General features: G+C 70.1%; 97 protein-coding genes, 1 tRNA gene and 9 pseudogenes. 46 read left to right on the top strand and 61 right to left on the bottom strand.

What is annotated here, in order from left to right; genetic code table 11:
• Positions 1-372 precede the first annotated feature (372 nt).
• The 4 genes and pseudogenes from ABZ904_RS16075 to ABZ904_RS16060 all read right to left on the bottom strand — a co-directional run.
• A pseudogene (locus ABZ904_RS16075) lies at positions 373-579 on the bottom strand (transposase); the annotation flags it as partial.
• A gap of 246 nt (positions 580-825) precedes the next feature.
• Entirely contained in the window at positions 826-1,803 is a 978-nt protein-coding gene (locus ABZ904_RS16070; RefSeq protein ID WP_361823807.1) for a LacI family DNA-binding transcriptional regulator, read from the bottom strand.
• A gap of 1,668 nt (positions 1,804-3,471) precedes the next feature.
• A complete protein-coding gene (locus tag ABZ904_RS16065) occupies positions 3,472-4,350 on the bottom strand; it encodes a carbon-nitrogen hydrolase family protein (RefSeq protein WP_361823722.1) in 879 nt (292 codons plus the stop codon).
• Positions 4,351-4,356: 6 nt separating this feature from the next.
• The gene (locus ABZ904_RS16060) at positions 4,357-5,850 is read right to left on the bottom strand and encodes an APC family permease (protein ID WP_361823719.1); all 1,494 of its coding nucleotides are present in this window, start codon (positions 5,848-5,850) and stop codon (positions 4,357-4,359) included.
• Positions 5,851-5,965: 115 nt separating this feature from the next.
• Between ABZ904_RS16060 and ABZ904_RS16055 the strand changes: the two genes are divergently transcribed.
• Both ABZ904_RS16055 and ABZ904_RS16050 read left to right on the top strand, forming a co-directional pair.
• Positions 5,966-6,571 (top strand): TetR/AcrR family transcriptional regulator, encoded by a 606-nt coding sequence (locus ABZ904_RS16055; protein WP_361823716.1) that lies wholly within the window; start codon positions 5,966-5,968, stop codon positions 6,569-6,571.
• Positions 6,572-6,910: 339 nt separating this feature from the next.
• Positions 6,911-7,264, top strand: a complete 354-nt coding sequence (locus tag ABZ904_RS16050) for a hypothetical protein (protein ID WP_361823713.1) — start codon at positions 6,911-6,913, stop codon at positions 7,262-7,264.
• A 237-nt stretch (positions 7,265-7,501) separates the two neighbouring features.
• Here the strand turns inward: ABZ904_RS16050 and ABZ904_RS16045 are convergent, their stop codons facing one another.
• Genes ABZ904_RS16045 through ABZ904_RS16020 form a run of 6 tightly spaced genes read right to left on the bottom strand, consistent with a single transcriptional unit; the run spans position 7,502 to position 13,194 of the window.
• Positions 7,502-8,266, bottom strand: a complete 765-nt coding sequence (locus ABZ904_RS16045) for an ABC transporter ATP-binding protein (RefSeq protein ID WP_361823710.1) — start codon at positions 8,264-8,266, stop codon at positions 7,502-7,504.
• Positions 8,263-9,063, bottom strand: coding sequence for an ABC transporter ATP-binding protein (locus tag ABZ904_RS16040; RefSeq protein WP_361823707.1), 801 nt, complete (start codon positions 9,061-9,063; stop codon positions 8,263-8,265). Before ABZ904_RS16040 ends, ABZ904_RS16045 begins: the two co-directional genes overlap by 4 nt.
• On the bottom strand, positions 9,060-9,938 hold the full coding sequence (locus ABZ904_RS16035; RefSeq protein ID WP_361823704.1) for an ABC transporter permease: 879 nt from the start codon (positions 9,936-9,938) through the stop codon (positions 9,060-9,062). The genes ABZ904_RS16040 and ABZ904_RS16035 overlap by 4 nt, the downstream gene beginning before the upstream one ends.
• A complete protein-coding gene (locus ABZ904_RS16030; RefSeq protein ID WP_361823702.1) occupies positions 9,935-10,900 on the bottom strand; it encodes an ABC transporter permease in 966 nt (321 codons plus the stop codon). Before ABZ904_RS16030 ends, ABZ904_RS16035 begins: the two co-directional genes overlap by 4 nt.
• On the bottom strand, positions 10,900-12,420 hold the full coding sequence (locus ABZ904_RS16025) for an ABC transporter substrate-binding protein (RefSeq protein WP_361823700.1): 1,521 nt from the start codon (positions 12,418-12,420) through the stop codon (positions 10,900-10,902). The genes ABZ904_RS16030 and ABZ904_RS16025 overlap by 1 nt, the downstream gene beginning before the upstream one ends.
• Before the next feature lie 45 nt (positions 12,421-12,465).
• Positions 12,466-13,194: a DUF1684 domain-containing protein gene (locus ABZ904_RS16020; protein ID WP_361823697.1), complete on the bottom strand. Its 729-nt coding sequence runs from the start codon at positions 13,192-13,194 to the stop codon at positions 12,466-12,468.
• Positions 13,195-13,757: 563 nt separating this feature from the next.
• Here ABZ904_RS16020 and ABZ904_RS16015 point away from each other — a divergent pair.
• From ABZ904_RS16015 to ABZ904_RS15975, 9 genes and pseudogenes are all read left to right on the top strand, one after another.
• Positions 13,758-14,834: an integrase core domain-containing protein gene (locus ABZ904_RS16015; RefSeq protein ID WP_361823694.1), complete on the top strand. Its 1,077-nt coding sequence runs from the start codon at positions 13,758-13,760 to the stop codon at positions 14,832-14,834.
• A 279-nt stretch (positions 14,835-15,113) separates the two neighbouring features.
• Positions 15,114-15,461, top strand: coding sequence for a YciI family protein (locus ABZ904_RS16010; protein ID WP_361004331.1), 348 nt, complete (start codon positions 15,114-15,116; stop codon positions 15,459-15,461).
• A gap of 7 nt (positions 15,462-15,468) precedes the next feature.
• Positions 15,469-16,725, top strand: a complete 1,257-nt coding sequence (locus ABZ904_RS16005; protein ID WP_361823690.1) for a sigma-70 family RNA polymerase sigma factor — start codon at positions 15,469-15,471, stop codon at positions 16,723-16,725.
• 179 nt (positions 16,726-16,904) lie between these two features.
• Positions 16,905-17,438, top strand: coding sequence for a hypothetical protein (locus tag ABZ904_RS16000; protein WP_361823687.1), 534 nt, complete (start codon positions 16,905-16,907; stop codon positions 17,436-17,438).
• A 93-nt stretch (positions 17,439-17,531) separates the two neighbouring features.
• Positions 17,532-18,623, top strand: coding sequence for an integrase core domain-containing protein (locus tag ABZ904_RS15995; RefSeq protein WP_361823684.1), 1,092 nt, complete (start codon positions 17,532-17,534; stop codon positions 18,621-18,623).
• Positions 18,620-19,045, top strand: a complete 426-nt coding sequence (locus ABZ904_RS15990) for an ROK family protein (RefSeq protein ID WP_361823681.1) — start codon at positions 18,620-18,622, stop codon at positions 19,043-19,045. The genes ABZ904_RS15995 and ABZ904_RS15990 overlap by 4 nt, the downstream gene beginning before the upstream one ends.
• Positions 19,042-20,565 carry a M81 family metallopeptidase gene (locus ABZ904_RS15985; RefSeq protein WP_361823678.1) on the top strand — a complete coding sequence of 508 codons (1,524 nt, stop codon included), beginning with the start codon at positions 19,042-19,044 and terminating at the stop codon, positions 20,563-20,565. Before ABZ904_RS15990 ends, ABZ904_RS15985 begins: the two co-directional genes overlap by 4 nt.
• Positions 20,562-21,572 (top strand): ROK family protein, encoded by a 1,011-nt coding sequence (locus ABZ904_RS15980; protein ID WP_361823675.1) that lies wholly within the window; start codon positions 20,562-20,564, stop codon positions 21,570-21,572. The genes ABZ904_RS15985 and ABZ904_RS15980 overlap by 4 nt, the downstream gene beginning before the upstream one ends.
• Positions 21,573-21,775: 203 nt before the next feature.
• A pseudogene (locus tag ABZ904_RS15975) lies at positions 21,776-22,859 on the top strand (integrase core domain-containing protein).
• 158 nt (positions 22,860-23,017) lie between these two features.
• On the opposite strand, the gene ABZ904_RS15970 reads toward ABZ904_RS15975, so the two are convergent.
• Entirely contained in the window at positions 23,018-24,085 is a 1,068-nt protein-coding gene (locus ABZ904_RS15970) for a hypothetical protein (protein ID WP_361003189.1), read from the bottom strand.
• An 886-nt stretch (positions 24,086-24,971) separates the two neighbouring features.
• Positions 24,972-26,141 carry a hypothetical protein gene (locus ABZ904_RS15965; protein WP_361823673.1) on the bottom strand — a complete coding sequence of 390 codons (1,170 nt, stop codon included), beginning with the start codon at positions 26,139-26,141 and terminating at the stop codon, positions 24,972-24,974.
• A gap of 43 nt (positions 26,142-26,184) precedes the next feature.
• On the opposite strand from ABZ904_RS15965, the gene ABZ904_RS15960 reads away from it, so the two are divergent.
• From ABZ904_RS15960 to ABZ904_RS15945, 4 genes are all read left to right on the top strand, one after another.
• Positions 26,185-26,754, top strand: coding sequence for a hypothetical protein (locus ABZ904_RS15960; RefSeq protein ID WP_361823670.1), 570 nt, complete (start codon positions 26,185-26,187; stop codon positions 26,752-26,754).
• A 21-nt stretch (positions 26,755-26,775) separates the two neighbouring features.
• Complete coding sequence (locus tag ABZ904_RS15955; RefSeq protein WP_361823667.1) at positions 26,776-27,051, top strand: hypothetical protein; 276 nt, start codon at positions 26,776-26,778, stop codon at positions 27,049-27,051.
• Between the two features lie 63 nt (positions 27,052-27,114).
• Positions 27,115-27,423: a hypothetical protein gene (locus ABZ904_RS15950; protein WP_361823664.1), complete on the top strand. Its 309-nt coding sequence runs from the start codon at positions 27,115-27,117 to the stop codon at positions 27,421-27,423.
• Between the two features lie 513 nt (positions 27,424-27,936).
• On the top strand, positions 27,937-28,806 hold the full coding sequence (locus ABZ904_RS15945; protein ID WP_361823661.1) for a recombinase family protein: 870 nt from the start codon (positions 27,937-27,939) through the stop codon (positions 28,804-28,806).
• Between the two features lie 465 nt (positions 28,807-29,271).
• Here ABZ904_RS15945 and ABZ904_RS15940 read toward each other — a convergent pair whose 3' ends face one another.
• Positions 29,272-29,400, bottom strand: a complete 129-nt coding sequence (locus ABZ904_RS15940) for a hypothetical protein (protein WP_361003171.1) — start codon at positions 29,398-29,400, stop codon at positions 29,272-29,274.
• Positions 29,401-29,477: 77 nt separating this feature from the next.
• Between ABZ904_RS15940 and ABZ904_RS15935 the strand changes: the two are divergent.
• A pseudogene (locus ABZ904_RS15935) lies at positions 29,478-30,557 on the top strand (integrase core domain-containing protein).
• Between the two features lie 386 nt (positions 30,558-30,943).
• Here ABZ904_RS15935 and ABZ904_RS15930 read toward each other — a convergent pair.
• Complete coding sequence (locus tag ABZ904_RS15930) at positions 30,944-31,648, bottom strand: hypothetical protein (protein WP_361823658.1); 705 nt, start codon at positions 31,646-31,648, stop codon at positions 30,944-30,946.
• A 185-nt stretch (positions 31,649-31,833) separates the two neighbouring features.
• Between ABZ904_RS15930 and ABZ904_RS15925 the strand changes: the two are divergent.
• A pseudogene (locus ABZ904_RS15925) lies at positions 31,834-32,016 on the top strand (integrase); the annotation flags it as partial.
• On the opposite strand, the gene ABZ904_RS15920 reads toward ABZ904_RS15925, so the two are convergent.
• Positions 31,973-32,212: a hypothetical protein gene (locus tag ABZ904_RS15920; protein WP_360998300.1), complete on the bottom strand. Its 240-nt coding sequence runs from the start codon at positions 32,210-32,212 to the stop codon at positions 31,973-31,975. The pseudogene ABZ904_RS15925 and the gene ABZ904_RS15920 sit on opposite strands and share 44 nt — an antisense overlap.
• A gap of 108 nt (positions 32,213-32,320) precedes the next feature.
• Here ABZ904_RS15920 and ABZ904_RS15915 point away from each other — a divergent pair.
• The 4 genes and pseudogenes from ABZ904_RS15915 (at position 32,321) to ABZ904_RS15900 (ending at position 36,649) form a co-directional block, all read left to right on the top strand.
• Positions 32,321-33,468, top strand: a pseudogene (locus tag ABZ904_RS15915) (replication-relaxation family protein).
• A gap of 78 nt (positions 33,469-33,546) precedes the next feature.
• Complete coding sequence (locus tag ABZ904_RS15910; RefSeq protein WP_360998302.1) at positions 33,547-33,687, top strand: hypothetical protein; 141 nt, start codon at positions 33,547-33,549, stop codon at positions 33,685-33,687.
• Positions 33,688-35,211: 1,524 nt separating this feature from the next.
• Positions 35,212-35,322, top strand: a pseudogene (locus ABZ904_RS15905) (IS5/IS1182 family transposase); the annotation flags it as partial.
• Between the two features lie 1,081 nt (positions 35,323-36,403).
• Entirely contained in the window at positions 36,404-36,649 is a 246-nt protein-coding gene (locus ABZ904_RS15900; RefSeq protein ID WP_359410545.1) for a GntR family transcriptional regulator, read from the top strand.
• 414 nt (positions 36,650-37,063) lie between these two features.
• Here ABZ904_RS15900 and ABZ904_RS15895 read toward each other — a convergent pair.
• From ABZ904_RS15895 to sucC, 4 genes are all read right to left on the bottom strand, one after another.
• A tRNA-Leu gene (locus tag ABZ904_RS15895) sits at positions 37,064-37,148 on the bottom strand.
• A gap of 217 nt (positions 37,149-37,365) precedes the next feature.
• A complete protein-coding gene (locus ABZ904_RS15890; RefSeq protein WP_359402373.1) occupies positions 37,366-38,907 on the bottom strand; it encodes an aldehyde dehydrogenase family protein in 1,542 nt (513 codons plus the stop codon).
• A 144-nt stretch (positions 38,908-39,051) separates the two neighbouring features.
• Entirely contained in the window at positions 39,052-39,951 is a 900-nt protein-coding gene (sucD, locus tag ABZ904_RS15885; protein ID WP_360998304.1) for a succinate--CoA ligase subunit alpha, read from the bottom strand.
• 11 nt (positions 39,952-39,962) lie between these two features.
• Complete coding sequence (gene sucC / locus ABZ904_RS15880) at positions 39,963-41,093, bottom strand: ADP-forming succinate--CoA ligase subunit beta (protein ID WP_361823653.1); 1,131 nt, start codon at positions 41,091-41,093, stop codon at positions 39,963-39,965.
• Between the two features lie 248 nt (positions 41,094-41,341).
• Here sucC and frc point away from each other — a divergent pair, with 248 nt between their 5' ends.
• The 4 genes from frc to ABZ904_RS15860 all read left to right on the top strand — a co-directional run bounded on the left by frc (position 41,342) and on the right by ABZ904_RS15860 (position 47,682).
• The gene (gene frc, locus ABZ904_RS15875; RefSeq protein WP_361823650.1) at positions 41,342-42,571 is read left to right on the top strand and encodes a formyl-CoA transferase; all 1,230 of its coding nucleotides are present in this window, start codon (positions 41,342-41,344) and stop codon (positions 42,569-42,571) included.
• 4 nt (positions 42,572-42,575) lie between these two features.
• Entirely contained in the window at positions 42,576-44,771 is a 2,196-nt protein-coding gene (locus tag ABZ904_RS15870) for an acetate--CoA ligase family protein (RefSeq protein WP_361823647.1), read from the top strand.
• 120 nt (positions 44,772-44,891) lie between these two features.
• Entirely contained in the window at positions 44,892-46,280 is a 1,389-nt protein-coding gene (locus ABZ904_RS15865; RefSeq protein ID WP_359402358.1) for an OFA family MFS transporter, read from the top strand.
• A gap of 1 nt (position 46,281) precedes the next feature.
• Positions 46,282-47,682 carry an OFA family MFS transporter gene (locus ABZ904_RS15860; RefSeq protein WP_359402355.1) on the top strand — a complete coding sequence of 467 codons (1,401 nt, stop codon included), beginning with the start codon at positions 46,282-46,284 and terminating at the stop codon, positions 47,680-47,682.
• A gap of 104 nt (positions 47,683-47,786) precedes the next feature.
• On the opposite strand, the gene ABZ904_RS15855 is transcribed toward ABZ904_RS15860, so the two are convergent.
• From ABZ904_RS15855 to ABZ904_RS15760, 20 genes are all read right to left on the bottom strand, one after another.
• On the bottom strand, positions 47,787-48,932 hold the full coding sequence (locus ABZ904_RS15855; protein ID WP_360998307.1) for a sugar phosphate isomerase/epimerase family protein: 1,146 nt from the start codon (positions 48,930-48,932) through the stop codon (positions 47,787-47,789).
• Entirely contained in the window at positions 48,929-50,359 is a 1,431-nt protein-coding gene (locus ABZ904_RS15850) for a nucleotide pyrophosphatase/phosphodiesterase family protein (RefSeq protein WP_361823642.1), read from the bottom strand. The genes ABZ904_RS15855 and ABZ904_RS15850 overlap by 4 nt, the downstream gene beginning before the upstream one ends.
• Positions 50,356-51,525, bottom strand: a complete 1,170-nt coding sequence (gene eboE / locus ABZ904_RS15845; RefSeq protein ID WP_361823639.1) for a metabolite traffic protein EboE — start codon at positions 51,523-51,525, stop codon at positions 50,356-50,358. The genes ABZ904_RS15850 and eboE overlap by 4 nt, the downstream gene beginning before the upstream one ends.
• A gap of 3 nt (positions 51,526-51,528) precedes the next feature.
• The gene (locus ABZ904_RS15840) at positions 51,529-52,377 is read right to left on the bottom strand and encodes a TatD family hydrolase (protein ID WP_361823636.1); all 849 of its coding nucleotides are present in this window, start codon (positions 52,375-52,377) and stop codon (positions 51,529-51,531) included.
• A complete protein-coding gene (locus tag ABZ904_RS15835; RefSeq protein ID WP_361823633.1) occupies positions 52,377-53,063 on the bottom strand; it encodes an EboA domain-containing protein in 687 nt (228 codons plus the stop codon). The genes ABZ904_RS15840 and ABZ904_RS15835 overlap by 1 nt, the downstream gene beginning before the upstream one ends.
• Complete coding sequence (locus tag ABZ904_RS15830) at positions 53,060-53,965, bottom strand: sugar phosphate isomerase/epimerase family protein (RefSeq protein ID WP_360998312.1); 906 nt, start codon at positions 53,963-53,965, stop codon at positions 53,060-53,062. The genes ABZ904_RS15835 and ABZ904_RS15830 overlap by 4 nt, the downstream gene beginning before the upstream one ends.
• A complete protein-coding gene (locus tag ABZ904_RS15825) occupies positions 53,962-54,903 on the bottom strand; it encodes an SCO3242 family prenyltransferase (protein ID WP_361823630.1) in 942 nt (313 codons plus the stop codon). Before ABZ904_RS15825 ends, ABZ904_RS15830 begins: the two co-directional genes overlap by 4 nt.
• Positions 54,900-56,021, bottom strand: coding sequence for an inositol-3-phosphate synthase (locus tag ABZ904_RS15820; protein WP_360998314.1), 1,122 nt, complete (start codon positions 56,019-56,021; stop codon positions 54,900-54,902). The genes ABZ904_RS15825 and ABZ904_RS15820 overlap by 4 nt, the downstream gene beginning before the upstream one ends.
• Before the next feature lie 86 nt (positions 56,022-56,107).
• Entirely contained in the window at positions 56,108-57,442 is a 1,335-nt protein-coding gene (locus tag ABZ904_RS15815; RefSeq protein ID WP_359402328.1) for a ThuA domain-containing protein, read from the bottom strand.
• A 14-nt stretch (positions 57,443-57,456) separates the two neighbouring features.
• Entirely contained in the window at positions 57,457-59,964 is a 2,508-nt protein-coding gene (locus ABZ904_RS15810; RefSeq protein ID WP_361823626.1) for a PQQ-dependent sugar dehydrogenase, read from the bottom strand.
• A gap of 101 nt (positions 59,965-60,065) precedes the next feature.
• Positions 60,066-61,064, bottom strand: coding sequence for a sugar phosphate isomerase/epimerase family protein (locus ABZ904_RS15805; RefSeq protein WP_359402322.1), 999 nt, complete (start codon positions 61,062-61,064; stop codon positions 60,066-60,068).
• A gap of 13 nt (positions 61,065-61,077) precedes the next feature.
• Positions 61,078-62,286, bottom strand: coding sequence for a Gfo/Idh/MocA family oxidoreductase (locus ABZ904_RS15800; protein ID WP_359402319.1), 1,209 nt, complete (start codon positions 62,284-62,286; stop codon positions 61,078-61,080).
• Between the two features lie 97 nt (positions 62,287-62,383).
• The gene (locus ABZ904_RS15795; RefSeq protein WP_361823623.1) at positions 62,384-63,424 is read right to left on the bottom strand and encodes a substrate-binding domain-containing protein; all 1,041 of its coding nucleotides are present in this window, start codon (positions 63,422-63,424) and stop codon (positions 62,384-62,386) included.
• Between the two features lie 17 nt (positions 63,425-63,441).
• On the bottom strand, positions 63,442-64,461 hold the full coding sequence (locus ABZ904_RS15790; protein WP_359402313.1) for an ABC transporter permease: 1,020 nt from the start codon (positions 64,459-64,461) through the stop codon (positions 63,442-63,444).
• Positions 64,458-65,975 (bottom strand): sugar ABC transporter ATP-binding protein, encoded by a 1,518-nt coding sequence (locus tag ABZ904_RS15785; protein ID WP_359402310.1) that lies wholly within the window; start codon positions 65,973-65,975, stop codon positions 64,458-64,460. Before ABZ904_RS15785 ends, ABZ904_RS15790 begins: the two co-directional genes overlap by 4 nt.
• An 88-nt stretch (positions 65,976-66,063) precedes the next feature.
• On the bottom strand, positions 66,064-67,245 hold the full coding sequence (locus ABZ904_RS15780; protein ID WP_359402307.1) for an ROK family transcriptional regulator: 1,182 nt from the start codon (positions 67,243-67,245) through the stop codon (positions 66,064-66,066).
• 175 nt (positions 67,246-67,420) lie between these two features.
• Complete coding sequence (locus ABZ904_RS15775) at positions 67,421-68,098, bottom strand: GntR family transcriptional regulator (protein WP_359402304.1); 678 nt, start codon at positions 68,096-68,098, stop codon at positions 67,421-67,423.
• A 128-nt stretch (positions 68,099-68,226) separates the two neighbouring features.
• Positions 68,227-69,174 carry a beta-ketoacyl-ACP synthase III gene (locus ABZ904_RS15770; RefSeq protein WP_359402301.1) on the bottom strand — a complete coding sequence of 316 codons (948 nt, stop codon included), beginning with the start codon at positions 69,172-69,174 and terminating at the stop codon, positions 68,227-68,229.
• A gap of 159 nt (positions 69,175-69,333) precedes the next feature.
• Entirely contained in the window at positions 69,334-69,498 is a 165-nt protein-coding gene (locus ABZ904_RS15765) for a hypothetical protein (protein WP_359402298.1), read from the bottom strand.
• Positions 69,473-70,798 carry an OFA family MFS transporter gene (locus ABZ904_RS15760; protein ID WP_359402296.1) on the bottom strand — a complete coding sequence of 442 codons (1,326 nt, stop codon included), beginning with the start codon at positions 70,796-70,798 and terminating at the stop codon, positions 69,473-69,475. Before ABZ904_RS15760 ends, ABZ904_RS15765 begins: the two co-directional genes overlap by 26 nt.
• 228 nt (positions 70,799-71,026) lie before the next feature.
• On the opposite strand from ABZ904_RS15760, the pseudogene ABZ904_RS15755 reads away from it, so the two are divergent.
• Together ABZ904_RS15755 and fdhD are read left to right on the top strand one after the other, a co-directional pair.
• Positions 71,027-71,237: pseudogene (locus ABZ904_RS15755) on the top strand (Fe-S-binding domain-containing protein); the annotation flags it as partial.
• A 7-nt stretch (positions 71,238-71,244) separates the two neighbouring features.
• The gene (gene fdhD, locus ABZ904_RS15750) at positions 71,245-72,093 is read left to right on the top strand and encodes a formate dehydrogenase accessory sulfurtransferase FdhD (protein ID WP_359402293.1); all 849 of its coding nucleotides are present in this window, start codon (positions 71,245-71,247) and stop codon (positions 72,091-72,093) included.
• Between the two features lie 70 nt (positions 72,094-72,163).
• Here fdhD and ABZ904_RS15745 read toward each other — a convergent pair whose 3' ends face one another.
• On the bottom strand, positions 72,164-72,979 hold the full coding sequence (locus ABZ904_RS15745; protein WP_361823615.1) for a LysR substrate-binding domain-containing protein: 816 nt from the start codon (positions 72,977-72,979) through the stop codon (positions 72,164-72,166).
• Positions 72,980-73,124: 145 nt separating this feature from the next.
• Between ABZ904_RS15745 and ABZ904_RS15740 the strand changes: the two genes are divergently transcribed.
• On the top strand, positions 73,125-73,844 hold the full coding sequence (locus tag ABZ904_RS15740; protein ID WP_359402287.1) for an SDR family oxidoreductase: 720 nt from the start codon (positions 73,125-73,127) through the stop codon (positions 73,842-73,844).
• Positions 73,845-73,847: 3 nt separating this feature from the next.
• Here the strand turns inward: ABZ904_RS15740 and ABZ904_RS15735 are convergent, their stop codons facing one another.
• Together ABZ904_RS15735 and ABZ904_RS15730 are read right to left on the bottom strand one after the other, a co-directional pair.
• Positions 73,848-74,375 carry an isochorismatase family protein gene (locus tag ABZ904_RS15735; protein WP_359402284.1) on the bottom strand — a complete coding sequence of 176 codons (528 nt, stop codon included), beginning with the start codon at positions 74,373-74,375 and terminating at the stop codon, positions 73,848-73,850.
• Between the two features lie 81 nt (positions 74,376-74,456).
• The gene (locus ABZ904_RS15730; RefSeq protein WP_361823611.1) at positions 74,457-75,497 is read right to left on the bottom strand and encodes a bile acid:sodium symporter family protein; all 1,041 of its coding nucleotides are present in this window, start codon (positions 75,495-75,497) and stop codon (positions 74,457-74,459) included.
• 142 nt (positions 75,498-75,639) lie between these two features.
• Between ABZ904_RS15730 and ABZ904_RS15725 the strand changes: the two genes are divergently transcribed.
• Together ABZ904_RS15725 and ABZ904_RS15720 are read left to right on the top strand one after the other, a co-directional pair.
• The gene (locus ABZ904_RS15725) at positions 75,640-76,503 is read left to right on the top strand and encodes a LysR substrate-binding domain-containing protein (RefSeq protein WP_360998322.1); all 864 of its coding nucleotides are present in this window, start codon (positions 75,640-75,642) and stop codon (positions 76,501-76,503) included.
• Positions 76,504-76,567: 64 nt separating this feature from the next.
• Positions 76,568-77,176, top strand: a complete 609-nt coding sequence (locus ABZ904_RS15720) for a flavin reductase family protein (protein ID WP_359402275.1) — start codon at positions 76,568-76,570, stop codon at positions 77,174-77,176.
• 25 nt (positions 77,177-77,201) lie between these two features.
• Here the strand turns inward: ABZ904_RS15720 and ABZ904_RS15715 are convergent, their stop codons facing one another.
• Entirely contained in the window at positions 77,202-78,335 is a 1,134-nt protein-coding gene (locus ABZ904_RS15715; protein ID WP_359402271.1) for an ABC transporter permease, read from the bottom strand.
• Positions 78,336-78,780: 445 nt separating this feature from the next.
• Between ABZ904_RS15715 and ABZ904_RS15710 the strand changes: the two genes are divergently transcribed.
• Positions 78,781-79,335 (top strand): TetR family transcriptional regulator, encoded by a 555-nt coding sequence (locus tag ABZ904_RS15710; protein ID WP_361823606.1) that lies wholly within the window; start codon positions 78,781-78,783, stop codon positions 79,333-79,335.
• Positions 79,336-79,485: 150 nt separating this feature from the next.
• Here the strand turns inward: ABZ904_RS15710 and ABZ904_RS15705 are convergent, their stop codons facing one another.
• The 5 genes from ABZ904_RS15705 to ABZ904_RS15685 form a co-directional block, all read right to left on the bottom strand.
• Positions 79,486-80,268: an ABC transporter permease gene (locus ABZ904_RS15705; protein ID WP_359402265.1), complete on the bottom strand. Its 783-nt coding sequence runs from the start codon at positions 80,266-80,268 to the stop codon at positions 79,486-79,488.
• Positions 80,265-81,269 carry an ATP-binding cassette domain-containing protein gene (locus ABZ904_RS15700; RefSeq protein ID WP_361823804.1) on the bottom strand — a complete coding sequence of 335 codons (1,005 nt, stop codon included), beginning with the start codon at positions 81,267-81,269 and terminating at the stop codon, positions 80,265-80,267. Before ABZ904_RS15700 ends, ABZ904_RS15705 begins: the two co-directional genes overlap by 4 nt.
• 78 nt (positions 81,270-81,347) lie before the next feature.
• Complete coding sequence (locus ABZ904_RS15695) at positions 81,348-82,190, bottom strand: DUF4097 family beta strand repeat-containing protein (RefSeq protein WP_359402262.1); 843 nt, start codon at positions 82,188-82,190, stop codon at positions 81,348-81,350.
• Positions 82,191-82,266: 76 nt separating this feature from the next.
• Positions 82,267-82,785 carry a hypothetical protein gene (locus tag ABZ904_RS15690; RefSeq protein ID WP_360998326.1) on the bottom strand — a complete coding sequence of 173 codons (519 nt, stop codon included), beginning with the start codon at positions 82,783-82,785 and terminating at the stop codon, positions 82,267-82,269.
• 311 nt (positions 82,786-83,096) lie between these two features.
• Positions 83,097-84,071: an Lrp/AsnC family transcriptional regulator gene (locus ABZ904_RS15685; RefSeq protein WP_360998327.1), complete on the bottom strand. Its 975-nt coding sequence runs from the start codon at positions 84,069-84,071 to the stop codon at positions 83,097-83,099.
• A gap of 117 nt (positions 84,072-84,188) precedes the next feature.
• On the opposite strand from ABZ904_RS15685, the gene ABZ904_RS15680 reads away from it, so the two are divergent.
• From ABZ904_RS15680 to ABZ904_RS15665, 4 genes are all read left to right on the top strand, one after another.
• On the top strand, positions 84,189-85,673 hold the full coding sequence (locus tag ABZ904_RS15680; RefSeq protein WP_361823601.1) for an MFS transporter: 1,485 nt from the start codon (positions 84,189-84,191) through the stop codon (positions 85,671-85,673).
• Positions 85,674-85,954: 281 nt separating this feature from the next.
• Positions 85,955-87,781, top strand: a complete 1,827-nt coding sequence (locus ABZ904_RS15675) for an AMP-binding protein (RefSeq protein ID WP_359402250.1) — start codon at positions 85,955-85,957, stop codon at positions 87,779-87,781.
• A 635-nt stretch (positions 87,782-88,416) separates the two neighbouring features.
• Positions 88,417-89,253: an aldo/keto reductase gene (locus tag ABZ904_RS15670; RefSeq protein WP_359402247.1), complete on the top strand. Its 837-nt coding sequence runs from the start codon at positions 88,417-88,419 to the stop codon at positions 89,251-89,253.
• Between the two features lie 292 nt (positions 89,254-89,545).
• A complete protein-coding gene (locus ABZ904_RS15665) occupies positions 89,546-90,241 on the top strand; it encodes a glycoside hydrolase family 75 protein (protein WP_360998329.1) in 696 nt (231 codons plus the stop codon).
• Between the two features lie 78 nt (positions 90,242-90,319).
• Here the strand turns inward: ABZ904_RS15665 and ABZ904_RS15660 are convergent, their stop codons facing one another.
• Positions 90,320-91,186, bottom strand: coding sequence for a class I SAM-dependent methyltransferase (locus ABZ904_RS15660; protein ID WP_360998330.1), 867 nt, complete (start codon positions 91,184-91,186; stop codon positions 90,320-90,322).
• Positions 91,187-91,315: 129 nt separating this feature from the next.
• Between ABZ904_RS15660 and ABZ904_RS15655 the strand changes: the two are divergent.
• The 5 genes and pseudogenes from ABZ904_RS15655 to ABZ904_RS15635 all read left to right on the top strand — a co-directional run.
• Positions 91,316-91,459: pseudogene (locus ABZ904_RS15655) on the top strand (phytanoyl-CoA dioxygenase); the annotation flags it as partial.
• Between the two features lie 97 nt (positions 91,460-91,556).
• On the top strand, positions 91,557-92,405 hold the full coding sequence (locus tag ABZ904_RS15650; RefSeq protein WP_361823596.1) for an RNA-guided endonuclease TnpB family protein: 849 nt from the start codon (positions 91,557-91,559) through the stop codon (positions 92,403-92,405).
• Positions 92,363-92,587: pseudogene (locus tag ABZ904_RS15645) on the top strand (phytanoyl-CoA dioxygenase); the annotation flags it as partial. The gene ABZ904_RS15650 and the pseudogene ABZ904_RS15645, both read left to right, overlap by 43 nt.
• Before the next feature lie 446 nt (positions 92,588-93,033).
• The gene (locus ABZ904_RS15640; protein WP_361823593.1) at positions 93,034-95,718 is read left to right on the top strand and encodes a SpoIIE family protein phosphatase; all 2,685 of its coding nucleotides are present in this window, start codon (positions 93,034-93,036) and stop codon (positions 95,716-95,718) included.
• A 412-nt stretch (positions 95,719-96,130) separates the two neighbouring features.
• Positions 96,131-97,270: an extracellular solute-binding protein gene (locus tag ABZ904_RS15635; RefSeq protein ID WP_360998333.1), complete on the top strand. Its 1,140-nt coding sequence runs from the start codon at positions 96,131-96,133 to the stop codon at positions 97,268-97,270.
• Between the two features lie 147 nt (positions 97,271-97,417).
• Here the strand turns inward: ABZ904_RS15635 and ABZ904_RS15630 are convergent, their stop codons facing one another.
• From ABZ904_RS15630 to ABZ904_RS15620, 3 genes are all read right to left on the bottom strand, one after another.
• The gene (locus ABZ904_RS15630; protein WP_360998362.1) at positions 97,418-98,158 is read right to left on the bottom strand and encodes a class I SAM-dependent methyltransferase; all 741 of its coding nucleotides are present in this window, start codon (positions 98,156-98,158) and stop codon (positions 97,418-97,420) included.
• A gap of 13 nt (positions 98,159-98,171) precedes the next feature.
• Positions 98,172-98,477, bottom strand: a complete 306-nt coding sequence (locus ABZ904_RS15625) for a 4a-hydroxytetrahydrobiopterin dehydratase (protein WP_359410744.1) — start codon at positions 98,475-98,477, stop codon at positions 98,172-98,174.
• Between the two features lie 105 nt (positions 98,478-98,582).
• Entirely contained in the window at positions 98,583-99,647 is a 1,065-nt protein-coding gene (locus tag ABZ904_RS15620) for an ADP-ribosylglycohydrolase family protein (RefSeq protein ID WP_361823589.1), read from the bottom strand.
• A gap of 27 nt (positions 99,648-99,674) precedes the next feature.
• Between ABZ904_RS15620 and ABZ904_RS15615 the strand changes: the two genes are divergently transcribed.
• The 3 genes from ABZ904_RS15615 to ABZ904_RS15605 all read left to right on the top strand — a co-directional run bounded on the left by ABZ904_RS15615 (position 99,675) and on the right by ABZ904_RS15605 (position 102,300).
• Entirely contained in the window at positions 99,675-100,502 is an 828-nt protein-coding gene (locus tag ABZ904_RS15615) for a helix-turn-helix transcriptional regulator (protein ID WP_361823586.1), read from the top strand.
• A 92-nt stretch (positions 100,503-100,594) separates the two neighbouring features.
• A complete protein-coding gene (locus ABZ904_RS15610; RefSeq protein ID WP_361823583.1) occupies positions 100,595-101,458 on the top strand; it encodes a helix-turn-helix transcriptional regulator in 864 nt (287 codons plus the stop codon).
• A gap of 38 nt (positions 101,459-101,496) precedes the next feature.
• A complete protein-coding gene (locus ABZ904_RS15605) occupies positions 101,497-102,300 on the top strand; it encodes an SAM-dependent methyltransferase (RefSeq protein ID WP_359410748.1) in 804 nt (267 codons plus the stop codon).
• 85 nt (positions 102,301-102,385) lie between these two features.
• Here ABZ904_RS15605 and dnaK read toward each other — a convergent pair whose 3' ends face one another.
• From dnaK to ABZ904_RS15575, 6 genes are all read right to left on the bottom strand, one after another.
• On the bottom strand, positions 102,386-104,278 hold the full coding sequence (gene dnaK, locus ABZ904_RS15600; protein ID WP_361823580.1) for a molecular chaperone DnaK: 1,893 nt from the start codon (positions 104,276-104,278) through the stop codon (positions 102,386-102,388).
• 166 nt (positions 104,279-104,444) lie between these two features.
• The gene (locus tag ABZ904_RS15595) at positions 104,445-104,870 is read right to left on the bottom strand and encodes an OsmC family protein (RefSeq protein ID WP_359409394.1); all 426 of its coding nucleotides are present in this window, start codon (positions 104,868-104,870) and stop codon (positions 104,445-104,447) included.
• A gap of 114 nt (positions 104,871-104,984) precedes the next feature.
• Complete coding sequence (locus ABZ904_RS15590; protein WP_361823577.1) at positions 104,985-106,778, bottom strand: hypothetical protein; 1,794 nt, start codon at positions 106,776-106,778, stop codon at positions 104,985-104,987.
• On the bottom strand, positions 106,775-107,836 hold the full coding sequence (locus ABZ904_RS15585; protein ID WP_361823801.1) for a MoxR family ATPase: 1,062 nt from the start codon (positions 107,834-107,836) through the stop codon (positions 106,775-106,777). Before ABZ904_RS15585 ends, ABZ904_RS15590 begins: the two co-directional genes overlap by 4 nt.
• 133 nt (positions 107,837-107,969) lie before the next feature.
• Positions 107,970-110,051 carry an alkaline phosphatase family protein gene (locus tag ABZ904_RS15580; protein ID WP_360998336.1) on the bottom strand — a complete coding sequence of 694 codons (2,082 nt, stop codon included), beginning with the start codon at positions 110,049-110,051 and terminating at the stop codon, positions 107,970-107,972.
• A 114-nt stretch (positions 110,052-110,165) separates the two neighbouring features.
• Positions 110,166-110,618: a hypothetical protein gene (locus ABZ904_RS15575; protein WP_360998337.1), complete on the bottom strand. Its 453-nt coding sequence runs from the start codon at positions 110,616-110,618 to the stop codon at positions 110,166-110,168.
• Between the two features lie 84 nt (positions 110,619-110,702).
• On the opposite strand from ABZ904_RS15575, the gene ABZ904_RS15570 reads away from it, so the two are divergent.
• Both ABZ904_RS15570 and ABZ904_RS15565 read left to right on the top strand, forming a co-directional pair.
• Entirely contained in the window at positions 110,703-111,476 is a 774-nt protein-coding gene (locus ABZ904_RS15570; RefSeq protein ID WP_359409386.1) for an MBL fold metallo-hydrolase, read from the top strand.
• A complete protein-coding gene (locus ABZ904_RS15565; RefSeq protein ID WP_359409384.1) occupies positions 111,473-112,099 on the top strand; it encodes a VTT domain-containing protein in 627 nt (208 codons plus the stop codon). Before ABZ904_RS15570 ends, ABZ904_RS15565 begins: the two co-directional genes overlap by 4 nt.
• A 13-nt stretch (positions 112,100-112,112) precedes the next feature.
• Here ABZ904_RS15565 and ABZ904_RS15560 read toward each other — a convergent pair whose 3' ends face one another.
• The 3 genes from ABZ904_RS15560 to ABZ904_RS15550 all read right to left on the bottom strand — a co-directional run bounded on the left by ABZ904_RS15560 (position 112,113) and on the right by ABZ904_RS15550 (position 114,768).
• Positions 112,113-113,201: an MBL fold metallo-hydrolase gene (locus ABZ904_RS15560; protein WP_360998338.1), complete on the bottom strand. Its 1,089-nt coding sequence runs from the start codon at positions 113,199-113,201 to the stop codon at positions 112,113-112,115.
• Positions 113,198-114,445 (bottom strand): aminotransferase class I/II-fold pyridoxal phosphate-dependent enzyme, encoded by a 1,248-nt coding sequence (locus tag ABZ904_RS15555; protein ID WP_361823572.1) that lies wholly within the window; start codon positions 114,443-114,445, stop codon positions 113,198-113,200. Before ABZ904_RS15555 ends, ABZ904_RS15560 begins: the two co-directional genes overlap by 4 nt.
• Before the next feature lie 191 nt (positions 114,446-114,636).
• Positions 114,637-114,768 (bottom strand): hypothetical protein, encoded by a 132-nt coding sequence (locus ABZ904_RS15550; protein ID WP_361823569.1) that lies wholly within the window; start codon positions 114,766-114,768, stop codon positions 114,637-114,639.
• A gap of 33 nt (positions 114,769-114,801) precedes the next feature.
• On the opposite strand from ABZ904_RS15550, the gene ABZ904_RS15545 reads away from it, so the two are divergent.
• A partial coding sequence (locus ABZ904_RS15545) for a hypothetical protein (protein WP_361823566.1) occupies positions 114,802-115,343 on the top strand: 542 nt, incomplete at its 3' end.

The raw sequence follows: 115,343 nt of genomic DNA, 5'->3' as shown, positions 1-115,343 counted from the left end.
ATCAGTTACAAACATACAGGTAGGGCCGCGACCGTCAGGTCGAGACCCTCATCTGCGTATCGCTGTAGCGAGTGTCCGAGGGGCGAGTTGACGGCTAACGATACGGTTGTGGTGGCACAAGGGAAGCTCCACATCTGAGACTGCTGGCCGCGCACGCCACTACTACGCCACAACCTCGGTTGAACTTCCGAAATCGGGCCCGTACACCTCGCACGGGCCAACCAGACAGCCTGTTCTGTCTCCTGTCCCGCTACCCAGTACTTGACGCAGAAGGTCGACGGGATGAGTCGGACATCTTCCATGCCCGGCTCGACAAACTGGAACACGTCCTTGCAGTCGTCCATGTCGACCCCCACGGCCACGTAGGCCGGCCTGCACCGCACCGGCATCGGTCAGCACCGTCGTGGGCGAGGTTCCGTTACGGCTGTTGCCCGATCCCTGGCCGGCCGGATCATTCTTCTCGTAGCCCAGGTGCCCGCTCATCTCGGCTGCCAGGGCCCGCTCCAGCAGGGCCCGGGTCACCTCGGTCAGCAGCCCGCTCGCCCAGCAGGCCACCCCGGAGACATCGGCACGGTCCATCAACCGCTCGACGACCTCATCCACCAGCTCGTTGTCGACCGGCTCGACAGCCGGGTTCTCGGCGTCACTCATGTCCGTCCGATCCGGAGGCCAGGGGCCTGCAGCGATCCCTCGCCACACTGTCACGTCACGGACTTACACGATCTTTGAGACACACCCATCCCGGTCAGCGAGCATGACGGCCTCCTCCACGAGTACCGACATGCCGCATGACCAGGGCAGACGAGGTGTTCGGCAAGCGCAGGGTCATTGGTCGCCGTATTCGACAACCGAGGTCGGTACCACGCCTCGTCTGGGTGGCGACGGGTTGTCGTCTTCGTTGAGTCGATCGATGAGCAGGTTGGCGGCACGTTGTCCGACGTCTCCGGGGTCGTAGGCGACCACGATCAGCGGTAGGCCGAGCATGTCGGCAAGTTCGAAGTCGTCGAAGCCTGCCAGGACGGTCGAAGCGCCTGTGTTGTTGACGGCGCGGATGGTCCCGATGGTGTTACGGCTATTGGCCGAGAACAACGCGGTCGGTGGATCGGGGAGCGCCAGCAGGGCCCTCGTCGCTTGCTCTGCGGTGGCGATGTCTCGTTGGTGGTAGTGGACGTACTGCTCGTCGACGGGCAGGCCCGCCTCGTCCATCGCGGCGCGGAATCCGCGCAGTCGCTCGGCTCCGGTATATGCCGATGGCGGCAGGCCGAGGAATCCGATTTTGGTGTGGCCCCGTGCGATGAGCAGGCGAATCGCCTCTCGGGTGCCGCCGAAGTCATCGACCAGCACGCAGTCCGCTTCCACGCCGACGGGTGGACGGGCAGCGAGCACCAGCGGAAGATGATGGAGCTTTACCGGATCGAGGTGTCGGTGGTCATTGTCGGCCGGTACCACGATCAGCCCGTCGACTCGGCGGCTGATCAGGTCATCGACGAGACGGATCTCGCGCCGTGGGTCTTCTGCGGTGTTGGCCAGGACGAGGTTGATGCCGAATTTCTCTGCGGTCTCCCCCGCACCGAGGGCGAATTGGGAGTAGAAGGGGTTGGCGAGGTTGGGGACGACGAGGCCGATCAGCCCGGCACTGCGGCCCAGGCGCAGGTTGCGGGCGGTTTCGTCGCGTCGGTATCCGAGTTCTTCGATCGCGTTCAGTACGCGTTGCTTGGTCATCTCGGTGATACGCGGGTCGTTGTGCAGGACCCGCGATACCGTCATGGCACTGACGTGGGCCATGGCGGCCACATCGCGCATGGTCGGCGCTGAACGCGCGGGGCGCCGCTGGTCAGGCATGTTGCCGCGGTCGACCTGGGCGATCGGGCGGGCCGTCATGGGGTCGGTGGGGCCGGTGCTGAAGGCGTCGCCGTTGACGGTCAGGGTGCCGGTAACCCCGTCGACGGTGCCGCCGCCCTCGCTGGGGTCGATTCCGGAGTCGAGGTAGGCCCGCACGAGGGTCGCTTTGCCCGCGACCAGGGGCAGGGAGTTGTCGTCGCCAAGCGTGGAGTGGAAGTGCTGGATGGCCTGGGTGACTTCCAGACCGGTGATCTCCAGGTCCGGGGTGGCGTCGGGCGGCAGGACCTCGCTGGTCATGGTGACCAGGAAGCCGGCGTTGCCGTTGTCGGTCTCCGTGGGGCCCAACTGCCGGTTGCCGAGGGTGAGAGGATCGGCGGGGTCAATGACCGCCACGGCGCCGCCGAGCAGGTTCTCGTGGGTGGCGTTGTCGGGCCAGTCATGGTCGTCGTCGGCGTAGCCCAGCACGGCGATCTGGGTCGGCCCACCCACGGTCAGGTCCACGACCGGGGTGACGGTAGCCTTGCTCATCGGATAGCTGTGCACCTCGTCGACCTTGGCTCCGTCGTTGTTCCAGCGCAGCAACTCCTGGTCGATGGCCTCCACCCCGCCCTGCGCCGGGGCGAAGGCGTAGATGTAGACGGCCACATGCGTGTCACCAACCTCCTCGTCCTCCAGTAGAAGCAGGTCCTTGAAGGTCAGGCGTATCTGGGCGCGTTGTGACGGTTCCACCACGCGGGCCTGCACCGTCATGTCGTAGCCGGTGTTGCCCTGGTCGGTGGTGGTCGGGCCCAGCAGGAGACGTCCCAGCGTGCTGGGATCGCGCGGGTCGATCAGCGCATCCGCGGCGCCGAGGAAGTTCTCGTGTCCGCCTGCGTCAGGCCACGGTTTGTCGTCGTCTGTATAGGCGTTGACGGTGATCCTGGCGACGGAGTCCAGTTCGAAATCGACCACCGGTGAATTCGTCGTGTCGACCTGCAGGCTGTAACTGCGGACCTCGTCGACCTTCTGGGACTGGTTGTTCCAGCGGAACGCGGCCAGTTGATTGCCAGCCGTGTCCATGACCGTGGCGTACACCGCCATGTGGGTGTCGCCGGCCTCTTCGTCCTGGAACAGTGTCAGGGATTCGAATGTCAGACGGATCCGTGCCATGGTCGTGCCTCCGGCGGTGAAGCGGCAGCGCAGGGCCATAGACCCGCCTGGGGCGGAGCTGCGGCCGTGGCATCGAAAACGTCCTCCTCGACCTGGCGGACCGTCAAGACGGAACGGAATTAGTAGTACGGAACTAGCGCGCGTATTTGGTTGTGATCAAGGCGTGGCCCGCGTGAGGTGGGTGTTGTCGGAGGCGAGGAATTCTGTTGTTGAACTGCCCGACCAGCTCGTTTTCCTTGGTGTCCGCGTCGGGTTCGGGGTGGGCTGGGTCATGCCCTGGGCGAGGAGCTTGGGGCAGGGCGCAGCGTTACGTGCGGGTGATGCTAATCCGCGAAGTTCCCCGGCCGTGCTCTCGGTCCACTTGACTGAGCTGGTCAACGGTGTGGGGAGGGTGGGGATCGGGAAGCACGTGCGAGTACCCGGCGACCTGGCGGTCGCCGGGTACTGACGGTGGGTAGTGTCGGCTTGGCGCGTCTGCGGCTACTGTGAGGTTTCGTCGTTCAGCCAGTGCGGTGTGTGGAATGTGCCGCCGTACATCGGTAGCTCGATCCTGGCGCCGTAGCGGGCGAGCTGGGCCCAGGGCCGGTTGATCCCGGCGGAGCCGAACGCGCGGACGCGCGTGACGGTGTCCAGGTCGAGGACGTCGATGAGGATCTCCTCGCCGGGGCCCGCCTGCTGCCGGAGGATGCCCTCGGGGTCGACGATTGCACTGGTGCCGACGCCGGCCGGGTCGGCGGCGTTGACGTTGACGACGTAGAGCTGGTTGGTCCAAGCGTTGGCGCGTGCGCAGACCAGCTCCATCTCTCGGTCTCGGGTGGTGGTCAAGGTCGGCTGGATTACCACTTCCGCGCCCAGCCAGGCGAGTTGGCGCATGGTCTCCGGGAAAGAGCCGTCGTAGCAGATGGCGAGGCCGACGCGCCCGGCGCCGGGGATGTCGAAGACGGTGAACTCGTTTCCGGGAGCGGCCTGTTCGTAGGGCTGCCAGGGGAAGATCTTGCGGTAGCGGGCGACGATGCCCTCCTCGGGGGATATGGCGAGGGCTGTGTTGTAAATCTTCCCGTCCTCGGCGCGTTCGAAGACCGAGCCGGGCACCAGCCACAGCCCGGTTTCCCGGGCCAGGGCGCACAAGCGGTCGGTGAGCGGCCCGGGTACTGGCACGGCGACCTCCTGCATCCAGCCGTCCCTGCTCTCCAGCAGCGGTGGCTCGGCGGCGAGCAGGAGCTCGGGTACGACGACGAGTTGGACGTGTGGGAAGAGGTCGCGCACGGCGAGGACCTGCTCCCGGAAGCGGTGATGGGTCGCCTCGGGGTCGTGGGCGACTGGTCGAGTCTGGACGGCGGCGATGGCGAGTGTGCGCATGGTGGTTCAGTCCTCCGTGACGAGGATGTCAGTGACGGTACGGCGTCCGTGGCGGAAGAAGTCCGGGAAGCGGAGCCGGATCACGGTGGTGACCAGCAGACCGAGGACGATCGAGCCGACGCCGAGCAGGAACACGCCGCCGACGCCGTCGATCGAGGTGCTGCCGTAGCCGGGCTGGATCATGTCCACGGCGCTGCGGGCGAAAGCGGCGAGCATCATCAGGCCGCCCGCGAACGGGAGCACGCCCTGGAACACCAAGGCCCGTGTCGAGGTGCGCAGTTGGCTGCGGAAGTGCCAGACGCAGGCGAAGGCGGTGGCGCCGTAGTAGGCGCAGACGAGCAGGCCGATGGAGAGCACTGCGTCGCTGAGGAAGGACGGCGCCGCGTAGCTCAGCCCCGCCAGCAATGCGACCGACAGCACGCCGGTGAAAACGGTGGCGACGGTGGGGGTGTGGAAGCGCGGGTGCACCCGGGCGAAGGTCTTGGGCAGCGCACCGTGCACGGCCACTGAGACGTTGGGGCGCGCGGTGGACACGATGCAGGTGAGCAGGGCGGCGACGGCTGACAGGGTGACGGCGAGCTGCACTACCTTGGCCAGCGGCCCGCCGAGGGCCGCGGGCGCGAGGGTGGCCAGCACGTCCGCGGCGTTGTGCGGGTTGCCGAGCCCGAGGCCCCTGGCTCCGGTCCCAGCGAAGCTGAGCGCGGCGACCGCCGTGAAGAGGTATGTGCTGAGCAGGACGAGGGTGGAGATGACGGCGGCCCGTCCCGGCGCGTGGGTGCGGTCGCGGGACTCTTCGTTGACGGTCAGCGCGGCGTCCCACCCCCAGTAGATGAACAGGCAGAGCAGCACGGACTCGGCGAACGGCCCGCTGCCATGGAAGCCGAAGGGGTTCAGCCAGGCGGGGCTGGGAGCGCTGGCGCCGTGCCGGGCGATGGCTGCGACGCCGAACCCGATCAGGGCTGTCAGTTGCAGGGCGACCATGGCGGTCTGCACGGCGGCGGAGAGCTGGACGCCCCGGTAACCGACGGCGGTGACCAGCGCGATGAGCGCGGCTCCGAGGCAGGTGACAGGCAGGGTCTGACCGGCCAGGCCGCTCAGACCGAGGAGGGAGAGCAGGTTGATCGCGCCGACCTGGGCCAGGGCGGTCATCGCGATGACCGTGGCGATCTGCGGGATCCAGTTGCCGAAGATCCAGCCGAGCCAGGGGCCGAAGGATCTGGTGATCCAGACGAAGTTGGTGCCGCAGTCCGGCATCACCCGGTTGAGCTCGCGGAAGGCGTAGGCGGTGCAGAGGATCGGCACGAAGCCGATCAGCAGTGCGGCCGGTGCCAGGTGGCCGACGGAGAGGACTACGAGACCGAGGGTGACGGTGATGCTGTAGGCCGGGGCGACCGAGGCGAGGCCGAGGGAGACCATCGACAGCAGGCCGATCGAATCGGACGCCAGGCCCTTGCCCCGGAGGGAGGGTCTGGCCTCGACGTCGGTGGGGTTGATTGTCACGAGGGCTCCCGGGGGACGGGCCGACAGTTGTTAAACGCGGATTTAAGAACTAACCGGCCAGCTCGTCAATGGATGGATCGATACGATTGAACGTGAGATGAAAGAAAGGGAGGTCATGGCCGCAGGGAAGAAGGGTAAGGAAGCCCGCCGGGCAGAGCTGAGCGCGGCCGTGCAGCGGGCGCTGCTGGTGCGCGGCCTGGAGGGGCTGCGCCTGCGCGACATCGCCGAGGAAGCCGGGGTGACCCCCGCAGCCGTGCTCTACTACGGCGACCTCGACGCGCTCGTCTACGACACCTACCGGCAGGCCATCGAGCGCTACAGCCAGCAACGGGAGCAGGCGGCCGAACGCTTCACCGACGCCCGCGACCGGCTCCGCGCCTGCATCGACCACGGCCCGGCCACCGGGCCGGACGACACGCTGACGCGGCTGCTCTTCGAGTACTGGCCGCGCTGCCTGCGCGACGCGAAAGCAGCCGCCCTCGACAGTTCACTGACCGAGCGCCAGATCGCGGTCTACTACGGCGTGCTAACGCTGGGACAGGCCCAGGGGCACTTCGCCCTGGTGGACCCGCCCCGCCTCCTCGCGGCGAGCTTCGTCGCCATGGAGGACGGCTACCAGATGGAGATCCTTGCCGGCCGCCGCACCCGCACCGAAGTCGTCACCGCCCTGCGGGCCTACGCCCGCGCCGTCACCGGCCACGACCTGGCGAGCCACCCATGACAACGGCCAAGCATCATCGCCGCGATCGAGCCGCGGCCCGGCCCACTGCCCGGCTCGGGGCCCCCACAGCCGACCGATCTCACCCGGCCCACCGGTGAACCAGCCCAGGCACGCCGCCGGCGGCAAGCCTCCGCACGCCCGATGACCCGGCGACGCTACCGCAAGGTTGAAGAGCGGCCCTTGTCACCCAGCCCACCGAAGTGGCCTGGGCGCCCTGCCACGTGTTGGGCGCCCAGGCCGGTCCTTGCGAGCCGAGGCGGGCCTGTCACGGGGGAAACAGGCCTGCCTCCGCCCTTGCGAGCAGAAGCAGGCCTATCACGGGGGGGTGCCCCTATGTGTTTGGTCAAGGTCGTGGGCCAGGATGGCGGCATGACGACCTGGTTTCGCACCTACTACGAGGACGAAGACCTGTGGCTGTATTTCGAAGCCGCCGACGAGGGCTGGGCAGCGCGACAGGTTGAGGTGCGAGGGAAGGACTCGCGACCAGTGACGGCGGCCTCTCTGGAAGAGGTGCTGCACCTGCGTGATCATGCCGATCTCGCGGCGATGTTCCGCTATGAACGGCAGTACGGCGTTCTCGCCGAAGGCCTCATGGACGGCTGGCAGGACCAGCCCGAGGCAGCCGAGATCTCCGAGGAGGAGTTCGAGCGACTGTGGACTGAAGCCAGGCGGGCTCTCGGCGATTCAGCCTGACCTGGCGGGTTGAGCGGGCTCCGGGTCGATGCCGTCATCCTTCAAGATCTCCCAGACCGTGGAAGCAGCCACCTTGATCCCCGGAACGCGCAGCTCGCCGTGCCCCCTCCGGCACCCCCACGTGGGATTTTCGCGTGCCAGGCGCAAACACCAAGGCCCTGATCAAGTGGATGGTCCGCGGGTCAGCCCGAGCGCTTCGGCCGAGCCTTGTCCGCGTGGCGTCGCTCGGGCCCGGGTTCAGGCGGGCAGTCGCGGCACGCTGTCGATCAGGCGGCGGGTGTAGGGGTGCGCCGGGTGGCCCAGCACCTGAGCCGTGTCGCCCTGCTCCACGACGTGGCCGTGCTCCAGTACGGCGGTCCGCTCGCACAGGGACGCCACGACCGACAGGTCGTGGGAGACCATCACAAGTGTCAGCCCCTGTTCCTGCTTGAGTTCCGCGAGCAGGTCGACGACCTTGACCCGGGTGGTGACGTCGAGTGCGCTGACGGGCTCATCGGCCAGCAGCACTCGTGGATGGCACACCGTGGCGCGGGCGATGGCGATCCGCTGACGCTGCCCTCCGGAGAACTCGTGCGGGTAGCGGTCCATCGCGTCGGCCGGGAGCCCGACCCGTTCCAGGGCCGTCGCCACCTTCGGCACGGCGGAGGACCGTGTGTCGATACCGAGGGAGCGCAACGGCTCCGCCACGACGGCACCCACGCGACGACGCGGGTCGAGCGAGGAGTACGGGTCCTGGAACACACACTGCACGCTGCGCCGGAACCGGCGCATCTGCTCCCGGTCGCGCAGGGACAGGTCGGCACCGTCGAAGCGGACAGTCCCGGCGGTGGGCCGGGCCAGCCCCAGCAGCAGGCGCAGGAGCGTCGTCTTGCCCGCCCCCGACTCGCCGACGAGGGCAAGGCTGCGCCCCGCTTCGACGGCCAGCGAGATGTCCTGCACCGCGTCGACCGCGCTCCCCCGGTGGCGCAGCGCCACGTCTGTCAGTTCCAGTACGGGCGTCACCGCGGGCTCCTCAGATCCAGAGCGGCCTCCAGCGTCCGGGCGCTGGCCACGAGCGATTTGGTGTACTCCGCGCGCGGAGAGCGGACGAGGTCGTGGACGGTTCCCGTCTCGACCGCCCGGCCGTCCTTCATCACCAGAGCCCGGTCGGTCACCCGGGCCACGACGGCCAGGTCGTGACTGACGAAGATCACCGCCATTCCCCGTTCCCGCACGAGGGTGTCGAGGAGATCCAGCATCTCCGCCTGCACCGACACGTCCAGCGCGGTAGTCGGCTCGTCCGCGATCAGAAGTCCTGGGTCACAGGCCAAGGCCATCGCCAGGGCGACGCGCTGCCTCTGTCCGCCCGAGATCTCGTGCGGAAAGGCGCGGGCGACACGTTCGGGTTCCGGCAGCCGTACCTGTGCCAGCATGTCGCCGACGGCGTCGCGCAGCGCGGCGCCCCTGAGGCCCCTGCGTCTGGCGAGGGGCTCGGCGATCTGCCGTCCCACGCGCATCAACGGGTCGAGCGCGGTGAGAGGCTCCTGGAACACGACGGCGGCGTCCCGGCCGCGCACCGAAGTGAGCGCCCTTTCGGTCGCGCCGACGATCTGGGTGCCGGCGAGTTCGACGCTGCCGGTGGCGGTCATGCCACTGGGCAGCAGGCCGAGGACCGCCAGCGTGGTGAGCGACTTGCCGGACCCGGACTCGCCGATGAGGCCGAGCCGTTCACCACCGGCCACGGTGCAGGACAGGTCGTCGACCAGGACTCTGCCCTCGGCGGTCCGGACGGTCAGCCCGCGTACGTCCAGGAAGGTCATGAGCGCCTCCGACCGGTCGCCGGATCGAGGGTTTCCCGCAGACCGTCGGCGATGAGATTGACGCCGACCACGAGCAGGACGAGCAGGATGCCGGGGGCGAGGGCGCCGGCGGGGGCAGTTGTGAAGGTGGCCTGGGCCTCCTGGAGCATGCGACCCCATGAGGCGTTGGGCGGTGGGGCGCCCAGCCCCAGGTACGACAGGCCCGCCTCGGCCAGCACGGCGAGCCCGAACTGCAGGGCCAGGTTGACCACGAGGGTGGGCCAGATGTTGGGCAGGACGTGTCCGAGCACGATGCGCGACCAGGACGTGCCGGAGGTGCGAGCGGCAGTGATGTAGTCCTGCGTCAGGACGCGCTTGACCAGGATGCGTGCCAGGCGGGCGACGACGGCGCTCTGCGCCAGACCGATGGCGAGGACGGCGGATCCCAGGGTCGCCGAACGCGCGGCGACGATGAGCATCGCGAGCAGCAGCGTCGGGAACGCGATCAGGATGTCGAGGAACGCGGAGAGCGTGTCGTCGAGCCAGCCCTGCGCGAACGCGGCGAGCACGCCGAGCACGATGCCGATGGTGGCGGCGATGAGCACGGACCCCAGGCCCGCCTCGACGGCGATCCGGGAGCCGGTCATCACCTGGGTGAACAGGTCACGGCCGAGTTTGTCGGTACCCAGCAGATGTCCCCCGCCCGGTCCCGTCAGCCGTCCGCCGGAGGTGTCGTCGGCGGGATAGGGCAGCCAGAACAGGGAGACCACGGCGAGCAGCGCGATGAGGCCGGCGAGGACGGAGCCGACGACCAGCGTGGCGGAGACGCGGGAGCGGCGCCCGCCCTGTGGTGTCCCCGCAGGCCGCGCCGCTTCGAGTGCGTCGGCCGGAATCACCGGGCACCTCCCGAGAGCCGTCCGCGCAGCCGCGGGTCGATGATCCGCTGGAGCAGGTCCGCGGCGAAGCCGATGAGCAGCACACCGAGGGTGGAGACGAACAGCACGCCCTGGATGACCGGGTAGTCGTGCTGGGCGATGCCGGTGGCGAGCATCGAACCGAGACCCGGCAGGGCGTACACCGACTCCACGACGACCGCGCCGAGCAGGGTCGAGGCGAGCTCGATACCGAGGACGGAGATCACCGGCACGGAGGCGTTGCGAAGACCGTGCCGCCACATCGCGCGTCCGAACGACGATCCCAGGGCACGGGCGGTGCGCAGATAGTCGCTGTCCAGAACGTCGAGGGTCGCTGAGCGGACGTAGCGGATCAGGGACGCGCTCATCACCAGGGCGATGGTGACGACCGGGAGAACGAGGGAGCGGATCGCGTCCGCGGGCTCGGACCAGCCGTCCTGCGGGAACCCGCCCGCCGGAAGCCAGCCCGCGTTCAGCGCGAACACGGCGATAAAAATCATGCCGAGCCAGAACACCGGGACGGCGATGCCGAGCTGGGACACGCCGCTGAGCAGGGCGCCGTACCAGGTGCGCCGCTTGTGCGCGGCGATGAATCCGGCGGGCACGGCGATGAGGACAGCGAGGACGAAGGCGGCGAGGGTGAGCGGGATGGTGATGTTCAGCCGAGAGGCGACCTCGGGTCCGACCGGCAGCGAGCTGACGAAGGAGGTGCCGAGGTCGCCGCTCGCCAGCTGCCCGAGCCAGTGGGTGAACTGCTCGGGCAGCGGCTTGTCGGACCCTATGGAGTGCCGTGCCGCGGCAATCTGTTCGGGACTCGCGCCCACCGCCGTGAGTGCGTTGGCCGGGTCGCCGGGCAGCATGCGCAGCAGCACGAACAGCACCACGCTCGCGAGGGCCAACGACACCACCAGGAAAACGAGCCGGCGCAGAAGGTAACGCGCCATCATCCCTTCTTCTCAATGTCGTAGGCGTAGAACTGGGAGTTGAGGCCGTTGAGGGGGTAGCCCGACAGCTTGCTGCTGGCGACCACGATCTGCGGGTACAGGTACAACCAGTCGCTGGCCGCGTCCTCGGCGGTCTTCTCGTTGACCTTCTTCAGCAGCGCGGTCTGCTCGGCCGTGGTGGATGCCCCCTCGGCCTGTTGGACCCACTGTGTGACCTGCTTGTTGTCGTAGCCCCAGTAGAAGTCGGGGTTCCCGTACCAGACGAGATCGCGATCGTTGACGTGCTCCTGGAGCGTGGCCGTGAAGTCGTGGTTCTTGTAGACCTTCGTGTACCACTCGTCGGGCGTGATCGTGTTAATCGTGACGGTGATGCCGACCTTGGCCAGTTGAGACTTGATGAAGGTGGCGGCCGTGGGGTGCGGGTCGTAGTTCGGGGTGTCGAGGGAGAAGGCGAAGCCCTTGGCGTACCCGGCCTCGGCGAGCAGCTTCTTGGCACGCGCCGGGTCATAGGCGTTGACCTTGGTGAGGTCCTCGTACCAGGGGTCGGTGGGCGGCACCATCGAGCCGATGAGTTGGCCGTAGCCACCCCAGATCGATTCCAGCAGTTTCTTGTCGTCGATGGCGGCGGACACGGCCTGGCGCACCTTGACGTCCGTGAAGGGCTTGGCTTTGTCGTTGAAGGCGAGCAGAAGCTTGGTGGTGGAGTTGCCGTCGTTGACCTTGTAGTTCTGATTGCTCTTGAACTGGTCCAGGGCGTCGGGCGACTGCTCGCTGGTGACCACGTCGACGGCGTTGGTCAGCAGAGCGTTGTTGAGGGCCGTGGCGTCCTTGTAGTAGTGGAAGACGACCTTCTTGTTCCTGGCGGCGTTGCCCCAATAACCCGCGAACCGGTCCAGGCTCAACGCGGAACCGCGGGTCCACTCGCCCAGCTTGTACGGGCCGGTGCCGTCTTCGGTCGTCTTCAGGTTCTTGGCCTGTGAGTCGATGATCCAGACGTAGGAGAGGTTGTAGACGAAAGAGATCGACTTCTGCGACAGCGTGACCTTGACGGTCCGCGTGTCAGGCGTGGCGATGTCCTTGATGACCTCGAGGTTGCTCTTGCGAGCCGACTGGGAGTCGTCCGCGATGACCTTCTGCAGGCTGTATTTGACGTCTTGGCTGGTGAGCTCCTTGCCGCTGTGGAACTTCACGCCGTCGCGCAGGGTAAAGGTGTAGGTGAGACCGTCCCCGCTGACCTTGTAGTCCTTGGCCAGCAGCTTCTCCACCTTGCCGTCGTCGGTGAGCTTGAACAGCCCTTCATAGACGTTGCCGTTGAGGGCCTCGGTCACGCCTTGGCCGCCGCCAGCGGTGTTGTCGAGGTTCTGCGGCTCGTACAGCGAGCCGATGTTGACGGTGGCGTTCTTGTCATCGGAGCCGCCCCCGGCGCTGCCACCCGCGCCGGAGCCGCCGCAGGCGGTCAATGTCAGAGCAAGGGTGGCCGCGGTCGCGGCTCCGTACAGGGAGGTCTTCTTGAGGCTCATGGTGAAGGGCGCTTTCGTGCTGCGGTGCGGGGAGGCTGTCGGCGGTCAGTGCTGCGCGGGGAAGCCGTCGCGGAAGACGGGAAGCTTCTCGCCGGCCTCGATGGGCAGGTGGAAGCGGTTCTGCCGCGGCGGCATCGGACAGTTGTACTGATCGGAGAAACCGCAGGGCGGCACGAAGGCGCGGTTGAAGTCGAGCAGGACACGGTGCTCGTCCTGCGTGCGCTGCACGAAGAGGAAACGGCCGGCCCCGTAGGTGGTGACGCCGTTGGTGGGGTCACCGAAGACGAGCAGGAGGGTGCCGTCGTCGTCGAAGGCGCTGAGGGTGTAGTCGCGGCCGTCGACGCTGAGGGTGATGTCGCCGGGGACGACAAGCTCTCGGGTGCCGCCGTTGTCCCGCAGATGCTCGAAGGCAACCCGGCGGGCACCGGGCACGGGGATGTACGTGGCGGGGAGGACCCAGTCCGGGTCGTAGGGGAACGTGTCGACCCGATCGAAACGGTGGATGGCGGGTGAATCGGCGTCCCACAAGCGCAGGCCGTGCTCGGGCTCCCCGGTGACGAGGTCGGTCCGCTGAAGCGTGGTGACCGTCACAGTGTCCGGTTGACCGACGCGGGCCTTCTCGGAGTCCGGGCGCTCACCGGCCGGGAGCCAGCGGGTCTCAGCCAGGGCGAGGTTCCCGGTCGGCGAGGTGAGGGCGCGATGACGCTCGGCACGCCACGCGTGCCAGCGGCCGAGGGGGCCGTCGCTGGTGAGGTGGGACACGGTCGGACTCATTCGCGTAGAGGGATCGGCGGCCTCACGCCGCGATCGTCACGCTGCGCGAAAACATGGCCCAAGCATGTTCTTTATCTTCCATAAGGGAACCTAATGTCAAATAGGGCGTACACATGTTGAGACGGCCTTCTGGAGGGGACGGTCAGGACCGGCTCCGCGCTGACGCCTCGCCTCCGGCGTCCTGCCGCGGTTGCCGGCGGTTGATCCTCCCGCTTTCCCGCGCCTTCCGCTCGTTCTTCGCCGTCGCGGCCGCGCTGTCCGGCGTCGACGGCCGACCTCTGCTGTGTTCGGCAGGCTCAGCGTGATCGGTCGAGACCAAGCAGATCCACGCCGGTGCCGAACCCGACCCGACGACCGGCGCGCGGGCGGCCTTGATCCACCCGACCGCCTCCTTCGTGTTATGTGACATCCACCACGCGGCCGATCTGTTGCCCCCTCGCCAAGCCCGGGAAGGTCCACCCACGGATCCACAACCCCTGTAGGGTGCCAAGAACCCGGGTTCGGGCCCCTGATCAGGGCGTTTCGCTGCGGGACGGTGGTGGACCGGGGCATGATCGAGATCCATGCGGTGGTCATGGATCTACCTGCTGACGCGCAGGTCTCTGGAGCTGGCAGGCCTCAGGTTCCTGGGCAATGCGGCAAAAGATGTTGAACTGCTGGTCCTTCGGCACCAGCTCGCAGTGCTCCAACGCCGAGTCGGCCAACCCAAGTTGGAACCGGCCGATCGGGTCCTGCCGGCGGCCCTGTCGCGTCTGCTGCCCAGGCAGAGCTGGAGCAGCTTCTTCGTTACCCCCGCGACGCTGCTGCGCTGGCACCGGGAGCTGATCGCCGGCAGGTGGACCTATCCTCACAAGCGGCCGGGTCGGCCGCCGATATCGGTGGAGGCGCGGGAGCTGATCCTGCGTCTCGCGCGGGAGAACCCGTTGTGGGGACACCGCAGAGTGCAGGGAGAGCTGTCCCGGTTGGGCATCACGGTCTGCGCCGCCACCGTCCGGTCAGTACTGCGGCAGGGCAACATTCCGCCCGCGCCCCAGCGGGCTCACGACGCCTGGGCCTCCTTCCTACACGCCCAGGCTTCGGGACTGCTGGCCTGCGACTTCTTCCATGTGGATACCGCCCTCTGCCGGCGGCTGTACGTGCTGTTCGTCATGGAGGTCGCAACGCGCCGAGTGCACGTCCTCGGCATCAGCGCGCACCCGAACCGGGACTGGGTGACCCAGCAGGTTAGGAACTTGATGATGGACCTCGAAGATCGGGTGGACCGGTTCCGGTTCTTACTGCGCGACCGGGACGGGAAGTTCTCTGGTGCCTTCGACGCCGTGCTCGCCGACGCGGGCGTGCAGGTGCTACTTTCCCCGCCGAGATCGCCGAAGGCAAACGCCTTCGCGGAACGCTGGGTCGGCACCGTCCGCCGCGAGTGCACCGACCGCCTGCTCATCATGAACGAACGGCACCTGCGCACCGTCCTAAACACCTACACCCACCACTACAACCGGCACCGCCCCCACCAATCCCTCCACCAACGATCTCCCCAAGCCTCGGAGACCGGCCAGACGGCACCCGTCATCCCCATCGGAGGCCGCGTCCGCCGCACTCAACTACTCGGCGGCCTCATCAACGAGTACCAGCAAGCAGCCTGACGACAGGCAGACAAACGGCCTGATCAGCAGCCCGAACCAGGGTTTTCACGCGGGACAGCCCAGACCGGCAATATCGAGCCGGGTCAACCGCCGGGTTGTCTCCCAGGTCGTGATGATCGGTACCGCCGCTGACGCTCTGCCCAGAGCCTCCCCGTCCCACAGCGGACGTCCTCAAAAGGAGAGCAAAAGTCACCAGCACGGTGTCGATCCGGCTTGTGCGCCGTTCGTCGGAGTGATGAGAGGCTCATCGGGAGCCCACCTACGAGAGGAATCGTCGTCATGTCTCAGTACCTGGTGCTCATCTACGAGGACGAGGCCCAGTACGCGAACGCGACCCCTGAGGTCTTCCAGGAGGTCATGGACGCTCACAACAAGTTTGGTGCGGACAACAAGGACGCCCTCGTGGGCGGTCAGGCCCTCCAGCCGACCACGACCGCCACGGTGCTGCGTACCGACGGCAAAGGCGGCCACATCGTCACGGACGGCCCGTACGCCGAGACGAAGGAGGCGCTCGGCGGCTACTACCTCATCGAGGCCGCCGACCTGGACGCCGCGCTGGCAATCGCCAAGCAGGTGCCTGCGAAATTCGGCTGCGTCGAGGTGCGGCCGATCATGACGTTCAACTAGGAGCACCGTGCCTGTCGCCGCGGAGCGGATCCGTGAGGCGATCGCCGACGCGCACCGCCGCGAGTGGGGTTTCGTCCTCGCCGCGACGGTGCGCGTCGCACGCGACATCGACCTCGCCGAGGAGTGCGTGCAGGATGCCTACACACGCGCATTGACCGCGTGGGCCGACAGCGGGATCCCCGCACGGCCGGGTGCATGGCTGACCACGGCGGCCCGCAACCGGGCGACTGACGTGATCCGCCGCGAAGCGACCCTGCGGCGTGTGACGCCGCTGCTGGCGGACGAAGAAGCAAGGCCCGGGCCCGGCGACGGCGAGGACATCACCGACGAACGACTTCGGCTGATCTTCACGTGCTGCCACCCAGCGCTAGCACCGGAGGCGCAGGTCGCGCTGACGCTGCGGCTGCTGTGCGGACTCACGACCGCCGAGGTGGCCCGCGCCTTCCTGGTCAGCGAAACGACGATGGCCGCCCGGATCACCCGCGCGAAGAAGAAGATCACCGCCGCACGGATCCCCTACCGGGTTCCCGACTCCGAGGATCTGCCCGCACGGGTCGAGAGCGTGCTGACCGTCGTGAACCTGGTCTTCACCACCGGGCACACGGCGCCCAGCGGCAGCGAGCTGGTGCGTGGCGACCTCGTTGCGCGCGCCACCGACCTGGCGTGGATGCTCAGGAAGCTCCTTCCGGGAGACGCGGGCGTCGCAGGGCTGCTGGCTCTGATCCTGCTGACCGACGCGCGGCGAGCGGTGCGGGTCCGCCCGGACGGCCGGCTGGTGCTGTTGGCCGACCAGGACCGCTCGCTGTGGGACCAGGCCCTCATCGCGAAGGGGCGCGCGCTGGTGCGCGAGGCGCTGCGGCGCCGACCACCCACCCGCTTCGCACTGATGGCCGCGATCGCGGCCGTCCACGACGAAGCACCGAACTGGGAGGCGACAGACTGGCGCGAGATCCTCGGCCTCTACGATGTGCTGCTCCGGCATTGGCCCTCCCCGATCGCCGCGCTGAACCGGGCGGTCGCGGTCGGATTCGCAGACGGCCCCGCGGCAGGATTGGCGGCCTTGGACTCCTTGGTGCTGGAGCCACAGCTGGCGTCGTACGGGTATGTGGGTGCGGCCCGGGCGGATCTACTGCGCCGGCTTGGACGCGAGGAAGAGGCCCGGTCGTCCTACGAGGAGGCGCTGCTGTTCAGTGAGAACCAGGTGGAGCGAGAATTCCTGATCTCACGGATCGAGGAACTCGGCACTACCAGGCCCGGCTCCTGACCTCCGGATTCAAGCACCCGTCGTCGCTTCGCTCCTCCGGGCGGGCGGGGCGACCGGCGGCGCCCGCGCTCATGTCTCGGCACCGCCGGCCTGTCCCGCTCGGAAACACGATTCGGGACGTGACCTGCACGCTCCTCTTCCAGGAGCAGGGCCCGCACGACATCTGGGACGATCCTGCGATGGTGCTGTCGATCGTCACTGCGCTGGCCAGGAACCTGGTCGCGGTGCCCGCCGCCTTGCTCCGCAGCCGAGTGGCCAAGGACGGGGAGGTGTTGGCACTTCGGCATCAGAATGCGGTGCTGCGCCGTCAGATCGCGCGGGTCCGGTACGAGCCGGCCGACCGGATCTGGCTGGCCGCGCTGTCACGGTTGATCCCCCGCGCACGATGGCGGGAGGCCTTCGCGGTCACTCCGACCACACTGCTGCGCCGGCACCGAGAATTCATCAAGCGCAGACGGACGTTCGCCCAGCACCGCCGCCCCGGTCGGCCCTCCACCGCTTCGACCGTCAAGCAGCTCATCCTGCGCCTGGCCCGCGAGAACAGCAGCTGGGGTCACCGCCGAATACAGGGCGAACTCGCCCGCCTCGGCTATTCCATCGCCCGTCCACAGTCTGGGAGATTCTGCACGCTGCCGGTATCGACCCTGCCCCGCAGCGATCCGGCTCGACCTTGTACGTGCCGAATATTGCATCGGCGCTGGTCACAGCTCTGATTCGGCGTCAGCGGCCCACCCCTGACGGGACACCCTCCCCCGCGAAGAAGACACTCTTGGGCAGACCTCCTCCGACTGCGAGGATGGTCGGCTGTGCTGTTGCGACTGCCGTACCTTGCCCTGTCGACCGCCTTCAGCTTCATACGGCTGTTGCCGATGAGTGACCGGACGAAGGTTCTGGAGAACCTCGCCCTGCGCCACCAACTCAGCGTGCTGCAACGCCAGATAGAAAGACCACAGCTGACCTGGCCCGACCGGGCACTGCTCGCCGCACTGCTGCACCGCCTCCCCCGCGCACAGCTCCGCCAGCTCCACCTGATCGTCTCCCCCGATATCCTGCTGCGCTGGCACCGCAACATCCTTCGCCGCCGACACGCCAGGGTGTCTCGCCCCAAGCGCCCGGGACGGCCCCGCACCATCCGCTCCATCCGCGCCCTGGTCCTACGACTCGTACGAGAGAACCCCGGGTGGGGCTATCGGCGCGTGCACGGCGAACTCGCCGCGCTCGGAATCAGAGTGGCCGCCTCCACCGTGTGGAGCATCCTCAAGGAACACGGCATCCCGCCCGCACCCGACCGACAACACACCACCTGGGCCGCCTTCCTCCGCGCCCAGGCCGAAGCCATCCTGGCCGCCGACTTCTTCGAGACCAAGACTCTCACCGGCGCGACCCTGACCGTGCTGGCGGTGATCGAGCACGCCACCCGCCGCGTGAGAATCCTCGGCACCACGGCACATCCGACCGCAGAGTGGGTCACCCAGGTCGCAAGGAACCTCGCCATGGACATCCAAGACAGCAGAGCGAAGATCAAATACCTGATCCGGGACCGCGACGTCCGCTACCCGGCTGGCTTCGACGCTGTCCTGGCGGCCGAAGGCATCGAGATCGTGCGGACCGGGGTCAGGATGCCCCGCATGAACGCAATCTTGGAGCGCTGGATCCGCTCCTGCAGATCCGAGCTCCTCGACCGCACCCTCATCTGGAACCAGACCCACCTCGTGCACACCCTGCGCGAGTACGAGACGTACTTCAACCAGCACCGCCCCCACCGCGCCCTCGCAGGCGCCGCACCCCTGCGCCCGCTGCCCGAACCGATCACCGACCCCGCCCAACTGACCCGCCTGAACGTCCGGAGACGCGACCGCCTCGGAGGCATCCTGCACGAATACCAACATGCCGCGTGACGAGCACGGACGTGGTTCTCGGCACCTACACGGTTGCCAGTGGCGCCGCCATCGCGCAGGCCCTGCAGGCCCGGGGCGTGGAGGTCCACCACCCCTCCGACATCGTCCGGCTCGTCCAGGAGGGCCATCCGTTGGCGACCGGCATGGTCCGGGAGGCCAGCCGCAGCCTTGGCGAGGTCATGGCCACCGTTGTGAACTTCTTCAACCCCTCCCTGCTCGTCGTCGGCGGAGCCCTCGCCGGCGCTCCCCCGCTGTTGGCTGGACTGCGAGGCGTCATCTATGAACGCTGCCTGCCGCTGGCGACGCAGTCGTTGGAGATCGAGGCGGCCTCCACGGGGCCCAACGCCGGAGTCATCGGCGCCGGCCTGCTCGCCCTGCAGCAGATCTTGTCCCACCCCAGTACAGAGGAGACGACCCGATGAGCGGAACCGGTGACCGGACCGGCAAGCGTCTTCGCGTAGGCATCGGCGGCGTGCACATCGAGTGCAGTACCTTCACCCCCCACTCCACCGGCTACGACGACTTCACCATCCGACGCGGTGCGGAACTGCTGAACCTGTTCGACTTCACCCGCCCCGGCCGGGAGGACTGGGCGGAGGAAGTCGAGTGGGTACCCCTGGTGCACGCCCGCGCGGTGCCCGGCGGCTCGGTCGACCCAGCCACCTACGCGCGACTCGAGGACGAGCTGACCAATCGGCTCAGGCAGGCCGGACCGCTCGACGGGCTGGTACTCGACCTGCACGGCGCCATGCACGTCGCCGGACGCCAGGACATCGAGGCCGACCTCGCCGCCGCAGTCCGCTCTGCCGTCGGCCCCGACTGCCTCATCGCCTCGCCGACCGACTTGCACGGCAGTGTCACCGCCGCCCTGGTCGCCCAGCTCGACCTGCTCACCGCTCACCGTCTGGCCCCGCACGAGGACGAATGGCTCACCCGCGCCCGCGCCGCCCGGCTCCTCGTGCACTGCCTGCGGCAGGGTATCCGGCCGTCCATGGCCTGGGTCCGCGTCCCCGTCCTCCTCCCCGGAGAAAAGACCAGCACCCAGCAGCAGCCTGCCCGCGGGATCTACGGCAGTCTGGCCGACATCGAAACGCTCCCGGGTGTCCTGGACGCGGCTCTGTGGGTCGGCTACGCCTGGGCAGACGAACCCCGCAGCGCAGCGGCGGTCGTCCTCACCGGTACCGACGAGACAGTATTGCGTGACCAGGCGCACCGACTGGCCGAACGCTACTGGCAGGCTCGGGACGAGTTCACCTTCGTCGGACCCACCGGCACTGCTCAGCAGGCGGTCACCGCCGCCGTCGAAAGCACCCGGCGGCCCTTCGTCATCAGCGACTCCGGCGACAACCCCACGGCCGGTGGCGGAGGCGACACCGCGGACCTGCTCACCCTGCTCCTGGCGGACGACCGGATCGCCGAACGCGAACTGTCCACGATCTACGCCGGAATCCTCGACCCCCACGCGGTCACCCGGTGTACGCAGGCAGGCGTGGGCGGCACGGTGGACCTCATGGTCGGAGGCCGGCTCGAGGGCCCGACCGGGCTACCAGCACGTCTGACCGGGCGGGTCGACCTCCTCGTCGACGATCCGGAAGGCGGTCCCACCGCCGTTGTCACAGCGCGTACCGTCAGCGTGGTCCTGACCAGCCGGCGCAGACCGTTCCATCACATCGCCGACTTCACCCGGCTCGGCCTCGACCCGCACCAAAGCGACATCGTGATCGTCAAGATCGGCTACCTGGAGCCCGAACTCCGCGATCTCGCCCACGGCTGGATCATCGCGTTGACCCCCGGAGGCGTCGACCAGGACCTGCTACGGCTGGGCCACCATGAACTCGCCCGACCGCTCCATCCGTTCGACCACGACATGCCAGACCCGGACCTCACGCCACGCATCTTCCCGCCCCGGACAGCGGGCGAGCGCATCGGAGCAACCCTGTGAGCGCGTCGCTGTACCTTGGCGCGGACATCGGCGGCACGAAGATCGACACCGTACTCACCGATGGCGCCGGGGAGATGCTCGCCCACCGGCGGGTGCCAACCCCCGCCCAGGACGGGCCCGTCGCCGTACTCGACGCGCTCGTGGCCACCCTGTCCGAACTCCGCGCACTCGCGCCCGCCGGTCGCACGGTTGCCGGGGCAGGCATCGGAACACACGGCGTTGTCAGCCACCCAGAGGGCTCCATCGCCGTCGCCTCCCAGGCTCTGCCCGGCTGGACCGGAACCCCCTTGCGGCAGATCGTCTCCGAGCGCCTCGACCTGCCAGTCGTCGTCGACAACGACGTCAACGTCCTCGCCTACGGCGAACTGGCCCTCGGCGCCGGCCGCGGCCACCGCGACCTGCTGTTCCTCACCGTCGGCACCGGCGTCGGCGGCGCCGTCATCACCGACGGCAACATCGTGCGCGGCCAACACGGATCCGGCGGAGAAATAGGCCACGCGCCCTCGTCAGCAGCAGCGGGTCTGCCCTGCAGTTGCGGCGCGGTCGGCCACTTGGACAGCATCGCCAGCGGCACCGCGATCCGAAGGGCCTACGCCGAAGCAACCCACACCGGGCCGGGCACCAGTACGGGAACGCTCGACAGAGGTCCCGAAACCTCCGAGATTGTCGTTCTCGCCACCAAAGGCGACCCCATCGCCCGGCAAGTGGTCACCAACGCCGCTCATGCTCTCGGCGAGGCCATCGGCGGCCTGGTCAGCGTCCTCGACCCGGCCCTCGTCGTGGTTGCCGGAGGCATGGCCTCCTCCGGCTCCATATTCTGGGACCCACTGCGCAACGCCGCCCGCGCCTCCACGCTCCCGCTCCTCCGGGGAATCGACATCGTCGGATCACACCTGGGCGCGGCAGCAGCGGCACGAGGCGCCGCTGCACTGGCCAAGAACGAAACGCCACCCTTCACAGACACCACCGAGACCATCCAAGAGAGCAGTTGGAAATCTGTCTCGTGATTCGTCAGCCGGATCACAGAGCCTTTTCAGCGTGGCCACCGATCGGTGACGAAAGCGGCGTGAGGGCGGGGTCCGCAACAGACAGGGCTCCCCGTGCCGTTGAGGGAGGTGTTCGAAGTCTCAACCCTGTGGGCTCGTAAAGTCATCGCTGCAGGTGAGCAGCGGTGTACATGGTTGTCGGTGGTGGCTGAGACGCTGTCCCGATGATCGTGTCGCTGTTGTACCGCGCTGCTCGCACGCTGCTGTACCTACCGGCTGTCCTGCTGCGCCGAGACGCCGCCAGGGAAGCCGAGTTGTTGGTGCTGAGGCATGAGAACTCAGTCCTGCGCCGTCAGCTCAAGGTCCCGGTCCACTACGAGTGGGCCGACCGGTTCTGGCTCTCCGCGCTGTCCTCGCTGATACCGCGCCGCCGCTGGGCCGACGACTTCCCCGTCACCCCCGACACCCTGCCGGCCTGGCACCGCAAGCTGATCGCCAAGGAGTGGGACTACTCCGCCCGCCGCGACCGCACCGGCCGACCCCCGACTGCGGCCGCGCTCAGGAAGCTGGTGCTGCGCTTGGCGGCGAGAATCCCCGGTGGGGACATCGTAGGATCCAGGGCGAGCTTGCCCGGCTGGGGCATCCGATCGCACCGTCCACGGTCTGGGGGATCTTGAACGCCGCGGGCATCGACCCGGCTCCACGCCGGTCCGGCCCCAGCTGGCGCCAGTTCCTGACCGCTCAAGCCCAAGGGATCATCGCAGCCGACTTCTTCCACGTGGACACCATGCTCGGAAAACGCCTATACGCCATGGCGTTCCTGGAACACGGCACCCGCAGACTGCACCTCACCGGCGTCACCGCCCACCCCACTCGAGCCTGGGTAACGCACCAGGCCCGCAATCTCGCCGACCAACTCGACACGCGCATGGAGTCCCTGCGCTTCGTGCTGCGCGACCGCGACGCCCAGTACGACTCGTCCTTCGACGCCGTCTTCGAAGCCGAGGACATGGACGTCCTGCTCAGCGCGCCACGGGCGCCACGGATGAAAGCGCACTGCGAGCGGTGATCGGCACCGTCCGCCACGAGGCCCTCGACCACGTCCTGCTCATGAACGAGGCCCACGCCCGGCAAGTCCTCGCCGACATCGAACGGCACTACAACGCGCATCGACCTCACCTGGCCCGAGATCAACGACCCCCTCACGCCTCCGGGCAGCCCGCCACCGTCCACGACCTCGACGGCCACAGACTCCTGCGCACCCGCATCCTCGGCGGCACCATCAACCAGTACCGGTACGCCGCTTGACCTGCGGCGATGACTTTCCGAGCCCCACACGACTGGCCATATTTCACCCATTGCCGGCACAGTCAGCGCAGGCGGCCCGGAATAGTCCGGGCACGGAAGCGTCCCCGTATCAAGATTTCGTAGAGGCGTCGCGGGAAACCCCACCCGGAACGCGGGCTTCAGGAGCGGGACACGGTGATGCGGACGCGCTCACGGACGCCCCGCGCGCGCTCTGGCACATCGGCACCGATCTCGGCCGCCAGCTCGTGGAGCGTGTCCAGGCCCGGGAGGTCGTTCAGCCCCTGCGTCACCACAGCCCGCGCCTGCCCGAGGTCGCCGCGTGCGAGCGCGAGCCTGGCCCGGAACAGCAGCTGGTAACCGCCGTCCAACGCCGGGTGGACGGCGATCTTGTCGAGCAGATGACCGGCGTCGTAGTCCGGCAGCCGCTCCAGCAGCATGCCGTGCCAGGCCAGCAGATCTTCGGCACGGCGCCTACGCTCGTACGCAGCGCCTGAGTAGCCGAAGCCGCGACGGTCCCTCGCCCCCTGCTGTGTCTGAGCAAGGCAGTCGAGTGCGTCCACATACTGCTCTGCGCATGCCACCCATGCGTCGGGAGCCGGGAGCAGCCGTTCGAGGACGACGGCCAGCTGCGTCTCCTGTTCCGGTACTTGACCAAAGCCCCGGAGCGTCCAACCGAAGCGGGACTCCCAGCGGGCCAGTTGCGGCATGGCCCGCTGCGCGAACTCGGCCTGGCCGTGGCGGTGCAGCATCGTGGTCCACAGCGCGGCGACGGCGTCCGAGGCGACGAACTTCGCGGCTTCCATCGGATCATCGGAGCGGAAGCACTGGTATGCCTTGCAGTAGCAAGCCAGGTCGACGATCGCGGTCACCGCATCCTCGCCCGGAAGCGGATCGTCGGCCGTGAGCGCCTCGCGGGCCGCCTCGGCGTGGCGTCGGAATGTGAACCGCCAGCGGGACCGCTCAGTGGGGCTCACCTTGCGGTCACCAGCGAGGTAGGAACCGGCACGGGCCAGGCCTACGAACTCCTGTACGCGTTCCAGCACCTGTTGCGGATCCACCGGCGCGCTCTTTGTGCGAGGCCTGGGCACGCTCGCCGCGGGCGCGATCTCCGCCTCGATCCGCTCCCGCACGGGCGCAGCACCGCGCCAGTACAGGTTCCACAGCGCCTTCTTCAACCGCTCCTCGTCGAGGCCGGCCAACTGGGCGAAGAATTCCTCGCGGTTCATGCGGTTCACTCCCATGGGCCCGGAGGATACTGTTCATCGCGCGGTCACGGTCGGGTGCCGGCGGTGCAATAGCGGGCTGACGACGGTCCGTGCGGGGACCGGCGGCGCGGGCGGTTCTCGCGGCCCCGGAGAACTTGCACGTCACAGGCGTAGATGGGATTTTCGGCACCCGCAGCCAGAAACCTCATCCACGCTGGTCAGGAGTTCTGAGCGTAACTGCGCGGCCTCGCAGACGACCGCGACAGCCGCGGCCATGCCCCGCCGTTTGCCGTCTCGGGGCCTGGGCCAGCATGGTTCGGTGCTGCTGCGACTGCCCAACCTGGCCCTGACAAGCATGTTCGTCCTGATACGGCTCGTGCCGATGAGCGACCGCGACAAAGACGCCGCAAGCGCTGCGGGGCGCCAGGTGCCCTCCTGTTCGCCAAATCCACCGCCCGGTCCGGCCTCACGGGCGTATCTGACGCCCATGCTGGACATCCGGCCTTCGCCGGGGGCTACCGGGCTCTTTCGTCCACCACACGGCCGCCCCCGTCGCCAGCCGCGCTGATGCGCTGATCACGTGAAACCTGGACGACTTACCCGCGGAGGTCCTCAGCTCCCACGGTGTTGCCGCCCCACCGGACCCGTACCTGTACGCCCTGCTCGACCAGCAGCCCGACGAGGTCACGGCGACGCTCGACGGATGGCGGCCGACAAGGGCCGTCCGCTCATGACTGTCTTGTGCCGGGGTTCCGACGTTCGCCCACCGAGCCGGGCACCTGCTCACCGACAGCTCAACGTGAGACTGCGCCAGTCCTGGCGGAAATGAACAGCGGTGCAGGATGCTCGCTGAGCGCGCGGTGGGAGACCCGAGGTGCACCGGCAGACGGCGGACCCTCGGGGTTGGTCAGGGATTGGGAATGCCCATGCTGTCGAAGCGGTGCATCAGCGAGGGTTTGCCCCGGTGTGCGGCTCGCAGTTCGCTGACTCGGCGGTCGAAGTCGGCGGTGCACTCGGTGCGGGCCTGCATGTCGCGGAGGTCCCGCAGGAGTGCGATGGCGGCATCGTAGGCAGCGGCCTTCTTCTGGGCGATCAGGTCATCGATGTCACGCCACGCCTTGCCGGTGTTCCGCGCAAGCTGGTCCAAATGCGCCTCACGGGCCTCGGTAGCGGAGCGCGCCCGGGCCTGCTCGGCTGCGACTCGGGCCGCCTTCTCGCGTTGCCGGCGCTCGGTGCGGTGACGGTAGGCGGCGTCCAGTAGCTGAGCGGCGGTGCGCCGCTTGGCTCCGGTACGGGGGCCGGAGGCGGTGGCGCGATAGAGGGCCAGGAGTTGGTGGCCTGACAGAGGGGCGGTACCGAGCGCCGCCTCGAGCAGCAGGGAATCCTTCTCGGCGGCCGGGAGCGCGGCGATGAAGGCCGCCAGAGCTGCACGGTCCACGGAGTCCGCGGTGGCCGACTCGCTGCTCTCGGCAGCGGCCGTCAGCAGGTCCGTATCGACGCACAGGAAATCGGCGAGGGCCCGCTGGGGGCCGGTGAGCGAGGCCAGACCCGCGGGGACGGGCGGCTCGACTTCGAGGGCGTATTCCTCCTCGTCATCCTCAGCCAGTTCCCAGGTGGTGAGCCCGGCGAGCCAGGCCACGTAAAGCGGCCGCAGGTCGCCAGCCGCGAGCTCGGCGCGCAGCCCCACGAACGCCGAAAGCGCGTAGGACGTTTCGAAGTCCCACTCCTCGCCGTCCTCCGAGGATAGGGAGAAGTCGAGCAGTATGTGCCCGGAGTGGGTCCAGACGCTCAGCGACTCCTCCATGGCGTACTGGACGGCCTTCTTGGCCGGGAGCACGCCGGCGGGCAGGCGCAGGACGAGGCGGCGGCTGCCCCAGTTCGCGTAGTACAGGTGGGCGTCGTAGAACTGCTCCACCAGTTTCGTCGTATCGCCGCGGAAGTCGCCCCAGTGGTACTCGTTGACAAAGCGGGTCGGGGTGATGTCGGCGCGGGTGGACAGCGCCCGTACCTGCCTGAGCTCCTCCTCGTTCAGCGGGCGGTCGACGGCAAGGAACTCGTAGTACCGGTACTCGCTCACGGCTCGGCAGCCTACCCGCGGCCTCGTGCGCTGGGATGGGTGGATGAGGGAGACGTCGACGCTAAGCGTGCTGGTTGACGGACTGCGGCGAGACAAGCGCCGCGGGCCGTACGCCGGTCACCGGGAGTACGAGCACACGGCATGGGCGGTACACGAGGAGGCCGGACGCCTACTGGACGCGGGCCAGGCAGCGCTGGTGGCCCCTGAACTGCGTAAGGCAGTCGAGCGAATCACAACGGCGCTGATGTATCTGGATGACTCCGCCGGCATGGCCGGGGATGTGCTGCGCGAGTTGACCGGCATGTACGCGAGAGCCCTGACCGCAGCCCCGCCCAAGAACCCGAAGACGCTGGCGAGCTGGATCGCCAAGACCGTCTTCGACGGCCCCGGCTGGCCCGACATCCGCTTGGCCGACTTCGCCGCCGCGCTCGGCGACGTCGGACAGGCGCACCTGGCGGAAACGGTCGACGCCCCCGCTGCGGATGTATCCCTCAAGGACAGCTGGACCACAGTCAACGGCGTCCGCCACCTGCGCGAACAGCTCGCCGAAGTCTCCGGCGACACTGACCGGTACGTCGCCGTCCTTGCCCAGTTTCTGACCGGCCCTGACTAATATATGAAGATCGTCCGCGCCTTGCGTGCAGCCGACCGGCCCGAGGAGGCCACCGACTGGGCCCGGCGAGGCGTCGCTGCCCACCCTGGCAATCCCTACCTGCCGAAGCTGAACGACGAACTCGTCGACCCCCTCGTCGCGGCCGGTCGGCGCGAGGAGGCACTCGCCGTGCACCGAGACGCCTTCGCGCGCACCACGGTCCTCGCCGCGTTCCAACCGCTCGCCAGGACCGCCTCCGAACTGGAGAGCCCCGACACCGTCACATGGGCTCTTGACCTGCTCCGCACGCGCGGCTGAGAATCCCACCTACGTCCGTGAGCTGATCAGCTGTCTGCGCGCAGCAGGACGATCAGAGGAGGCATGGCAGACCGCTGTCGGCCATCTCGGCGAGTTGTCGAAGTACACTATCCAGGAGCTCATCGAGGAGCGTCGCAGACCCATCCCGCCGACACGATCACCCCGTACCGGCGACTGGTCGACCTCTACCTGGCCGAGACCGGCAACAAGTACCGCTACCAGTACGCCGTCCGGCACGTCAAGGCGCTCCGCACCATCCACCGCGAACAGGGCACCGAAGCGGAGTTCACCGCGTACCTGACCGCCTTGCGCGACGAGCACCGGCGCAAGACCAGCCTTCTGACCCAACTCGACCAGGCTGACCTAACCTGAGGTGACACCAGCCCAGGCCCCGGGCCACCGGAGGACATCCTGCCCGTCCTCACGGCTGGCCTGTGCGACCTGCGGTGACGTCGCCGCGTGCGGTCGAGTCAAGGGACCTGATCTCAAGTCCCCTTCCCCGTCCCGGTGAACCAGGCGGCTCGGGACGTGCCCCGTGCTCCGGCGCGCTCGGACACTGAACACGTCATCCGGTCCCAGCACCACCTTGCCGGAGGTGTCCGACATGGCCTCAGGAAGCGTCCAGCAGCCCCTGCCCGCATCCGAAGCGCCCGCCACTGCCGGGGACGCCCGCGCCTTGGACCACTGGATTGCCGGGCAGGCCGTTGCGGCCACCGACAAGCCCGGGATAACCGCTCTGCGCTTCGCCTTCTACGACCGAGTCTCCACCGAGGACCACCAGACCCCGCCACTTCCCGCGCCTGGCAGCTTCTTCGTGCGCAGGCGCTCACCTCCGGGTACGGGCGCATCCCCGCCGAGTACTTCGACATCGGCAGCAGTCGGACAGTGCCGTGGGCCCGCCGCCCCGAGGCCGGCGCCCTGCTCGCGGCGCTCACCGACCCCGACCGCAACTTCGACGCGATCGTCATCGGCTCCAGCGAGCGCGCCTTCTACGGGAACCAGTTCACCGTCACGTCCCCGCTCTTCGAGCACTACGGCGTCACCGTGTGGATCCCGGAACTGGGCGGCGCCGCCGACGCCCACAGTCTCGGCGAGGAGGAGCTCATGGTCCTGCTGGGCATCCTCGCGAAACGCGAGGTCGCTCGCGCGCATCCGTGGCCACACCGCCATGACCGTCCCGGCCCACGACCAGGGCCGCTACCGCGGCAGGCGCCCGCCTTACGGCTACCGGCTCATCGACGCCGCACCCCACTCCAAGCACGCCCCTGGCCGTTGGCACTGGCCCGCCGCGGCGTGCGCATCCAACGCCTCGACCCCGACCCCTGCACCGGTCCCATCGTCACCTGGATCTTCAGCCAGGGTCTCGCCGACCGCAGCACCGCCCGCCTTGCACGAGTCCTCAACGACGCCGCGATCCCCAGCCCCTCCGCGATCGACCCCGCCCGTAACCCCCACCGCACCGGCACCCAGTGGACCGCCACCGCCACCACGGTTCGGGCCATCCTCGCCAACCCCCGCTACAGCGGCCGCCAGGTCTGGAACCGCCAGCGCACCGACCACGTGCTCCTCGATCCGGACACACTGGGCACCCGCGACATCATGCGCTGGAACGCCCCAACCAGTGGGCTGTCTCCACTGGCCCGACCCACCCTGCCCTCGTCAGCGAAGCCGACTTCACTGCCGCCCAGAACATCCACACCGCCCGCCGTGCCACCCCGGGTGCACCTACCAAACCTCAGGCATCCTGCACTGTGACCTCTGCAGTCGCCGCATGGAATCCTGCCGGTCGAACGGGCACCCCGCGTACCGCTGCCGCCACGGCCACACCCACCCAGCGCCAGCCCCACCGGCCTCGCAACGCCTTCGTCCGCGAAGACCGCATCCAGCCCCACCTCCCCGCATGCGCCCTCCGACTCACCGCCACCCTCGGCCCACCACCGCCCAATGCCACGCAGATCCCCCACCTGCTCCGTACTGCTGGAATCACTCTCAGCTACGACCTGCACTATAAGACTCTGACCGCCGACGCACCCACCAGAGAAAGGATCTTCATCGGCTGACACGCCCCCGCCCGCGCCAGCAGATAAGGAGACCCCGATACGCCGAACGCCCGCCCCAGCCGGAGGCCAGGAACGGGCGACGATCTCCGCTCCCCGGAAACTGGGCAGCATGTTCCGAGAGTTGACCGCTAACGATACGGTCGCGCGAGGACAGCTCCGGCTACACGATCCGCTGGCCGATTGAAGCGATGTTGGCACCGAGCGAGTACCGCAACGCACTGAGCAACGAGCGCAGGAAGCCGCCCGCGTCAGGGCCAACGGCCGTCAGCAGGCTGGGGAGGTTGGCCATCTGGAACCTTGTACCCCTCGAAAAGTCATCGCCACAGGTCGGCGCTGTGACGGACCGTCAACTGGGAGCACTGCCGGGTGATCGCGTCCATGCTGTACAAGGTGACCCGGAAGCTGCTCTCCCTACCATCCGCGCTACTGCGCAGCGACGCGGCGATAGACGCGGAGCTTCATGTGTTGCGGCACGAGAACGCGGTGCTGAGCCGACAGCTGGCCGTCCCGGTCCGCTACGAGGCAGACGATCGGTTCTGGTTCGCTGCTCTCTCGGGGCTCATACCCCGGCGTCTCTGGCACGAGGCCTTCCCGGTCACGCCCGGCACCCTGCTCGGCTGGCACCGCCGATTCATCGCCGCGAAGTGGGACTACAGCGCACGCAGGCGCACCGGTCGGCCACCGACCGACGCAGCGCTCAAGAAGCTCGTACTACGACTCGCCAGCGAACACCCGCGGTGCGGGCACAGGACGAACCAAGAAGAGTTGGCTCAACTGGGCCACCGGATCGCCGCCTCGACAGTGTGGGAGATTCTCCACGCAGCAGGCGTCGACCCGGCGCCACGTCGTTCCGGCCCCACATCGCGCGAGTTCCTCACCGCCCAGGCCGAGGGCATCCTCGCAGTCGATTTCTTCCATATCGACACGGTGCTCGGCAGGCGGCTCTACGAGCTGGCCGTCCTCGAGCACGGCACGAGGCGCCTGCACATCACCGGCGTCACCACCAACGACACACTGCAGTGGACGCTGCAGCAGGCGAGGAATCTCGCCGCGGACCTCGGTATGCGCATGGAGTCCCTGCGCTTCCTGCTTCGTGACCGGGACGGCAAGTAGGACGCGGCGTTCGACGCCGTCTTCGAGGCCGAAGAACTGGACGTGATCAAGGGTGCAGCGCGTGCACCGCGGATGAACGCGCACTGCGAGCGCATCATCGGAAGCATTCGCCGCGAGGTCCTGGATCACGTCCTCATCCTGAACGAAGCACATGCTCGACAGGTCCTTGCGGCGTACCAGCAGCACCACAACGAACACCGTCCCCACCAGGCCCGCAACCAGCTACCACCAGACGCCTACGAGCAGCCCGCGGCAACAGACATCGGCACCTGCAGACTGCTGCGCACCCGGATCCTCGGCAGCCTCATCAACGAGTACCGATACGCCGGATGACCTGCAGCGACGACTTTTCGAGCGGCACAGGGTACTCAGCCTGCGCTGCGAACTCCTCGACCGCACCATCAACTGGAGCGAGCGCCACCTCCACCACGCGCGCTGCACGAGTACGAGTCGCACTACAACGAGCACCGGACCCACCGAACACTGCAGGCCGCCGCCCCACTGCGCGCACACCCCGACCCCATCACCGACCCAGGACAAATCGTCCGCCTCGACATACGCCGACACGACCGCCTCAACGGCACCCTCCACGAGTACCAACACGCTGTTTGACCAGCACGGACGGCCTTTTCGGCATGGACAGGCCGAAAAGGCTTGTGCTCCCGCTGCATCGCGAGCTGCAGCGGTACGGAACATTGGGGGCCGTGACGGCGCACGGGTCAGTGGCCGCCCGGTGGCGTCGGCCGGTAGCCGTGGTCGGCGAGCCAGGCCCGGGCCCGACCATGCTGCCGTTCCGCGGCGAACAGCCGGTATCGCTGCAGCTGCGCCGGTGAGGTGGCCAGCATGTCCTTGAAGCGGCGGAACGCTCCTGGGCCCTGGATCGCGATGTTGAGGAACCGAGCGAGGTCTTGGTCGTCGAGGGCGGTGATGAAGTCCTCCATGTCGCGGTAGGCGTCGTGCGATCCGTCGCACAGGACATAAAGCCACCGCTCGGCGCCCTCCGGCTCCTCCTCGTCCCACAACTCCTCGGTGTCCGCGAGGGCGGGCCGGCACTCGCCGGTGTCCAGCTTGATGCGGCCACCGCCCCAGGCCGGATCGCCTTCGAGCAGACCGGAGAGTTCTTCCAGGTCGACCGGCAGTGGCTGCAGCAAGCAGACGGCACCGCCGCCCACCGTGTCGAGCTGCTCTGCGAGGACCTCGTCGCCAGGCCAGCCCCGTTCGCGCAGCGCGGACGTACACGCGATCGCCGCATCCGGGGCGCCGGGCACACCCCGGGCAACGGCTGCGGTGAGTGCGTCTCCGCACTGCTGCAGCACGCCGGCGGGGTCATGCGAGCGCAGCAGGGCGAGCAGGGACGGGCCGTCCGCGGTGTGGCAGGCGGCGCGGAGCGCCTTCAGCGCGTGGTCGGTCCATGCCTCGGTCATGCCCGCGAGGCTACGCTGACGCGCGCTGCCGGCGCCATCATCTCCGGTGCGACACTGCGCTGGTGAGCACGGCAGACAAGCCCCTGGCGAGCGCGGGCCGCCGACGTTCGGCCCTGAGCCGTGGCCTCATACGCGGCCTGACCGGCGGCGACGAGTTTCCGAGCGACACCGTCCACGCTCGGGGGATCTTGAACGCCGCGGGCATCGACCCGGCTCCACGCCGGTCCGGCCCCAGCTGGCGTGGGTTCCTGACCGCCCAAGCCCAGGGGATCATCGCAGCCGACTTCTTCCACGTGGACACCATGCTTGGAAAGCGCCTGTATGTCATGGCGTTCCTGGAACACGGCACTCGCAGGCTGCACCTCGCCCTCGCGGGAGCTGAAGGCTGGGGGTCGTCAGGCAGCAGGCATCGCCGTAGTGGACGTCGCCTTGGCCACCTGCGGTGGTGGTGATGTGCCGGGCGTTGGCGCCGGCGAGGGCGGCCCAGCGGGGCTCGTACTCGGTGCCGATGGCATGGCGGCCGAGGCGGATGGCTTCGACGAGGGTGGTGCCGATGCCGCACATCGGGTCGAGGACGAGGTCGCCGGAGCGGCCGTGAACGAGGCACGCGCCCAGTACGAGGCCGAGCAAGGACCCTCACGTACGGCACACTAATGGTGAGCGAGCGTCGCCATGCGGCAGCCGCCCAGCACTTCGCTTGCACATCGCTCGGGCTTGGCGTCTGCGCTCTGCACGAGGGCGATTAGGGTGGGCAAAGCGCCACCGTGGCATCGTGACGATGGCGCGTGTTCTTGTCACGCTGCGCCTCGCCCGCCGATCCCCTCTCTGTGCTGGCTTGCCCGGCGCCGAGCGCGGAGGCCCCGCCGACGCGCAACAACAGTTCCGAGCCGCCCGATCCCCCGCCGCGCCGACCGCCCGCCCCAGCCCGCCCCAACCACTTCTCTGTCTGCTTCAGGGGTCGGCTGCGAGAGGCGCATAGGGGGATGTCGGGCTCCCGACGATGCCCAAACAGGCGTGGTGAGCTGTGGATACGCCGTCAGGCGCCCGGTGGGTGCGGAGAGTTGTCGGCAGGGATGCTGGTGGGGCTTTCGGCGGGATTTCCGGGGTGGTTGGGGGCGGGGTTATCGCATCGTGACTCTGGTCGGGCCTCCACGGTCGCACGTGTGGTCGGGGCCGGCTGCTGGTCTGTCGGTACGGGCGGCGCCGGGCAAGCGGTGCCGCAGCGTACGGGAGGACCTGGCGATGGTGAAGGTGGGCGCGGGCGGCGGGGACTGGCTGGCGCTGGCGGTACTGGCGCAGTACCGGATGGCGACAACCGAGCAGATGCATCGGGTGATCGCGCCCGGAGTGCGGATTGAGCAGACGCGACGAAGGTTGGCCAAGCTGCGCAGCGAGGGCCTGATCGATCGCATCACGCTGCCCCAGGCCGGGCGCACCCAGGTGTGGTTTGCCACCCAGTACGGTGTACAGGTCGCCTCCGAGTGGCCGGAGTTGCGGGAGTGGCAGCCGCCGAAGCTGATCGCCGACCCTACCGCCGCGCGGCTTCGGGCAAGGCACGCGCTGGCGGTAACGGAGACCGGGCTTGCTTTCCTGCAGGACGCCCGCCGCCGAGGAGACGTGTGCCGGCCGCTGGACTGGATCCCCGAGGTCTACCACTCCTCGGCAGCGGCGAAGCTGTCATCCCCGACGCCCTCCTGTACTACCGCAGCTGCGGCGACGGCACGTCGATGTTGCGGGCCTTCGTGGAAGTCGACCGGGCCACCATGGGCCCCGAACGCCTGGCCGCCAAACTCGGCGCCTACGCCCGCCTGCACGCCTAGGTGCCCACACCCCTTGGACGCCTGCGGCCGAACTTAAGGCTGCAGCCCCTGGAGGAGGACTGGAGGCGCCGCTACGCCGTGTTCCCGCGGCTGCTGTTCGTCCTGGACGGCACCGGCTCCACCGGCATCGCCACGCGCATCCAAGCCCTGCACGCAGCCATCAGGGCACTGGCGCTGTCCAGCTTCCCGCGCGACATCCCCGTCCTGGCAGCCCCCTGACCGACCTGCTCCACAACGGCCCCTCCGCACCCGTATGGCATCCCATCCACGTCCCGGACCAAGACCACAAGGTCGGCTGGATGCAGTCCCGCCGCTCCTAGCCGCTCCGCCCGCGCCTGCGTAATTCTCCCGACCATGAGCCCGACCACAGCAGGTCACAGCGCTGCGCGGCGCCTCGCGCACGCGATGGCTGCGCAACCGCCCAAGCCGCCTCCAGCACGCCGCCGACATGGCCCGGACATCATGCCCGACCACGGCTTGTACGGACCCGACCATGCAGCGGCCAGCCCGACCATCTGGACCCGACCAGAGCAGGTCACAGCGGTGAGCGCACCGTCCGACCGATAGCTGCGCAATGGGAGCTCGATCGCGCAACGACGGATGTCTTCCAGGCCCGGGTGCGCAGGCTGCGCACCGTGAAGTCGCCTGGGGGGAGGGGTTGCGCAATGGTCCCGGACACGGATGCACAGCCAATTGCGCAGATCTGTTTTCAGCAGGGCCAATGGTCGTCTGAGCGTTGGGGCAGGAAGCCGCGCTCCACCCCGGGCTCGGCCACCCGCGGACCGTCAACCTGCGCGAAGACGTCGTGAGCAGGGCGCCAGACTCGTGCATGCCCGCGCCCTCGCACCGGATCGGCTCGCCGCCACCATCGCAGCACTCAGCCCCGCAAGCATCACGGCAAGCACCGCACAGACCCAGACCCAGCGCCTGCCGAAAACTCATCCGCGCTGGTGTGAGGCAGTGTGCCTCGGCCACCGGGCGCCGACCACGTCGCCCGAAGTGTCAAAGTCAGCACCCCGGCCGCCCTGTGGATCAAGGCGACATGATGATCGACCGTGCTGCTGAAACTGGCCCACCATGGCGTCATCAATGCCCTCGCCCTCCTGCGATTGCTCCCGATGAGCGACCGCGAGAACGATGCCGAGATACTCGCCTTGCGCCAACAGATCACGCTGCTGGAACGCCAACTCGGCAAGAACAGAGTCCGGTTCACCCCCGGCGACCGGGCGTTCCCGGCAGCTCTCCTCCATTGGCTGCCGCTCGATGCTCTCCGCAGCATGTGGCTACTGGTGCGCCCCGAGACGGTGCTGCGCCGGCACCGCGACCTGATCGCACGCCGCCACGCTGCGCCTCCCACCCCAAGCGCCCGGCAGGCCACGGACCATACGCTCCATCCGGGCCCTGATGCTGCGACCGGCGACAGAGACCCCCACCTGGGGCTACAGGAGAGTACATGGCAAACTGCTCGTCCTCGGGGTGAGGGTGGCCGCGTCCACGGTGTGGGAGATCTTGCACCAGACCGGTACCGCCCCCGCACCCGAACGGACCTCCGATACCTGGGCGAGCTTCCTGCGCTCCCAGGCCGACGCCCGCCTCGCCTATGACTTCTTCGAAACCGTCACCCTCTCCGGGGCGCGCATGTACGTGCTGGTCGTCATCGAGCACGCCACCCAGCGCATCCGCACCCTCGGCGCAACTGCGCACCCGACCGCCTCCGGGGTGGCGCAGGCCGCAAAGCACCTCGTCATCGACGCATTCTTCGACCTCACCGACACTGTCATCACCGTGCGTAGTCTGATCCGACGAGCATGGACGACTCACCGCTGGGGCGAACGCCCCAGCCGCCGACCATGACTGCACCCCTATCCGCGCGGCCTCTAACCTGCACGGACGACATTTTCGGCAAGGAAAGCGCTGCGCAAGCGGACCGCGTGCGCAACTTGCTGGAGCAGATGGACTACACCCTGGCCCTGCCCGAACTGATCGCCGACCAGCCGCGGCAGGCTGGACGTGACGAACTCGCCGGCGGCCTCTTGATAGCGGGCGGCATGATCCGAGTCAGCGTGAGGCCGCACAGGGGGGCGGTCGCCGGTTGCCCTTCTGTCCGTGGCGGTTGGGAGAGCCGGGCCGAGGGCCGAAGCCATGCCAATGGTCTGCCCACGTCTGACTGGTGACCTTGGGCGCCCCAGGGGCGGTGACGGTCATACATCCTCCGGGACGGGCCATCCTGCGAGGGCAGGGACGGTCCGTGCTGTTCGGTGAGGTGAGCGCTCAGACCAGAGCGCCAGCCCTCGGGAGGCGGCCCACTCGAGCGCGAACGCGTCGAGTTCGGCATCGGTCTTACGAACCTCGTGCAGGGAGTGCAGGGCGGCCGCTGTACTGCTCGCCGTCGCGGCCGCCCTTTTTGGCGCACCTACCGGCTCAGAAGCGCCAGGGGTCTTGAGCGCCCCGGCCGACCGGGTACCTCAGGGGCTGAGCGGCCGTAGCCGGCTGGCACCACGGGTGCAGGTGGATGACCGCACCGGGCCCGGATGCGGCCTCGATGTCCCGCGTCACGTAGGGCTCGTCTTTCTTGATCGACTCGTCGCAGCGTGCGCAGATCATTGGGTACCCCCGCGAGCTGCACGCCGCGCCGCCGACCACTGCCTGCGCAGTCGCCCGGCTTCCGGGCAGGCTACCGCCGTCGCCCTGCGGCAGGTGCGGCAGGTGCTGCAGTGGTCCAGCAGGGCCTGGTACTCGACAGCGGCTGGTTCCGCCGCAGATGGGATGGCCGTACTCTCTGCCATGTCGATGCTCCCTCGAAAGCGTCGTCCACGCCCCCGGACCGGTCGCACGGTCGCGGGGGTTTCCCTTTCGACGCTAGCTCACTTGTCAGGTGTTGTCAGGTGACGTCACATGACGAGAAGCATTGTCGTATGGCTCCTACGGTCGATACATGACGTTGGATCTCGACGGACCTGAGCCTCTCTACGAGCAGATCGCCGCGATCCTGGCTGCCCGCATCGCCGACGGCACCTATCCGCCACGGCGTAGGGTGCCCTCCGAAGCTGGCATCTGTGACGAGTTCGGCGTGTCCCGTCCGACCGCACGGGCGGCTGTCCAACTGCTCGTAGAGCGGGGCCTGATCGTCACGGTGCGAGGCAAAGGCAGCTTCGTGGTGGAGTCGCCACCCCGGACATGACAATGCCAGCCACACGCCATCGCGGCGAGCACCGCCCAGGTACAGACCCGCGAGCGCGCCCGAACCTGGCAGGCAATCAAGGATTGTGAGCGGCGCGTGGCCCGCGATCAAGCCGCCCTCGATGCCGGAGCCGACCCAACCGTCGCCACTCAGTGGATCAAGGAGATAGGCAAGCGGCGCAGGGGAAGCTCGACGCACTGCCCGCCGTCACCAGGAAGAGGGAGTCATGGCTGACGCCGAGCAGATCGGGGCGATGACCAAGAGGCCCGGAGACATCGCACAACGCATCCAAGCCGTCGACGCCGACAAGGACTGTCCACTCTACGAAGCCCGGTCATGACCATCAGCTACGAAAACGCAACAAGCACCGCGACCGTAAGGTCGAGGCCCTCGCTTCCGTATCGTTATAGCGAGTGTCCGAGGGGGGACTTGAACCCCCACGCCCGATAAAGGGCACTAGCACCTCAAGCTAGCGCGTCTGCCATTCCGCCACCCGGACTGGGTGTCTGCCGCCTGGCCGGAAGTCTTCCCCGCGGCGACAGGGACAACAATACCAAGGTTTCGGAGTGGCATTCACCTGCATATTCCTGGTCCGGGGGCGTTCGAGCGCCCTCTCACGCTCGGTGAGCGAGCCCCTACACGACCGCGTGAAAGGCCAGGTCAGCAGGGATACAGCCGGGCGGCGCCCGCATGGGCGCGCACCGCCCGGCCGGGCGTCATGGCATCAGCTGGTACTCCGGGAAGTTGCCCGGCGGCCGCTCCCCCTCCGGGCCCTGGGTCACCGCGCGGACCAGCAGGTCGCCGCCCACGAACGCGCCGCGCCAGGACGCGCCGAAGCCGCCGAACAGTTCGTCGCGGTCGCCGCGGGAGCGCGGCTTGCCGTGGCCGACCTTGAAGGCGCGGATCTGCGGGGCCAGGCGGTCGTACGTCGCCCTGTCGTCCGTGGACAGCGTGGCGACCAGCGCGCCGTTGGACGCGTTCATCGCCGCCAGCAGCTCCGCCTCCGTGTCGACCAGGACGATCGTGTCGACCGGGCCGAACGGTTCCGCGTGGTGGAGCGGAGAGGAGGGGGGCGGGTTCAGGAGCGTCACCGGGTGGACGTACGCCGATGTGTCCTGGCCGGGCAGGAAGCGCGCGTCTTCCGCGTTGCCGCGGTGCAGCGGGATCGCGCCGCGGTCGATCGCCTCGGTGACCTGGTCGGTCAGCTCCTTCGCCTTGGCCGCGTTGATCAGCGGGCCGAAGTCCAGGGCCGGGTAGGGGTCGTCCTGCTTCTCCACCGCCAGCGGGTGGCCCACCTTGAGGGTGCGGACCGCCGGCAGGTACGCCGCCAGGAACTCGTCGAACAGCTCGCGCTGGACGACGAAGCGCGGATATGCGGTGCAGCGCTGCTTGCCGTAGTCGAAGAGCTTCGGGATGACCGCCGTCAGCGACTCCCAGTCCGTGTAGTTCCAGATGCCCCAGGTGTTCAGGCCCTCTTGTTCGAGGATGTGCCGCTTACCGAGGTCGGCGACGGCCGTGGCCACCGCGGCGCCCGTGTCGCGGCCGCCGACGAACGAGACGCAGCCGATCTCCGGCGCCCGTACGAGTGACTCCGACAGCTCGCCGCCGCTGCCGCTGACGAGGGTGACCGGTATGCCCTCGCGTGCGGCGAGCGCGCAGGCCAGGGTGAGGCAGGCGAGACCGCCGTCGGTCGGGGTCTTGGCGATGACCGCGTTGCCCGCCAGGGCCTGGACCAGCATGGCGTGGACCAGGACGCTCATCGGGTAGTTCCAGCTCGCGATGTTCGAGACCGGGCCGTCCAGCGGGACCCGGTCACCGATCATCGGTTCGATTCCGTCGACGTACCAGCGCACGCCGTCGATCGCCCGGTCCACGTCGGCCTGGGCGAGCCGCCAGGGCTTGCCGATCTCCCAGACGAGGAGCAGGGCGAGCAGTTCGCGGTGCTCGGTGAGCGCGTCCAGGGTCGCGGCGACGCGGGCCCGGCGTTCAGGCAGGGGCACGTGGCGCCAGGCGCGGTGCTGGTCGAGCGAGGCCTGCACGGCGCGCCGGGCGGCCGCCCGGTCCAGGCGCGGCGGGCCCGCGATGGGGCTGCCGTCCACCGGGCTGGTGGCGGGCAGGGCCCGGCCGTCCAGCTGCCAGGACGAGTTCCAGAGGTTGAGGACACGGTCGTCCCGGAAGGCCTCGGGAGCGACGGCCAGGCAGCGCTGCCAGGCGTCGGTCCAGGACGTTCCGGACTTGAGGGTGAGGGTGGGTGCCATCGGATAGCTCCGCTCTCGGTGCACAGTCGGGGGCGGGGGGTGCATGGCCCGTCCACGTACGTGATCGTGTGATCGCGTTGGCCGTACGCGGACGTCGTACAGGGACGCTAGCGAGGCGCCGAAGCACCTGTAAGTGACCTCATGTCAACTATGAGTGACGTCACGCCTCGCTTCCAGCTGAGCGAGCACCAGGCGCGCCGTCTCGGTCGGCGTTCCGCCCACCGTTACCCCTACCCCCTCCAGCGCCGCTTTCTTCGCCTGTGCGGTGCCGGAGGAGCCCGAGACGATGGCGCCGGCGTGGCCCATGGTCTTCCCTTCGGGTGCGGTGAAGCCCGCGATATAGCCGACGACGGGCTTGGTGACGTGCTCGCGGATGTAGTCGGCCGCCCGTTCCTCCGCGTCGCCGCCGATCTCGCCGATCATCACGATCAGTTCGGTGTCGGGGTCGGCCTCGAAGGCGGCCAGGCAGTCGATGTGGGTGGTGCCGACGACGGGGTCGCCGCCGATGCCGACACAGGTGGAGAAGCCGATGTCCCGCAGCTCGTACATGAGCTGGTACGTGAGCGTGCCGGACTTCGACACCAGGCCGATGCGGCCCGGCTTGGTGATGTCGGAGGGGATGATGCCGGCGTTCGACTGGCCGGGGGTGATCAGGCCCGGGCAGTTCGGGCCGATGATCCGGGTGCCGTTCGTCTTGGCGTACGAGATGAAGGCGACCGAGTCGTGGACCGGGATGCCCTCCGTGATGACGACGGCGAGGCCGATGCCCGCCTCGGCGGCTTCCGTCACCGCGGCCTTGGCGAAGGCGGGTGGCACGAAGACGACGGTGACGTCGGCGCCGGTCGCCTCCATGCCCTCGCGCACCGAGCCGAAGACGGGGACCGTACGGTCGTCGAAGTCGACGGCGCGGCCCGCCTTGCGCGGGTTGACGCCGCCGACGACGTCCGTACCGGCCGCGAGCATGCGGCGGGTGTGCTTCATGCCCTCGCCACCGGTCATGCCCTGGACGAGGACCTTGCTCTCCTTGGTGAGGTGGATGGCCATGGCGTGCTCCTTCAGACGGCGCCTGCGAGTTGGGCGGCCCGGCGCGCGGCGCCGTCCATGGTGGTGGCCTGCTGGATCAGGGGATGCGCGCGGTCGTCGAGGATCGCGCGTCCCCGCGCCGCGTTGTTGCCGTCCAGGCGGACGACCAGCGGCTTGGTGAGCCGGACGGAGTCCAGCGCCTGCACGATGCCGTCGGCGACCGCGTCGCAGGCGGTGATGCCGCCGAAGACATTGACGAAGACCGACTTGACGGCCGGGTCGGAGAGGATGACCGACAGGCCGTCGGCCATGATGCGGGCGGACGCTCCGCCGCCGATGTCGAGGAAGTTGGCGGGCCGGGCGCCGCAGCCCGCGACCACGTCGAGCGTCGACATGACGAGGCCTGCGCCGTTGCCGATGATGCCGACCTCGCCGTCCAGCTTGACGTAGTTGAGGCCCTTTGCGGCGGCCTGTGCCTCGAGCGGGTCGTCGTGCCCCGCGTCCTCGGCGCCCCAGCGGGTCTGCCGGAAACGGGCGTTGTCGTCGAGGGTGACCTTGCCGTCCAGGGCGAGGATATGGCCCTGCCGCGTCTGTACGAGCGGGTTGACCTCGACGAGTACGGCGTCCTCGCGGACGAGCACCTGCCACAGCCGTACGAGCACGTCGACGGTCCGGACCGGCAGGCCGGCCGCCGCCGCGATCTCGCCCGCCTTCGAGGAGGTGACACCCTCGGCCGGGTCGATGTGTACGCGCGCCACCGCTTCCGGACGGCTCGCGGCGACCTCCTCGATCTCCATGCCTCCCTCGGCCGAGGCGATGGCGAGGAAGCGGCCCGCGGCGCGGTCGAGCACATAACTCACGTAGAACTCGCGCTCGATGGCGACGGGTTCGGCGAGCATCACCTTGCCGACCGTGTGCCCTTTGATGTCCATGCCCAGGATCTGGCGCGCCGTCAGCTCGGCGGCCGCCGGGTCGGCGGCAAGCTTGACGCCGCCCGCCTTGCCGCGGCCGCCCGTCTTCACCTGCGCCTTGACGACGACCTGGCCGCCGAGCCTGCGGGCGATGTCACGGGCCTCCTTGGGCGAGTCGGTGACCTCGGCCCTCGGCACCACGATGCCGTGTTCCTCGAACAGCTCTCTTGCCTGATGTTCGTACAGGTCCATCTCGGCTCCTGTCTGCGATGTCGTCGAGAGGCCGGCCTCCGACGACTGAAAAGTGCCGCACGCCCCCTGGACACCACTCACTGGATGCGGGATAAACAAGCTTCATACAGTATTCGTCGACTGTATGCAATGTACCCGAGGGCGTCCCGACCTCCTGGGAAGCCCTCATCGCTTGACGTCCGGGCACACCCGGACGCGCACGGCCCCGCAAGGGCGAACCAGACCACGTACGAGTGAGGAGCGCTGTCATGACCAAAGCCCTCGACGGCATCCGCGTCCTGGACATGACCCATGTGCAGTCCGGTCCTTCCGCAACCCAGCTGCTCGCCTGGCTCGGTGCCGATGTCGTCAAACTGGAGGCGCCGACCGGGGACATCACGCGTGGGCAGCTGCGCGACCTCCCGGACGTCGACTCCCTTTACTTCACGATGCTCAACTGCAACAAGCGGAGCATCACGCTCAACACCAAGACCGAACGCGGCAAGGAGCTCCTCACCGAGCTGATCCGCCGCTCCGACGTCATGGTCGAGAACTTCGGACCGGGCGCCATCGACCGCATGGGCTTCACCTGGGACCGCATCCAGGAGATCAATCCGCGTATCGTCTACGCCTCCATCAAGGGGTTCGGCGACGGCCCGTACACCAACTTCAAGGCGTACGAGGTCGTCGCGCAGGCCATGGGCGGGTCGATGTCGACCACCGGCTTCGAGGACGGGCCACCACTCGCGACCGGGGCCCAGATCGGGGACTCGGGCACGGGAGTGCACGCCGTGGCGGGGATTCTCGCGGCGCTGTTCCAGCGGGAGAACACCGGGCGCGGCCAGCGGGTCAACGTGGCCATGCAGCACGCCGTACTCAACCTGTGCCGGGTGAAGCTGCGCGATCAGCAACGCCTGGCACACGGGCGGCTCGCCGAATACCCCAACGAGGACTTCGGCGACGAAGTCCCCCGCTCGGGCAACGCGTCCGGCGGCGGCCAGCCCGGCTGGGCGGTCAAGTGCGCACCGGGCGGCCCGAACGACTACGTGTACGTCATCGTCCAGCCCGTCGGCTGGAAGCCGATCACCCAGCTCATCGGCCGGCCCGAACTCGCGGACGACCCCGAGTGGGCGACGCCCCGGTCCAGGCTGCCGAAGCTCGCCAAGATGTTCCAGATGATCGAGGAGTGGTCCTCCACGCTTCCCAAGTGGGAGGTCCTCGAGCGACTCAACGCCCACAACATCCCGTGCGGGCCGATCCTGTCCACCAAGGAGATCATCGAGGACGAGTCACTGGCCGCCAACGAGATGGTGGTGCGCGTACCGCACCCGGAGCGCGGCGAGTTCGTGACCGTCGGCAGCCCACTCAAGCTCTCCGACTCCCCTGTCGAGGTGACTGGTTCGCCGCTGCTCGGCGAGCACAACGAGGAGATCTACATCGGTGAACTCGGCCTCGGGGACGAGGAGATGCGCCTTCTCAAGTCGAACGGAGTGATCTGACGTGATGGCCGAGGACCGGGAGTTGACGGTCAGGTCCGTCCTTGACGCGGTGCGGGCCGAGGGGCGGACCGCGCTCACCGCGCCCGAGGGCAAGGTGATCGCCGACGCGTACGGGATCGCCGTACCGGGCGAGGAGTTGGCGACGGACGTCGAAGAGGCGGTGGCGTACGCCGCACGCTTCGGCGGACCCGTCGTGATGAAGATCGTCTCCCCTGACATCCTGCACAAGACCGACGCCGGCGGTGTGATCGTCGGCGTGGAGGGCGCCGAGGACGTGCGTGCCGGGTTCCACACGATCATCGAGAACGCGCGCAACCACAAAGCCGACGCCCGTATCGAGGGCGTGCAGGTACAGGAGTTGCTGCCGCAGGGCCAGGAGGTCATCGTCGGCGCGGTGACCGACCCCACCTTCGGCAAGGTCGTGGCCTTCGGTCTCGGCGGGGTGCTCGTCGAGGTCCTCAAGGACGTGACGTTCCGGCTCGCGCCCGTGGACGCCGACGAGGCGCTGTCCATGCTGGACTCCATCCGCTCGGCGGAGATCCTGCGCGGAGTGCGCGGCCGGGCGGGAGTGGACCGGTGGGCGGTGGCCGAACAGATCCGCCGGGTGTCCCAACTCGTCGCCGACTTCCCGGAGATCGCCGAGGTGGACCTCAACCCGGTGATCGCCACCCCTGAGGGCGCGGTCGCGGCCGACATCCGCGTCATCCTCTCCGACACCCCCGCGAAGGAGCGCAGACGCTACACGCGCGACGAGATCCTCACGTCCATGCGCCGGTTGATGCAGCCGTCGTCGGTGGCCGTGATCGGCGCCTCCAACGAGCAGGGCAAGATCGGCAATTCGGTGATGCGCAACCTCGTCGCCGGCGGCTTCCCCGGAGAGATCCATCCGGTGAATCCCAAGGCCGATGACATTCTGGGCCGCAAGGCGTACAAGAGTGTCACGGACGTTCCCGGTGAGGTGGATGTGGCGGTCTTCGCTATTCCCGCCCAGTTCGTGGCCGCGGCGCTGGAGGAGGTCGGACGCAAGAAGATCCCCAACGCCGTGCTCATCCCCTCCGGGTTCGCCGAGACCGGCGAGCACGAACTGCAGGAGCAGGTCGTGGCGATCGGCGAGCGGTACGGCATCCGGCTGCTCGGGCCGAACATCTACGGCTACTACTCCACCTGGCAGGACCTGTGCGCCACGTTCTGCACGCCGTACGACGTCAAGGGCGGCGTCGCACTGACCTCGCAGTCCGGCGGGATCGGGATGGCCATCCTGGGCTTCGCGCGGACGACGAAGACGGGCGTGTCCGCGATCGTCGGGCTCGGCAACAAGTCGGACCTCGACGAGGACGACCTGCTGACGTGGTTCGGCGAGGACCCGCACACCGAGTGCATCGCCATGCACCTGGAGGATCTCAAGGACGGCCGTGCCTTCGTGGAGGCGGCACGCGCGACCGTGCCGAAGAAGCCGGTCGTGGTGCTGAAGGCGGGGCGTACGGCCGCGGGCGCGAAGGCCGCAGGTTCGCACACCGGGGCGCTCGCGGGCGACGACGCCGTCTACGACGACATCCTGCGCCAGGCCGGTGTCATCAGGGCGCCCGGGCTGAACGACATGCTGGAGTACGCGCGCGCCTTGCCGGTGCTGCCCACCCCCAAGGGCGGCAACGTCGTGATCATCACGGGCGCCGGCGGCAGCGGCGTCCTGCTGTCCGACGCGGTCAGCGACAACGGCCTGTCCCTGATGGAGATCCCGCCCGACCTGGACGCGGCCTTCAGGAAGTTCATCCCGCCCTTCGGGGCCGCGGGCAACCCGGTGGACATCACCGGCGGTGAGCCGCCGTCGACGTACGAGGCCACGATCCGGCTGGGTCTTGAGGACCCGCGGATCCACGCGCTCGTCCTCGGCTACTGGCACACCATCGTGACTCCTCCCATGGTGTTCGCCGAGCTCACCGCGCGCGTGGTGGCCGAGTACCGCGAACGCGGCATCGAGAAGCCGGTGGTGGCGTCGCTCGCCGGCGATGTCGAGGTCGAGGCAGCCAGCCAGTACCTCTACGAGCGAGGGGTCGTGGCGTACCCCTACACCACCGAGAAGCCGGTGGCCGTGCTCGGTGCGAAGTACCGGTGGGCACGGGCCGCCGGACGGCTGGGGGCCGAAGGCCCTTCCGTCAGGGCGGTGGCGGGAGACGGCGGGATGTTGGGGGGCGGGTCATGACCTGAGCGGAAGCGGGCCCGGCCGACGGTGCGCGTCGGCCGCGCCCGGGACCCGTGCGCGCACGAAAGGCATTGGACAGGGGGCGCTGGCCAGATCTTTCGACGCTAGGGGTACTGAGCAATGGCAACCACCGACTATTCGACCTCCGTCCCGTTCAGGGAGGTGACGGACCGGAACGGCCGCGTGTACCGGGTCGGCGAATCAGACGTCGACATCATGGGCCGACCACGGAAATGGATGGTCATCCTGCCCTGGGTGGGCATGATGGGCATCAGCTCCGCCGAGTATGCGTTCACGTCGGCGGAGGACACGCTTCACGAGGCTCACCTGTGGAGCAGTGGCCACATCTTCTGGCTCATGGGCGTCTGGGTGTTCTTCCAGGCGGCCGTGGCCTTCCCCGCCGGTCAGCTGCGGGAGAGCGGGAAACTGCCCGCCCGTACGGCCATGATGATCGGCGCGCTCGGCACCCTGCTGGGCTATCTGTCACTGGCCTACGCGCCGAACGTACTCGTCGCCTACCTCGGCTTCGGCATGTGCAGCGGTATAGGCGCCGGCCTCGTCTACGCGACCTGCGTGAACATGGTCGGCAAGTGGTATCCGGAGCGAAAGGGCGGCAAGACCGGCTTCGTCAACGGCGGCTTCGCCTACGGGTCCGTGCCCTTCGTCTTCCTCTTCACCTCCGTGCTGGACCTGAGCAACTACAAGGCCGTACTGACCGCGGTCGGCATCGGGCTGTGCCTGGTGGTGGCCACGGCGGGCGTCTTCTTCAGGGACCCCCCGAGGAACTGGTGGCCCGCGCACGTCGACCCGCTGACGGCCGCCGACGACCCGAAGATCCGCCGGGCGCTGCAGAAGAACCCTCCGGCGGTCAAGCAGTACACCCCCAGGGAGGCCGCGCGCACACCCGTGCTGTGGATGATGTGGTTCTGTCTGCTGTGCACGGCCGGCATCAACATCTTCGGGATCGCCATGCAGGTCCCGTTCGGCAAGGACATGGGCTTCGCGGGCGGCATCGTCGCCACGGCGATGTCCCTGAAGGCGATCGTCAACGGCACCGGACGCGGCGTCATCGGCTGGATCTCCGACCGCTACGGCCGCAGGAACACACTGATCATCGTCTGCATCGTACTGGGCACGGCGCAGTTCGGCGTGCTGGTCTCCGGCCAGATGGGCAGCATGCCGTTCTTCCTGTTCTGCTCCATGGTCTCGGGCTTCGGCGGTGGCGCGATCTTCCCGCTGTTCGCAGCCATGACCGCGGACTACTTCGGTGAGAACCACAACGCCTCCAACTACGGAATCGTCTACAGCTCGAAGCTGATCTCCGGGCTCGTCGGCTCCGGCCTGGGCGCGGTCGTCGTCGGTGAGTGGGACTACGACGGCGCGTTCGTCCTGGCGGGATCCATCGGACTGGCCTCCGCAGTGCTGGCGCTCTTCCTCAAGGCTCCGGGCAGGCCCAAGGCCCGGCGCATCCTCCCCAACCCGCAGCCGCTCGGCGAGGAGATGGCCTGACATGACGGCAGACCCCATAGCCACCAACAGCACCGGAGCCGGGCAGCGCCCGTACCGTGAGGTGACCGACGCGCGGGGCCGGGTGTACCGCGTCGGCGAGACCGACCGGGACATCCTCGGCCACTCGCGCAAACTCATGGTGTACCTGCCCTGGATCGCCATGATGGCGATCAGCGTCTTCGAGTACGCGTACGGCTCGGCGGAGGACACCCTGTCCCACGCGCACGGCTGGACGCAGAGCAACACCTTCTGGATCCTCAGCATCTGGGTGTTCTTCCAGGCCGGCATCGCCTTCCCGGCGGGCTGGCTGCGGGAGAAGGGCCTGCTGACCGCGCGTTCGGCGATGTACATCGGCTCCGCGATGTGCGTCGTGGGCTTCCTCGCCCTGTCCCACCTGAGCAACGTGTGGCTCGCCATCCTCGGCTTCGGCGTCATCGGCGGCGTCGGCTCCGGCCTGGTCTACGCGACCTGCATCAACATGGTGGGCAAGTGGTTCCCCGAACGGCGCGGCGCGCGCACCGGGTTCGTCAACGGCGGATTCGCTTACGGCTCCCTGCCCTTCATCTTCATCTTCAACTACGCCTTCGACACGTCGAACTACCACCGGGTCCTGGACCTGATCGGCTGCTACATCCTGATCGTGATCGCCGGCTGCGCGATGTTCTTCAAGGACCCGCCGAAGAACTGGTGGCCCGCGGACATCGACCCGCTGACGTACGCCGCCGACCAGAAGACCGGCACGAGCCTGGTCAAGAACCCGCCGGCGGTGAAGCAGTTCACGCCGAAGGAGGCCATCCGGACGGGCATGCTGCCGCTGATGTGGATCTCCATCGTGCTGACCGCGGGTGTGTCGATCTTCGGCATCTCCTTCCAGGTCGACTTCGCCAAGGAGGTGGGCTTCGGCCCGCTGGTGGCGGCCTCGTCGATGGGTGTCATGGCGGTGATCAACGGTGTCGGCCGGGCCGCCGTGGGCTGGATGTCCGACAAGTGGGGCCGCAAGTCGACTCTGGTGATGGTCATCGTCGTCCTGGGTCTCGCCCAGTTCGGTGTGATCTGGGCGGGCGACGTCAAGAGCGAGTGGCTGTTCCTGGTCTTCGCCTTCCTCTCCGGCTTCGGCGGCGGCGCGTTCTATCCGCTCTTCGCGGCGCTGACCCCGGACTACTTCGGCGAGAACTACAACGCCACCAACTACGGCCTGGTGTACAGCGGCAAGCTGATCAGCGGTCTGTTCGGCGGTGGTCTGGGCTCGATGGTGGTGGCCGCCTGGGGCTACAACGGGGCGTACGCCCTGGCGGGTGGCATCTCGATGGTCGCCGCGGCGATCGCCCTGCTGCTGCGGCAGCCGGGCCGGGGTGACGACGAGACCGTGGCCGCGGTCCCGCAGACCCAGCCCGCGACCTGACCGTCGTGACGTCCTGACGTCGCGAGGAGGCCCTCCCCGGGGTTACGGGGAGGGCCTCCTCGTGCTTCCTCGTGCTTCCTCTTGTTCCTTGTGTTCCCCGCGTGCTACCTGCGGCGCAGGGCGGCGAGGTTTTGGTATCCGATGCGGGCGTGTTCCAGGGACTGACCCAGGTCGGTGGAGCTCGGCGCGTTGTCCTGCTCGACCATCGGGTTGTGGTAGTTGCGGTGGCCCACGCGGGAGAAGAACGTCGTGTAGTCGATGACACCGGTGCCGAACGGAACCATGTCGTAGCCCTGTCCGTTGGTGGCGTTGACGACGCCGTCCTTCGCGTGGAACAGGGGATAGCGCTTGTTGTGGCGTTCGACCAGACCCGCCGGGTCGAAGACGTTCTCCTGCGTGGAGCCGTCGTGCGCGGTGTAGGTGTGGAACTTGTACTGGGCCACGTGCGCCCAGTAGATGTCCATCTCCAGCCAGATCAGCTTGGGATCGGTGATGGACAGGAAGTACTCCAGCTTGCGGATGCCGGAGCTGCGCGTCGGGCGGCCCTGGGCGTCGAGCGGGCCGCCGTCGAGCAGGAAGCCGTACGCAGCGTCGTGGTTGTGGGTGTACAGCTTGATCCCCGCCGCCCGGGCGATCTCGCCGAGGGCGTGCCACTTGTCGGCGGCGGCGTCCCAGTCGGCCCTGTAGGCGCTGCCGGTGGGGTCGTTGCCGGTGCCCATGTGGTCCATGCCGAGGATGTTGGCGATTTCCAGGTGCTTCTTGAAGGTGTCCAGGTCGGCGCTGGTCAGCGGCCAGGAGCCGGGGATGAAGCCGTGATTGCCCTGGGCCCGCAGTCCGTACTCGTCCAGCCAGCTCCGCAGCAGCCGGGCGCCCTCGACGGACTCCAGGTTGGCGCCGCCGGGCGCGTTCGCGTGCTGGCCGTAGCCGGCGAACTCGACCTGCCGGTAGCCGAAGCGGGCGAGCTGCTGGAACACCTCGCGGAACCCGGAGGGCAGGGTGGTGGACAGCGGGTCGCGACCGGTGGCGTCGCGGACGGTGTAGAGGATGATGCCGCGCTTGTCGGCCGGCACCAGCTGCTGGCCTCTGCCGGTGGCCGGGGCCGCGGTCTCGGCGGCGTGCACGGGGCTCGCACCGAAGACGGGCGCGGCGACGGCGCCCGCGGCCACGGCGGTGCAGGTGCTCAGGAAGCGGCGGCGGCCGATGCCGAGGCTGCGGCGCAGGAGTTCGTCGGTGTGCTGGGTGTCGTTCACGGACGCCTCTCTCTGGGCGGGTCGTCAGGCCGGTCGAGACCGGCGAGTCGGAGCAGGAGTGACTTCACGTCTGTGGCCGCGAGACGGTCACCGACGGCGCGGGGGGTGGAGCAGATGAGGAGCGGACCGTCGTCGTCGCGCTCCGGGAGGCGGCCGTGGCTGCCGCGGATGGGTGAGGCGTCGAGGGGCACGACCGCCATGCGGTAACGCAGGCCGAGCTTCTTGCGGGCGAGCGCGGTGGCGGCCTTGACCTTGACGTAGGGGTCGTGCGGGTCCATGAACAGCTCGACCGGGTCGTAGCCGGGTTTGCGGTGGATCTCGACGAGCTGCGCGAAGTCGGGGGCGCGGGCGTCGTCGAGCCAGTAGTAGTACGTGAACCAGGCGTCCGGTTCCGCGACGGCGACGAGTTCGCCCGCGCGCGGATGGTCGAGGTGGTGGGCCTTCTTTCCCTCGTCGTCGAGGAGTTGGGCGATGCCCGGCAGTCCGTCGAGCGCGGCCCGGGTCGCGTCCAGGTCCTCGGGGCGGCGCACATAGACATGGGCGATCTGGTGGTCGGCGACCGCGAAGGCGCGGGAGGCCATCGGGTCCAGGTACTCCATCCCGTCCTGCGTGTGCACGTCGAGCAGTCCGGCCCTGCGCAGCACGCGGTTGATGTGGACGGGCCGGTCGGCGCGGGTGATGCCGTACTCGGACAGGGCGACGACGGTACGGCCCTCGGCGCGGGCGTCGTCCAGCAGCGGGGCCAGGGCGGCGTCCAGGTCGGCGGCCGCCCGCAGGGAGCGCGGGTCGTCGGGGCCGTAGCGCTGCAGGTCGTAGTCGAGGTGCGGGACGTAGCACAGGGCGAGGTCGGGGTGCCGGGTGCGCAGGATGTGGCGGGTGGCGTCGATGATCCACCGGCTGGAGACGAGGTCGGCGCCGGGTCCCCAGAAGTGGAAGAGGGGGAACGTGCCGAATTTCTCGGTGAGTTCGTCGTGCAGGGCCGGTGGGCGGGTGTAGCAGTCGGGTTCCTTGCGGCCGTCGGCGTAGTAGACGGGGCGCGGGGTGACGGTGATGTCGGTGTCGGCGCCCATCGCGTACCACCAGCAGATGTTGGCGACCGTGTAGCCGGGGTGCACGCGGCGGGCCGCGTCCCACAGCTTGTCCCCGGAGACAAGGCCGTTGTGCTGCCGCCACAGGAGCACGTCGCCGAGGTCGCGGAAGTACCAGCCGTTGCCGACGATGCCGTGTTCGTTCGGCATGGTGCCGGTCAGGAAGGTGGACTGGGCGGCGCAGGTGACGGCGGGCAGGACGGTGCCGAGCGCGGCCCGCGAGCCGGACTGGCCGAGGGCCTTGAGGTGGAGCATGTGGTCGAGGAGGCGGGGGGTGAGGCCGACGACGTCCAGGACGAGGAGCGGGGTGGGGCCGGTGCCTGTCCGGTCGGTGCTCATGGCAGCTCCTTCAGGCCGAGGTCGGTCAACAGGTCGCGGGCCAGGGTGAGTTCGGCGGCGATGCCGTCGGCGAGCCGGCCGCGGTCGCGGGGCCGCAGCTCGGCCGGGAGGGCCTGCCAGGTGTAGGTCTCGACCTCGAGGTGTCGGGTCAGCGGATGCGGTGTGCCGACGAGCCGGGCCAGGGCGGCTTTGAGGACCGGGAGCGTGGAGGTGAGGGGCGCGGTGGGCGCCGCGTGCAGCGGCACGTGGAAGTGGGCGCGCCAGGGGGTGGTGGCGGGCAGGGTGTCGCCGCGCAGGGCCTCGTCCAGGTCGTCGGTGCCGTGCAGGCCGGTGGCCGTGCGGGCGCGTGTCTGGTGCAGGAAACGGGGTTCGGCGAAGGTGGCGAGGGCTTCGCGTACGTCGGGCCGGTCCGGGTGCCCGGCGTGCAGGGCGGCGGAGAGCTGGGACTTGACGACGGGGACACCGGCGCGGGTGAGCGCGTCCAGTGCGGTGTGCGGATCCTCGAATGAGGTGGCGAGGTGACACGTGTCCACGCAGATGCCGATGCGGTCATGGCCGATCGCGGTGAGCGGGGCGATGGCGTCACCGGTGGTCTCGACGACACAGCCGGGCTCCGGCTCCAGGCCGACGCGGATGGAGCGACCGGTGAGGTCTTCGAGGGCGTCGAGCCGCTCGGCGAGCGTGCGCAGCGCCCCGCGGCACGCCTCGACGCGGTCATCGCCCCCCTGCGTGCGCCAGGCGAGCGGCAGGGTGGAGATGCTGCCCTCGGTGGTGTCGTCGGGGAGGAGGACGGCCAGGATGCGTGCGAGGGCGAGCGTGTGGGCCAGTCGCTCGAAGTCGGCCCAATCAGGCTTGTAGACACGGTACTTGACCTCTTCGGCGCCGAAACCCTGGTACGGGAAGCCGTTGAGGGTGACGACCTCGAGGCCCCGGCGGTCGAGTTCGGCGCGCAGGGTGCGCAGGGCGACGGGGTCCGTGTCGAGGGCGCGGGCGGCGTCCCGGGCCAGCCAGAGCCCGATGCCGAGCCGGTCGCGCCCGAGTCGGCGGCGTACGGGTTCGCAGTGGTCGCGGAGTTGGGCGAGGACGCCGTCGAGGGTCTCGGCGGGGTGCACATTGGTGCAGTAGGCGAGGTGGACGACGGTCCCGTCGGGGTGGCGGAAGCGCATCGCTCACTCCCCGCCGCGCAGGATGCTGTTGCCCTCGTGCGTGGCGTCGGTGGCGGCGATGCCGAGGTCGAGGCGGCCGCTGAGGGAGTAGAAGGCCACGGGGTTGCGCCACAGCACCCGGTCGACGTCGTCCTCGCCGAACCCCTCGGCCAGCATCAGATCGCCGACCCTGCGTGTCTTGAGGGGATCGCTTCTGCCCCAGTCGGCGGCGGAGTTGACCAGAACCTGTTCCGGGCCGTACTCGCGCAGGATCGCAACCATCCGTGCCTCGTCCATCTTCGTCTCCGGGTAGACGGAGAAGCCGAGCCAGGCGCCGCTGTCCTTGGCGTCCTTGACGGTCGTCTCGTTGAGATGGTCGACCAGCACCCGCTCCACGGGCAGCGCGGACTCCCGCACGACGTCGAGGGTGCGGCGCAGCCCGGCGAGCTTGTCACGGTGCGGCGTGTGCACCAGGGCGGGCAGGCCGTGGTCGGCGGCGAGTTGCAGCTGAGCGGCGAGAGCGGTGTCCTCGGCCGGGGTCATGGAGTCGTAGCCGATCTCGCCGACGGCCACGACACCGTCCTTGACGAGATACCGGGGCAGTTCGTCGAGGACGGGCACGCAGCGGGGGTCGCCCGCCTCCTTGGGGTTCAACGCCAGCGTGCAGTGGTGGGCGATGCCGTGCTGGGCGGCGCGGAAGGGCTCCCAGCCCAGGAGCGAGTCGAAGTAGTCGAGGAAGGAGGCCGGGGATGTGCGGGGCTGGCCGAGCCAGAACGACGGTTCGACGACGGCTCGGACACCGGCCGCGTGCATGGCCTCGTAGTCGTCGGTGGTCCGGGACGTCATGTGGATGTGCGGGTCGAAGATGCGCATCAGGACTCCTTGCCGTGGGCGTCGTCCGTGGCGTGCGGCGGGGCCGTGACCTCGGTCAGGGCCAGGACTCGGTACAGACCGTCGGGCACGGCACGGCCCGCGGCGGTGCGTTCCGCGGCGAAGTCGCCCAGCATGCGGGCGAGTTCGGTGTCGCCCCGGGCACGCCGGGCCAGGTCGGCCACCTCGTCGACGGACACACCGGTGAACAGGCACTTGAGGACGGCGTGCCGCCAGGCGTGGGCGTCGAGATGCCGGGCGGCGTACGGCCCGACGGCGGCTGCCAGGAGCCGGGTGTCGTTGGTGCGCAGCGCGTCCTCGACCAGCGGGAGGGCGCCGGGACCCGGTACGAGGTGCGGGAGGGCGTTCAGGACGGCGCGGCGTTCGTCGGCGGTGCCCTGGCGGTAGACGCGGGTGAGGGCGTCGGTGCCGGCGCGGGCCCCATGGAGGATGAGGACGCGGGCGGCCTCGGCGTGCGCGGACCCGCAGTGGCGTCCGGCCTCGGCGAGGCGCAACTCCCAGACGGAGATGGGGCCGTGGCTGCCGGGGTGTGCGGCCGCCTCGTCGAGAGCCCTGGTGAGCCAGACACGGGCGGCGTCGGTGAGGTCGGCGTCGAGGTGCGCGCGCAGGTCGTCCAACGGGGTGGTGTCGGCGACCGGGGTGTCCGTTCCGGTGGACCGGTCGGTCATGTGGTTCTCCCTTCCTGGGTGGCGGAGGGCTCGCCTGGGGGGTGAATGGGGGCAGCCGCGTCGCGAAGGAAGGAGAGCGAGCGCGCGGCCTGGTGGGGGCCGGCGTGGGAGTGGCGGGGCAGTTCGACGACGGTCAGGCCCTGGTAGCCGCCGGCGGCCAGTGCGGCGAGGACGGGCGGGAAGTCGATCTCGCCGTCCCCGAACGGCAGGTGCTCGTGCACCCCGCGCCGCATGTCCTCGATCTGCACGTGGCGCAGCCAGGGCGCGGCGTCGCGTACGCAGTCGGCGGGAGGGAGGGGTTCGAGGCACTGGCAGTGGCCGATGTCGAGGGTGAGACCGAGGAGTTCGGGGTCGCCGAGGGCACGGCGGAGGTGATGGAAGTCGGCGAGGGTGGCGAGGAGGTGACCGGGTTCGGGCTCCACGGCGAGGGGGACACCGGCGGTCACGGCGGCGTCCAGGACGGGCGTGAGGGCCTCGGCCAGACGCTTCCAGGCGGTGTCCTGGTCGGTGCCGGCCGGGGTGATCCCGCTGAAGCAGTGCACGGCGTGGGCGCCGAGGTCGGCGGCCACGTGAACGGCACGGATCAGCAGGTCGACACGGCGGGCGCGGTCCTCGGGGTCCGGATCGAGGAGAGCAGGGCCGTGCTTGCGCCGGGGGTCGAGCACATAGCGGGCGCCGGTCTCCACGGTGACCTCGAGCCCGAGCGCGGCGAGCCGCCGCGCCACGTGGCTTGTGCGGGTGGGCAGATCCGCGGCGAGGGGGTCGAGGTGCATGTGGTCGAGGGTCAGTCCGACGCCGTCGTAGCCGAGGTCGGCGAGGAGGGCGAGGGCGTCGTCGAGGCGGAGGTCGGTGAGGCCGTTGGTGCCGTAGCCGAAGCGCGGAAGGGGAGCCTCGAGGGTCATGTCACGCTCACCTTCTTCGCGAACTTCGCGGCGAGCGGCGCCAGGGCTGCGGTGAGCAGCGCCGTGACCGGGGCGCCGGCACGGGCGGACAGGGCGGCCTGGAGCGGGATGGTCGCGCGGATGCCGCCGCCGACGGCTCGCTGGGTGAGGGCAGGCGACGGGTTGAGGGTGGCGTGAAAATAGGGACGGGCGGCCACGGCCGTGTAAGCGGCGGTGAGGGCGCTGCCCAGCGGGAAGGGGAGGCGGGAGGCGCGGCTCGGTCGCGGGGCGGCGGCGCCGATGCCCGGCAGGCCGGGGGTGACTGCGGCACCCCGGCCTGCCGGGAGCTCACGCGACAGGAGGAAGCCGAGTGCGCCGGTCGTCACCAACGCGGCGAGCGGTGGCAGGGCTGCGCCACCGGTCGTCTCGCGGCGGGACACCGTGGTGAGCGCCAGGGTGTGGGCACTCAGGAGCGCGGCGGAGGGCAGGGCGCGGCGGGTCGCGCCCGGTGCGGGCCGGGTGGCCGCGGCGCCCAGCAGAAGGTCGAGGCCTCGGGCCGCCGCCATGGCCACGGGACCGGCCGGGGTGTGCTTCAGCTTCAGGTCGTACGCCCACACCGTCGCCGCGAGTGGGGTCGCGACGGCGAGGGCGGGACGACCGGCGCGGGACGCGAGGACAAGCCCCGCCGCGGTGAAGGCGCAGGCCGACATGAGCGCCGCCGCAGGCTGGACACGTCCGGAAGGAATGGGCCGGTGCGGGCGTTCCACGGCGTCCTCTTGCCGGTCGGCCCAGTCGTTGAGGGCCATGCCCGCTTCGTAGAGACAGAGCGAGGAGCCGATGGCCTGCAGGGTGCGTCGACCGGGTCGGGCCGACATCGCTGCCGCCCCGGCCAGTGCGTCACCGGGCACCGTGAACAGGGCGGGCAGCCGCAGCAGTTCGGCCCAGGCCCGCGCGTTCACGCCGTTCCCCGCAACCGCTGCCCGAACCGCACGAGCGCGGTGTACTGCTCCCCCAGCGACGAAGGCCCCTCCCCCACCGGGTCCTTGAAGTAGAAGCCCAGGTCGGTCAGTGGTCCCGCGATCTTCAGCTCCTGGGCGCGAAGGGTCAGCCGGGCCAGGTCCAGGACCAGCGGTGCCGCCAGGGCCGAGTCGCAGCCCTGCCAGATGGTCTGGAGGACCATGCGGGTGCCGAGGAAGCCGTCGAAGGCGACGTGGTCCCAGGCCGTCTTCCAGTCGCCGAGGGCGGGGACGTCGTCGATGTGGACCTCGCCCTGCGGTGCCGTACCGAGGGTGTCGGCGAGGACCCGTTCCTTGCCGGCGTTCTTGGCGGCGGCGGCCGCCGGGTCGGCCAGTGCCGCACCGTCGCCGCCGCCCAGCAGGTTGGTGCCGGACCAGGCGCGTACGGCCAGCGCCCGCTGCGCGAACATCGGGCCGAGGACCGACCGCAACAGGGTCTGCCCTGTCTTGCCGTCCCGTCCGGCGTACGGCAACCCGCTCGCGGCGGCCTCGGCTGCCGTCGTCGGATGGTGCAGCCCGATCGACGGTGTGAAGTTGACGTAGCCGCAGCCCGCGCGCAGGGCCGCGGCCGCGTACAGCGAACTCGGCGGCAGCGCGGCCCCGTCGGGGGCCGGCTCGGTGGAGGCCACGTTCACCACCACGGCCCGCTCCAGCCGCCCCCGCCGTACGAAATCCCGGATGTCCGCGGCGAAGGCGTCGATCAGCTCCCCCGGGTCGCGGGTTTCACCCGGGGCCGGGCCGCCGGGCCGAATCTCCGCGTCCGCGGCGTTGAGTTCGGCGGCGACGGCCGCCGGGAGCCCGTGCGGCAGCACGCCGCCCGCCGCCAGTGCCTCCGCCCGCTTGGGCAGTGGGCAGTCCACCGTGTCATGGCCGCCGAAGACCAGTGACGTCAGCGGTGGCAGCCCGCTGTCGGCGAACGGGGGTGTCTCGGTGACCATGCCGGTGGGCGGGTGCAGGCCCGCCGCGACGGCGGCACAGCCGGCCACGGCGGTGGTGGCGACGGAGCCGCGGGCACCGATCAGCCACACTCCCACGCGGGTTCGGGAGAGGGACGCGGACATGGGCAGCCTCCTTGACGTGCGGGAACCCCGGGTGAGCCGGGACGAAGACGGCGGGCGGGGGTCCGGCGTCCCCCGCCCGCCGCCGCTCACTTGCCCCTGACGGGCAGTTCCTTGATCCGGACGTCGCGGAAGGACACCTCGTCACCGGCTCCGTGGTTCTGGATGCCGATGTGTCCGTCGCGCAGGCTCCGGGCCGGATCGGTGTTGGTGAAATCGTTGATCTTCACACCGTTGAGCCAGACGCGCAGACGCTCGCCCTCCACGCGGATCTCGTACGTGTTCCACTCCCCCGGCTGATTCAGCGCGCGGTCGCGCTTCTTCAGGTCGGCGGACCGGAAGCCGTAGACGGACCCCGTGGTCTTCTCGGGTACGTCGGTGGCGTCGATCTGGATCTCATAGCCGTTGTCGACCGCCGACCACGGGTCGTCCGAGGACGGGAAGCCCACGAACACACCCGAGTTGTCGTCGCCGGCCACCTTCCAGTCGAGCTTCAGCGAGTACGAGCCGAAGTCCGACGCGGTGTACCAGAGCATTCCCAGGCCGCCGTTCGACGTGAGTGTGCCGTCGTCGGACAGGGCGAAGCCGCCCGGGCCCGCCTGCCGCCAGCCGTTCAGCGAAGCGGCCGTGCCGTCGAAGAGCGGCCGGTAGCCGTTCTCGGGGCGGCAGTCGGCCTGGGCGTCGCCGATGGCCCAGCGGATGCCGCCCAGCAGGTGCTGCCGGAAGGCGGGGTCGCTGTAGGACTCCTTGGTGTGGCCGCCGCCGGTGTAGAAGGCGCGACCGCCCTCGTAGTTCTGGCACCAGGCGATGGGATGGTCGCCGTTCATGGTGCCGCCGGTGTACGACGTCTCGTCGAGGGAGGCCAGGACGTGGGCGCGTTCGCGCGGGTTGGAGCGGTAGTTGTACCACTCGTCCGTGCGGTCCCAGGTCTCGCCCAGGTGCGACGTCGCCGGGTGGGCGCGGTCCTCCACGTTCACCGTGGCGGGCTGGATCGCGGGGTGGTTCTGGAAGTAGGCGCCCGCGAGCCCGCCGTAGAACGCCCAGTCGTACTCGGTGTCGGCGGCGGAGTGGACGCCCACGTAGGCGCCACCGTGGCGGATGTACCCCTCGAAGGCGTCCTGTTGGGCGTCGTCGAGCACGTCGCCGGTCGTCGACATGAAGACGACCGCGTCGTAACGGCGCAGGTTCTTGCCGGTGAAGGCGCCGGCGTCCTCGGTGGCGTCGACCGTGAAACCATGGGCCGCACCGAGTTGCTGGACGGCCGCGATGCCCTCGGGAATCGAGTCGTGCCGGAAGCCGGCGGTCTTCGAGAAGACGAGGACGCGTTCGGCGGCGGCGTCGTGCGAGACGGCGGGTGCGGTGACACAGCCGAGGAGCAGGGCGGCACCCAGAACCCCGGTGGTCAGTCTGCCGGTTGAGCGCATGGTGTCTCCTCCTCTCAGCCGGTCGTGAAGGTGAAGTCGTCGACGTCGAACAGGGCGCCGTTCCCGGTGCTCCCCTTGAAGACCAGGTAGAGCGTGGTGGTGTCACGCGGTGCCCGGCTCAGATCGGCGCTGACGTCCTGGAAGGTCTCCCAGCCGCCCGTCACGGGCACGGTGGCCTTGCCGAGCAGGGTGCCCGTGGCCGAGCCCGCGCGGACCTCGAGGGTGCCACCCGCGCCGCCGGAGGAGATGCGGACGCTGATCGACTTGGCGTTGCTCAGGACGTACGGCGTGAAGGAGATCCAGTCGCCGTTGTCGATGTCGCCGACGGTCCGGCCGCCGTGTGCGGTGGCCTTGTTGTAGATCGTGACACCGGAGGAGTCACCGAAGTGCTCGGCCTGGCGATGCCTCGGCTGGGTGACGCTCTGGTCGTGCGAGGTGAGCGGTGCCTGGCCGCCGCCTCCGCCGTCGGTGTACTCGGCGTCGAAGACCCCGAAGATGTTGGCGTCCTGGTCATGGCCGCCGTCGGCGCTGGTCTGGATGGTGCCGGAGCAGCCGGTGGCCGAGGTCAGCGGGTGGCCGTGGGTGTCGTGGCCGAGGATGAAGTTGACCGTGACCTTGGAGCAGTCGACGGCCTTGCCGTCCTCCGGGTCGGTGACCTTCACCTTGAACGGGACGGCATCGCCGAAGCTGAACAACTGCCCGTCCTGCGGGAGTTCGAGAGTCACCTTGGGCGCGGTGTTGCCGACGACGATCTGCACACTCGCGCTGCCGGTGCGGCCGGTCGCGTCCTTCGCGGTGACGGTCGCCGTGTAGGTGCCGTTGGTCTTGTACTTGTGGGTCGGGTTGGCGGCCGTCGACTTGCCACCGTCGCCGAAGTCCCAGCTGTAGGTGAGCGCATCGCCGTCCTGATCGCTGGACCCGGCGGAGGAGAAGGCGACCTTCAGAGGTGCCTGTCCGGAGGTGCGATCGGCCGCGGCCTGCGCCACGGGCGAGCGGCCGTCGGTCGCGTTCTCGATGCGGTACAGCCCGGAGTTCTCGTCACCGCCGAACCAGGCGGTGCCGTAGTCCAGGACGTACAGCGCGCCGTCGGGCCCGAAAGCCATGTCCATCACCTGGGTGCCGGTCCACGGGAAGGCGTTGATGGACTGCACGGTGCCGGCGTCGTCGCTGACGATGCGCTTGATCCAGCGGCGGCCGAACTCACCGGCGAAGAAGTTCCCGTCGTACGCCTCAGGGAACTTCACGGGCGAGTCGAGCGTGGCGTCGTAGTGGTAGACGGGTCCGCCCATCGGGGACTCGGAGCCGCTGCCGAACTCGGGCACGGAGCCGCCGTCGTAGGGGATCCAGGCGGGCTGAGCCGGGGGCAGGTCGGTCAGGCCGGTGTTGTTCGGGGAGTCGTTCTTCGGGGCGGCGCAGTCGAACGTGGCGCCGGAGGCCTTGGTCCCGAAGTCGTAGTCCACGTAGGCGTCGTTCTTGCCGGTGCAGTACGGCCAGCCGAAGTTGCCGGGGCCGGTGACACGGGCGAACTCGACCTGTCCGCCGGGTCCGCGCTTCGGGTCGGCGGCACCGGCGTCCGGGCCGTAGTCGCCGACGTAGACGATGCCGGTCTTCTTGTCGACGCTGAACCGGAACGGGTTGCGGAAGCCCATGGCGTAGATCTCGGGCCGTGTCTTGGGCGTGCCGGGCGCGAAGAGGTTGCCGTCCGGGATGGAGTACGAGCCGTCGGCGTTCACCTTGATGCGAAGGATCTTGCCGCGCAGGTCGTTGGTGTTGCCGGACGAACGCTGCGCGTCGAACGCCGGGTTGCGGTCGGAGCGCTCGTCGATGGGGTTGAACCCGTCCGACTGGAACGGGTTGGAGTCGTCGCCCGTCGACAGGTAGAGGTTGCCGGCCGCGTCGAAGTCGATGTCACCGCCGACGTGGCAGCAGATACCGCGCGACGTCTTGACCTCGAGGACGTTCTTCTCGCTCGCGGTGTCGAGAGTGCCGTCCTCCTTCAGCACGAAGCGGGAGAGGCGGTTGACGCCGTCGAAGGGCGCGAAGTCGGCCGCGGTGCCGGTCTCGGGGGCGTCGCCCGGCGGGGTGTTCAACGGGGGCGCGTAGTAGAGGTAGATGAACCGGTTGGCGGCGAAGCCCGGGTCGATGCCGACGCCTTGGAGTCCCTCCTCGTCGTGGGAGTAGACGTCCAGCTTGCCGGCCAGCTTGGTGTTGCCCGCCGCGTCGGTGAGGCGCAGTTCGCCGTCGCGTGAGGTGTGCAGGACCGAGCGGTCCGGCAGGACGGCGAGCGACATGGGCTCGCCGACCTCCGGCTCGCCCTTGGCGAGGGTGACCTGCTGGAAGTCCTCGGCCGCGGCCGGGGCGGTGCCCGGGTCGGCGACGGCTGCGCCGGCCTGGGGGGCGGTGAAACTGAGGGTGGCGCCCGCGAGCAGGGCCCCGCTGAACAGGGCCATCGCGGTACGGAAGCGGCGTCGTCTGCGGTTCTCGATTCTGTCGATGCGGGTGGTTGGACTGTTCCCGTGCACGAGTGCCTCCAGAAAGGGGCCGGTTGTACGGGCGGGTGCATGCGCCGGGATGCGCCGTCATCCCGGAGAGCGGACGAAAGTCAGGTGCGGTCGCGCATGGCTCAGTTGCCGAACGCGGCGTCGAAGGAGGCCGTCGGGGGCTCGAAGTCGAACGCCTTGAGGCGATTCAGGGCCTCGGGTGCGCCCTGCAGCCGGTCCATGCCGGCGTCCTCCCACTCCACGGAGATCGGGCCCTGGTAGCCGATGGAGCGCAGCATCCGGAAGACGTCCTCCCAGGGGACGTCGCCGTGTCCCGCGGACACGAAGTCCCAGCCGCGCCGCGGGTCGCCCCAGGGCAGATGGGAGCCGAGGCGGCCGTTGCGTCCGTCGAGGCGCTTGCGGGCCTCCTTGCAGTCGACGTGGTAGATGCGGTCGCGGAAGTCCCACAGGAAGCCGACGGGGTCGAGGTCCTGCCACACGAAGTGGGAGGGGTCGAAGTTGAGACCGAAGGCGGGCCGGTGGTCGACGGCCGCGAGGGCGCGCTGGGTCGTCCAGTAGTCGTAGGCGATCTCGCTGGGGTGGACCTCGTGCGCGAACCGCACGCCCTCGGCGTCGAAGACGTCGAGGATCGGGTTCCAGCGCTCGGCGAAGTCGTCGTAGCCGCGCTCGATCATCGCCTCGGGGGCGGGCGGGAACATGGCGACCAGGTGCCAGATCGCGGAGCCGGTGAAGCCGATGACGGTGTCGACGCCGAAGGCCGCCGCCGCGCGTGCGGTGTCGGCGATCTCGGCGGCAGCCCGCCGGCGTACGCCTTCGGCGTCGCCGTCGCCCCAGATGCGGTCGGGCAGGATGCCCCGGTGCCGCTCGTCGATGATGGCGTCGCACACAGCCTGACCGACCAGGTGGTTGGAGATGGCCCAGCACTTGAGGCCGTACGTGTCGAGGAGCTGGTGGCGGGACTTGAGGTACGACGGGTCCGCGAGAGCCTTGTCGACCTCGAAGTGGTCGCCCCAGCACGCAAGTTCGAGTCCGTCGTAGCCGAAGTCGCGGGCGAGGCGGCAGACCTCCTCGAGCGGCAGGTCGGCCCACTGGCCGGTGAAGAGCGTGAAGTTGCGCGGCATTCGCGTGGCCTCCTCAGACCGCGACGGGCGTGTAAACGGAGTTCTTCTCGGCGCTCTCCTCGACCGCGGCCAGGACGCGCTGGACCTGGAGTCCGTCGGCGAAGGAGGGGGCGGGACCGCGGCCCTCGGCGATGGCGTGCACGAGGTCGCGGGCCTGGTGGACGAAGGAGTGCTCGTAGCCGAGGCCGTGGCCGGGGGGCCACCAGGCGTGCAGGTAGGGGTGGTCGGGTTCGGTGACGAGGATGCGGCGGAACCCGGCGTGCGTGCCCGGTTCGGTGGCGTCGTGGTAATACAGCTCGTTGAGCCGCTCCAGGTCGAAGGCCAACGACCCGCGCTCGCCGTTGAGTTCGATGCGGAGGGCGTTCTTGCGTCCGGTGGCGTACCGGGTGGCCTCGAAGGAGGCGAGGGCGCCGGAGGCGAAACGGCCGGTGAACAGGGCGGCGTCGTCCACGGTGACCGCTCCGGTGCCGGCGGCGGACACGGAGGCGAGGCCGCTGGTTGGGCCGGCCGGCAGCGGGCGTTCGCGGACGAAGGTCTCGGTGAGCGCGGAGACCCCGGCCAGCCGCTCCCCCGCCAGATACTGGGCGAGATCGACGATATGGGCACCCAGGTCGCCGAGCGAGCCCGACCCGGCCTGGTCCCTGCGCAGCCGCCAGGTCAGCGGGAAGGCGGGGTCGACCAGCCAGTCCTGCAGGTACGTCACCCGGACGTGCCGCAGGGTGCCGAGCCTGCCCTCGGCGACCAGGTACCGGGCGAAGGCGGTGGCGGGCAGCCGGCGGTAGTTGAAGCCGACCATCGCCGACTGGCCGCGCTCTCGCGCCGCTTCGGCCGCCTCGGACATCGCCGTCGCCTCCTCGACGGTGTTGGCGAGGGGCTTCTCGCACAAGACGTGCTTGCCGGCCGCGAGCGCGGCGATCGCGATCTCCGCGTGGCTGTCACCGGGGGTGCAGATGTCGACGAGGTCGATGTCGTCCCGGGCGACGAGGTCACGCCAGTCGGTCTCTGCGGTGGCCCAGCCGAGCCGGTCGGCCGCCGCGCGCACGGCGGCGCCGTCGCGGCCACAGATCGCGGCCAGGACCGGCCGCAGCGGCAGGTCGAAGACGCGGCCCACGGTGCGCCAGCCCTGGGAGTGGGCGGCGCCCATGAAGGCGTAGCCGACCAAGCCGACCCGAAGGGGCGGCTTGTCCGACTCTGTGCCTTCCGGCTGCTGCGGCTGTCCCATACGGATGTCTCCTCGTCCTCGTGGTGATGCGCCGTACCGCGCCGGGTCCGGTCCGCGGGCCGGGCGCGGGCGCCGTGGGGGGTGCGGGCGGAACCGGTCAGCGGAAGCCGGTGGGCATGTACTGGACGACGTTGTCCTTGTCGACGACAGCCGAGTAGAGCGTGATCGACGCCGGGATCTCGTACTCCGCGAGACCGCCGATGCCCTTGGCCTGGCCGAGCGCGCGGGCGAGGTCGATCGCGGAGGCGGCCATCGTCGGCGGGTAGAGCACGGTCGCCTTGAGCACACCGTTGTCCTGCTTGATCGCCTGGAACGCGGAGAGCGCCCCGGCCCCGCCGACCATCAGGAAGTCGTCCCGGCCGGCCTGCTCGATGGCCCGCAGCGCGCCCACGCCCTGGTCGTCATCGTGGTTCCACAGGGCGTCGAACTTCGGCTGAGCCTGCAGGAGTTGGGCCATCTTGGCCTGGCCGGACTCGACCGTGAACTCAGCCGCCTGGCGGGCGACCTTCTTGATGTTGGGGTAGTTCTTCAGCGCGTCGTCGAAGCCCTGGGTGCGCTGCCTGGTCAGCTCCAGGTTGTCGATCCCGGCGAGTTCGATGACGCGGGCGTTCGCCTTGCCCTTGAGCTTCTCGCCGATGTACGTCCCGGCGTTGAGGCCCATGCCGTAGTTGTCGCCGCCGATCCAGCACCGGTAGGCCTGGGGGGTGTTGAAGACCCGGTCCAGGTTGATCACCGGGATGCCGGCGCGCATCGCCTTGAGGCCGACCTGGGTGAGGGCCTTGCCGTCGGCAGGCAGCACGACCAGCACGTCGACCTTCTTGTTGATCAGGGTCTCGATCTGGCCGATCTGCGCGGCCGTGTCGTTGGAGCCCTCGGTGATCTCCAGGGAGACGTCCGAGTACTTCTTGGCCCGGTTCTTGGCGTTGTCGTTGATGGCGTTGAGCCAGCCGTGGTCGGCCTGCGGTCCGGCGAAGCCGATGGTGACGTGCTTGCCGGGCTTGTCGGCGGCGGCCGGCTGGTCGTTCGCGGTGGGCTTCTCGTCCTTGTTGTCGTTGCTTGTGCAACCTGCGAGGAGGGCACCGGCCGAGACGGCGGCGGTCCCGAAGAGCAGTCCTCTGCGACTGGTGAGGTGTGACATGTCGGTGAACCCTTTCCTCAGGTCGTGCTTGCGGTGCGGCGCTGGACCAGCACGGCGGCGACGATGATCGCGCCCTTGGCAATCTGCTGAACGTCGCTCTGCAGGTTGTTCAGGGCGAAGATGTTGGTGATCGTGGTGAAGATCAGGACGCCGAGCACGGAGCCGGTGATGGTGCCGCGGCCCCCGCTGAGCAGGGTGCCGCCGATGATCGCGGCGGCGATGGCGTCGAGTTCGTAGAGGTTGCCGTTGGTGTTCTGGCCGGAGCCTGACAGGATGATCAGCAGGAAGGCGGCGATCCCGCAGCACAGACCCGACAGCAGGTACAGATACAGCCGCTGGCGCCGTACGTCGATGCCGGCGAGCCGGGCCGCCTCCGCGTTGCCGCCGACGGCGACCGTGCGCCGACCGAAGGTGGTGCGGTTGAGCACGAGCCAGCCGATGACCGTCACGACCGCGAAGACGAGAACGAGCGGCGGGATGCCGAGGACGTACGAGTCACGCTCGCCGAGGTTCAGGATCCCGTCGACCGTGACGATCTGCGTCTTGCCGTCGGTGATCTGCAGGGCGAGCCCGCGCGCCGAGGCGAGCATGGCGAGCGTGGCGATGAACGGCACCATGCCGCCGTACGCGACGAGCAGTCCGTTGACGAGGCCGCAGCCCACGCCGACGATCACCGCGGTGAACAGGATGCCCGCGAAGCCGTACTCCTGCGTGGCCACCGTGGTCGCCCACACCGACGAGAGGGCGACGATCGCGCCCACCGACAGGTCGATGCCGCCGGAGGTGATGACGAAGGTCATGCCGACCGTGACGACGCCGATCACCGAGGCCTGGGTGAGAACGAGTTGGAGGTTGCGGGTGTCGAGAAACTCGTCGGGCTTGGTGACGCCGCCGATCAGCACCAGCGCGGCGAGCACGCCGAGGAGCGACAGGGTACGGACGTCGGCGCGGCCCAACAGGGTGCGCCAAGCGGAGAGTTGGTCGGTCAACGGCACCTTGTCGGCGCTGCCCCGCGGCGGGGAGACGTGCTGCGTCATGACGCCGGGCTTCCTTCCATGACGAGGTCGAGTACACGGTGTTCGTCCAGCTCGCGGGCGTGCGCCTCGTGTACGACGCGCCCCTCGCGCAGTACCAGCACGCGGTCGGCGAGGCCGAGCACCTCCGGGACCTCGCTGGAGACCAGCAGCACGGCGAGGCCCTCGTCGGCGAGCCGGCGGACCACCGCGTACAGCTCGGCGCGGGCGCCGACGTCGACGCCCCGGGTCGGCTCGTCGAGCAGCAGGACGCGGCAGCCGCGCAGCAGCCAGCGGGCCAGGACGGCCTTCTGCTGGTTGCCGCCGGAGAGCGTGCGCACGGGCACGGCGGGGTTGTCGGGGCGCAGAGACAGTTCACGGGTGGCCGCGCGGGCCGCCCCGCTCTCGGCGCGCCGGTCGATCCAGCCGCCGCGCGAGAAGCGGGACAGCGTGGAGACGGATACGTTGCGGGTGACGGACTCCAGCATCAGCAGGGCCTGCGCCTTGCGTTCCTCGGGCGCGAGCCCGAGTCCGGCGCGGACCGCCGAGCGCACGCTGCCCGGCCGCAACGGGCGTCCGTCGACGAGGACCTGACCGGCGGTGGGCTTGCGGGCGCCGTAGATCGTCTCCAGGATCTCGGAGCGACCCGAGCCGACGAGTCCGGCGAGCCCGACGATCTCGCCGGGCCGGACCGTGAGGTCGAGGGCCTCGAACTCACCGTCCCGGGCGAGGCCTCGTACCTCGAGGACCGGTGCGGCGCCCGGCGCGGACACCGGCCGTTCGGGGAAGACGTACTCCACGTTGCGTCCCGTCATCAGCGCCACGACCTCGCGGGTCGGTGTGCTCTTGGCGGGAAGTCCTCCCGCGACCGCCCGCCCGTCCTTGAGCACCGTCACGCGGTCCCCGATGCGGCGGATCTCCTCCAGGCGGTGCGAGATGTAGACGACCGCCACACCCTCCGCGGTCAGGTCGCCGACGATGCGGAAGAGGTTGTCGACCTCGTCCGGGTCGAGGGCGGCGGACGGCTCGTCCATCACGATGAGCCGGACGTCGTGGGAGAGCGCCCGCGCCATGGAGACGATCTGCTGCTGCGCTGCCGACAACTGCCCCACGAGCCGGGTCGGATCGATCTCCGAGTGGCCGAGTCGCTTGAGGAGCTGGGCAGTTGAAGCGCGTGCGGCCTTCCCCCGTACGACGAAGCCGGCGGCCGTGGGTTCATGACCGAGGTGGACGTTCTCGGCGACCGACAGGTGCTCCACCAGGTCGAGTTCCTGGTAGATGGTGGCGATGCCGAGACGCATGGCGGCGATCGGCGAGCGCAGGGTGACATCCTCGCCGAGCCAGCGGATGGTGCCGGTGTCCGGCTGGTGGGCACCGGCCAGGACCTTGATGAGCGTGGACTTGCCGGCCCCGTTCTGGCCGAGCAGGCAGTGCACTTCACCGGCCTGGACGTCGAGGTCGACGCCGTCGAGGGCCCGGACGCCGGGGAACGACTTGGTGATGCCGGACATGCTGAGCAGCGGTGGTTCTGGTGCCATGTGGGTTCCCCTCGGCGGGCGTGCGGGCCGGTGTCAGGGCAGGGCGGAGCAGCGTGCTGTGCGGGGGCGGCGCTGGTGGAAGGTGCGGCTACGCGGGTGAGAACAGATGGTCGCTGATCAGGCGGGCCGCGCCGATGACGCCGGCGTTCGGCCCCAACTCCCCCAGCACGATGGGCAGGTTGCCCGTCGCCAGGGGCAGAGACTGACGGTAGACCTGAGTGCGGATCGCGGCGAGCAGGGTGTGGCCGAGGCCGGTCACCCCGCCGCCGATCACCACCAGGCCGGGGTTGAAGAAGGAGACGAGCCCGGCGATGACCTGGCCCGTGCGGGTGCCGCCCTCCCGGATGAGGTCGAGCGAGGTGGCGTCGCCCGCGGCGGCCGCGGCGGCGACGTCGACGGCGGTGAGGCCGCCGTTCGTCTCCAGCCGGGTCGCGAGCTCCGCCGACAGGCCCTGCTGGGCCGCCTCCAGCGCGTCGCGGGCGAGGGCCGCGCCGCTGAAGTGGGCCTCCAGGCAGCCCCGGTTGCCGCAGGCGCACGGGCGTCCGTCGGGCACGGCCTGGATGTGCCCGATGTCGCCCGCGCTGCCCGTCACTCCGCGGTGGACCTCACCGCCGACGACGATGCCGCAGCCGATGCCGGTACCGATCTTGATGCAGAGGAAGTCGCCCACGGAGCGTGCGACGCCCGCGTGCTGCTCCCCCAGCGCCATCAGGTTCACGTCGTTGTCGAGCATGACCGGGCAGCCGAGTTCCTGGCTGAGCGCCTCCCGCACCGGGAAGCCGTCCCAGCCCGGCATGATCGGGGGCGCCACGGGGACACCCTCGGGGAAGCGGACCGGGCCCGGGACGCCGATGCCGGCGCCGTCGAACCCCTCCGCGAGCCCCGTCGCTCTCAACTTCGCCGCCATGGACAGGACTTGCTCGAAGACCGCGACCGGTCCCTCGCGCACGTCCATGGGCTGGTTGAGGTGACCGAGGACCTCCAGCTCCGCGTTGGTGACCGCGACGTCGACCGAGGTCGCGCCGATGTCGACACCGAGGAACCGCAGGTTCGGGGCGAGCCGGATGTTGTGGGAGCGGCGTCCGCCGCGCGAGGCGGCGAGCCCGTCGGCGACGACGAGGCCCGTCTCGAGCAGCCGTTCCACTTCCACGGCGAGCTTGGAACGCGACAGGTCGATCTGATCGCCCAGCTGTGCACGGGAGTTGGGACCACCGTCGCGCAACAGCTTGAGCACTCGGGCCTGGTGGGCGTTGGCAGGTCGTGCCGTCATACGTCTCACAAGCCCCTCCCCGCCTCGAATCGGCTGTCGCTGTCGTGCTTTCGAGGGGAACGTAGCAGTGACTGCCGAACCTGGGAAGAAGCTGTGCACGAATTCGTGCCGACTTTCTCCACTCACAGGACAAAGAAGAACCGGCAGTGCCGCCCTGGCCTGGAGAGACCGGAATTCAGGACTTCGGCCGCGCGTGGTACGACCGCCGCGTGTGCTCGGTGTGCTCGCGCATCAGCTGGGTGGCGAGCTGCTCGTCGCGGTCCGCGATCGCCGCTATCAGTGCGCGGTGCTCGACCCAGGACTGCTGTCCGCGCTGACGGGCGATCGGCGTGTAGTACCACCGCACCCGGCGGTCGACCTGCGCGGCGAGTTCGGCGAGCACCGCGTTGCCCGCCAGCTCCATCACCTTCGTGTGGAAACGGGCGTTCATCGCTACGGCCCCGTCGACGTCGTCGGCGGCGACGGCACGCTCGCCCTCCGCACACAGCTCTTCGAGGGCCGAGATCCCTGCGCTGCCCGCGTTGGCGGCGGCGAGCCGGGCGGCCTCGGCCTCCAGCAGCGTGCGCACGGTCAGGAGCTGGTCGGCTTCCTCCTCCGTGGGCTCATGGACGAACGCGCCCTGGGCCGGCCGCAGATCGACCCACCCTTCCGTGTTCAGCCGCTGCAGGGCCTCGCGCACCGGCTGCCGGGAGACGCCGAGATGCCCGGCCAGTTCGCTCTCGACGAGGTGCTGGCCGGGCTGAAGGGCGCGGGTGGTGATGAGTTCGAGCAGCGCCTCGTAGACCCGGTCGCGCAGCGGGCCGGGCCGCTCGAGTTTGGGCACCGACCCGTGCGGCAGTCCTGTCGACAACATCGCGGTCCCCCTCCAGGGCAACGGCAGCGCAGTAGCCTGACTGCCAGTGTCTTTCGTCTACAGTCTACGGCGCACCATGGCCAGGGGCTGGGCGAGTTGGACTTCTCACACCGCCCTTTTCGGGCTGCTCACGGGCAGCGGACGACCTGCCCCGCGTACGACAGGTTCCCGCCGAAGCCGAACAGCAGCACCCGGTCGCCCGTCGAGATCTGCCCGCGCTCCATGAGCTTGGACAGCGCGAGCGGGATGCTCGCCGCCGATGTGTTGCCGGACTCGGACACATCGCGCGCCACGACCGCGTTGACGGCGCCAAGCTTCTCGGCGAGCGGCTCGATGATGCGCAGGTTGGCCTGGTGCAGCACGACCGCGGCGAGGTCCTCCGGCGCGATCCCGGACCGCTCGCAGACCTGGCGCGCGATGGGCGGCAGCTGGTTGGTCGCCCACCGGTAGACGCTCTGCCCCTCCTGCGCGAACCGCGGAGGCGTGCCCTCGATCCGCACCGCGTGCCCCATCTCGGGCACCGAGCCCCACAGCACCGGGCCGACCCCCGGCTCCTCGCCCGGAGGGCAGGTCTCGACGACGGCGGCCCCGGCACCGTCCCCGACCAGCACACACGTCGTACGGTCGGTCCAGTCCGTCACGTAGGACATCTTGTCGGCGCCGACGACCAACGCCCGGGTGGCCGCGCCCGCTCGCACGGCGTGGTCGGCGGTGGCCAGCGCATGAGTGAAGCCGGCGCAGACGACGTTGACGTCCATGGCCGCGGGGGACGGAATGCCGAGCCGGGCGGCGACGCGGGCGGCGGTGTTCGGCGAGCGGTCGACGGCGGTGGAGGTGGCGACCACGACCAGGTCGATGTCGCCCGGTGCCAGCCCCGCGGCGGCGAGCGCCTTGGCGGCGGCGTGCCCGGCGAGTTCGTCGACGGGCTCGTCGGCCCCCGCGATGTGGCGGGTCCGGATGCCCACCCGGGTCCTGATCCACTCGTCGCTCGTGTCGACCATGCCCGCCAGGTCCTCGTTGGTGAGCACCTTGGCGGGCTGGTAATGACCGACGGCGGCGATGCGCGAGCCGTTCATGGGCGGATCCCCTCGTTGCCGTGCTTAGCGGGATCCACCAGTCTGATCAGTGACCGGCGAGTACGACGTCATGCAAAGCGACAGGAATGGGGCGCCCGCGTTGTCGGCTTCCCGCAGACCCCTGGACGCCTGGGCATCTCCTGTCCTGCCGTACGGAACTCATCCTGTGAACAGCTGCCTGGCCTTCAGGACGAGCTCGTAGAGGCCGTAGCACAGGGGCGCGCCCACCCACAGCCAGGAGAAGAGGATCAATGCGGTGCGGCCGCCCCCGCCCAGGTCAGGCGCGGCGGGGGGCGTCTCAGGCGGGCTGCTCTCGCCGGCCATCGGCGGCCTCCTTCGGTGCGGGGATGTGGTGGCGGGGGTGGACGGGGCGGACCAGCTCGTTGGCGACGAAACCGATGACGAGCAGCCCGATCATGATCATGAACGACAGGCCGTAGAGGGCCGATCCGTGCTTGCCCGCCGCCTCCTGGTGGTCGGCGATCCAGTTCACGATCAGCGGGCCGAGGACACCGGCGGTGGACCAGGCGGTGAGCAGCCGACCGTGGATCGCGCCGACCTGGTAGGTCCCGAAGAGGTCCTTCAGATACGCGGGGATCGTCGCGAAGCCACCGCCGTAGAAGGAGAGGATCACCAGCGCGCACAGGATGAACAGCGGCTTCGACGAGTCGCCGAACGAGGCGATGACCAGGTACATGAGCGCGCCGACCCCCAGGTAGACGCGGTAGATGTTCTTGCGCCCGATCAGGTCGGAGGTCGAGGACCAGCCGATACGGCCCGCCATGTTGGCCGCCGACAGCAGGGCGACGAAGCCGGCGGCAGCGGAGACCGACACGGGGGTGGAGGTGTCCGCGAAGAAGTCCGTGATCATCGGAGCGGCCTTCTCCAGGATGCCGATCCCGGCGGTCACGTTCATGCAGAGCACGATCCACAGACACCAGAACTGCGGGGTGCGCACGGCGCTGCGCGCGGAGACCTGCACGCCCTCGACGGCGCTCGGCCCGGACTCGACCGGCCGCTCGGTGCGCGGCACTCGCACCAGCAGGACGCCGAGCAGCATGAAGACGGCGTACGACAGCCCGTGCACGAGGAAGGCGAGCGCGATCCCGGAGTGGCCGGTGCCGAACGACTCCAGCATCTGCGCCGACCAGGGCGAGGCGATCAGCGCGCCGCCGCCGAAGCCCATGATGGCGATGCCCGTGGCCATGCCGGGCCGGTCCGGGAACCACTTGATCAGCGTGGAGACGGGCGAGATGTAGCCGATGCCGAGACCGATGCCGCCGACGAAGCCGTAGCCGAGGACGATCAGCCAGTACTGCTCGGTCCGCGCGCCGAGCGCCGAGATCAGGAAGCCCGACGAGAAGCAGATCAGGGCCACGGTCATCGCCCAGCGCGGCCCTTTGCGCTCGACGAGCGTGCCACCGAACGCGGCCGACAGACCGAGCATCACGATGGCGAGCTGGAAGGGCAGCGCGCTCTCGGTGCCGTCGAGGTGGAGCGCGGATTCGAGAGGCGGCTTGAACACACTCCAGGCGTAGGCCTGGCCGATGGAGAGATGGACGGACAGAGCGGCGGGCGGGACCAGCCAACGGCTCCATCCCGGGGGAGCGACCGGGGGACTCATGATCCCGAACGGTACGCAGGCGAGGCGGAGTTGAGAACCTTCGCGTCGACCGTATGCGGTGAGCGGTATCCAGTGTGCGCCGAACGGTCATGGCCGGCCGTTCCTGGATGCTCCGCGGACTCTTGCCGCCGCAAGTTCCATACTGTAGACAGTATTGCGCCGACAAGGTTCGGCACTCCATATCTCCGCGGCACCCGCACGACCGAACGGACTGTCCCCCGGTGGACGTTCGACATCCGTGCGGCGGGTACCTGGGACGAGCCGGCTGGGCCGCAGACCACCACGGTGTGCGCCGCGTGCGGAGTGGGCCGCGACCTCTCCCCGTACGTGCAGGACAATGAGGTCGTCGAGGTCACCCCGGGGCACAACAACCGTGACCGGCGGCGACCTCGGCAGCAAGGGCCGATTCGGCCACCAGCACCTACAGAACCGGGGCTGATCAGGACATGGGACGAGTCACGGAACGACGCAAGGTGATCCGCATCCGGGACGGAGCCGTGTCCTCCCGCCCGGACACCCTCGTGGCCGAGGAACCGCTGGAGATCCGGCTGAACGGCAAGCCGCTCGCGATCACCATGCGCACGCCCGGCGACGACTTCGCGCTCGCCGCCGGCTTCCTGGTGAGCGAAGGCGTCCTCGCGACCGCGTCGGAGCTGCTGAACATCGTCTACTGCGCGGGGGCCACCGCGGACGGTTCGAACACGTACAACGTGGTGGACGTGAGGACCGCCCCCGGCGTGGCGATCCCTGACATCACCCTGGAGCGCAACGTCTACACCACCTCGTCCTGCGGGCTGTGCGGCAAGGCGAGCCTGGACGCGGTCCGTACGACGGCGCGCTGGCCCATCGCCGACACTCCCCCGGTCCGGCTGGATCCCGAATTGCTCGCCGGCCTCCCCGACCGGCTTCGGGCCGCCCAGCGGGTCTTCGACCGGACCGGGGGTCTGCACGCGGCGGCCCTGTTCACCGAGAACGGCGAACTGCTCGACATCCGCGAGGACGTCGGGCGGCACAACGCCGTCGACAAACTGGTCGGCCGCGCCCTGCAGAACGGGGACCTGCCGCTGTCCCGCGCCGTCCTCCTGGTCTCGGGCCGGGCCTCCTTCGAACTGGCGCAGAAGGCGGTGATGGCCGGCATTCCGGTGCTGGCGGCGGTCTCGGCGCCCTCCTCCCTGGCGGTCGACCTGGCCGCGGAGACGGGTCTGACCCTGGTGGGCTTCCTGCGGGGCAGCTCCATGAACGTGTACGCGGGCGAGGACCGCATCGCCCTGCGGGCCGTGGCCACGCAGGGCTGACCGGTTCCCGCGTCACGGCGGCGGGGCCCCGAACGGCGGGGAGCGCCCCCTGCGCCGCAGGGGCCCCGCCTCAGCCCTGTTCCTGTGCGATCCGGGCGAAGTGCGAGATCAGCGGTGCTCCACGCCCCGCCTCCCAGGCGAGGAACACCTGGTCGGGCTCGGCGTCGAGCACCGGCACGTACGCGATGTCCGGGCGGGAGTACTGTTCGGCGACCGACTGCGGTACGAGCGTGATGCCGGTACCCGCCGCCACGCACTCGAACTTCTCCTCGATGGTCCGGATCGGCAGATCGTCCGGCCCCGGGTCGGAGTAGCGCAGCCACTGCTCGCCCTCCAGATCGGCCAGGACCAGCTCCCGCTTGCCGGCGAGCCGGTGGTCGCCGGGCAGCATCGCCACACGACTCTCGCTGAACAGCGGAACGAGCGTCAGGCCCTGCTCGCGGATGGGCCGTCGGACATACGCGAGGTCCACCGTCCCGTCCAGGACCAGCTGCTCCTGGTCGTCCCACTCGATGCGGCGCGCCTTGACCTCGACGTCCGGGTGCGCGGCACCGAAGGCGCGCAGTGCGCCGGTGACGACGACGCCCGCCCGGAACCCGACGACGAGACGGCGCGGTCCCCGGGCCGCCCTGAGCACCCGGCGCCGGGTGGCGTCCGCGGTCGCCAGCAGATGGCGTGCGTCGTCGAGGAGTTGCCGACCCGCCGACGTCAGCGTCACCCCGTGGCTGTCCCGTTCGAAGAGGCGGGCGTCCAAGTCCTTCTCCAGGGCCCTGATCTGACGGCTCAGCACGGGCTGCGCGATGTGCAGGCTCTCGGCCGCGCGCCCGAAGTGCAGCTGTTCGGCGACCGCCGTGAAGTAGCGGACCTTCCGCAGGTCGAGATCCATGGCCGCCCCTTCCGTCGTACGGGTGGCGATGCCTTCAGGGTATCGCCGCAGCCGAAAGAGGTCTTGGACGGCCGGGGGACCGCGGCCGCAGGCTGGATCACGTGGCACCGGAGTGGCGCCGCACCAGCGTGAAAGGGACATCGGTATGAGCCTGCAAGGACAGCGGATCATCGTGATCGGCGGTACGTCCGGCATCGGACTGGCGGTCGCGGAAGGGGCCGCGCGGGAGGGTGCGGAGGTGGTGGTCGCCTCGCGCCGGCAGCAGAGCGTGGACGCGGCTCTGCAGCGGCTGCCGCAGGGCGCCACGGGACGGCTGCTCGACGCGAGCGAGGAGGACGCGGTGCGCGACTTCTTCCAGGAGATCGGCGCATTCGACCACCTGGTCTACACCGCCGGCGAGTCGCTGCTGCTGGAGAGCCTCGCGGACTCCGAACTGGCACGGGCCAAGCGCTTTCTCGACACCCGGCTGTGGGGCGCCTACACGGCCGTCAAGCATGGCGTGTCGTTTATCCGCAAGGGCGGTTCCGTGGTGCTCACCACCGGGACCGCGGGGCGCCGGCCGCTGCCCGGCTCCACCGTCGCGGCGAGCCTGTGCGGTGCGATGGAGTCGCTCACCCGGGCACTGGCCCTGGAGCTGGCCCCGATCCGGGTCAACGCGGTGTCACCCGGCGTGGTCCGCACCGACGTGTGGCGGGAGCTGCCGCAGGACGAACAGAGCGGGCTGTTCGAGTCCTCCGCGGCGTCACTCCCCGTCGGCCGGGTGGGCGAGCCCGCCGACATCGCCGAGGCGTACCTGTACTTGATGCGCGGCGGCTACAGCACCGGGTCCGTGGTGGTCGTGGACGGCGGCGGGGTGCTGGTGTGACGGTCAGCCGCGGGTGAGGCGCAGCTGCGCGGCGGTCACGACCGATCCCAGCCGCGGGAAGTCGAGCCTGACGGACGCATCGTGCTCAGCGGCGGTGAACGCGCTCATGGCGTCCTGAACGAAGACGAGGTCGTACCCGAGGTCCGCGGCGGCGCGGGCGGTGGACTCGACGCCCAGGTTGGTGGCGATACCGCCGAGCACCACGGTGGTGATGCCCCGCTCGCGCAGTCTTTCGTCCAGGCCCGTGCCCTGGAAGCCGCCGATGGTCCGCTTCACCACCTCCAGGTCGCCCTCCCGGAGCAGGCCGGGCACCAGTCCGCTGCCGGGCGGCTGTTCGGCGACCGAGGGACGCTCGACCCGGATCAGGACGACAAGGGCGCCGGCCGAGCGGAACGCGGCCGCCAGTTCCTCGGCCGTGGCGAGGACTTCGGTGCCCTTGCGGGGCTCCAGCGGCAGGGCGACGATGCGGTCCATCAGATCGACGAGCACGAGGGCGCTGCGCGCGGGATCAAGTGCGTGGGGTGCGGTCATGACGGAACGTTAAACCCCCATCACCCGTTCGTACCGGAAATCCGGATCGACGGGCCCGTGAACGGGTCGCGAACGGATCCCTCAGCCGGAGCGCGTCCCCGTACCGACCGCCGTACGTGACACCGGGACGGTCCGGGTGCCGGCCTCCCGCAGCTGGGGGTCACTGGAGCGGCGCTTGGCGATGACGGCGCAGACCATGAGCTGCATCTGGTGGAAGAGCATCAGCGGCAGGACGGCCAGTGAGGCGTGCGCGCCGAAGAGGACGCTCGCCATGGGCAGGCCCGAGGCGAGGGACTTCTTGGACCCGGCGAACTGGATGGCGATGCGGTCCTCGCGGCCGAAGCCCAGCGCCTGGCCGCCGTACCAGGTCAGGGCGAGCATCGCGGCGAGCACCGCACCCTCCACGACGAGCAGGCCGCCCAGCCGCAGCGGGCTCACCTGGTGCCAGACGCCCTGGACCACGCCTTCGCTGAAGGCGGTGTAGACGACCAGCAGGATCGAGCCGCGGTCGACGAGGCCGAGAACCTTCTTGTGCCGGGTGATGAAGCCGCCGATCCAGCGCCTGAGCACCTGGCCCGCGAGGAACGGCACCAGCAGCTGGAGCACGATCTTGACGAGCGAGTCCGCGGAGAAGCCGCCGCCGCTGTTGCCGAGCAGGGCCGCCGCGAGCAGCGGGGTGATGACGATGCCGGCGAGGGAGGAGAAGGAGCCCGCGCAGATGGCGGCGGGCACATTGCCGCGTGCGATCGAGGTGAAGGCGATCGACGACTGGATGGTCGACGGGACGAGGGTGAGGAAGAGCAGCCCGGTGTAGAGGTTGTCCGTCAGGAGCACGGGCACCAGACCGCGTGCGGCGAGACCCAGCAACGGGAAGATCACGAAGGTGCAGACCAGCACGGTGGTGTGGAGCCGCCAGTGCCGCAGCCCCGCCAGGGCCTCATGGGTGGAGAGCCGGGCCCCGTACAGGAAGAAGAGGAACGCGATCGCCGTGGTGGAGGCGCCCGACGCGACATCGGCCATCGTGCCCCGCGCCGGGAACAGGGCCGCTACACCCACGGTCCCCAGCAACAGGAGGATGTACGGGTCGACGGGCATCCGACGCGGCCAGTGCAGGCGTTTCACTGTGCTCCATTGCTTCGCTGTGCGTTCGCTGTTCGTCCGTGCCGGGCACGGACGTGACCTCCCCATGCTCCTCCTCCGGCCCGCGATCGGGAATCCCACATACCGCTCTGACTGTCATCACGTTCCCCGATAACCTTGAGGCATGTACGACCCCTCCCAGCTGCGTACCTTCCTGGCCGTCTCCCAGACGCTCAGCTTCACGCAGGCTGCTCGGCGGCTCGGCGTGCGCCAGTCGACGGTGAGCCAGCACGTACGGCGGCTGGAGGAGGCGGCCGGCCGGCAGCTGTTCTCCCGGGACACCCACTCCGTGGAGCTGACCGAGGACGGCGAGGCGATGCTCGGCTTCGCCCGGCGCATCCTCGAGGTCCACGAGCAGGCGACCGCCTTCTTCACCGGGACACGGCCGCGCGGGCGGCTGCGGTTCGGGGCCTCGGAGGACTTCGTACTGACCCGTCTGCCCGAGATCCTGGAGCGCTTCCGGTACGACCACCCCGAGGTGGACCTGGAGCTGACGGTCGAGCTCTCGGGCACGCTGCACGAACAGCTCGCGGCCGGCCGGCTCGACCTGGTGCTCGCCAAGCGGCGGCCTCAGGACCCGCGCGGTGAGCTGGTCCGGCACGACAGACTGGTGTGGATCGGCGCGGAGCGGCTGCGCCTTGACCCCGACCGCCCGGTTCCGCTGATCGTCTATCCACCGCCGGGCATCACCCGCGCCCGGGCTCTCGCGGCACTGGAGGAACAGGGCCGCGCCTGGCGCATCGTCTGCACGAGCGGCAGCCTCAACGGCCTGATCGCGGCGGCGCGAGCCGGTCTCGGCGTGATGGCGCACTCCCGGGGGCTGGTGCCACCGGGCCTGGTGCGCGTCCCGGAGCGCGCGGGCCTGCCCGACCTGGGCGAGGTCGACTTCGTCCTGGTGCACGGAGAGCGCCCGGGCCCGGCCCGCCACGCGGCCGAGGCACTGTCGTCGGCGATCCTGGCCGGCGGGGACCGGCTGCACGGTCGCTGACACTCGCCCCCAGAGAGACCGCGTCGCGCTCATCGCGCAGTGTGTTCGCATCGATACTGAGCGCATGCGCATCGAACACGACCCCGAGGCGATGAGCAGCGCGGACTTCTACAGGTTCCTGACATCGGCCGTGGCTCCCCGGCCGATCGCCTGGGTCTCCACGGTCACTGCGGACGGCAGCACCGAGAACCTCGCTCCGCACTCCTTCTTCAGCATCGCCAGCACCGACCCGCCGATCGTGCAGTTCACCTCGATCGGCCGGAAGGACACGCTGCGCAACGTCGAGGACACCGGGGAGTTCGTCGTCAACTTCTCCTCCGAGCCGCATCTGGATCTGATCAACGCCACCGCCATCGACTACCCCCGGTCGGTCAGCGAGTTCGACGCCGCCGGCATCGAGCGCGAAGCCAGCAGGCGCGTGCGCCCACCGAGGGTGGCCGTCTCCCATGTGATCCTGGAGTGCCGTTCGCACACCACCCTGCGGATGGGCAACTCCACCCTGGTCTTCGGACGGGTGGTCCACGCCGCCGCCGACGAGGACTACCTCGTCGGCGGCCGTCCCAGCAGCGCTCTGCTGCGCCCGCTCACCAAGCTCGGCGGCGACGAATGGGGCACCCTGGGCGAGGTCCTGCACCTGAGGCGCATCCCGTACGAAGAGCCGTCCGCCGACTGATCCCTGGCGGCACGCCGACCGGCGGTCAGGAGCCCGCCCGCGAGGGCTTTCCGCGGTGGGCGACGTGCACGATGGCCGTCGAGGCGGCGATCCGGTCGAGGCTGAAGACCGCTGCGAAGCAGAACACCACCCAGGCCGACAGGATCGTCACTCCGTCCGCGACCCCGTCGTTGTGGAAGTAGGCGAGCCCGTTGATGGCCCGCACCCCGACGCCCGCGGGCATCACCGAGGCGAGCGGTTGCAGCCAGCCCGGCAGGAAGGACGGGGGCAGCACACCACCGCTCGTCGCGTTGCCCATCACCAGCATGAAGATCGAGCCCAGCGGGACACCGATCGGGCCGAAGATCCGGATGAGCAGCACGGTTCCGGCCGCCACGGCTCCCGCCATGAGGGTGACGACGCCCGCGAGCGCCATGAACGACCCCGGAATGGCGTCGAAGATCGTGCTCGCGATGAGCGCGGTGGCCAGCCCTCCCACGACCGCGAAGATCACGAGACTGAGCATGCGTTGCCGGAAGGACAGCCGCGGCGCCAGTTGGTACGTCATCTGGCCGAACAGGAAGCCCGCGAGGACGAGGCCGAAGGACGCGTAGAAGGTCGACAGGCCGCGGCTGTCCCCCTGCGACAGGGGAAGGATGTCCTGCACCTTGATCTTGCCGGAACCGGGCATCGCGGCATGGCCGAGCGGCGTGACCATGGCCGTGACCGCGAGTCCGTTGGCGCCCGCGTACACGAGACGTGGCGAACCGGTGACGTCCAGGTAGGCCGCGTACGCGGCGCGGTGCTCGACCGCCGACCTGGCGGCGGACTCGTCCTGGTAGCGCTCGACCTGGAAGGCGTCGGGCGCCATGCGCTGAAGCCGCACGTCGAAGAGCGCCGCCGACCGGTCCGAGGCGGCGACCGCGATCGGCAGTCGGTGCGCCTTGGGCGTGTGGAAGGCGGCGAGAAAGACGGAGACGAAAACCAGCCCGATCGTGAGCACGGTGACGACCGGCGCGAGCACCGCCTTGGGGCCGGTCAGACCCGGCCGGACGGGGGCGGCGTCGGTGCGCGCGCGATGGCGGGGCCGGCCCACATCCGGGCCCGTGTCCTCGGGCCCCGCGGCGGGCGGGACGACAGCGGCATCCGCCGTCACGGACCAGAAGTCATCTTCGTGCACGAGTACATCTCCTGGTGAGTCGCGACGGCCGACGGGAGACGGCGGCATCGCTCCGGCCGCAACAAGTCAGCAACCGCTGACATACGGACTGTAGAGAACCGAGGGTGTCCACGGCCGGTCGGCATATACGAGGGCGCTTAGTAGCGAACTGCGCCCGACGCCGATCACATCGGGCAATACAGCCGTGAAACTGCGGAGGCATCTACTACCTCGCCTCGTAGGGTCCGTGATCTACGTGACGCGACTCACGTTCCCGGGCGCCGCCCCCCGTACGCACAGTGGCGGTGTGCGTCGCATGGGTGAGCACGCCGCCCTGCGCGCCAAGGGCGGCCCCTCCGTGGCAGAGTCACCGGAGGCGACCGACGGCAGAAAGAGGACCCATGGCACACCCCGTCCAGGAACCGCGGCAGATCCCTGAGCCGGCTCGGGCGGTCACGTTCCGTCGATGAGTGCCGAGAAGCCCGCTCGCCGAAGGGACTCGGCACGCAGCAAAGAGCGACTGCTGCAGGCCGCGGCCGAGTTGCTCGCTGAACGTGGGTTCGAGCGCACCACCGTGCGGGACATCGGCGAACGGGCGGGAGTGGACCAGGCCCTGATCGCCCGGTATTTCGGGGGCAAGACCCAGCTCTACATCGCCGCGCTCCATGCCGAAATGGGCGACCAGGCCCCGCAGGACCTGCTCCACCCCGGACGCGTGCTCGATCTCCTCGACCGCGTCCAGCAGCGCGGTCCGGGCCCCGTCTTCCAGGCCGCGGTCCAGCGGCCCCGGGATGCGGCGGTCCAGAACGCCGCGCGGGAGGAACTGCAGCGCCGGTTGGTCGACCCCCTGCGGGAGCGCTTCGCCGCTCAGGGACTGGACCGGCCGCGGTTGCGGGCCGAACTGGCGACGGCGGCGTTCCTCGGGGTGCTGCTCGGGCGCAGCGCCGGTGCGTTCGACTCGCTGGCGGCGGCCGACCCTGAGGAACTGGTCCCCTTGGTGGAGCAGTTGTTCGGCCCGTGAACGGCGTTGACGTCGCTGTTGCCACGGCGACCAGAGACAGATCGCGATCAGCGTCGAGCCGGCTGTGGTGATGCACGGGGGTGACGTGAACAGGCCCTCTGCTCGACACCGCGGGCAGAGGGCCTTGCGTGCAGGGTTGAGTACGGGCTCTCAGCGCTTGGTGGTGCTGTTGAACAGCGAACGCGACCAGACATAGCCGGTCAGGGTGATGCCGGCGCACCAGGCGAGCGAGATCCAGCCGTTGTCGCCGATCTCCGAGCCGGAGAGCAGGCCGCGCAGGGTCTCGGTCATCGGCGTGAACGGCTGGTACTCGGCGAACCAGCGCAGGCCCGGCGACATCGAGTCGGCCGGTACGAACGCCGAGCCGAGGAACGGCAGGAACTGGATCAGCAGCGGCTTGTTGCTCGCGGACTCGACGGTCTTGGAGATCAGCCCGAGCGCCACCGACAGCCAGGTCACCGCGAAGGCGATGGCCGTGAGGAGGCCGGCCGCGGCCAGCCACTCCAGCGGGGTCGCCCCGGACCGGAAGCCGACGGCGAGCGCGACGCCCACGACCGGGACCATGCACACCATCGTCTGGATGACGCTGCCGATGACATGGCCCGTCATGAACGACGAGCGCGTGATGTTCATGGTGCGGAAGCGGTTGATGATGCCCTCGGTCATGTCGGAGCAGACCGCGATCGAGGTCGACATCGAACCGGCGGCCACCCCCATGATGATGATGCCGGGGGTGAGGTAGTTCACGTACGTGCCCCGGCCGCCGCCCGTACCGGCGCCGATCGAGTCACCGAAGGCGTAGACGAACAGCAGGAGCATCAGGATCGGCATCAGAGCGCTGCCGAGCCCCACGGACGGATAGCGGATCGCGTGCTTGAGGTTGCGCCGCAGCATCGTCATGGAGTCGTGCACGGCGTAGGTGAGGGTGCTCATCGCAGGGTCTCCTTGACGTGAAGCGGGGTGCTGGTGCCGGTTTCGGTGGTGCCGCGGCCGGTCAGGGCGAGGAACACGTCGTCGAGGTCGGGGGTGTGCACGGAGAAGTCGACGGATCGGATGCCGGCGGCGTCGAGCCGGTCGATCAGGACGCGCAGCGCGTCGAGGCCGCCGTTGCCCGCCACGCGCAGGGCGAGGTTCTCGTCGTCCCGGGCCGCGCCGGGGAAGGCGGCCGCCGCGCGCTCCAACTCGGCGGAGTCGGTGAACCGCAGCCGTACGTGGCTGCCGGGGATCTGCGCCTTGAGCTCGTCGGCGGTGCCCTCGGCGACGATCCGGCCGCCGTCGAGCACGGCGATCCGGTCGGCCAACTGGTCGGCCTCGTCCAGGTATTGAGTGGTGAGGAAGACGGTCGTGCCGCCCGTGACCAGCGAGCGCACCGTGTCCCACATGGTGCGCCGGCTGCGCGGATCGAGCCCGGTCGTCGGCTCGTCCAGGAAGATCACCTGGGGGTCGCCGACCAGTGTCATGGCGAGGTCGAGCCGGCGCCGCATACCGCCGGAGAAGGTCGCGGCCCGTTTGTGCGCGACGTCCGCGATGTCGAATCGCTGAAGCAACTCCCGGGCACGGAACCGTCCTTCACGCTTGCCGAGGCGCAGCAGGTCGGCCATGAGGAGCAGGTTCTCCTCGGCGGTGAGCAGGTCGTCGAGCGCGGAGAACTGCCCGGTGACGCCGATCGCGGCGCGCACCCCGTCCGGTGATGTGGCGATGTCGTGGCCCGCGACCTGGGCCTGCCCGCCGTCGGCGGCGATGAGCGTGGACAGGATCTGCACGGTGGTGGTCTTGCCGGCGCCGTTCGGCCCGAGCAGTGCGAACACGGTCCCGGCCGGGATACGCAGATCGACGCCGTCCAGGACGGTCTTGTCGCCGTACGACTTGCGCAGACCGATGGTGGAGACGGCGGCGGGCGACTGCGAACCGTCGCCTCGCCTGGACGTGGGCATGACAGATGAAGGCATGGAGCCCTCCCGTTCGAAGGGTGGAGTGACGGGAAGAAGTGGGCGAGTTGGCGGGGCCGGCGCTCAGGCCCGGGCGCGGCGCACGTCGATGTTGCCCCAGCGGGTCCGGGCGCGGACCTCGACGGTGTCCTCCGTCTCCTCCGGGGCCTCGGAGGCGGCGAGCGTGTTGCGCACCTGTCCTCGCTCGGAGCTGACGTCGAGCCAGGCGGCGGTGCCCTCGCGGACGCCGACCTCGATGGCGCCGTAGGCGGTCTCCAACTGAACGGTTCCGCGGGCGACTTCGTCGACGCGCAGGGTGCCGTGGGCGGTGGTGGCGGTGACCGAGCCCTCGGCGCGCGCGATGTCGATGTTGCCGTGGGCACCGCTCACCTGCAGGTCGCCGATCGCGGCCCCGACGGTCGTGGTGCCGTGCGAGTTCTTCAGGACGGCGGGGCCGTCGACGGTGCCGACCCGCAGGCTGCCGAAGCTGGTGACGACCTCGGCCATGCCCTCGACCCGGTCGACGGTGATCGAGCCGTGGGAGACCGTCAGCTGGAGCGGCCCGGTCGAGTCCAGGCGGACGTCACCGCCCGAGGCCTTCACCCGGACCTCGCCGAGCCGGCCCTCGCCGAGCACCTGGGTCCAGGAGCCGTTCATGTCGATGCGCGAGCCCGTGGGCAGGTCCACCGTCACGTCGACGGCGCCGCTGGGCCCGATGAGGCGGCGCTCCTTCGTCCTGACGGTCAGGACGCCGCTGACGTAGGCGACCTCGGTCTGCTCGGCGGCCCGCACATCCTTGTCCCTCTTCGGGTTGAGGGGCCGGACCTCGACGACCGTGTCGAGGCGGTCGCTCGCGGTGAACCGGATGGACCCGGCGCCCACGTGGGCGGTCACCGAAATCGGTTCGGGAGTGTCGAAAGAAGGCATGGCTGTACCGTCCTCTTGAGTCTTTGGGGTGTCCCCGCTGGTGGGACGTGGTGTGGGTGGAGTGGGGCGGGCGCGGCTAGCGCACCCAGCCCGTGAAGTTCTGTCCGATGGTGCGGGTCTTCTCCGGCGTACGCGGCCGCGTGCCGCCGTCGACCGCCGCCGACACGGCCCGCACCAGCCACGCGTTGACCGACAGTCCCTCACGGCTCGCGGCCTCCTCGGCGCGCGCCTTGAGGTGGGCCGGCAGACGCAGATTGACGCGGGCGGTGCCGCCTTCGTCGCCTTCGGCGGGTGCCTGCACGTTGAGCGGTTCAACGGGCGCGACCATCGCTTCCGTGGGGCCGCTGTAGGCGGGCGGCGGCGTCACCACGAAGTCGGGGTCGAGCCCGCGCAGCCGTACGTCGACCGAGCCGGGGGCGAGCTCGCGGGTGATCTCGTCCATCGCGGCGGAGAGCACATTGAGCATGGTCAGACGGGTCGCCGACTCCAGGGGAGCGGTGAGCCGCTCGGCCAGCTCGCGGGCATCTTCCCCGCCGGCTTCGGCGGCCACCGCAAGTTCGCGGCGGAGGGTGTCGACATACGGGGTGAGGTCCATGACGTCATGGTGGCACCACCATGGCGCCACACGCAAGCCCGAATGGCACCGCGCGCCGGACAAACCTGAGTGTCACCACTCTGACCTGCGGAAACATAACGGGGCCAGCCTGAGTCACCGTGGCACCACGCACGCTCGCCTGCTCTCTAGAACATGGAATGGCGCCAGGACGGCACTGGATGGCGCCAAGTGGCACCATGCGGCGCCATGTGATGCCATGCGGGTCGCAAGGGTTGGTGTGCGTGCCCCCTCACGGTCCGCGCGCCGAGGGGACCGCGCACCGGTCGGCCCCGGCCCGGTCGGGGCTGTGGTCAGCGGGGCAGGGGCTGGTAGGTGAGTTGTTTGACGCGGCGCAGGACCGGTGTCGTCTCCACCTGCTGGACCCCCTCCAGGCAGCCGAGCGGGCCGCTCAGATAGGCGTACAGCGCCCGTGTGTTCCTGGCCAGTGCGGTCGCGACGATGTTCGAGGGGCCGGCGGTCGCGGAGGCGTGGGCGATCTCGTCGTGGGCGGCGAGGGCTTCACCGACGGATCGCAGGGCGGCCGGGGCGGCGGTGATCCACAGGACGGCCGCGACCGGATGGCCCAGGAGATCGGGGTTGCACTCCGTGTCGATGTACAGGGCACCGGAGGCGAGCAGCGCGTTCAGGCGGCGTTTGACCGCCGACTCGGAACGGCCGGTGGCGCGCCGGAGTTCGGGGTAGCCGGCGCGTCCGTCCCGCTCCAGTACGGCCAGCAGCGGCTCGTCCTCCGGGTCGAGGCCCACCTGCTCGGGACCGGGGGCCGGATGGGGGCGCAGTGCGTCGATCTGATCGTCCGTGAGCGCGGAGAACTTGCGGATCCAGCCCTGGGCCCCGCCGTAGAAGCGGTGGAGCAGTTGATGGGCGCGGATCTCCACCACGCTGGGCGTGCGCGGCAGTTTGCCGAGCAGCAGGTCGTCGTGGTCGCCGCGAGTGCGCGGCCGGGTCAGGCACAGGACCTCGGTGCCGCCGGAGGCGAGCCCGATCCAGTTGGTGTCGGGGCGTTTGGCGAGCGCGTCCGCGATGGTCAGCGCGGTGTCCGGGGCGCAGCGCACCCGCAGCATCCACTGCTCCTGGCCCAGCCGGTGGGCGTCACGGACACCCACGATCCGCAGCCCGCCGTCGGCACGCAGCCTGCGGAAGCGGCGCGCGACGGTCTGGTCGGAGACGCCGAGCACCCCGCCGATCCGGCTGAAGGAGGCCCGGCCGTCGACCTCCAGGGCCGAGAGCAGTTGCAGATCGAGTCTGTCGAGGGTGTGGGATTCCATCTCCGTCGGCCCCTTCTCGGTCGGGTTCCGGCGTTCATGTATCCGCTTCCGCTGAGATCGGCCGCCGTCCGCTCATCGTAGGGAGCCATACGCATACATCGCACGAGGAGTTGGGACATGCGGGCATGGAAGCCGCTCACGGCGGTGTGCCTGAGCACATTCATGTTGCTGGTGGACGTGACGATCGTGGTCGTCGCGCTGCCGGACATGGCGCGGTCGCTGCACGCGTCGCTCAGTGATCTGCAGTGGGTGGTCGACGGCTACGCGCTCGCGCTGGCGGCGTTGCTGCTGGCGGCCGGGGCCGCGGCGGATGTGCTCGGGCGGCGCCGGGTGCACGTCGCGGGCGTGGTGGTGTTCGCGGTGGCGTCGCTGATGTGCGGGCTCGCGTCCGGGCCCGGGACTCTGGTGGCCGCGCGGGCGGTGCAGGGCATGGGCGCGGCCGGGATGTTCGCGACGACGCTGCCGTTGCTCGGCTCGCTATATCAAGGGCGGCAGCGCTCGGCGGCGCTCGGTGTGTGGGGCGCGGTCAGCGGCGTGGCCGCGGCGGTGGGCCCCGCGCTCGGCGGACTGCTCACCGAGGGGCCGGGCTGGCGGTGGATCTTCTTCGTGAATCTGCCGGTCAGTGTGGCGGCGGTGTGGATGACGCTGCGGGCGGTCCCGGAGTCGCGGGGAGCCCACGGCAGGCGGATCGACTGGGCGGGCACGGTCATGATCGCGGGGTTCGCAGGCGGGACGACCTACGCGGTGGTGCGCGCCGGGGAGAACGGCTGGACCGCGTCGGTGACGCTGGGCTCGTTCACGGTCGCCGCGCTGGCTCTGGTGTGCTTCGTGCTGGTGGAGCTGCGGTCGACGCATCCGCTGCTGGACCTCTCCCTGCTGGGCAAGCCCGCGTTCGTGGGCGTGCTCGCGGGCGCGTTCGCCTTCAGCGGCGTGGCCTTCGGGGTGACGCCGTACCTCGCGATCTGGACGCAGACGGTGCTGGGCATGAGCCCGGTGCGGGGCGGACTGACGCTGCTGCCGCTGACGGTCGCCGCCATGGTGGTCGCGATCCTGGGCGGGCGCCTGCTGCACGGGGCGCCGGCCCGGCTGACCGTCGGCGGCGGGCTGCTGCTGATCGGCACGGGCGCCCTCTGCCAGAGGGTGCTGGATGCGGGCAGCGGCTGGACCGCGCTCATCCCGGGGCTCGTCGTGGTGGGCATCGGCACCGGCTTCGTGTCGCCCTCGGTCGCCGGAGCGGCGCTCGCCTCGGTGCCACCGGAGCGGGCGGGCATGGCGGGCGGCGCGGTGAACACGGTCCGCCAGTTGGGGTACGCGCTGGGGGTCGCCGCCTTCGGCACCGTACTGACCTCCCGGATGCGGGACACGTTGCCACGCGATGCGGCGCACACTCTGGCGAGTGGAGGTGCCGGGGCCCTGCGCCGCGGATTCTCCGAGCATGCGCTGCGCACCGCTTTCGCCTCCGGTCTGGACGCGGCTCTGCTGGTCGCGGGTGTGGCGGGCGTGATCGCAGGCACGCTGGTCCTCGTGCTGGTCCGGCAGCCGGAGAACGCGGTGACACGAACGGCGCCCCAGCCGCTGAAGGAGTCGGTGCCGCGGGGCTGAACACGGGGGCGGTGGTCCGTGCGACCCCGGCCACCGCCCCGTCGCTACTGGCCGGTAGATTGCAGCGTGCGGTAAGCGCGCCGTACAGATTCCGTGGAGATTGCGGGCCCGGAACCTACGCGGCCGTAAGGAATTCTGTCCGCTCCTTCCCCCTTGTGCGGTTATCTTCCCGGCTGGCCTGTGCGTTTGCCGCGAGTGCCCGGGATTTCGCCCCTCTCCCGCCCGGCCCTTCGGTGGGGTAGCTTTCACGGCGCTGTGCGGAGCGCCACAAGGAGCGGGGATTGCACGAGTTCACCAACCCTCAGCTGGCGTCGGCGCCGCCGGTGGGCGGTCTGGCCGACGTCGTCTTCGACTATGCCCAGGAAGATCCGCTCCGTGTCGCACTCGGCCGCAAGGACGACGAGGGCCAGTGGCGCGATGTGACCGCCGCCGAGTTCCGCGACGAGGTCCTCGCCCTCGCCAAGGGTCTGCTGGCCCAGGGCGTCCGGTTCGGGGACCGGGTCGCGATCATGTGCCGTACGCGGTACGAGTGGACGCTCTTCGACTTCGCGCTGTGGACGATCGGCGCCCAGGTGGTGCCGATCTATCCCACCTCCTCGGCCGAGCAGGTCTTCTGGATGCTCCACGACGCCCAGGTGACGGCCGCGATGGTGGAGCACGAGGACCACGCGATGACGATCGCCACGGTCATCGACCGACTGCCGCAGCTGCACCGGCTGTGGCAACTGGACGTCGGCGCCGTGCAGGAGCTCTACGACGCGGGCGCGCACATCGAGGACGAGGTGGTCCACCGGCACCGGCAGGCGGTCACCCCCGACTCGACGGCGACGGTCATCTACACCTCCGGCACCACCGGCCGCCCCAAGGGCTGTGTCCTCACGCACAGCAACTTCATGTTCGAGGGCGACACGGTCATCGAACGCTGGGAGCCGGTCTTCCACTCCAAGAGGGGCGACGAGGCCTCCACGCTGCTCTTCCTGCCGCTGGCCCATGTCTTCGGCCGGATGGTCGAGGTCGCCTGCATCCGCGGCCGGGTCAAGATCGGCCACCAGCCGCAGCTGAACGCGGCCGCGCTGCTGCCCGACCTGGCCGCGTTCAGGCCGACGTTCTTCCTCGCCGTGCCCTACATCTTCGAGAAGGTCTTCAACGCGGCCCGCCGCAAGGCCGAGAAGGAGGGCCGCTCCGGCCCCTTCGAGAAGGCGGTCGAGGTCGCCGTCAAGTACGCGGACGCGGTCGAGGCGAAAGCCTGGGGCATCGGCCCCGGCCCGTCGGCGGGCCTGCGCATGCAGCACCAGTTCTTCGACAAGGTCGTGTACACCAAGATCCGTGCCGCGATGGGCGGCCGGGTGCGGCACGCGATGTCCGGAGGCTCCGGGATGGACCGCCGGCTCGGCCTGTTCTTCGCGGGCGCCGGCGTACACATCTACGAGGGGTACGGGCTGACGGAGTCGACGGCCGCGGCGACCGCGAATCCGCCCGAGCGCACCCGCTACGGCACGGTCGGCCAGGCCATCCCGGGCACGACCGTGCACATAGCCGACGACGGAGAGGTCTGGCTGCACGGCGGCCATGTCTTCCAGGGCTACCTCAACAACCCGAAGGCCACCGACGAGTCCCTGCACGACGGCTGGCTGGCCACCGGAGACCTGGGCTCGCTCGACGAGGACGGCTTTCTCACCATCACCGGGCGCAAGAAGGAGATCCTGGTGACCTCGGGCGGCAAGAGCGTCTCGCCCGGCGTGCTCGAGGAGCGGGTGCGGGACCATCCGCTGGTCGCCCAGTGCATCGTGGTCGGCAACGACCGCCCCTATATCGCCGCGCTGGTCACGCTCGACGGGGAGGCCGTGGAGCACTGGCTGCAGATGCGGGGCAAGCCCAGGATGTCCCCGTCCCAGCTCGTGCGCGACCCCGATCTGGAGACCGAGGTGCGACGTGCCGTGGTCGCCGCGAACACCCTGGTCTCGCAGGCCGAGTCGATCCGCACCTTCCGCATCCTCGCGCACCAGTTCACCGAGGAGCACGGCCTGCTCACCCCGTCGCTGAAGCTGAAGCGCAAGGCGATCGAGAACGCGTACGCGACCGAGGTGGAGGCGTTGTACCGGGCCTGAGCCCGGCACGCCGCCCCGGCGGCGACGGGTAGTCGATGGTCACCCGGAAGATCTTGACGGACCCGTCCCCCGCACCTCTGTTCCGCTCGATCAGTCGATGGGCGCGGGCGGCGAATCCAGGGGCGCCGTGCTGCCCGGCGGTGGTTCTGCGCCGGACGGACGGGGCCGGGACGACCCCGGTTCGACGGCTTGTCCCAAGGCATCGGTCTGCTGTTCGCCGGTCAGGACTGCTGACCGGCTGATCAGTTTCCACTGTCGAAGAGTCAAGGTTCTCCTGGAACCTGTCCTCCGATGTCTTCCGAATGAGCGGTTCCGGTCGGCGCACCTCGGACACCATCTCGTTCATGTGCGCGTACCTGCTTCCGGCTGGGTGGGGGCGGATGAGCCCGGAAAGGCCCAGGCAGGCAGCATGTTCACATGCATGCGCCGCGTTCAACGACGCGTTCGGTCGCGATACAGAGCTACGGGATGACGGAGCCCGGTCAATGGCTTGGACCGAGAAGGTCGGATCCATGTCCGGCGGATCTGCTGCTCTCCGCAGGGATACGGCGCGGAAACGACCGGCCAGGAATGCGCGGCGGGCTGTGATCGTTGACGATGGGTGTAGCACCCGACGACTGAAGGATCGAGAGTTCGTGAGCAGCAAGGTCCCCCCGATCATCCTGAACAATGGCGTCGAGATGCCCCAGCTGGGCTTCGGCGTCTGGCAGGTGCCGGACGACGAGGCGGAGACCGCGGTGGCCACCGCCTTGGAGGCCGGGTACCGCAGCATCGACACAGCAGCGATCTACGGCAACGAAGAGGGTGTGGGCCAGGCGGTGGCCGCCTCCGGGATCCCGCGCCAGGACCTCTTCATCACCACCAAGCTCTGGAACAGCGACCAGGGGTACGACGCCACGCTGCGCGCCTTCGACGTGTCGCTGGAGAAGCTCGGCCTGGAGTACGTCGACCTCTATCTGATCCACTGGCCGCTGCCCTCGCGGGGCAAGTTCGTCGACACGTACAGGGCTTTCGAGAAGATCTACGGCGACGGCCGCGCGAAGGCGATCGGTGTCTCCAACTTCCTCCCGGAACACCTCCGGACGCTGATCGCCGAGACCTCGGTCATCCCGGCGGTCAACCAGATCGAGCTGCACCCGCGCCTGCAGCAGCACGCGGCGCGCGAGTACCACGCCGAGCAGGGCGTCGCGACCGAGGGCTGGTCCCCACTGGGGCAGGGCAGGGGCCTTCTGGAGGTCCCGGCGATCGTCGCCATCGCGCAGAAGCACAACCGCACGCCGGCCCAGGTCGTGCTGCGCTGGCACCTCCAGCTCGGGAACATCGTGATCCCGAAGTCGGTGACTCCGGCCAGGATCAGGGAGAACATCGAGGTCTTCGACTTCTCGCTGGACGCCGAGGACATGGGGGCGATCAGTGCGCTGAACGAGGACCGGCGTCTCGGCCCGGACCCGGCGACGTTCGACATGGGCTGACGGACGACATCCCGGCGACGCCCCGCGGACCGCTTGCCCGGCGGCTCCGAGGGGCGTCGCCGTGCGTTCCGGGGGCAGCCGCCGACCAGGACCGGAGAGCCTCGGGTCCTCACGCCTCAAGAGGCGTCGGGAGTCGCTCCACCCCACCGCGCACACGGGCGGCCCGTTTCCCGTCGGCTCCCAACCGACCGTATCTGTGGCCTCGTTGGGGCTTGACGCGGCCATGCCGACGGGTCCACCTTGTACGGCACCCGGTAAGGAAACTTTCCTAACAGAAGGGTCCCCCCCCACAGTGCGCACTCGAACACTGACCCTCGCCGCGGCCTCAGGCGCCGCGCTCCTCGCCACCGCCGTGCTCCCCACCAGCGTCTCCGGAGCGGCCGCTCCCAAGTCCGCTCAGGAGGGCACGGTCAGCGCCGCGGACCTGCTCGCGAAGGTGACGTCCTGTTCGCAGATATCGAACGGCAAGTACAAGACCGACGACGAGACCTCGGCCACCGTCCCCGTGTGCGGCAAGAACGGCGCGGTGTTCTGGAAGGCCGACATGGACATCGACTGCGACGGCCAGGTCACCGGCAAGTGCAACGGCGACACCGACCCCTGGTTCCAGGACGACACCGCCTTCCACCAGTCCGACGGCAAGCCCCTGCGCGCCGACTCCCTCCCGTACGTCGTCGTGCCGAGCGCGAGCAGCATCTGGAAGTACTCCAGCTCCGGCATCAAGGGCGGCGGCGTGGTCGCCGTCATCTACCACAACAAGGTCGAGTACGCCGTCGTCGGCGACACCGGCCCCACGAAGATCATCGGCGAGGCCTCGTACGCCACGGCCAACGCGCTCGGCATCGACCCCGACCCGGAGACCGGCGGCGCCGACTCCGGCGTGACGTACATCCTGTTCAAGAACTCGCAGGTGTCGCCGATCGAGAGTCACAGCGCTGCGGTGTCCCTCGGCCAGTCGCTGGCCAAGCAGTTCATCCAGAGCAACTGAACGGGCAGGGCCGGCAGGCCCGGTACCGCGGGCACGCGCGGCACCGGGCGCCGACACCAAACGGCCGGGCGGCAGGGCTCAGGAGGCCCGGACGGCCGTGTACACCGTGTGCGCCTTCAGCACGAACACATCGCGCCTGCGGTGCACGCTCGCCTCGTCCTCCGGGTCGAGGAGCCGGTCGAGGGTGGCGCGGTCCTCGGCGTCGAGGCCGTCCGTGAGCGCATCCCTGAGCCGGGCCAGAGAGCCGGCCACATAGGCACGCGCCCGGTCCGTGACGGGTGCGGGAAGGTCCAGCAGGAAGCTGCGCGTGCCGGAGTGCTTCAGACCCGCGGCGGTCAGCAGAACCGGCCAGTCCTCGGTCTCGGTCACGGCACCGGGCAGCGATTCCCGCATCTGTGCGAACCACTCCGTCTCCACGGCGTCGATCCGTGCCTGCAGACCGGGACGGCCGATACCGATGTCCCGGGGCAGGAACCGCGCGGGCAGTCCGCCCTCCAGCAGGGCCAGAGTGCCGCCGGGGGCCAGCCGCTCGGCGAACGCGGCAAGGGCGGCCCGCTGGTCACCGAGGTGGTGCAGGCTGTTGCTCGCCCACAGCAGATCGGCGGGGTAGTCCAAGTGACCCAGTGCGTCGGGGAGTTCGCCCGCGATGGTGGCGAAGCGATCGGCGAGGCCCAGGCGTGCGGCCCGGGCGCGCGCCCGCTCGAGGAGGGGCTCGGAGCCGTCCACCGCGACGACCCGCGCGCCCGGGAACGCCTCGGCGAACAGACAGGAGACGACACCGGGTCCACTGCCCGTGTCGACGACCAGGCCGGGCGCGCTCACCTCCTCGGCCAGCCAGGCCATGACCCGCTCGTACAGGGGAGTGAACAGCTGTGCCTGTGCCTCGAGCAGGGGAGCCATGACGGCCCAGTCGATATCGGTGTGGTCGTCGTGGTGGTGCGCCATGGTGGTGAGCCTCTCGTCCGGAGGACCCCAGCCTGCGCCGACGCACCGGTGCATGGCCACTTCTGTTGCAGGAACGGCAAACGCGTACGCGGAAACGGCACGGCGTCCTCTGCCGCACGCCGTGGGGCCGCCGCACCGGACGACGCGGGCTGGCACATCGAGGGGAGCAATTTGCCCGAGGCAGCCACCCTGTGGCACACGAACCTGTGGTCGAAGGGCCGCGCGCTGCTCATGCACTTCCTGTTCACGGAAGTCACCCAGGACGACGCGCCCCGGTCCTGGAGCCGCACGGCGAAGGGTGCGCCTCGCTCCTGACATCGGGATGCGAATTCCAGCGCGGTGACATGAACCACGCATATAGGGTGATCACATGCAGCTCAGGTATGGGTTCCGCCTGTACCCGAACGGTCCTCAGCAGTCCGCTCTGGCCCGGGCATTCGGGTGTGCGCGGGTAGTCTTCAACGACGCGCTTCGCGTCCGTGAGGACGCCCGCGCCGCCGGGTTGCCGTTTGTCACGTCGGCCGAGCTGTCCAAACAGCTCACCTCGGCGAAGAGGACGCCCCAGCGGGCATGGCTCGCCGAGGTTTCCTCAGTGATCCTTCAGCAGTCCCTCAGGGACCTGGACGCCGCGTACCGCAACTTCTTCGATGGCCTGAAGGGCAAGCGACCCAAGACGGGGCCGCCTTGCTTCAAGTCCAAACGCGACAGCCGCCAGGCGATCCGGTTCGCCGCGAACGCCGGATGGAGGATCACCCCCGGCGGCAAGCTCCGCCTGCCCAAGGCCGGCGACGTGAGCGTGAAGTGGTCGCGCACCCTGCCTTCCACCCCGTCCACGGTGACCGTGATCAAGGACAGTGCCGGCAGGTACTTCGCCTCCTTCGTGGTGGAGACCGAACCAGCCGAAGTCCTGCCCGGCTACGGGCGCACCCTTGTACGCATCGGCCGGTTCGAGCCGACTTCGCAGGTATGCTCCGCCTGCGGCGTCAAGGACGGACCCAAGCCCTTGCACGTCCGCGTGTGGGAGTGCGGGGCCTGCCAGACCGTCCTCGATCGAGACATCAACGCGGCGGTCAACGTCGCCAAGGCCGCCGGACTGGCGGTGACAGCCTGCGGAGCGCAGGTAAGACCGGGACTCGTCCCGGCACAGCGCGATGAAACAGGAACCCACCCGAACCCGCACCCGACAACGGCGCGGCAAACCGGAATCGCCCTCCTTTAGGGCGAGGAAGTCAACTCTGCCACCCCTTCCTCCACGCCGCCCAGCCCCACCACGGCACACGTCCCCGCTTCATGGCCCAGCCGCCGCTGTACCCGGCGGTGCCGTACGAGTTGGAACGGGCGGACGGGAACCACTCCCCCGTGGAGTACGCGATCCGCCGGGGCCTGACCCGGGAGGGCTGACGCGGCGCGTCGCCCCTGACCACGGGAGGGTCCCTGGGGCTGCGGACCGCCCTCGTGGCGATCGCCTCGCCCCCACCGGTGCAGTACAGGCCCGTGACCGACCACCCGTTTGACGCCATCACCCCCGACGCCATGACCGCCGCCCCGAGCCCTCCGTCCCCCGGGGCAGGCGGTCATCAGATGTCGGGCTTCCCCGTGGAACCCACCGGTTGTGCGTGCCCGACCGCGCCGGCGACTGCCGGGCGCGGCTCGCTCGCCGCCATCGCCGCACGTCCGGTCGTCATGGCAGTCCGAGGTCAGCGCCCGAGAAGCGATAGAAAAGGTATATGCGTGAAATTTCGGGTCAGGACGGTCCTGGGGCGCCTGGTACGTCCCGGTCCGACGGGCCCGGTCTGCCTGAGCGTCCGAGGGCGCGTCGGCCGCGTCGCCTGGTGCGGCGGCTGAGCGTGCGCAGCCTCGCCGGCCAGGTCTTCCTCCTGCAGCTTGCTGTCGTGGTGCTCCTCGTCGTCGCCGCACTGGTGGCTGTCGTGGTACAGGCCCGACGCGACATCATGGGCGAGGCCGAGCGCCGGACGCTCGCGACGGCCGAGACGTTCGCCCACTCGCCCGGGATCGCGGCGGCGCTGAAGAGCCCCGGCCCCACCGCACACCTGCAGCCGTACGCCGAGGCCACCAGGAAGACCGCGGGCGTGGACGCCGTCATCGTCTACGGGCTGGACGGCGTCACCCTCACCCACAGCGATCCGAGCCAGATCGGCAAGCATGTCATCGGCCCCTACGCGCCGGCCGCGATGGGCAAGGCGTTCACCAGGACCTTCCAGGGCTCCCTGGGGCTTTCCGTGGTCTCGGCGGCGCCCGTCCGGGCTCCGGACGGCTCGGTGATCGCCGTTGTCGCCGTCCCCGTCACGGTCGACAAGGTACGGGACCGGATGGACCGCCAGCTGCCGGTCCTCTTCGGCGGTGCCGCCGGGGCCATGGTCATCGCCGCGGCGGGGGCGGGACTCGTGAGCCGCCGGCTGCGACGGGTGACCCATGGCCTCGGCCCGGCCGAGATGACCCGGATGTACGAGCACCATGACGCGGTCCTGCACGCCGTACGGGAGGGGGTGCTGATCCTCGGCGGTGACGGCCGGCTGCTGCTGGCCAACGACGAGGCACGGCGTCTGCTGGACCTGCCCGTCGACGCGGAGGGGCGCCTCGTGAGCGATCTGGGTCTGGAGGGGGACCTCGCCGAGCTGCTGGCCTCGGAGCGGCCGGCCACCGACGAGGTGTACCTGGCGGGCGACCGGCTGCTGGCCGTCAACAAACGGCCCACCGCGCCGCGCGGACCGCTCGGCAACGTGGTCACGTTGCGGGACACCACCGAGCTGCGAGCCCTGTACGGCAGGGCCGAAGGAGCGCGGGAACGGCTGCGACTGCTCTACGACGCAGGGGCGCGAATCGGCACCACACTCGATGTGCGACGCACCGCCGAGGAGCTCGCGAAGGTGGCCGCGCCCCGGTTCGCCGACGGCGTCACCATCGAGCTTCTGGATTCCGTGCTGCACGGCGCGGAGTCCCCCGGGGCGAGCAGGGAGCTGCGCCGTGTCGCGGTCGCGGGCCTGGACGAGGACCAACTCCTCTATCCCGTCGGCGCGCTGATCCGGTTCCCCGGCAGCCATCCCGTCGCGGCCGCCATAACCGAGAACCGGACGATCCTGGTCCGCGACCTGGGCACATGCGAAGGGTGGCGGGCCGAGGACCCCGAACGCGCCCGCCACATCCTCGGCAGCGGTCTGCGCTCCCTGCTCGTGGTCCCGCTGCGGGCCCGCGGGGCGGTACTCGGAACCGCGGACTTCTGGCGGTCGCACAGCTCCCCGCGGTTCGAGGACGACGACGTGAGCTTCGCCGAGGAACTCGCCGTCCGGGCCGCGGTGTCCATCGACAACGCCCGCCGCTACACGCGCGAACACACCATGGCCGTCACCCTCCAGCACAGCCTGCTGCCACGCGGACTGCCGGAGCAGTCCGCGCTCGAGGTGGCCTACCGCTATCTGCCGGCCGGGGGCCGCGGAGCGGGAGGGGCCGGGGTCGGCGGGGACTGGTTCGACGTGATTCCGCTGTCCGGCACCCGGGTCGCGCTGGTCGTCGGCGACGTCGTCGGGCACGGACTGCACGCCGCGGCCACCATGGGCCGGCTGCGCACCGCCGTGCACAACTTCTCCGGCCTCGACATGCCTCCGGAGGAACTGCTGAGCCGGCTGGACGAGCTGGTGGCGCAGCTCGACGCACAGGAGGGCGACGCACAGGGCATCACCGGCGCGACCTGCCAGTACGCGGTCTACGACCCCACCTCCGGGAACCTGGCCATCGCCACCGCGGGCCACCCCGGACCGGCGGTGGTCCATCCCGACGGAAGCGTCGAATTCCCCCAGGTCCCCGTCTCCACACCCCTGGGTCTTGGCCTCGGTCTGCCCTTCGAGAGCACCGAGCTGAGGGTGCCCGAACGCTCCCGGCTGGTGCTCTACACCGATGGGCTGATCGAGGGCCACGACCATGACCCGGACGCCGGTCTGGGGGCCCTGCGCCGTGCTCTCACCGGCCCTGACCGCACCCCGGAGGCCACGTGTGCGGCGGTGATGGAGGCCGTGCTGCCCGCTCAGCCCAGGGACGACATCGCACTGCTGGTGGCCCGCACCCGCCGGCTGAACCCCTCGCGGATCGCCGACTGGCGGGTGCCACGTGACCCGGCGGCGGTGGCCTCCGTACGCAACGACTGCGTCCGCCGGCTGACGGAGTGGGGCCTCGAGCACATGGCGTTCACCGCCGAACTCGTCCTCAGCGAACTGATCACCAACGCGGTCCGCTACGGCGGCGAGCCCATCGGGGTCCGGCTGATCCGCGACCGCGCCCTGATCTTCGAGGTCTCCGACGGCAGCAGCACCTCTCCCCGGCTGCGCCGGGCGACCGTCACCGACGAGGGCGGCCGGGGACTCTTCCTGGTCGCGCAGCTGACCGAACGATGGGGCACCCGCTACACGCCCACCGGAAAGGTCATCTGGGCCGAACAGCCCCTGCTGGACGGCGCCACGCCGGAGGCGGAGGATCTCGGCGACATTCTGCTCTCCCAGTGGGACGACACTGCATTGTGAAAGCGCATTCCGAAAGGCCCGCGCGGCCGCACGGCACCACGCACGGGCACCATCGCAGCCCGCGGCGCCCGCAGGCCACCCATCCCGTACGGGAGGCGCGGAGGACGCCGATGACAGGTTTCTTCGCCGGGAACCCACCGTCGGGACGACCGGGTACACCGGCTCCCAAGGCCGCCTCCCACAAGGCCGGGGGACACCGCCGAGGGCCCTTGACACCGGGACCGCGAGAGGGTGCCGGGCGCCCGCCGGACCGAGCACGCGCGGGCCAAGGCCTGCGGACTCCACGACCGCCGCGCGGCGGCAACGGCGGCTGCGCGTCGGGCGGCACCGGCCGGTCACTCCGGCGGACCGGGCACTCCCCGCGACGACCAGACGTGTCAGCGCTTCCCGCCTCCGACCCCTTGGAGCCGTCGTGACCGCACTCCGTGCCCGGGCAGCGGGCGCGATCGGCTGCCTCGCCGTGGTGACACTGGGCCTGACCGCCTGCGGGAGTCCTCCGCCCGCCGGGCCGCAGAAGCCGTCGACAGCGACATCCGCCGCCGAGGTCGGCGGCATGAACGCGCTGATCGCCGCCGCCCGGCGGGAGGGCGCGCTCCGGGCGATCGCCCTGCCGCGTGACTGGGCCAACTACGGTGCCCTCATCGACGACTTCGAGAAGAAGTACGGGATCGAGGTGACGGTGGACTCCCCCGACGCCCACAGCGAGGAGGAGGTCGACGCCCTGGAGAAAGGAGGCGGCCGGGCGACGACTCCCGACGTGATCGACCTGGGCGACACGTTCGCGCGGATGGCCGAGGTGAAGCACCTGCTCGCGCCGTACAAGGTCGCCGTGTACGACTCGATCCCCGACTACCAGAAGTCCCCGCACGGCCACTGGTACAACAACTACGGGGGCTACGTCTCCATCGGCTGTGACGCCAACCGGGTCAAGCCCTGTCCGGAGACCTTCGCGGATCTGCTGAAACCCGGCTACAAGGGCAAGATCGCGCTCGAGGGCTCTCCCACCGAGGCGAATTCCGCCTTCTCGAGCGTCTATGCGGCCGCGCTGGCCAACGGCGGCTCGTTCGACGACATCCAGCCCGGTCTCGACTTCTTCGCCGAACTCAGCAGGCGCGGCAACTTCGACCCCGTCGAGTCCACCTCCTCGGCGGTCGCGGACGGCCGGACACCCGTCAGCATCAACTGGGACTTCCTCAACCTCGGCTACGCCGATCGACTGCGCAGCAAGGGCATGGACTGGCATGTGTCGATCCCTTTCGACGGCAGCTTCGCCCAGTACTACGCGCAGGCCATCAACAAGCACGCACGGCATCCGGCGGCTGCCCGCCTGTGGGAGGAGTACCTGTTCAGCGTGCGGGGCCAGAACCTCCGGCTCTACGGCTATGCCCGCCCGGTGCTCATGGACGTCATGATGAAGGACGGCACCCTCGACAAGGGCGGCGCCGCCCGGCTGCCGACGGTCGAGGGGACGCCTCAGTTCCCGACGGACGATCAACTGGCGAAGGCGCAGGACACGGTCGACCGGGGCTGGGCGAAGGCGGTCTCACGCTGAGGAGCCGTCCGCGAAGTCCGGGAGACCGCCCGGGCCGGCGTCCAACGCACGCCCGCTTCTGGGGTTGTTGGCTGCCACAGGCGCTCGAGGTGAACGTCGGGAGCCGTCCGGCGGCCGGATCGGAGTTCATCCCGCCCGCGAGGCCCTTCAGAGCTTGCGGAACGCCCTTAGGGTGAACACCGGGTCGGGGCGCGGACGGTCCTGGTCCGGCAGTGCCGCAAGGCGCTCGGCGATCCGATCGCCGAGCGGATCCCCGGGCGCGAGCGTCGTGAACCAGCCGCGCCGCAGGTCCTCGGCCGTGGCACGGGGGCTGCGGCCCTGGCCGACGCCGGGGAAACGGGCCCGCCCGGCCGGTACCAGCCCGTATGCGGCGGCGTGCGCCGCGACCGCCTCCGCGTCATCGCGGGCCGGACGGCGCGGGTGTGGCGCGAGGACGGTGTCGATGTCGCTGCCCACGTCATGGGCGGCGGCCTTGTCGACGGTGGTGACGTACACGCCGCCGGGCCGCAGCACTCGGGCGACTTCCGCGCACACGGCCCGGACGTCCTCGGGATCCTCGATCAGGTGCAGCAGCCAGACACTCGTGACCACGTCGAACGTCCCGTCGCGGAACGGGAGCCGGCGGCTGTCGGCGAGGACGACGGCGCCGGGCAGCCGGGCGGCGGCCCGGAGCGCCATCCCGTGCGCCAGGTCCACGCCCGTCACCCGCAGCCCGGGGCGCCCGGCCGCCAGTCGCCTGGTCACGATCCCGGTGCCGCAGGCCACGTCGAGCAACCGGCCCGCGCCGTCGGGTATCAGTCCGAGCAGAGCGTCGGCGGCCGCCGCGGCCCGGGGCTCGCCGCCCCGTGTGGCGTCGTACTCGGCGGCCTCCCGCTCGTAGTCGAGCATGGGTGCCATCCGTTCACTGCGCCCTGTGACCGGGCGCCAGCTCCTCGATGCGGCGGGCCAGTTCGAAGTCGAGCTCGGTGACCGCGCCGCCGGCGCTGTGCGTGTTCACCGTGACGGAGACGGTGTTGTAGCCGAGGGTGAGGTCGGAGTGGTGGTCGAGCTCCTCCTGCACCTGGGCGATGTGGACGACCATCGCGGTCGCCGCGAAGTGCGAGCCGAGCCGGTACGAGCGGGCGATCCGGTCGCCGTCCAGGGACCAGCCGGGCAACTCCGCAAGCCGGTCCTCGATCTCCTTGTGCGAGAGCGGTTCGACGGGCATGACCTGGCTCCTTCCGTACCGGGCGGGGTGGACCCACCCTGTCACATCCCCTCCGTACGGCACCGTACGCACGCCCGTGCCCTCGGTGCCGTACGGTCCGGGCTCTCAATGTCGTACGCACTCCGAGGCGAAGTCGTCCGCCACCACGGTGATCTCGGCACGCCCCTCGACGCGCTCCAGCCACTCGTGCGGCAGCCGGTGGTCGCCGTGGTGGGCGCCGAGCAGGTTGCCGCAGATGGCGCCCGTGGAGTCGCTGTCGCCGGAGTGGTTGACGGACAGCAGCAGCGCGTGCTGGATCTCCGGCTCGACGAGCGCGCAGTACACGGCGATGGCGAGCGCCTCCTCGGCGATCCAGCCCGCGCCCAGCGTCTCGACCTTCTCCGCGGTCGGTGCCCCTTCGGCGGCCAGGTCGAGGGCGCCGCGCAGGGCGGCCGTCGTCTCCTCGTGGCCGGGGTACCGGGCGAGCAGGCGCAGGGCGCGCAGCACGGCGCCCTCCAGGGAGTCACCCTCGACGAGGTGGGCGACGATCGCGGCGAAGGCGCCCGAGGAGTAATAGCCGGTGGGATGTCCGTGGGTGGTCTGGGCGGACCGGGCGGCCATGCCGAACGCGGTCTCGGCGGGCACCCGGCTCAGTCCGAAGGGCGCCGAGCGCATGACGGCGCCGCAGCCCTTGGAGTCGGAGTTGACCGGGCCGGGGCGGCCCAGCTCGGCCAGGGGGTCGGGGACGAAGTCCTGGGCCAGGCCGGAGAGGCAGGCGTTGCCGGGGGCGCGGCGCGCGTACAGCCAGGGCTGCGCGGCGAGCCCGGTCGCGCCCTCGGGCGGGCTGGGCAGACGCTGGGTGTCGAACCAGCGTCCGTACGCCTCGCGCACCAGCCGGGACCAGCCGCCGCCGATGCCCTTGTGCCGCTCGCGGTCGTGCGCCTGCCGGAGCCCCTCCACCGTGAACAGGGTCATCTGGGTGTCGTCGGTGACACGGCCGATCACGCCCTCGCCACCGGGGACGAGACCGGTGACGCCCCGCGCGCCGTGCATCCCACGGATGCGGTCCAGGGAGGCGAACTCGATCGGGTACCCGAGGGCGTCGCCTATCGCGCCCCCGAGGAGACAGCCGCGCACCCTGGCCCGGTAGACGGCGGTGGCCTCCCAGGACGGGTTGAGCCGGTCGTACATGCACCACTCCTCGACTACGGTCCTCTTATGACCATTGTCGCGTCCGCCTCCGCCGCCTCCTCACCGGCCCCTGTGGAGCAGGGTGTCGGCCCACTGCTGCGCGGCTGGAGGGAGCAACGCCGGGTCACTCAGCTGGAGTTGGCGCTGCGGGCCGGGTCGTCGACGCGGCACATCAGCTTCATCGAGACGGGCCGGTCGCGGCCCAGCGAGGAGATGGTCCTGCGGCTCGCCGAGCATCTGGACGTCCCGGTACGCGACCGCAACGCCCTGCTGCTGGCCGCCGGATACGCCCCGCACTACCCCCGGACGCCGCTGGACGACCCGTCGATGGACGCGCTGCGCGCGGGGGTGGAGCAGCTGATCCAGGGTTATGAGCCCTACCCCGCGCTGGTGGTGGACGGGCAGTACGACGTGGTGGCGGCGAACCGGGGCATCGCGATGCTCCTGGAGGGTGTCCCGGAGCGGCTGCTCACCCCGTCGCCGAACGCGATGCGTCTCACCCTGCATCCCGAGGGCCTGGCACCGCGCATCCGGAACCTGCGCGAATGGCGGGGACATCTGCTGGCCCAGATGGGCCGTCAGATCGCCCTGCAGTGCTCGACGTCACTGCGAGCCCTGTACGAGGAGGTGGCGGCCTATCCGGTCCCGGAGCAGGCCGAGTTCGAGCCGGAGCAGTCCGTTCCCCGGTTCGCGCTCCCGTTGCGGATCGAACACGACGGGCGGGTGCTGTCCTTCGTCTCGTCCATCTCCACCTTCAACACCCCGATGGACATCACGGTCGCGGAACTGGCCATCGAGACGTTTCTGCCCGCGGATCCGGCGACGGTTAAGTACCTTCGTTCAGAAGGGATTTGACTTCTCATCAAGCCGGTTCGCCGGTACCCATGAGACTTTCACTCGAACGTGACACACTGCTCGCATCCTTCGTCAGGCAGGGGAGGCGTGGCGTGAGTGAACGGCGGGCTGCGCCCACCGTGGGGCAGGTGGTGCTCGGGCGGCGGCTGCAGGAGTTACGGGAGGCCTCCGGGCTGAAGCGGGAGGAGGCGGCGCGGGTCCTGCGCGTCACGGCCGCCACCGTGCGGCGCATGGAGACCGCCGACGTCGCGTTGAAGATCCCGTATCTGCAGGTGCTGCTGGCCACGTACGGTGTGCCCGACGAGGAGGTCACCGCCTTCGTCCGGCTGGCCGAAGATGCCAATCAACCCGGCTGGTGGCAGCGTTACCACGACGTGCTGCCCGAGTGGTTCAGCATGCACGTGAGCCTGGAGGGCGCCGCCCGCATCATCCGCTCCTACGAGCCGCACTTCGTGCCCGGGCTGCTGCAGACCGAGGACTACGCGCGTGCCGTGCTGGAGGCCGGGACCGTGGGGCAGGTCCGCCCTCAGGACATCGAGCGGCATGTGGCGCTGCGCCTGGCCCGGCAGAAGCTGCTCACCTCCCAGGACCCGCCGCACTTCTGGGTGATCATGGACGAGACGGTGCTCCGGCGCCCCGTCAGCATCCATTCCCGGGTGATGCGCGAGCAGTTCGACCGGCTCATCGACGTCACCGAGAACCCTCGGATCACGCTGCAGATCGCCGAGTACGCCTCCGGACCGCACCCGGGGACGTACACCCCGTTCGTGCTGTTCCGGTTCGCCGAGCCGGAGTTGCCGGACATGGTCTACAGCGAGTACCTGACCGGCGCCCTGTATCTCGACTCGCGCCCCGAGGTGGCCTTGCACCTGGAAGTCCTGGACCACATGTCCGCGAAGGCGGCCTCGGTGCAGCGCACGCGGAAGATCCTCCAGGAGTACCGGGACACCTTCTGACCGATGCCGACCCGTTCCTCACCCCCAGGAGCATCCGCATGACGACCGGACGTGACGCAGCGACCGCCCGCCTCGACACGAGCCGGCCGCACCCCGCGCGGGTGTACGACTGGTGGCTGGGCGGCAAGGACAACTACCCGGTGGACGAGGAACTGGGCCGGAAGATCCTCGCCGCGGACCCGACCGTGCGGCGCGGGGCGCGCGCCAACCGCCGGTTCATGCACCGGGCGACGCGGACGCTGGCGCAGGCGGGGGTACGCCAGTTCCTGGACATCGGCACCGGCATCCCCACCGAGCCCAACCTCCACCAGGTCGCACAGCAGGTCGTCGCCGAGGCCCGGGTGGTGTACGCCGACAACGACCCGATCGTGCTGCGGCACGCGCAGGCACTGCTGCACGGCACCACCGAGGGCAGCACGGACTACGTCCACGCGGACGTGCGCGACCCGGACGCCATCCTCGCCCGCGCCGCCGAGTCCCTGGACTTCGGGAAGCCGGTCGCCCTGTCGCTGATCGCTCTCACCCACTATCTCGACGACGAGGTCCACGGGCTGCTGGCGCGGTACACCGAGGCGCTGGCCCCGGGCAGCCATCTGGTCCTGTCGCAGGTCACCTCCGACCTGAACCGCGAGTCCGTCGAGCGGGCCGCGGGCCTGTTCCAGCAGAGCGGCACGCCCTTCTTCCCACGCCCGCTCGCCGAGTTCTCGCGCTTCTTCGACGGTCTGGAACTCCTCGGCCCCGGAGTGATCCCCGTCTCCGGCTGGCGGCCGGAACCCGAGGACGTGGCGGCCCAGGCGGAGGGCATCGTGCCGGTGTACGCGGGGGTCGCGCGCAAGCCCTGACCCGGCTTCGGCGACCGCCGGCGACCGGCGCCGCACCCCGTCTCTGCCCGGCCACCCCGGATCGCCGCCCGCCTGGGCTCCGCGACTAGGCCGCCCCTCCCCTGGCGTCCTTGTCGTCCTCGACGATCTCCGCGTCCACCACCGACTCGTCGTCGGGAGCCCCGTGTTCGTCGCCGGGGGCGCCGTGTCCGTCGCCGGAAGCTCCCGAATCATCGGAAGCGGACTGCTGGGACTGCGCGTACATGGCCTGCCCCATCTTCTGGCTGACAGTGGCGAGTTTCTCGATGCCGGCCCGCAGCGTCGCCGTGTCGGCCCCGTCCTTCAGCAGGTCCTTCAGACCGGTGGTCGCGGCCGTCACCTCGTCCTTCGTGCCGGCCGGGATGCGCTCCTCGTTCTCCCGGACGAACTTCTCAGTCTGGTAGACGAGTTGCTCGGCCTGGTTGCGGGTCTCCGCGGCCTCCCGGCGCCCCCGGTCCTCCTCGGCGTACTGCTCCGCGTCCCGCATCATCCGGTTGATCTCGTCCTTGGCGAGCGCGGAGCCGCCGGTCACCGTCATCTTCTGTTCCTGGCCCGTCGCCAGGTCCTTCGCGGACACGTGCATGATCCCGTTGGCGTCGATGTCGAAGGCCACCTCGATCTGCGGCACCCCGCGTGGTGCGGGCGGCAGCCCGGTCAGGTCGAAGACGCCGAGCTTCTTGTTGTACGCGGCGATCTCGCGTTCACCCTGGTAGACCTGGATGCCGACGGACGGCTGGTCGTCCTCCGCGGTGGTGAAGATCTCCGAACGCCGGGTGGGAATGGTCGTGTTGCGTTCGATGAGCTTGGTCATGATGCCGCCCTTGGTCTCGATACCGAGGGACAGCGGGGTGACGTCGAGCAGCAGGACGTCCTTGACGTCGCCGCGGATGACACCGGCCTGGAGCGCGGCGCCGACGGCCACCACCTCGTCGGGGTTGACACCCTTGTGCGGGTCCTTGCCGGTGAGCTCCCTGACCAGGTCGGTGACGGCCGGCATACGGGTGGAGCCGCCGACGAGGATGACATGGTCGATGGCGGACAGTTTCACGCCGGCGTCCTTGACCGCCTGGTGGAAGGGGGTCCGGCAGCGATCGAGCAGATCGGCGGTGAGCTCCTGGAACTGGGCGCGCGTCAGCTTCTCCTCGAGGTGCAGCGGCCCCTCCGCGGAGGCGGTGATGTAGGGCAGGTTGATGCTCGTCTCGGTGGAGCTGGACAGCTCGATCTTGGCCTTCTCGGCACCCTCGCGCAGCCGTTGCAGCGCCATCTTGTCGGCGCCGAGATCGATGCCGTACTGCCCCTTGAAGCGTTTGACGAGGTGTTCGACGACCCGCTGGTCCCAGTCGTCGCCGCCGAGACGGGTGTCGCCGTTGGTGGCCTTCACCTCGATCACGCCGTCCCCGATCTCCAGCAGGGAGACGTCGAAGGTGCCGCCGCCGAGGTCGAAGACGAGGACCGTCTGCTCCTCGCCGCGGTCGAGTCCGTAGGCGAGGGCCGCGGCCGTCGGCTCGTTGATGATCCGCAGGACCTTGAGTCCCGCGATCTCCCCGGCCTCCTTGGTGGCCTGCCGCTGGGAGTCGTCGAAGTAGGCGGGCACGGTGATCACGGCGTCGGTGACGTCCTCGCCGAGATACGCCTCCGTGTCCCGCTTGAGCTTCTGCAGGACGCGGGCGGACAGTTCCTGCGCCCGGTAGCGGGTGCCGTCGACGGATCCCTTCTCCGGGAAACGCCAGTTCGTGTCCCCCATGTGCCGCTTGACCGAGCGCGCGGTGCGCTCGACGTTCGTCACGGCCTGCCGCTTGGCGACCTCGCCGACGAGCACCTCGCCGTTCTTGGCGAAGGCCACGACGGACGGAGTGGTCCGCGCCCCCTCCGCGTTGGCGACGACCGTGGGCTCACCGCCCTCCAGGACGGCCACCACCGAGTTCGTCGTACCGAGGTCGATCCCCACCGCCCGTGCCATCGCCGTCCCCTTCCGCCAGGGCGCTTTACGCGCTCCATCACAAAACTTGAGTGGCTCCCTGTCAATCCCCTTGCCGGCCGGGCAGACCGGCCCCTCTTGCACCTACCCAGGAAACGGCGATGCCGCGCCCCCTCGTGGCGGGCGCGGCACTGCGGACGTCCGTGCGTCAGGCGAGCTTGGCGTCCAAGGTGATCGTCGTACCGGCGAGGGCCTGGCTGACGGGGCAGTTCTTCTTGGCGTCCTCGGCGGCCGCGACGAAGGCGTCGTTGTCCAGCCCGGGGACCGTGCCCTCGACGGTGAGGTGGATGCCGGTGATGCCCTCACCCGGCTGGAAGGTGACGTCGGCCTTGGTCTCGAGCTTGGTGGGCGGGGTGCCGGCGCCGGCCAGGCCGTGCGACAGCGCCATGGAGAAGCAGCTGGAGTGGGCGGCGGCGATCAGCTCCTCGGGGCTGGTCTTCCCATTCGCGTCCTGGGCGCGCGAAGCCCACGTCACCGGCTGCTGAGCGATGCCGGAGGAGTCGAAGGTCACGACGCCGTTGCCTTCGAGCAGATTGCCATCCCAGACGGTGTGTGCGGTGCGCGTGGTTGCCACGGTTCTTCCTTTCACGTGTGGGCCCGTTGCCGGGTTCCGTAGGCACCATCCGATCACATCGGCACGCGGCGCACGCACCGGACATGGCGACGAACCGGTCCCCGGGCGCCGGGTTCAGCGGACCCGGAACACCGGCCCCTGGGGCGTGAACGGCAGCCGTGCGCCCTGGGGTATGAGATACGCGTGCTCCCGCCGTACCCGCAGCGCGTCGCACCAGCCGTCCGTGATCACCAGGACCGGGGCACCGGGCGGGAAGTCCTGTGCCCGGTGCAGCAGGTCGATCCCCGGCTGCAGGACCGTACCGCCGCGGCCGTGGACCCGTACCCGGCCCGCGATGTCGGTGACCGGCAGATAGCCGGCGTCGTGCGGCGCGGCGTCGCAGAAGACGACCCGGGCCGCGGGGACGTCACGGGCCTCGGCGTACGAGGCGATCGCCCCGAGCGCCTTGCCGAGCAGGACGCGGTCCATGGAGCCCGAGGTGTCCAGGACGACACCGAAGGTGCAGCGGGCCACCTCCTCGGGCGGGAAGTAGCGCCCCGCACGCGGGATGTCGGGCGTGGAGCTCTGCCGGCGCGAGGGGCGCGCATACGACCGTACGGGTTCCGGGCGCGGAACGAACTCGTCGAACCAGCGGGCGAGTCGGGCGTCCCACGGCAGTGGCGGATGGCTGAGCGCACGGATCTCCTCGACCAGACCGCCGGGCAGGAAACCGCGCTCCTGCTGCTGGTGCAGGTCCAGGCCGTTCGCGAGGCCCCGGCGGTAGAACTCGTCGAGGTCGACGTGGTCGCCGGGCGGTCGCAGCGGCGCGCCCAGCACGTCGCCGACACCCCTGCCGCGCAGCGTGGCCAGCCGCCGCATCCTGCGCAGATCGCCGGCGATGCGGTCGTAGACCTGCTCCGCGGACAGGCTCGCGAGGTCCGAGTCGTACAGCAGCCCCTCGGGCATCGTGCCGACCTGCATCTCGCGCAGCCAGCCGTTGATGACGTAGTCGCAGGCGATGTTGAACAGGTACGGGTCGCGAGTGCCGCAGCGGTCGCCGTGGCGCAGGGCGGCGTGCAGCATCTCGTGGGCCAGGATGAAGCGCCACTCCTCGTCCTCGAACTGCCGCAGCGGATTGATGTAGATCTCGCCCGCCTCGGCGTTCACCGCGGCCACGGAGATGCCGTGCGCGCGGGCGAGTTCGGCGTCGGCGACCAGCTTGATCCCGGCCGCCACGCCACCGAGCAGCGGGTAGGAGGAGATGAACCAGCTCAGCGCCTGCTCCCAAGGGCGCGGCCGGGTCGCCTCGCCGTCCAGGGAGTCACGGCGCCCGCCCGCCATGTCCATCGCCGCGGACACGGTCCGGGTCAGCGCGGTGGCGAAGGCCAGCTGCCAGTCGGGGGCCGGCCCCCACCAGCCCTTCCCGTCCACGAGCAGCTGGTCGGGCTCCCCGCCCGCCGTCCCGCAGCGCTCGTACACGGCGGGGAGACCGTCCCGGCGCCAGCGCGCGGCGAGCTGCTCCTCGTCGCCGTCGGGGTAGGAGACCGGCAGGTCCTCGGGGAACCTGCCGACGGGGAAGCCGAGCAGGAACCGGTTGACGACCACGCAGCGCGCCGCGATGTCGTGGCGGTCGGGCTGGACACGCGGGCCCTTGGCCGCCGGGACGTGCCCGAAGCCGAGGTGCAGCACCGCGTGCGCCAGCGCCCAGGCCCAGTCGGCGGGGTCGGCGAGCCGGTCCGGATGGGCGTGCAGCACGCCGTCGGAGTCGACGCGGACCAGCCCGTCCCGGGGCGCGGTGGTGCACTCCTCCGCGCGGCAGACGCTGAACTCGACGGCGGCCAGCGCCGGGTTGGCCCGCATCAGCCGCATGCCTTCGGCGAAGGCCTCCGCCGCGAAGTCCCGTTTCTTCTTGGGGCGGGTGCGGGTCATCGCCGCGCCTCCACCAGCCGCGACATGTCCCGGGCCGCCTCCACCAGGAACCAGGCCGGCAGGACGGGGTTGCCGTCCGCGTCGGAGGCTATGACGCTCTGGGCTATCTCGACGGAGATCTCGGCGAGCTGCACGAGCAGCGACTTGGCGCGGTACGCGGTCTGGCGTCCGTTCGCCGACATGTGCTCCTTGCTCGCGGGCAGCTCCTTGACGAGCCGGCCCCGGAAGGACTCGGCGAGGTAGTACAGCAGGTCGCGGTCCTGCATGCGGTGCGGCCAGTGGGCGTCGCCCTTGATGATGGCCTCGATGCCGTACTGGCTGCGCACGATCTTGACGTACCCGCAGAAGGCGGTGGCGTGTGCCGGGGTCAGGGTGCCGTGGGCGAGCACCTTCAGCGTCTCCTCGTCGAGGTCGCGGCCGAAGGAGTGCAGCGCGTCGGAGAGCATGTGCCAGGAGCGGGGCGTGGAGAACGGCTCCTCGGTCTTGGGCGGCTTGGACCACAGGTGGTCGGGCCGGTCGGTGAGGTGGTCGAGGATCCACGGGTGGATGGCGTTCGCCGCCGCCCAGACGAGCCAGTCCTTCGCGGAGGCCTCCAGGTGGACGTGGGCGAGACGGTTGACCAGCGCCGAGGCGATCGGCCGGGCGAGGGCGTTGTCGGTGGAGCGGTTGCCCGCGCCGATGACGATGGAGCCCTTCGGCAGCTCGTAGCTGCCGATGCGGCGGTCGAGGATCAGCGAGTAGAACGCCTTCTGCACATCCGGGGTCGCCGCGTTCAGCTCGTCCAGGAACAGGCAGTACGGCTCGTCGCGGGCGATCGCCTCGGGCGGGCAGAACACCGAGCGTCCGTCCCGGATCTGCGGGACGCCGATCAGGTCCTCGGGGGCGAGCTGGGTGCCCAGCAGACTCACGCACTCCAGCCCCAGCGACTCGGCGAACGCGCGCACCAGGGACGACTTTCCGATGCCGGGGGCACCCCAGATGAACACCGGCCGCACGGTCGCGAGACCGAGCAGCAGTTCCGGGATGCGGGCGGGGGTGACGGTGACGGCTGCCTGCACGCAGCGGCTCTCCTCTTCGGGTCCGAACCGGCGCCGCTCTCGCGGACGCGGTTGCTCACCGTCGAGGTTCTCAATGACCGACGCGGCCGTCATGTCATTTTCGTGCGGGTGCCGGCACCGGATTCCTCCCGGCTCAGGCGACGCGCTCGTCCTCGGTCGCGGACAGCGGCACCTGAGGGCCGTCGCACTCGCGCAGCCAGCGGCGGAAGAGCCGGTGGACCTGCTCGGCCCCGACGAGCTCGGCCCCCTCTTCTTCGGGGGCGGAGAGCGTCACCGGCGACAGCAGGAACGGCCGCGCCTGGGCACCGCCGAGTCCGCCGTGCGAGCCGATCTGCTCCTCGAACGCGAGGACTTCGCCCTCGACGGGGTCGTACCAGGAGTTGACCATGATGTCGGCGGTGTGCGGGAAGGAGTGGGTGCGGCGGACGGCGTCGGCGGCGCCCGGGCCGAATCCGGCGAGCGGGCCGCTCCCGTCGGCGAGCCGGCCGACCGGGACCTCGGCGTCGAACGCCCCCAGCACCACCCCGTCGTGCTCCTCGCTGCGCACGAGGACGAAGCCGACACCGGGGTGGTTGGCGAGCGTCGACAGCAGCGCGGGGTGCCGGCGGTCTATCTCCTCCTTGGTCATCCGGTGCGGCACATCGGGGAACGACACCAGTCCGAGGTTGCCGGAGGCGAGCACGACCGGCTCGTCGTGGCGCCGGGCGGGCCGGCGCTCCTCGCCGCCCGCCTGGACCGGACGGCGCAGCGCGGCCCGCACCGCCGCGCGTGCCTCGGTCCCGCTGTGGGTGCGCTCGACCCTGCGCGGTACGGGCAGTCCGCAGCCCGCCCGCACCAGATTGGCGAGGCTGAGCCCGTAGCGCGTGCGGAAGGTCTCGCCGGGGCTCTGGCCGTGATCGGACAGCACGACGATCCGGTAGGGGCGCGGCGTGTGCTCGGCGACCTGGGCCAGCAGCGCGAGGCAGCGGTCCAGCCGCCGCAGGACCTTCTCGGCGTCGCGGCTGTGCGGACCGGAGTGGTGGGCCACCTCGTCGTAGGCCACCAGGTCCGCGTAGACCGCGTTGCGTCCGGCGAGCATGTCGCCGATCACCGCGGCGACGACGACGTCGCGTTCGACGACGGTGGCGAAGGCGCGGACCAAGGGGTAGAGGCCGCCACGCTTGACCCGGGGCCGCTGCCGGGTGAGGCGGGCCCGGGTGGACTCGGCGATCTCGCGGCCGACCTCGGCGAGGAACGACAGGGCGGTGCGGACGGCGTTCGCCGGATCGCTGAAGTAGGCGAAGTAACCCGCCCGGGAGCGGTTCTCCCGTCCCCTTCTGACGACGACGGAGAGCACGAGGGCGACCTCGTCGGCGCCGCCGCTGAACAGGTTGCCGCGGCTGGCCCCGTCGCCGGCGAGCAGTCCGCCGCCACCGGCGCGTTCGATGGCCCGGCGCTGGAGTTCGGCGGCGCTGGCGGGCCGGTTGCAGACCATGACCTCCCGGTGCTCCTTCTCGTACCACCGGAACGCCGGAACGTCGTGGTTGGAGCCGTGCAGGATACCGAGCTGGCTGGCGCCGGTCTGGCTGGACCAGTCGGTGCGCCAGCAGGTGAGCCGGTGGCTGGGCCCCTGGCCGTCGCGGGGCCCGAGCCAGGAGGCCACGGTCGGCATGAGCCCCTTGCCGACGGCCGCCCGCAGCACGTCGTGCCCGACACCGTCGAGCTGGATGAAAAGGACGGCCGGGGCGCGGCGTCCGGCCCGGTCGTCGCCGCGTCTGCGCCGGCGGGCGGCGAGCCGGTACAGCCGCCTGCCGTAGGCGGCGTCGTCCCGCACCGCGAGGGCGCCCCCGGTCGCCGAGGCGACGGCCGACATCACCGCCGCGACCACGACGGCGGTCTCGGGGGCGGCCTCGCCCTGGCCCGAGGGGGTGAGCCGCAGCGCGAGCAGCAGCAGCGATCCGTTGAGGAAGAAGACCAGCAGCCCGAGGACGAGGGTGGGTACGAGCAGCAGCAGGCGGACGAGCAGCGGCCACACGAGAGAGGACAGCAGACCGAAGACACCGGCACCGGCCGCGGCGGTGAGGGCGATGCGGGTGACGCTGTCACCGGCGGCGGACTGGAGCCGGAAGTCGGGCAGCAGTCCTGCGAGGACGAGCATCGTGGCGGTGGACACGGCCCATACGGTGGCGCTCCGCCCCACTCCGCTGATCAGTCTCCGCCAGCGCTCCTGACCCACGCCCCGCTCACCTCACGTCCCGGCCGATGCGATCCCAGGGGATCCGCCCCACTTTGTCACAACGGCCGCAGGCCGCCGAAACGGGGCCTGGAGCACAGAGCGGGCGGCGGCTGGTCAGCGGCCGTCGTAGCCCGCCGTCGGCATGGACAGACGGCGGTGGACACAGGCCTTCATCTGCGCGTCGTACGACGGTTCCGCGCGGCCGACGGTCTCGACCCGGACGCCGCGGCGGGCGCACTCCGCGGTGAAGTCGTCCACGGACGACAGGGCCCGCTCCAGCACCCGGCGGCTCGGTGCGACGAACAGGTCGACGAGGCCCGCCTCCACATCGGCCCACAGGGCGCTGTGGTCGTGGCGCAGGCCCCGGACGAGCAGTTCGCGCGTGACCACGTACCCCCGCTCCGCCGCCCAGCGCGCGCACATGGCGTGCTGGCTGCGGGAGTCGACGAGGAAGGGGTCCGCGTCCAGTTCCTCCAGCGGCGTCAGACTGGCGATCGCCGTCACCCGGATCGGGGCGCCCCCGCCCAAGGCGCCACGCGTGCCGGAGGCTTCGTGCGCATCTCCCATGGTGTCCCCCTCACCTCAGGGTTTCGCCGCCGACCCTACTCCTGCCCGTAGGCTCGAGGGGAGTCGCACGAAGGAGGCAATGAAGTGCCGGTGGAGATCACGTGGTGGGGTCACGCCACCTGCACAGTCGAGGACTCCGGAACACGTGTGCTGACCGATCCCCTGTTCGCACGCCGTTTCGCGCATCTGCGACGGCGGCGCAGCGCGGTGCCGCCGGCCGAGGCCGCCGTCGCGGACGTGGTGCTGGTCTCCCATCTGCACGTCGACCATCTGCATGTGCCGTCGCTGGCCCGCCTCGCCCCGGGCACCCGCCTGCTCCTGCCGCGCGGTGCCCTGGCCCAGGTGCCGGGTCTGCGCAGGCTCGGTCGTCTGCGGCTCACCGAGGTCGTGCCCGGCGACCGGGTGCCGGTCGGTGACCTGGTCGTACGGGTGGTGCCTGCGCGGCACGACGGGCGCCGGCTGCCGGTCGGGCCGCATCGCTCCCCCGCCCTCGGGTTCGTCATCGAGGGCGCCGCACGGACGTACTTCGCCGGGGACACCGCTCTGTTCGACACGATGGCCGAGGTGGTCGGTCCCGTCGATGTGGCGCTGCTTCCGGTCGGCGGCTGGGGACCGTATCTCGGGCCGGGGCATCTGGACGCGGGGCGCGCGGCGGAGGCGCTGGCCCGGCTGATGCCGCGCAGTGCCGTGCCGGTGCACTACGGCACGTACTGGCCGATCGGCATGGATGCGGTGCGCCCTCATGAATTCCACGCGCCCGGACAGGAGTTCGTGCGCCTTGCCGCGCGACGCGCGCCGGAGGTGGCGGTGCATCTGCTGGCGCACGGCGAGAGCGTCCGCCCGGAGGTCGCGCGGTGATATTCCTCTCGGCCACCGGTACGGGCGTGACCCCCGAGTCGGCACAGCAGGCGGTCGGCTATCCGTCGCTGTTCCTGCTGGTGCTGATCGGCGCTCTGGTGCCGGTCGTACCGACGGGCGCGCTGGTCAGTTCGGCGGCGGTCGTGGCCTTCCACCAGACCGCGCCCTTCTCGCTCGCGCTGGTGTTCGTCGTCGCCGCGGTCGCGGCCTTCCTGGGGGACCTCGCGCTGTACTGGCTCGGGCGGCGCGGCATGCGGTCGAAGAACGGTTCCCGGTGGCTGGAGACGATCCGCGACCGCGCCCCCGAGGACCGGCTGGCCCAGGCGCAGGAGAAGCTGAACGACCACGGCATCGCGGTGCTGACCCTCTCCCGGCTCGTCCCCGCGGGCCGCATCCCGGTGATGCTCGCCTGCCTGCTGGCCCGGATGCCGCTGCGCGACTTCGCCCGGGGCGACGCGCCCGCCTGCCTCGCCTGGGCCGCGACGTACGCGCTGATCGGCATAGTCGGCGGATCGCTGTTCCCCAAGCCCTGGGAGGGCGTGGCGGCGGCGGTGATACTGACGGTGGTGATCAGCGCCGCGCCCGGCATGTGGCGGCGGATGCGCCGGGCCGCGACCTCCTGAGACGGGGCGGGGTTCAGCCCAGCACCTGTGAACCCCCGACGGGCAGGTCCCAGAGGTCCTCGCGGGCCAGTCCCGCCTGCTCCCAGGCCGCCCGCACCCGGGTCAGCGGTTCCAGGACGGGCTCCGCGGACAGCACGAACGTGCCCCAGTGCATGGGCGCCATCCTCCGTGCGCCGAGGTCCCGCACGGCGCGCACGGCCTCCTCGGGGTCGCAGTGGACGTCGCCGAGCCACCACCGCGGGTCGTAGGCGCCGATCGGCATAAGCGCCAGATCGATGCCCGGGTAGCGCTGTCCGATCCGCTGGAACCAGCGGCCGTAGCCCGTGTCACCCGCGAAGTAGACCCGCTGTCCGTCGGGTGCCGTAAGCACCCAGCCACCCCACAGGGAACGGCATGTGTCGGTCAGGGTGCGCTTGGACCAGTGGTGGGCCGGCACGAAGTCGAAGCGGACACCGTGGAGTTCGGCGCCCTCCCACCAGTCCAGCTCGGTGACGCATGTGAACCCGCGCCGCCGGAACCAGGGAGCGAGCGCGGCCGGGACGAAGACCGGTGTGTCGGGCGGCAGTCGGCGCAGGGTCGGAGCGTCCAGATGGTCGTAGTGGTTGTGGCTGACGACGACGGCGTCCACGCGCGGCAGGTCGCTCCAGGCGACTCCGACGGGGGTGATCCGGGCCGGTGTGCCCAGGATGCGACGCGACCAGACCGGGTCGGTGAGCACGGTCAGCCCGCCGATCCGCACCACCCAACTGGCGTGCCCCGCCCAGGAGACGGCCACCGTGCGCCAGTCGACGCGGGGCAGCGGGGCCGGGTCGTAGGGCAGCAGCGGGATGTCCGTGAGGCCCTCGGGCCGTGGCCGCATCGCACCTTCGCGGGCGAAGCGGGCGAGGGACTTGATTCCGGGCAGGGGCGTGGTCAGCCGGTCCAAGAAGGAGCGCGGCCAGATGCGGCGCTCGCCGAGCGGACGAGGCTCGGCCAGTGGCGGTAGCGGAGCCGGCAGCCCGGACACCGGGCTGAGCAGGGACGTTGACGAGGGCTCGGCGGCGCTCCGGTACGCCGGAGCGGGACTCGTCATCGGCTCGGTCGGCTCGGACTGCTGCGTCATCGAGGAGGCTCCCATCGCTGAGCGTCGTCGCGTAGATCGTCGAAGACCGATCCCAGGAGGTTCAACGCGCGTTGCACATGTGGCAGTTCCAACGGCTCGGGTGAGATGAGGCATTGGGCCCGCTCCTCGGCGGTGGTGCCGAGGAACGGGCCGGTGGAGAGCCGGACACGGAGGGCCGCCAGGTCGTCTCCGAACCGGTGGCCGCCGGGCGTGGGCATACCGAGCCGGGCGCTGACGAAGTCCTCCAGTTCCTGGGCGTCGCCGACGCCGTGCGCGCCGAGCGCGGAGCGCAGCGGGTCGAGGTCGGCGTAGAAGTGGCGCCCGGCCTGCGGGGGCCGGGCAACGGCTCCCGCGGTGACCACGGCCCGGTACGCGGCGGCGGCCACGCGCGCGTGCAGCGCGGTGCCCCTGGTCAGGCGCTGGTCGACGTCGGCGGACTCGTCCAGGGCGTATGTGGCCGCCGCGGCGACCGGATCGGCGATACGGGCACCGAGCGCGGTGAGCACGTCCAGGACGCGGGCGCGCAGCCCGGCGCCGTCGGCGGTCGCCGGGAACCGGGCGACGGCCGCCGGCCAGCCGGGGGGCAGAAAGGGCCCGGCGAGGTCGGTGACGACGGTGACCCGGTCGGGGACCATCTCGGCGGGGCTGAGCAGCACGGTGTCGTCCGGCCGGTGCACGGTGTCGCGCCAGGTCTCGTCGCTCACCAGGTGGAGGCCCTCCGCGGTGGCGGCCTCGACCGTCTCGTGCACCAGCTCGGGCGGGGCGACGGTGGCGGTCGGGTCGTCGGCTACCGCGAGCACGAGCAGCCGAGGGTCGCCGCCCTCGGCGCGGATCCTGCGGACGGTCTCCAGGAGGGCGTACGGGTCCGGCACACCGCCGCACTCGGCGGGGGTCGGGACATGGAACACGGACCGCCGAAGCGCCCGGATCTGCGGTGCCCACCAGGCAGGACACGGCCGCGGCACCAGCACGTCCCCGCCCAGCGCGGCGGTCACGGCGGCGAACAGGATGGGCGCACCCGGGGCGGCGGCCACCGTGTCGGGCTCCGCGGGCAGCCCGCGCCGCGCGTAGTAGCCGCCGGCGGCTTCCAGCAGGGGCGGTGTGCGGGCGAAGGATCCGGGGCCCTCGAAGTCGGCGGCCTCGGCGATGGCGGCGGACAGACTCGGCAACAGGGGCAACCCCTGGTCGGGAAAGGGCGGGCCGTAACGGACGGGGCCGTGCCCTTCCGGATCCGTGCGCCGCATGCATGCCTCCGCGCAGTCCGTGGTGCGGTGGACGGTTCCCGCGGGCTGCGGCTCATGCAGGGCCCTCGGCCCATGGCCGCGGTTCGTCCTCGTACTTCTGTTCCCTTGTGGTGCCGATGGTGCTCTCGGGTTCTGAGTACCCCGGGATCCGGCCGCTCATGGGCTCCGCCCGATTTGCCCGGGTCACAGGGTCAGCCCCTGCCGGTCGCCAGGTGGAGGTAGCCGCGGTGGGCGGCGGCGGCGAGCGCGCCCCCGATCAGCACGCCGCCCGCGACCAGTGTCGGCTCGGACCCGGCGAAGGCGCCCCCTTCGCCGGCGTGCACGCCGTGCTGGGGATCGACCGGAGGCCGCGTCCTGTGGTCCTGGCCCCCCTGCTGCCGGCCCTGCGAACCACCCGCGCCGTCGCCCGGCTCCTTCCCGGGCTGCTGCTGAACCGACCCGTTCCCCGGCTGGGTCCCGGGCTGCTGAACCGACCCGTTGCCCTGCTGCGTCCCGGGCTGCTGGAGCTGGCCGTATCCCTGCTCCTTCCCCGGCTGCCCCCCGTTGCCCAGCTGCGTCCCCGGCTGCTGAGCCGACCCGTTGCCCTGCTGGGTCCCGGGCTGCATCTGGCCGTATCCCTGTTCCGTCCCGGGCTGCTGGAGCTGCCCGTATCCCTGCTGCCCCCCTGGCCGCTGCAGCTGCCCGTATCCCTGCTGCCCCCCTGGCTGCTGGACCGACCCGTCGCCAGGCTGCTGAGGCGACCCGTCACCCAGCTGTGTCCCCGGCTGCTGAACCCCGCCGTCGCCCTGCCCCGTCCCCCCTTGCTGCAGCTGCCCGTATCCCTGCTGCCCCCCTGGCTGCTGGACCGACCCGTCGCCAGGCTGCTGAGGCGACCCGTCACCCAGCTGTGTCCCCGGCT

The organism is Streptomyces sp. NPDC046900, assembly GCF_040644975.1.
Classification (GTDB): Bacteria; Actinomycetota; Actinomycetes; order Streptomycetales; family Streptomycetaceae; genus Streptomyces.
This window is presented reverse-complemented; position numbering and strand designations above follow the sequence as displayed.

Coding starts and splice junctions, on each gene's coding strand:
- ABZ904_RS16070 (WP_361823807.1), bottom strand. CDS start 1,803: ATGCGCGATGTGGCCGCCATGGCCCACGTCAGTGCCATGACGGTATCG.
- ABZ904_RS16065 (WP_361823722.1), bottom strand. CDS start 4,350: ATGCGCACACTCGCCATCGCCGCCGTCCAGACTCGACCAGTCGCCCAC.
- ABZ904_RS16055 (WP_361823716.1), top strand. CDS start 5,966: ATGGCCGCAGGGAAGAAGGGTAAGGAAGCCCGCCGGGCAGAGCTGAGC.
- ABZ904_RS16040 (WP_361823707.1), bottom strand. CDS start 9,063: ATGACCTTCCTGGACGTACGCGGGCTGACCGTCCGGACCGCCGAGGGC.
- ABZ904_RS16030 (WP_361823702.1), bottom strand. CDS start 10,900: ATGGCGCGTTACCTTCTGCGCCGGCTCGTTTTCCTGGTGGTGTCGTTG.
- ABZ904_RS16025 (WP_361823700.1), bottom strand. CDS start 12,420: ATGAGCCTCAAGAAGACCTCCCTGTACGGAGCCGCGACCGCGGCCACC.
- ABZ904_RS16020 (WP_361823697.1), bottom strand. CDS start 13,194: ATGAGTCCGACCGTGTCCCACCTCACCAGCGACGGCCCCCTCGGCCGC.
- ABZ904_RS16015 (WP_361823694.1), top strand. CDS start 13,758: ATGCGGTGGTCATGGATCTACCTGCTGACGCGCAGGTCTCTGGAGCTG.
- ABZ904_RS16010 (WP_361004331.1), top strand. CDS start 15,114: ATGTCTCAGTACCTGGTGCTCATCTACGAGGACGAGGCCCAGTACGCG.
- ABZ904_RS16000 (WP_361823687.1), top strand. CDS start 16,905: ATGGTGCTGTCGATCGTCACTGCGCTGGCCAGGAACCTGGTCGCGGTG.
- ABZ904_RS15985 (WP_361823678.1), top strand. CDS start 19,042: ATGAGCGGAACCGGTGACCGGACCGGCAAGCGTCTTCGCGTAGGCATC.
- ABZ904_RS15970 (WP_361003189.1), bottom strand. CDS start 24,085: ATGAACCGCGAGGAATTCTTCGCCCAGTTGGCCGGCCTCGACGAGGAG.
- ABZ904_RS15960 (WP_361823670.1), top strand. CDS start 26,185: ATGAGGGAGACGTCGACGCTAAGCGTGCTGGTTGACGGACTGCGGCGA.
- ABZ904_RS15950 (WP_361823664.1), top strand. CDS start 27,115: ATGGCAGACCGCTGTCGGCCATCTCGGCGAGTTGTCGAAGTACACTAT.
- ABZ904_RS15940 (WP_361003171.1), bottom strand. CDS start 29,400: ATGGCCAACCTCCCCAGCCTGCTGACGGCCGTTGGCCCTGACGCGGGC.
- ABZ904_RS15930 (WP_361823658.1), bottom strand. CDS start 31,648: ATGACCGAGGCATGGACCGACCACGCGCTGAAGGCGCTCCGCGCCGCC.
- ABZ904_RS15920 (WP_360998300.1), bottom strand. CDS start 32,212: ATGTGCGGCATCGGCACCACCCTCGTCGAAGCCATCCGCCTCGGCCGC.
- ABZ904_RS15900 (WP_359410545.1), top strand. CDS start 36,404: ATGACGTTGGATCTCGACGGACCTGAGCCTCTCTACGAGCAGATCGCC.
- ABZ904_RS15890 (WP_359402373.1), bottom strand. CDS start 38,907: ATGGCACCCACCCTCACCCTCAAGTCCGGAACGTCCTGGACCGACGCC.
- sucD (WP_360998304.1), bottom strand. CDS start 39,951: ATGGCCATCCACCTCACCAAGGAGAGCAAGGTCCTCGTCCAGGGCATG.
- sucC (WP_361823653.1), bottom strand. CDS start 41,093: ATGGACCTGTACGAACATCAGGCAAGAGAGCTGTTCGAGGAACACGGC.
- frc (WP_361823650.1), top strand. CDS start 41,342: ATGACCAAAGCCCTCGACGGCATCCGCGTCCTGGACATGACCCATGTG.
- ABZ904_RS15870 (WP_361823647.1), top strand. CDS start 42,576: ATGGCCGAGGACCGGGAGTTGACGGTCAGGTCCGTCCTTGACGCGGTG.
- ABZ904_RS15865 (WP_359402358.1), top strand. CDS start 44,892: ATGGCAACCACCGACTATTCGACCTCCGTCCCGTTCAGGGAGGTGACG.
- ABZ904_RS15860 (WP_359402355.1), top strand. CDS start 46,282: ATGACGGCAGACCCCATAGCCACCAACAGCACCGGAGCCGGGCAGCGC.
- ABZ904_RS15850 (WP_361823642.1), bottom strand. CDS start 50,359: ATGAGCACCGACCGGACAGGCACCGGCCCCACCCCGCTCCTCGTCCTG.
- eboE (WP_361823639.1), bottom strand. CDS start 51,525: ATGCGCTTCCGCCACCCCGACGGGACCGTCGTCCACCTCGCCTACTGC.
- ABZ904_RS15840 (WP_361823636.1), bottom strand. CDS start 52,377: ATGCGCATCTTCGACCCGCACATCCACATGACGTCCCGGACCACCGAC.
- ABZ904_RS15835 (WP_361823633.1), bottom strand. CDS start 53,063: ATGACCGACCGGTCCACCGGAACGGACACCCCGGTCGCCGACACCACC.
- ABZ904_RS15830 (WP_360998312.1), bottom strand. CDS start 53,965: ATGACCCTCGAGGCTCCCCTTCCGCGCTTCGGCTACGGCACCAACGGC.
- ABZ904_RS15820 (WP_360998314.1), bottom strand. CDS start 56,021: ATGTCCGCGTCCCTCTCCCGAACCCGCGTGGGAGTGTGGCTGATCGGT.
- ABZ904_RS15815 (WP_359402328.1), bottom strand. CDS start 57,442: ATGCGCTCAACCGGCAGACTGACCACCGGGGTTCTGGGTGCCGCCCTG.
- ABZ904_RS15805 (WP_359402322.1), bottom strand. CDS start 61,064: ATGCCGCGCAACTTCACGCTCTTCACCGGCCAGTGGGCCGACCTGCCG.
- ABZ904_RS15800 (WP_359402319.1), bottom strand. CDS start 62,286: ATGGGACAGCCGCAGCAGCCGGAAGGCACAGAGTCGGACAAGCCGCCC.
- ABZ904_RS15795 (WP_361823623.1), bottom strand. CDS start 63,424: ATGTCACACCTCACCAGTCGCAGAGGACTGCTCTTCGGGACCGCCGCC.
- ABZ904_RS15790 (WP_359402313.1), bottom strand. CDS start 64,461: ATGACGCAGCACGTCTCCCCGCCGCGGGGCAGCGCCGACAAGGTGCCG.
- ABZ904_RS15785 (WP_359402310.1), bottom strand. CDS start 65,975: ATGGCACCAGAACCACCGCTGCTCAGCATGTCCGGCATCACCAAGTCG.
- ABZ904_RS15780 (WP_359402307.1), bottom strand. CDS start 67,245: ATGACGGCACGACCTGCCAACGCCCACCAGGCCCGAGTGCTCAAGCTG.
- ABZ904_RS15775 (WP_359402304.1), bottom strand. CDS start 68,098: ATGTTGTCGACAGGACTGCCGCACGGGTCGGTGCCCAAACTCGAGCGG.
- ABZ904_RS15770 (WP_359402301.1), bottom strand. CDS start 69,174: ATGAACGGCTCGCGCATCGCCGCCGTCGGTCATTACCAGCCCGCCAAG.
- ABZ904_RS15765 (WP_359402298.1), bottom strand. CDS start 69,498: ATGGCCGGCGAGAGCAGCCCGCCTGAGACGCCCCCCGCCGCGCCTGAC.
- ABZ904_RS15760 (WP_359402296.1), bottom strand. CDS start 70,798: ATGAGTCCCCCGGTCGCTCCCCCGGGATGGAGCCGTTGGCTGGTCCCG.
- fdhD (WP_359402293.1), top strand. CDS start 71,245: ATGGGACGAGTCACGGAACGACGCAAGGTGATCCGCATCCGGGACGGA.
- ABZ904_RS15745 (WP_361823615.1), bottom strand. CDS start 72,979: ATGGATCTCGACCTGCGGAAGGTCCGCTACTTCACGGCGGTCGCCGAA.
- ABZ904_RS15740 (WP_359402287.1), top strand. CDS start 73,125: ATGAGCCTGCAAGGACAGCGGATCATCGTGATCGGCGGTACGTCCGGC.
- ABZ904_RS15735 (WP_359402284.1), bottom strand. CDS start 74,375: ATGACCGCACCCCACGCACTTGATCCCGCGCGCAGCGCCCTCGTGCTC.
- ABZ904_RS15725 (WP_360998322.1), top strand. CDS start 75,640: ATGTACGACCCCTCCCAGCTGCGTACCTTCCTGGCCGTCTCCCAGACG.
- ABZ904_RS15720 (WP_359402275.1), top strand. CDS start 76,568: ATGCGCATCGAACACGACCCCGAGGCGATGAGCAGCGCGGACTTCTAC.
- ABZ904_RS15710 (WP_361823606.1), top strand. CDS start 78,781: ATGAGTGCCGAGAAGCCCGCTCGCCGAAGGGACTCGGCACGCAGCAAA.
- ABZ904_RS15705 (WP_359402265.1), bottom strand. CDS start 80,268: ATGAGCACCCTCACCTACGCCGTGCACGACTCCATGACGATGCTGCGG.
- ABZ904_RS15700 (WP_361823804.1), bottom strand. CDS start 81,269: ATGCCCACGTCCAGGCGAGGCGACGGTTCGCAGTCGCCCGCCGCCGTC.
- ABZ904_RS15695 (WP_359402262.1), bottom strand. CDS start 82,190: ATGCCTTCTTTCGACACTCCCGAACCGATTTCGGTGACCGCCCACGTG.
- ABZ904_RS15690 (WP_360998326.1), bottom strand. CDS start 82,785: ATGGACCTCACCCCGTATGTCGACACCCTCCGCCGCGAACTTGCGGTG.
- ABZ904_RS15685 (WP_360998327.1), bottom strand. CDS start 84,071: ATGGAATCCCACACCCTCGACAGACTCGATCTGCAACTGCTCTCGGCC.
- ABZ904_RS15680 (WP_361823601.1), top strand. CDS start 84,189: ATGCGGGCATGGAAGCCGCTCACGGCGGTGTGCCTGAGCACATTCATG.
- ABZ904_RS15660 (WP_360998330.1), bottom strand. CDS start 91,186: ATGGCGCACCACCACGACGACCACACCGATATCGACTGGGCCGTCATG.
- ABZ904_RS15650 (WP_361823596.1), top strand. CDS start 91,557: ATGCAGCTCAGGTATGGGTTCCGCCTGTACCCGAACGGTCCTCAGCAG.
- ABZ904_RS15630 (WP_360998362.1), bottom strand. CDS start 98,158: ATGCTCGACTACGAGCGGGAGGCCGCCGAGTACGACGCCACACGGGGC.
- ABZ904_RS15625 (WP_359410744.1), bottom strand. CDS start 98,477: ATGCCCGTCGAACCGCTCTCGCACAAGGAGATCGAGGACCGGCTTGCG.
- ABZ904_RS15620 (WP_361823589.1), bottom strand. CDS start 99,647: ATGTACGACCGGCTCAACCCGTCCTGGGAGGCCACCGCCGTCTACCGG.
- ABZ904_RS15615 (WP_361823586.1), top strand. CDS start 99,675: ATGACCATTGTCGCGTCCGCCTCCGCCGCCTCCTCACCGGCCCCTGTG.
- ABZ904_RS15605 (WP_359410748.1), top strand. CDS start 101,497: ATGACGACCGGACGTGACGCAGCGACCGCCCGCCTCGACACGAGCCGG.
- dnaK (WP_361823580.1), bottom strand. CDS start 104,278: ATGGCACGGGCGGTGGGGATCGACCTCGGTACGACGAACTCGGTGGTG.
- ABZ904_RS15590 (WP_361823577.1), bottom strand. CDS start 106,778: ATGACCCGCACCCGCCCCAAGAAGAAACGGGACTTCGCGGCGGAGGCC.
- ABZ904_RS15575 (WP_360998337.1), bottom strand. CDS start 110,618: ATGGGAGATGCGCACGAAGCCTCCGGCACGCGTGGCGCCTTGGGCGGG.
- ABZ904_RS15560 (WP_360998338.1), bottom strand. CDS start 113,201: ATGACGCAGCAGTCCGAGCCGACCGAGCCGATGACGAGTCCCGCTCCG.
- ABZ904_RS15555 (WP_361823572.1), bottom strand. CDS start 114,445: ATGCGGCGCACGGATCCGGAAGGGCACGGCCCCGTCCGTTACGGCCCG.